Consider the following 115343-nt stretch of genomic DNA (forward strand, 5'->3'; position numbering starts at 1 on the left):
TCGAGTTCACCGTGGCCGCCGGCGTCGGGGGCGAAGCGGCGCACCGTGTAGGTGCGGATCGCCGGGCGGGCCTCCCCGGCGGGCCAGACCGGTCCGCCGGTCGAGGCGCGCGGGACGGCGGGCCGTTCCTGGCCCTCGACCGGGAAGAACATCTTGATCCGGCGGTCCGGGCCGTGCCCGGGGAACCCGGCCAGCTCCTCGCCGGTCAGGGTCACCCGGACCATGCCGGGGGTGACCCGCTCGGTGCGGGCCACCTGCAGCAGGCGTGGTGCGGTCGTGCTCATGGCCGGGAATTGTCCCGGACGCGCTCAGACCCGGTGGCCGAGGCCCGCCAGGCCGGTCCAGACCAGGTCCATCAGGTACTCGGTGGCCTGCTCGGCGGTGACCGACTCGTCCTGGCCACGCCAGACGGCGAGCCGCTCGCAGGCCCCGACGATCACCTGCGCCCAGCCGGTCAGCCGGGCCGGTTCGGTGCCGGGGACCTGCGCGGCCAGCAAGGCGGCGGTGAAGTCGGTCTGCTGGGCGCGGATCTCCTCCAGCGCGGTGTCGGTGACCCCGGCCTCGGAGCAGAACAGCTGCCAGGCGGGCGCCCGCCGGTCGAGGTAGCGGAAGAAGGCCAGCGTCCCGCCCCGCAGCATCGCCTCCGGCGACTCCGCGGCCCCCGCCGCCTGTGCGACGACGTCGAGCAGCTCGGACCGGGCCCGCGCGATCGCGGCCAGCAGCAGTCCCTCCTTGGACCCGAAGTGGGTGTAGAGCACCGGCTTGGTGACCCCGACCCGCTCCGCGACCTGTTCCATCGAGACCTCGGCGTAGCCCCGCTCGCCGAAGACGGCGACGGCCGCGTCGACGATCTGACGCTCCCGCTCCGCCCTGGGCACGCGGCGGCGGGGGCCGGGTACGGTCTGCGCGGTCACGTCGGAGACTTTACCCGCAGTAAGTTACTGGCGGTAGGAAGCGAGTGGGAATGGACGTCTACTCCCTGCCGATGACCACCCGGTTCCGCGGGATCACCGTGCGCGAGGGCCTCCTGCTGTCCGGCCCGGCCGGCTGGGGGGAGTTCTGCCCCTTCCCCGAGTACGACGACCGCGAGGCCGTCGCATGGCTGGCCGCGGCCCGCGAGGCGGCCCAGGTGGGCTGGCCGGAGCCGGTGCGCGACCGCGTGCCGGTCAACTGCACCGTGCCCGCCGTCGGCCCCGAGCACGCGCAGCGGATCGTGCGCGCCTCCGGCTGCACCACCGCGAAGGTCAAGGTCGCCGACGCCGGTGCCCCGTTGTCCGGGGACATCGAGCGCGTCGCCGCCGTCCGCGACGCGCTCGGCCCCGCCGGGCTGGTCCGGGTGGACGCCAACGCCGCCTGGGACGTCGACACGGCCGTCGCCGCGATCGGCGAGCTGGACCGGGCCGCCGGGGGACTGGAGTACGTCGAGCAGCCCTGCTGGGAGGTCGAGGACCTCGCCGCCGTCCGCCGGAAGGTGGACGTGCCGATCGCCGCCGACGAGTCGATCCGCCGCGCCGAGGACCCGATGCGGGTGGTGCGGGCCGGGGCGGCCGACGTCGTCGTGCTGAAGGCGTCGCCGCTGGGCGGGGTGCGCCGGGCCCTGCGGATCGCCGAGGAGGTCGGGCTGCCGGTCGTCGTGTCCTCGGCGGTGGAGTCGAGCGTCGGGCTCGCCGCCGGACTCGCGCTGGCCGGGGCGCTGCCGGAGCTGCACCACGCCTGCGGGCTCGGGACGGTCCCGCTGCTGGCCGCCGACGTCGTCGCGGAGCCGCTCGCCCCGCAGCGGGGCTTCCTGTCCGTGCCGCGGGTCGCGCCCGAGCCGGTGCACCGGGCCGCGGTCGCCGCCGCCCCGGACCGTGCCGCGTGGTGGCGCGACCGGCACGACCGCGTCGCCGCCCTGCTCGACGCGGCCACCGGCGCCGGCCGGGTCAGTACTGGTTGACCCGCCCGTCGCGGCGCAGCGCCGCGTCGATCGCCCGCGCCGGACCGGGCACCCGGTACTGGCCCTTCACCAGCTTCCCGGCGCTGGGCACCGCGCCCGTGCCCGGCCACGTCGCCGTGTCCCACAGCGACGAGCGCAGGAACGCCTTCGCGCAGTGCAGGAACAGCTCGTCGATCTCGACGACGATCGCCACCTCGGGCGTCGAGCTCTGCACGGTGAGCCGGTCGGCGAAGTCCGGCCGGTGCACGATCCGGGCCCGCCCGTTGATCCGCACGGTGTCGTTCGACCCCGGCACGACGACGATCATCCCGACCCGGGGGTCGTGCAGGATGTTGCGCATCGAGTCGAGCCTGCGGTTCCCCTTGCGGTCGGCGAAGGCGATCGTGTGCTCGTCGAGGACCAGCAGACAGCCCGCCGGGTCGCCCCGGGGCGAGACGTCGACGCCGTCCGGCCCGGTCGTCGCCAGCAGGAAGAACGGCGCCGCGGCCAGGAACTCCGCGGTCACCGGGTCGACCCGGTCGCGTGCCTTGTCCCGGATGAACCCGGGCACCTCGCCGATGATCTCCCGGAGCCTGGCCTCGTCGGTCACGTGTTCCATCGCATCCCCCTCGTTGTTAGGTCACCCTAACCGTGGGCGTGCTCCCGGGGCGACCCCCGCCTAGGGTCCCGGTGTGGGCGTGATCGTGATCGGGGCCGGCATCGCCGGGGTGACCTGCGCCGCGGAGCTGGTCGCCCGCGGCGTGGACGTGACGGTGTACGAGCGGGCCCGCGGAGCCGGGGGACGGCTCGCGGTGCACCGCCACGACGGCCGTCCCGCCGACATCGGCGCCGCCTACTTCACCGTCTCCGACGACCGGTTCGACGCCCGCGTCCGCCGCTGGCGCGACGACGGCCTGGTCCGCCGGTGGACCGACACCCTCGCGGTGTTCGACGGCGCGGTCCGGGGCGCGGACAACCCGGGTCCGCTGCGGTTCGCGGCACCGGCCGGGCTGCGGTCGCTGGTCACCGACACCGCCCGTGACCTCGTCGTCCGCACCGGCCGCACCGTCGAGCGGGTCCGCCCCGGACCGGACGGCCCGACCGTCGACGGCGAGCGCGCCGACGCCGTCGTGCTGGCGATGCCCGACCCGCAGGCCGCCTGGCTGCTCGACCCGGACACCCCCGCGGGCGCCGCGGTCGCCGGGCGGGAGTGGAACCCGGTGCTCGCCCTGACCGCCGGGTTCGCCGCGCGGGACTGGCCGCGGCTGCCCGCCGCGTTCGTCAACGACCACCCCGTCCTGTCCCTCGTCGCCGACGACGGCGACCGCCGCGGCGACGACGCCCCGGTACTCGTCGCGCACTCCACCGGCGACCTCGCCCGCGCCCACGACCCCGACCCCGCCGGCGCGGTGCCCGCGATGACCGCCGCCGTCCGGGAGCTGCTGGGCATCACCGCCGAGCCGGACTGGACGCACGTGCACCGCTGGCGCTTCGCCTCCCCCGCCGGCACGCGGGAGCAGACCTTCCACCTCGACGACGACGGCGTCGCCCTGGCCGGGGACGGCTGGGGCCGGTCCCGGGTGCAGACGGCCTGGCTGTCCGGGCTGGAGCTGGCCGGGGAGCTCGCGGGACGCCTGGGTCGCTGAGCCCTGGCCGCGTCGGTGTCGGCGACCTACCGTCGTGGGCATGCCCGACCGCGCCACCGCTGCCGCCCCCGTCGTCGTCGAACCGGAGGGACGGCCGTTCGGCGGGTCCACCGTGCCCGCGGAGCTCGACGCCTCCGGCCCGGACGCCGCCGGGCGCGCGGTGCTCGCCGAGCTGGCCGCCGCGCTCGACGCCGACCGGGTCCTCACCGACCCCGATGTCGTGCGCCCCTACGTCCACGACGAGGCCGAGTGGGCCGAGTACGGAACGCCGCTCTGCGTGGTGCGGGCACGGACCACCGCCGACGTCGCCGCGACCGTGCGGGCCTGTGCGGCCCACCGGGTCCCGGTCGTCGCGCGGGGCGCGGGCACCGGGCTGTCCGGCGGGGCGAACGCGGTCGACGGCTGTGTCCTGGTCAGCCTGGAACGGATGACCGCGATCCGGGAGATCTCGGCGGGGGAGAGGCTCGCCGTCGTCGAACCGGGGGTGGTCAACGACGACCTGCGGGCCGCCTGCGCGGAGCAGGGCCTCTGGTACCCGCCGGACCCGGCGTCGGCGCCCTGGTCGACGATCGGCGGCAACGTCGCGACCAACGCGGGCGGGCTGTGCTGCGTGAAGTACGGCGTCACCCGCGACTACGTGCTCGCCCTCGAGGTCGTCACCGCCACCGGTGAGGTCGTGCGGCTCGGGCGGCGCACCGCGAAGGGGGTCGTCGGCTACGACCTCGCCGGGCTGATGGTCGGCTCGGAGGGGACGCTCGGGATCATCAGCGAGATCACCGTGAAGCTGCGCCCGGCCCGCCCGGCCGCACCGCGCACCGTCGTCGGGTTCTTCGACTCCCTCGCCGACTGCGGGGCCGCGGTCGCCGCCGTCACCGAACAGGGGCTGCAGCCCGCGGTGTTCGAGCTGGTCGACCGGGAGTGCCTGGCCGCGGTCAACGCGTGGCGCAACGCGGGCCTGCCGACCGGTGCCGCGGCGCTGCTGATCGCCCAGACGGACCTGCCCGAGCCCGCCGCACAGGCCGAGGCCGACGCGATCCTGGCCGCGTTCACCGCGCACGGGGCGACCGAGGCGATGGCCTCGACCGACGAGACCGAGTCCGAGGCGCTGTTCGCCGCCCGCCGGATGGCCTACCCGGCGCTGGAGCAGCTCGGGATGGGGATGCTGACCGAGGACGTCTGCGTCCCCCGGCCGCGGATGGCCGAGATGCTCGCCCGGATCGAGGACATCGGCCGTCGCCGCGGGGTCCGGATCGCGACCGTCGCGCACGCCGGCGACGGGAACCTGCACCCGCTGATGCTCACCCCGCACGACGACCCGGACGCCCGGGACCGCACCCGCGCCGCGTTCGACGAGATCATCGGCGCGGCCGTCGAGCTGGGCGGGACGGTCACCGGCGAGCACGGCGTCGGCCTGCTCAAGCGCGACGGGATGGAGCGCGAGCTCGGCCCGGAGGTGCTCGCCCTGCAGCGGGCGGTGAAGGCGGCCCTCGACCCGGACGGCATCCTGAACCCGGGCAAGGCCGTCTGAACCGGCCGCATCGCCCGGATGGCCGCGCGTGATCGTCCCCGCACCGGGGAACTCCGGAGGATGAGTACGACCGACCCGGCCCTGGTCCCGTCCGCGCTCGCCCTGACCTACCGGGGTCCGGCGCACACCGGTGCGCCGCGGCTGTCCGGCGTGGACGGCGTGCACGAGGTGGTGCCGGTGGTGGCGGCCGAGGTGCGCGAGGTCGAACGTCTCGACACCGCCGACCTGCGGCTGTTCTCCGCGGGCATCGAGCTCGTCGTCGAGCACGTGGTGCCCGACCGGGCCTCGGTGGTGCCGCCCGGCTCGGTCTGGGTGCTGCGGCTGCCCGACGCCGGCCCCGACGACGACCTGCGCGTCCCGCTGTCCGGCAGCGAGGTCGAGGGCGTCGCCGACCGGTCGGTCCCCGACGGCATCGACGCGCTCGTCCGCCGGGTCCGCGGCGGCGCGCCGCTGGTGCCGGTGGGCCGGGTGCACGTCACCCGCACCGTCAGCAGGATGCGCGACGACGCCGGACGCGACCTGGCCACCCTGACCCGCGAGCAGGTCGACGTCGCGACGCTGGGCGGGTCGGCGACCGTCGAGAGCTGGACCGAGGCCGTCGTCGAACCGGGGACGGCCGGGACCGCCCTGCTGCAGCAGCTCGACGACGCCCTGCGCACCACCGGCCTCGTCCGTGCCCCGCGCGGCGGCTCCGCCCGGCTGACCGCGCTGCTGGCCGAGGCGGCGCCCGTCGACCCGCCGCGGCGGACCGGGCGCACGGGCAGCGCCGGTGCGCTGCTGCTGCGCTACCTCGGGGACCAGGTCGACGCGCTCGCCGCGCGCGAGCAGGACCTGCGCGCCGACCGCCCGGACGCGGTGCACCAGATGCGCATCGCCGCCCGCCGGATGCGCAGCGCGCTGCGCACCTACGCGGGGCTCCTGGAGGGCCCGCGGGTCGCGCACGTGGTCGCCGAGCTGCGCTGGCTGGGCCGGGCGCTGGCCGGTGAACGCGACGCCGAGGTCCAGGAGGAGCGCCTGAACGCCCGGCTGAGCGCGCTGGAGCCGGAGCTGCTGCTGGGACCGGTGCAGGCCGCCGTCACCCGGCACTTCGCCCGCACCCGCGCCGAGACCGGGGCGGCGGTGCTCGACGTCGTCGACGGGGAGCGCTACGCCGCGCTGCAGGGCGCGCTGCGCCGGCTGCTCGCCGACCCGCCGCTGTCGCGCCGGGCCCGCAAGCCCGCGACCACCGTCCTTCCCGCGATGGTGGGCCGTACGGCCCGCAAGCTGGAGCGGCGGATGGAACGCGCGCTGGCCGACCTCGACGCCGGTCAGGTCGCCCCCGACTCGCTGCACGACGCCCGCAAGACCGGCAAGCAGCTCCGCTACGCCACCGAGGTCGCCCGGCCCAGCGTGGGGAAGGACGCGCGGGCGTTCGCGAAGCGGCTCAAGAAGGTCTCCGACGTGCTCGGCGAGCACCAGGACGCCGTCGTCTCCCGGGAGACCCTGCGGACCCTCGGGGCCCGCGCCGGCGCCGAGCGGGACAACGGGTTCACCTTCGGTGTGCTGCACGGCCGGGACACCGCGACGATGCTCGACCTGGAGCGCAGGCTGCCCACGGTGTGGGAGACGGCGTGGACGCGGCGCGCCCGCCGGTGGATGCGCCGCTAGCCTGCGCAGGGTGAGAGACGCCGTCGCCGACCTCCGCCGGATCGCGTTCCTGCTCGAACGCGCCCAGGAGTCGACCTACCGGGTGCGCGCGTTCCGGACCGCGGCCGGCGCGCTGCGCGGTCGCGACGCCGAGGAGCTGGCCCGGCTGCACGCCTCGGGCGGCCTCGCGGAGCTGAAGGGCGTCGGCGAGGTGACCGCGCGCTGCGTGGGGGAGTCCCTCGCCGGGGAGGAACCGGTCTACCTGCGACGGCTGGAGGACGCCGTCGCCCGCGCCGACGCCACCGGGGTGCCCCTGGCCGAGGCGGCGCTGCGGCTGCGCGAGGGCCTGCGCGGGGACTGCCACAGCCACACCGACGCCTCCGACGGCGGCTCCCCGCTCGCCGAGATGGCCGAGACCGCGATCGGGCTGGGCCACGACTACCTCGTCGTCACCGACCACTCGCCGCGCCTGACCGTCGCGAACGGGCTGTCCGCGGACCGGCTGCGGCGCCAGGTCGAGCAGATCGCGCAGCTCAACGAGCGGATCACCGCGTCCGGGTCGGACTTCCGGGTGCTCACCGGCATCGAGGTGGACATCCTCGACGACGGCGCCCTCGACCAGTCCGAGGACCTGCTCGCCTCGCTCGACGTGGTGGTGGCCAGCGTGCACTCGAAGCTGCGGATGCCCCGCGACGAGATGACCGAGCGGATGCTCACCGCCGTCGCGAACCCGCACGTCGACGTGCTCGGGCACTGCACGGGCCGGATGGTCACCGGCCGCCGCACGCGCCCCGAGTCCGAGTTCGACGCCGACGCCGTCTTCGCCGCCTGCGCGGAACACGGCGTCGCCGTGGAGATCAACGCCCGGCCCGAGCGCCTCGACCCGCCCAAGCGGCTGCTGCGCCTGGCCGTCGAGGCCGGGTGCGAGTTCACGATCGACACCGACGCGCACGCCCCCGGGCAGCTCGACTGGCTCGACCACGGCTGCGCCCGCGCCGTCGCCTGCGGGGTGGCCCCGGAGCGGATTCGCAACACCCGCGACCTCGCGGGCCTGCTGCGCCGCTGACCCGCTGCGTCCCCGTGCTGCCCCCGTGCCGCGCTGCGCGCTGCCCTGCAGCCGCTGCGCCGGTGAGGGCCGCGCCGCCGACCTTACTGCGCCGGCGGGCTCCCGGGCGCCCGGGTCAGCGCAGCTCGAAGTCGGCGACGTCGAAGCCGGGTGAGACGACGCAGCTGACCAGGACCGCCCCCGGCCCCGCCGGCTCCGCCCGCTGCCACACCCCGGGCGGGACCTCCTGCTGCGGGCCGGCCGGCCCGAGCCGCAACCGGGCGCCGGGGACGGGGTCCGGTCCGTCACCACCGAGGACCAGGTCCGCCTCGGGACCCGAGTGCCGGCACCACAGCTCGGTGGACCGGACGCGGTGCCACCGGCCGGGGGCGTCGAAGAGGTAGAGGATCGCCGTCGCCGAGGGGCGTGGACCGTACGGGGTCGCGACGACGACCGGTGAGGTCCAGGTCCGCCGGTACCAGCCACCCTCCGGGTGCGGGGCGAGGTCCAGCGCGACGGCGAGGTCGGGGCGAGCCACGCCGCCACTGTGGCAGGCGGACGCGCGGTCCGTCCCCGGTCCCCACCCCGGGGCGCCCCGGGGCATCGGCCCCGGGGCGCGTCGCACCCCTGGTGCGGTCGCCGCACCCGTCGCGGCGGGTGCGGGAGCCCCCGCCGGGGTGCGGCACCTTCGTCCGTGGGGTGCGGCGACCCGCCACCGCGCCCGGCACCCCGCGCGCGGGGCGCCCCGCGCCGCGACGGGGTGCCGCACCCGCGGCCGCGCACCGGGACGGTCACCCGTCGTCACCGGTGTCCGCAGGAGAGTCACTTTCCGTTCACGGGCGAGCGCATTCCACTCGTCCGCGCGCTCCCCGGACGGGTGGTTCGACTGGTGCTCCTCACCCACCGCACGTGAGATGGGACCGCAGGTGACCGAGTGACGGGAGTGATCCACGGTGCGGACCAGGACCAGGACGACGGTGGCGGTGCTCGCCGCGACGCTCGCGCTGTCGGCGGTCACGACGGCCGGTGCGTCGGCGGCGTCGGCGGCACCCGCGGCTCCGGCGGCCGCCGTGACCCGGACCGTCGCCGACGACCCGGTGCCCCCGCGGGACGACAGCGGCGCGGCCGCGCCCGCCCCGGCCGGCGGAGACCCGACCGGCCCGGCCGCGGGCACCGCGACCCCGGGAGGCGACCCGGCCGGCGGGACGGTGAAGACCCCGGCCGACCCCGCCGCACCCCCGGCGTCGTCGCACTGCACCGAGACCGCGGCGCAGGAGCTCGGCTGGGGCGCGCCCGCCCGCGAGTCCGACTTCGACGGCACCACGGTCCCGCCGGACTGGCACCCCTACGGCCCCGAGCCCGGCCACAACAAGAAGGGCACCCGCACCCCGGAGGCGGTCACCGTCGCCGACGGGGCGATGACCATCTCCGCCGACGCCGACGGCAACACCGGCGCCGTCAGCTGGCACCCCGGCCAGCGCTACGGCCGCTGGGAGGCCTGCGTGAAGTCGGACGAGGGCCGGGGCGGGATCAACGCGCTGCTGCTGCTCTGGCCGGTGGCCGAGGACTTCCCGGTCGGCGGCGAGGTCGACTGGATGGAGATCATGGACGACTCCCGCCAGAAGACCAGCTTCTTCCTCCACTACGGACCGGGCAACGACCAGGACTACGGGTCGGTGAAGCACGACTCGACGCAGTGGTCGGCCTACGCGCTGGAATGGACCCCGGAGAAGATCACCGCGTACGTGAACGGGAAGGAGTGGTACTCCAACACCGACACCGACCAGTTCCCGCCGCGCCCGATGAACATGACCATGCAGCTGGACTACTTCGGCAACGCCGGCGGCCCCACCGCGATGCACATGGACTGGGCCCGGCAGTGGGCGCTGCCGCAGAGCACCGTGGCCACGCTGAGCCTGCCGCCCGGCTCGGCCGCGACCGGGCAGCCCCGCGACTTCCCCGACCGGAAGCCGCGCGAGCTGTCGGAGCCCGAGCAGCAGGCGCAGACCGCGATGCTCGCCCGCGAGCACCGCTGAGGCTCAGACCGCGGCGTCGAGCTCCGCGCGGGTGGGCGGGTTCGCGCCGTGCCGCGAGCAGGTGATCGCCGACGCCGCCACGGCCTCGGTCAGCACGGCCTCCAGCGTCGGCCGGTCGATGCGGTAGAGGTCGTCGCGGGCGGTCGCGCCGAGCAGCCCGCGCCGGTGCAGCCCGGCGAGCAGCGCCGCGGAGAAGCTGTCCCCGGCGCCGACGGTGTCCACGACCTCGACGGTGCGGCCGGGCAGCACCAGGTGCAGCCCCGACGACGTCCCGGCCAGCACCCCGTTCGCCCCGAGGGTGACCACGACGACCGCCGGACCGAGCTCGAGCCACTCGCCGACGACGTCGCCGGGCTCGCGGCCCGGGTGCAGCCAGCCCAGGTCCTCCTCACTGACCTTCACCACGTCGGCCACGCCGAGCAGCTCGTGCACGCCGGGCAGGATCTCCTCCGGCGTCCCCATCAGCAGCGGCCGGAAGTTCGGGTCGTAGCTCACCGTCGCGGTGTCCACAGCGGAGGCGAGCAGCTCGCGCAGCGCGTCGTGACCGGGCGCGGTGGTCAGCGCCAGCGATCCGGAGTGGACGGCGACGACCGGGCCGGCCGGACCGTCGTCGAGGGCACCGGCGAGCTCGTCGTCGGTCCACTGCCAGTCCGCGGTGCCCGCGATCCGGAAGTCGTAGGACGCCTGCCCGTCGGCGGCCAGCTCCACGATCGCCAGCGACGACGGCTCGTCCGCCTCGACCGAGTGCGACAGGTCGACGCCGTTGTCCGCGAGATGGTCGCGCAGCTTGCGCCCGAGCAGGTCGTCGGCGAGCCGGGCCAGCATCCGGGCCGGCACGTCGAGGCGGGACAGCCCGACCGCGACGTTCGCGGGGCTGCCGCCGGGCGCGAGCTCCCAGTACCCCTGCGCGGGGGCGGGGACGATGTCGACGAGGGCTTCTCCGGCGACGGCGATCACTCCGCGTGGCGGGCGTCCGGCAGCTGTGTCGGGCATGGCCGCACTGTAGTGGTCCGATCGGGGTCCCCGGACAGGTCCGTGACGGGTCACGACCACGTCACGGTGCGTCGACACGCACGTGGTAGGCATGACGGATGCCCCGGAAGATCCCGGTCGTGGTGCTGGCCGGATTCCTCGGAGCCGGCAAGACGACACTGCTGAACCACCTCCTCGCCGCGGGCGGGGACGCGCGGATCGGCGTGGTCGTCAACGACTTCGGGTCGGTCGGCATCGACGCGATGCGCGTGGCCGGTCAGGCCGGCGACGTCGTCGGGCTCGGCAACGGCTGCCTGTGCTGCGAGGTCGGTGAGGGCGGCGTCTCCTCGGTGCTGGAGAAGCTGACCCGCCGCCGCGACGAGATCGACGTCGTCGTCATCGAGGCCAGCGGCATCGCCGAGCCCGGCACGCTGGTCCAGCTCGTGCTCGACGCGCTGGGCCAGCACCTGAGCTTCGGCGGGCTCGTCGAGGTCGTCGACGCCGCGGAGTTCGAGGACTCGCGGCGCCGCCACCCCGAGCTCGACAAGCACGTCGGCATGGCCGACCTCGTGGTCCTGAACAAGATCGACCGGGTGGGGCCGGGGCCGCTGTGGCGGGTCCGGCGGCTGTGCCGCGAGGCGAACCCGCGGGCCCCGATCGTCCCGGTCCGCGACGGCGCGGTGGACCCGGCGCTGCTGTTCGACATCGAGATCGTGCCGGGCCGCCAGCTGATGCTGGGCGAGCGCGTCGACGAGCCGCACTCCCACCACCTGCACGCCGGCTACCAGAGCCTGACGTTCCTGTGCGACGAGCCGCTCGACGCCGCCCGCCTGCAGGACCTCCTCGACGCCCGGCCGTCCGGGCTGTACCGGATCAAGGGCTCGGTGCGCTTCGCCGCCGCCCCGGACCGGGAACGCTGGGACCTGCACACCGTCGGCCGGTACGTACGGTTCCGCCGGAGCCGGTGGGACCCCGACGAGCCCCGCCGCACCACCCTGGTCCTGATCGGGACCGGGCTGGACGAGGCCGCGTTGGAACGCGCGCTGCGCGCCTGCGTCGCGACCGACTCCGACCGTCGCGACGTCGACGCCCTCCTCCCCGTCGCCCGCTACGCCGTCTGACCCGTCTTCCCCTGCTGCTGTTGCTCCCAGTGTCACCTTCGGGGCGTAGAGCGCTACGAGGGTGACACTGGGGACATGACGCGGGGCTCGAGCGGCGGGTGGGGGCGGTTGGACCCGAGATCAGACCGAGGTGAGGTCCGGGCCCGTCGCCGGCTCGGCCAGCTGGGTCAGCGCGTCGGCGGCCCACGCCTCCCCACCGGCCACGGCGGTCCACAGCAGGACACCGAGGGTGCGGGTCGGGTCGATCCGTCCTGCCTGCCACGACGGCGTCGCCGCGAGCCGCTCGGCGCGTGCGCAGAGTTGCCAGGAGGCGGGGTCGGTCGCGGCGATGTCGCGGGCGAAACGGGTGTGCCCGGTGCGGGCGCGGTAGGCCCGGACCGGGTCGGTGACCGCGTGGATGATCGAGAGCACCCCGATCGCCAGCCCGAGCGCGACGGGCAGGCAGACGAGGAACGCCAGCGCCGACCAGGACCAGCTGTTCTCACCCACGGTGAGCGCCACCACGGCGGCGGCGACGACGGCGGTGCCGGTCATCGCACCGGCCGGGAGCTTCGTGTAGACGAGGTCGCCCGCGTCGTCGACGACGTAGTCGGTGCCGGTGATCAGAGCCGGGTCGTACACGCGGTATCCGGTACGGGTGCGGACGAGGGTGGGCAGGCGGTCGGCGGGGGCGCCGGTGACGAAGTCGTTCATGGTCGTGCTCGATCTGTGAGAATGCTGCTGCTCGCGGCCCACCTGATGGCCGTCTCGCCCGGTCAGTCGCCCACGATGCCGGTCGGTGTTACAGATTCACAACGTTCGTCGGCGCGTCCGGTCTGTGATGTTCGCCTCCCCCGCTTGCCAGCAACCCGGACGGCTCACCCGGGTGGCCAGGCGTCGCCCCACGCGGTGTCACGGGCGTGCCGGAACAGCTCCCTGCGACTGCGCGGGACGGGGGTGTCCCGTAGCGTCCCGTCGCCCTCGCAGACACGCAGCGTCACCAGTCCCTTGCGTGTGTGCGGGTGCCGGACCACCCGGCCCGGGGCCCGTCCGACGGTGCCGTCGTCGTCACGCACGGCGACGACGTAGGAGAACTTCTCGTCCTCGTGGCCCAGCGAGCCGGCCTTCAGCACCCGGTGGCGCGAGCTGCGCCCGACGCGCACGGCGAAGTGGCACCAGTCGTCACCGGTCACCGGGCAGGCGCCGTCGTGCGGGCAGGGCGCGGCGACGGTCAGGCCCGCGGCGAGCAGCCGGGCACGGGCGTCGAGGATGCGCGCGTGCCCGGCCGGCGTCCCCGGCTCGACGAGCACGACCACCCGCGCGGCCCGGGCGGCGGCGTCGACGACGGCGTCGCGCACCGGCACCGGCAGCTCCCCGAGCAGGTAGCAGGCGGTCAGCAGGTCGGTGTCCGGCAGCGCCGGGGCGGTGCCGAGCACCGCGGCCTCCCAGCGGGCGCCGCGCAGCAGCGCCGACGGAGCCCCGCCCGCGAGCCTGCGCCCCAGCGCCCGGGCCGGCGCCGCGGCCTCCAGCACCGTGGCCCGCCCCAGCGACGGCCACACCTGCGCCGCGGCCCACACCGCGGCACCGGTCCCCCCGCCGAGGTCGAGCAGCGACACCGGCTCCGGCACCCGCGCGGCGGCCCGCTCCAGCACGTCGACGACCGCCGCGTGCGTCGCGGGCATCCGGTAGGCGGCGTAGGCCGCCGCGTCGTCGTCGGTGCGCAGGATCGGTGCGGTGGGCACGGTGCCGCTGCGGTAGTCGCGGATCAGCCGGTCGACCACCGGCGCGAGCCGCGCGGCGGGGACCCGGTCGAGCGCGTCGTCGAGGGCGGCGCCGAGTGCGCCGGACAGGTCGGGGGACAGGTCGGGGACCACCCGCCCATTCCACCAGTCCCGGGCTCAGCCCCGGGCGCCGACCAGCAGCGGGTCAGCCAGCACGTCGAGCAGCGGGGCCTGCATCCGCGCCCACGGCGACAGCCCGGAGGCCGGGTCGTCGGCGGCGGCGCGGAAGCGCGACCAGCTCCACCAGGCCACGTCCTCGACCTCGTCGGGGCGCGGCTCGGGCTCGCCGCTGATCCGGGCGACGAACACCGGGCAGAGCTCGTTCTCCTCGATCCCGTCCTGCGACGCGCGGTAGCTGAAGTCCGGTAACACCATCCGCAGCTCGGTCGCGCGGATGCCCAGCTCGTCGGCCAGCCTGCGGTGCACCGCGTCGGCCATGTCCTCGCCGGGGGCGGGGTGCCCGCAGCAGGTGTTGGTCCAGACCAGCGGGAAGGCGGTCTTGGTGCGGGCGCGCCGGGTCACCAGCAGCCGGCCGGCGTCGTCGACGCCGTAGCAGGAGAACGCCAGGTGCCGTGGGGTGCTCGCACCGTGCACGGTGGCCTTGTCCGCGACGCCGACCGGGTTGCCGTCGTCGTCCAGCAGCACGACCTGTTCCATGCCGTCCTGTCTACCGGAGCCCGGCGGCCGCGGCCCGTCGGCCGGTACCGGCTCACACCCCGGAGCGGGCGGCTGCGCGGCGCCGGACCGCGCCGCCGAGCGCGGCACCCGGCAGGTGCGCGGCGACGACCGCGAGTGCGGCGGGGGAGACCGTGCCCCGCGCCAGCCCCAGCTCGACCGCGCAGTCGAACACCCGCCTGCTCCGGGCGGCGGCGCCGATCGCGGCGTCGAGGAACGCGGGACGCGCGGCCAGCCGGGCGAGCGTCCCGACGTGGCGGTGGTGGCGGGCGAAGGTCCGCTCCATGGCGGCGCGGTGGGCGGCGCCCGCGTCGTCGCCGCGCAGCGCGCTGCGCCCGGCGAGGATCCCGGAGGCGACGGCGTCGAAGATCCCCTCGCCGGTCAGCGGGTTCACCTTCGCCGCGGCGTCGCCGGCCAGCAGCACCCGGCCGTCGGGCTGGAACCGGGGCGCGGTGGACAGCGGCAGGTGGTGCGCGCGCAGCGTCGACGGGTCCGGTTCCTGGCCGGGCAGCAGCGCGGCGAGCCGCTCCAGCAGCGACGCCCGGTTCCCGGCGCCGCGCTCGTCGAACACGCCGTAGCCGACGTTCGCGCCGCCGCCCGCGATCGGGAACGACCAGGCGTAGGCCGGGACGGCGCCGCCGGCGTACTCGATCGACAGCGTCCCCGGTTCGGCGGCGACCGGGGTGTACCCGCGGATCGCCACCGCCGTCGACGACGGCGGCACGCCCGGCGCGCCGAGCGCGCGGCGGACCACCGAGTGGGCCCCGTCGGCGCCGATCACGATCCTCGCGACGACGTCGTCGTCGAGCAGCACCCGGTCGCCGTGCGGGACGACGGTGCGGACCCGGTGGCGGCGCAGCTGCGCCCCGGCGGCGACGGCCGCGTCGACCAGCGCCGCGTCCAGCTCCAGCCGCGTGACCACCCGGTTCGGCCGGGGTGCGGTGCGGTGCACGACCCGGCCCTGGGGGGTGCGCAGGCGCAGCCGCGGTGCCGCGACGCCGAGGGCCCGGACCCCGGTGGCACCCAGCTCGTCGAGCAGGTCGAACACCTCGGCCGCGACGCCGTCACCGCAGGTCTTGTCGCGGGGGAAGGCCGCGGCGTCGAGCAGGAGCACCGACGCCGACGGTCGCAGCCGCAGCACGTTGAGTGCCGCGGCGCAGCCGGCGGGACCGGCCCCGACCACGACGACGTCGTAGGTGGACATGGCGCCATTGTCCCCCTCCGCGCCCGGGCGGAAACGGCTCGCCACCGCCCGCCCGGCCGTGGTGCACTCGCACACCGCCACCCCCTCGTCCGGCCGCGCCGTGTGCCGGCGCCGCGGGTGGGCGCGTCCGTCACGTACCGAGGAGCACGCTGTGACCACCGAGCCGGCCGCCGGCCGCGACGCCGAGCGGCTGCCCGCCGGAGCCCTGCTGATCATCTCGCTGCTCGTCGGCTCGGCGTTCGTGATGATCCTCAATGAGACGATCATGAGCGTGGCGCTGCCCGCGCTGATCGCCGACCTGCGGGTCACCCCGGCCACCGCGCAGTGGCTGACCAGTGGCTTCCTGCTGACGATGGCCGTGGTCATCCCGATCACCGGCTACCTGCTGGGGCGGTTCCCGCCGCGGTCGGTCTACCTCGCCTCGATGGGCCTGTTCAGCACCGGCACCCTGCTGTGCGCGGTCGCGCCGGCGTTCGGGTTCCTGCTGGCCGGGCGGGTCGTGCAGGCCACCGGCACCGCGGTGATGATCCCGCTGCTCATGACGACGATCCTGCGCCTGGTCCCGGCGAGCCGCCGCGGGCAGACGATGGGGACGATCTCGATCGTCATCGCGGTGGCGCCCGCGGTCGGCCCGACGCTGTCCGGGGTGATCCTCTCCGCGCTGGGCTGGCGCTGGATGTTCTGGATCGTGCTGCCGATCGCGCTGGTCGCCCTGGTCGCGGGGGCGCTGCGGCTGCGGGTGGCCGCGGAGACCACGCGGGCCCCGCTCGACGTCGCCTCGGTCCTGATCTCGGCGGTAGCGTTCTCCGGGATCGTCTACGGGCTGTCCGCGATCGGCGAGTCCGCCGCCGGGGGCGCGCACACCGCGGTGCCGCCGTGGGTGCCGCTGGTGCTCGGGGCGGCGGCGCTGGCGGTGTTCGTGCACCGCCAGGTCCGCCTGCAGCGCGGCACCGGCACGGCTCCGCTGCTGGACCTGCGCCCGTTCGCGGTCCGCCGGTACTCGCTGTCGCTGGTGCTCGTCGCGACCGGGTTCATGTCGCTGTTCGGCGCGATCATCCTGCTGCCGCTCTACATCCAGGAGGTGCTGGGCGACAGCGCGTTCGTCGCCGGCCTGGTGGTGCTGCCGGGCGGGCTCGTGATGGGGCTGCTGGGCCCGTTCGTCGGCCGGGCCTACGACCGGGTCGGCGCCCGTCCGCTGGTGCTGCCCGGCTCGGTGCTGCTCGCGATCGTGATGTGGGGTTTCACCACCCTGGCCGCGGCGACGCCGATCTGGCTGGTCGTGGTCCTGCACGTGGGCCTGTCCGCGGCGCTGGCGCTGATGTTCACGCCGCTGATGACCGACGCGCTCGGCTCGCTGCCCGGCGAGCTGTACTCGCACGGCAGCGCCATCCTCACCACGCTGCAGCAGGTCGCGGGCGCGGCGGGGACGGCGCTGTTCATCACCGTGATGACGCTGGCCTCGGCCGGCGCCGGCGTCGACGCGGCCGGGGTGCACGCGGCCTTCCTGGTCGCGGCGGGCGTGTCCCTGGTGACGGTGGTCGTCGCGGTGGCCGCGTCCCGCCTGCCGGCACCCACCGCGGCCCCGCAGGACGCCCGGACCTGAGGCCCGTCCGCCGGGTCAGCGGGTCGCGGTCCTCCCGGTGGTGCCGGCGGGGGCGGGGACGTCCGGGTCGTCCAGCCCGTCGCGGGAGGTCTCGCGCAGGGCGAGCACCGACCCGACCGAGACCAGCGCCAGCAGCCCGATCACCGCCGACAGCGTCCCGGTGCCGAACCCGGCGGCCTGCAGCGACGCGAACAGCACCGGCGAGAGGCCCGCGCCCATCCCGGAGATCTGGTAGCCCAGGGAGGCCCCGGTGTAGCGCGAGCCGGTGGAGAACATCTCCGAGTACAGCGCCGCGGACGGCCCGAACCAGGCCGCGTGCGTCACGCCCTGCCCGACCACCACGGCGAGGGTGAGCAGCACCGCCGAGCCGGTGTCGATCATCGGGAAGATCGCGACGCACCACAGCCCGGTGGCGACCGCCCCGCCCAGGACGACCGGCCGTCGTCCGACCCGGTCCGACAGCGCGGAGAAGCCGATGATCCCCACGATGGCGACCAGCGAGGACAGCGTCAGCGCGTTCAGCACGGTCTGGCGCTCGAACCCGGCACCGACGGCGTAGGAGATCAGGAACGTGGTGAGCGTCCCCTGCGCGACGAAGGCCCCGAACCCCACGCCGACGGCGAGCAGCAGGTTGCGCGGCCGGGACAGCACCTCCAGCAGCGGGGCGCGGGCCGGCGTCGTCGGCTGTGCGGCGGTCGCCGCGGCGAACACCGGGGTCTCGGTGACCGACAGCCGGACGAACAGGCCGATGCCCAGCAGCACCACGCTCAGCAGGAACGGGATCCGCCAGCCCCAGGTGAGGAACGCGTCCCCGGTCAGCGACGCCGACAGCGCCAGCACCAGCGTCGACAGCACCATGCCGCTCGGCGCGCCGGCGTTCGTGAAGCTCGCCCACAGGCCCCGCCGCGACGACGCGTGCTCGGCCGACATCAGGACCGCGCCGCCCCACTCCCCGCCGACCGCGACGCCCTGCACGACCCGCAGCACGATCAGCAGTACCGGGGCCAGCGCGCCGACCTGCGCGTAGGTCGGGAGCAGGCCGATCAGGGTGCTCGCCACCCCCATCAGCACCATGCTGATGACCAGCATCCTCTTGCGCCCGACCCGGTCCCCGAAGTGGCCGAACACGATCCCGCCGAGCGGGCGGGCCAGGTAGCCGGTGGCCAGCGTGCCGAAGGCGGCGACGGTGCCGACCAGCGGGTCGAGGTCGGAGAAGAAGACCGCGTTGAACACGACGGCCGAGGCCGTCGCGTACAGCAGGAAGTCGTAGTACTCGATCAGGCTGCCGAGGTAGCTCGACAGGACCGCGCGCCGGCGCTGGGTCGAGGAGAACCGGGGGTGCGTCATCGCAGCTCCCTGCCTTCCGTGAGATAGAAAGCAGCTTTATAGCAAGTTACTTGTGATCAGCGCCACGATCGTTAGGATCGCACACGTGACGGATGCGGCGTCGGTACCGACGGGCACGCGGGGGCAGCGGTTGACCTACCTGGTCAAGCGCCTGCAGATGGCCGAGCGGGCCCGGATGGAGGAGGCACTGCGCCCGCTGGGCGTGACGCTGGCCCAGTACACCGCGCTCAGCGTGCTGGAGCGCCGCGGCGGGCTGTCCTCGGCGCAGCTCGCGCGACGGCACTTCGTGACCCCGCAGGCGATGCAGCAGCTCGTCGCCGCGATGGAGCGCGACGGGATCGTCGAGCGCCGGCCGGACCCGGACAACCGCCGGATCCTGCAGGTCTGGCTCACCCCGCACGGCGACACGACGCTGGCCCGCTGCCACGCCGCGGCCGGGGTCGTCGAGCGCCGGATGCTCGACGCGCTGGAGCCCGACCAGGCCGAGGTGTTCGCCGACGCCCTCGAACGGTGCCTCGCCGCACTGGCCGGTCGCGACGGGATCCCGCCGGACGGCGACGCTTGACCCCATGGCAAGCACCTTGCTATCAACTTGCTTGATATCAAGGAGCGAGGGAGCCCCATGAGCCCGATCACCGGTCCCGGCCTCGGGCTGGGCACCTGGCCCGCCCGCCGCGCGCGGATCAGCCCGCACGCCCCGGCCCTGTCCGACGGGGAGCGGGCGGTCGACCACGCCGAGCTGGCCGGGCGCGCCGCCCGGATCGCCGGCGGTCTGGCGGAGCGGGGCGTCGGGCCGGGGGACCGGGTCGCCTGGCTGGGGGTGAACGCCGTCGCCACCCTGGAGACCTGCTTCGCGGCGTGGCGGCTCGGCGCGGTCGCGGTCCCGCTGAACTACCGCCTGGCCCCCGCCGAGGTCGGCTACATGCTCGACGACTGCGGCGCGACGCTGCTCGTGCACGGCGCCGACGCCGACGACCTCGTCGCCGCGACCGCGCCGCGGATCCCGGTCGTGCGCGGCGTCGAGGACCTCGCCCGCGGGCCCGCCCGCGACGACGCCGGTGCCGGTCTCGACGACCCGGCCGTGCTGCTCTACACCTCCGGCACCACCGGTCGTCCGAAGGCGGCGGTGCTGACCCACGGCAACCTGACCTGGAACACGGTCAACCAGCTCGCCCACGTCGACGTCTGCTCGGACGAGCGCACGCTGTGCATCTCGCCGCTGTTCCACTGCGTCGGGCTCTCCCAGGTCACGCTGCCCACGCTGTTCAAGGGCGGCAGCGTCGAGCTCGTCGCCCGGTTCGACCCGGCGGCGGTCCTGGGCCGGATCGCCGAGGCCGGGATCACCAGCTTCGCCGCCGTCCCGACGATGCTGCAGATGCTGTGCGAGTCCCCGTCGTTCGCGGGCACGGACCTGTCGTCGCTGCGCACCGTGGTCTACGGCGGGTCCCCGGTGCAGGAGCGGGTCGCCAGGGCCTGGCTGGAGCGCGGCGTCGCGCTGCAGCAGGGCTACGGGATGACCGAGGCCTCGCCCGGGGTGCACATGGCGACCCGCGACGGCACGGCCGCGCACCCGCCGACCTCGGTCGGGGTGCCGCACTTCTTCACCGACGTCGCCGTCGAGCGCGACGGCGAGCTCGCCCCCCTCGACGGCGAGCCCGGCGAACTGCTGGTCCGCGGGCCGCACGTCAGCCCCGGCTACTGGAACCGCCCGGACGAGACCGCGGCGTCGCGGCGCGGGGAGTGGTTCCGCACCGGCGACGTGCTCCGGGCCGGCGAGGACGGCTGGGCGTTCGCCGGCGACCGGGTCAAGGACATGATCATCTCGGGCGGCGAGAACGTGTACCCGGCCGAGGTCGAGGCGGTCGCGGTCACCCATCCCGACATCGCCGACTGCGCCGTCGTCGGGGTCCCCGACGAACGCTGGGGCGAGGTCGGCGCGGCCTACGTGCAGCTGCGCCCCGGCACCGACCTCGACGCCGACGCGGTGCGCGCGCTGCTCGCCGGGCGGCTGGCGCGCTACAAGGTCCCGAAGTACGTGCGGTTCGTCGACGAGCTGCCCCGCAACGCGTCCGGCAAGGTCCGGCGCGTCGACCTGCGTGCGGCCGCGGCCGTCGCCGAGGAGCTGTCGTGAGTTCTCTGCCGGAGTCGCTGACCGTGGAACGCCACGACGAGGTGGCCGTGCTGCGCCTGTCCCGGCCCCGCAAGCGCAACGCCCTCGACGACGCGACCGTGCTCGGCATCGAGGACTTCTTCGCCCGCCCGCCCGAGGGGGTGCGCGCCGTCGTCCTCGACGCCGAGGGCGACCACTTCTGCGCCGGGCTGGACCTGTCCGAGCTCGGGGACCGCGACGTCGTCGCGGCGATGGAGCACTCCCGGATGTGGCACCGCGCGTTCGCCCGGCTCGCCGAGGGACGGCTGCCGGTCGTCTCGGTGCTCAAGGGCGCCGTCGTCGGCGGCGGGCTGGAGCTGGCCTCGGCCACCCACCTGCGCGTCGCCGAGGACTCCACCTTCTACGCGCTGCCCGAGGGCCAGCACGGCCTGTTCGTCGGAGGCGGCGGGTCGGTGCGCGTGCCGCGGCTGATCGGCGTGCACCGGATGACCGACATGATGCTGACCGGCCGCGTCCTCGACGCCGACGAGGGCCACACGCTGGGCCTGTCGCACTACCGCACCGGCCCGGGGGAGGGCCTGGCCCGCGCCTGCGAGCTGGCCCGCACCGTCGCCGGGAACTCGGCGATCACCAACGTCGCCGTGCTCCAGGCGCTGCCGCGGATCGCCGAGGCCTCCCCGGACCACGGCTTCATGATGGAGTCGCTGGTCGCCGCCGTCGCCTCGTCCAGTGCCGAGGCCCAGGAGAGGATGCGGGCCTTCCTCGACGGCCGCGGCGGGAAGGTGCGCCGGTGAGCGAGCTGCTGCGCCCCGTCGCCGACGACGTCCGGGAGACCACGGAGATCGGCCGGTTCGTCACCGCCGTCGAGCGCGGGCACGGCCCGAGCCTGCCCGACTACGCCGCGCTGCACCGCTGGTCGGTGACCGAGCCCGAGGCGTTCTGGTCCGCGGTCGCGACCCACCTCGGCGTCCGGTTCGACACCCCGCCCCGGGCGGTGCTCGGGCGCCGGGGGATGCCCGGCGCCGAATGGTTCCCGGGCGCGACGCTGAACTACGCCGCGCACGCCCTGGACGGCCCCGAGGGCGACGTCGCCGTCGTGGGTTGCTCCCAGACCCGCGACCGGGTGGAGCTCACCTGGGGCGGGCTGCGCGAGCAGGTCGCCCGCGCCCGGGCCGGGCTGCGCAGGCTCGGCGTCGGCCGCGGCGACCGCGTCGCGGCGTACCTGCCGAACCTGCCCGAGACCGTCGTCGCGTTCCTCGCGACGGCCTCGCTCGGCGCGGTCTGGACGAGCTGCGCCCCCGAGTTCGGCGCCCGCAGCGTGCTCGACCGGTTCGGCCAGATCGACCCGGTGGTGCTGCTCACCGTCGGCGGCTACGGCTGGGCCGGACGCGACGTCGACCGCCGTGACGAGGTCGCCGCCCTGCGCGCCGGGCTGCCCGGGGTGCGCCACGTCGTCGCCGTGCCGTACGGGCCGCACACCGTGCCCGACGCGATGACCTGGGACGAGCTGCTGGCCGCCGACCCGGAGCCGGGTGCCGACCCGGTCCCGTTCGACCACCCGCTGTGCGTGCTGTTCTCCTCCGGCACCACCGGGCTGCCCAAGGCGATCGTGCACGGCCACGGCGGCATCCTGGTCGAGCACCTCAAGAACCACGCCCTGAGCTGGGACCTCGGCCCCGGCGACCGGATCCTCTGGTACTCCACGACCGCCTGGATGATGTGGAACGCGCTGGTGTCCGGGCTGCTGCGGCAGGCCTCGATCGTGCTGATCGACGGCAACCCGGCCCACCCCGACCTCGGGTGGCAGTGGCGTCTCGCCGCCGAGACCGGCGCGACGCTGCTGGGTGCCAGCCCCGGGTTCCTCATGGCCTCGCGCGCCGCGGACCTGCGCCCGGCCGCCGAGCACGACCTGTCCGCGGTCCGCCAGATCGGCGCCGCCGGAAGCCCTCTCCCGCCGGAGGGCTACCGCTGGGTGGCCGAGCAGTTCGGCCCCGAGGTACTGCTCAACGTGGGCAGCGGCGGCACCGACGTCTGCTCCGGCATCGTGCAGGGGAGCCCCTTCCAGCCGGTGTGGTCCGGCGAGATCTCCGGGCCCTGCCTCGGGGTCGACGCCGCCGCCTTCGACGACGCGGGCCGCCCGGTCGTCGGCGAGCTCGGCGAGCTGGTCATCCGGGCCCCCATGCCGTCGATGCCCGTCGGCTTCTGGGGCGACGACGACGGCAGCCGCTACCGCGACACCTACTTCGCCACCTGGCCCGGGGTGTGGCGGCACGGCGACTGGGTCCGCTTCTCGGCCGACGGCTCCGCGGTCGTCGCCGGCCGCTCCGACGCCACCCTCAACCGGGGCGGCGTCCGGCTGGGGACCGCCGAGTTCTACCGCGTCGTCGAGGAGCTGCCCGAGGTCGAGGACTCGCTCGTGGTGCACCTGGAGGACCCCGCGGGCGGCAACGGCGAACTGCTGCTGTTCGTGCAGCCCGCCGGCGGCACCCCCCTCGACGACGCCCTGGTCACCCGGATCCGCACCGCGCTGCGTGGCGAGCTCACCCCGCGCCACGTCCCGGACCGGATCGAGGCGGTGCCGGTCGTGCCGCGCAACCGCACCGGCAAGAAGCTGGAGGTCCCCGTGAAGCGCATCCTGCTCGGCGCGGCCGTCGACGACGTCGCCTCCCGCGATGTGCTCGCCGACCCGACCGCGCTCGACGCGTTCGTCCACTTCGCCTCCGGGACGCCGGCGTGAGCGCGCCCGGGACCCCCGGCGGCGCCGGTGCCGCGGCCGGGGTCGGGACCGTCGCCGTCGTCGGGACGGGGGTGATCGGCGTCGGCTGGACGGCACTGTTCCTGGCCCGCGGCCTGCACGTGCGCGCCTTCGACCCCGCACCGGGCGCCGAGGACCGGCTGCGCGCCGACCTCGCCGCGCTCGGCCCGTTCCCCGGCCACGACGGCCCGCTGCCGGTGGCGAACCTGGTGTTCGCCGGCAGCGCCGGTGACGCCGCCGGGCCCGCCGGGTTCGTGCAGGAGAACGGCCCCGAGCGCGAGGACCTCAAGCACACCCTGTTCGCCGAGCTGGACTCCGCCGCCGCCCCCGGCGTCGTGCTCGCCTCCAGCTCCTCGGGCCTGCTGCCGACGACGATCGCCCGCGGCGCGGCACGCCACCCCGAGCGGGTGCTCGTCGGGCACCCGTTCAACCCGCCGCAGGTCATCCCGCTGGTCGAGGTCGTACCGGGGGAGCGGACGGCGGAGTCCGCCGTCGAGGCCGCGCTCGCCTTCTACACCGCGTTGGGCAAGCGGCCGGTCCGGCTGCGGGCCGAAGTGCCGGGCCACCTGGCCAACCGGCTGCAGGCCGCGCTGTGGCAGGAGGCGTACTCGCTGGTCGAGCGGGGTGTCGCGACGGTCGCCGACGTCGACGCCGCCATCTCCCACGGCCCCGGCCTGCGCTGGGCGGTGCTCGGCCCGTTCGCCAACCAGCACCTGTCCGGCGGTCCCGGCGGCCTCGCGCACATCCTGGAGCATCTCGGTCCGCCCACCGAGCGGTGGTGGCGCGACCTCGGCCAGGTCACGCTCACCCCCGAGCTGGCCGCGACGCTGGTCGACGGCGTCCGCGACGAGCTGGGCGACCTCGACGGCCCCGCGCTCGCCGCCCGCCGCGACAGCGTCCTCGCCGCGCTGCTCGAGGCCAAGTCCCGTACCGAGCTCCCCTGACCCTCCGTGGAGAGGACCGCCATGCCGCTCGACCCCGCCACCGTCGATGCCATCGACGTGCACGTCCACGTCGAACAGGACGGCCACGGCTGCCTGGCCCTCGACCAGGAGCTGCTCGACGCCTCGGCGAAGTACTTCAAGGCCGACCAGGACCGCACGCCGACCATCGACGCGATCGCCGAGCACTACCGGGCACGCCGGATCGCCGCGGTGGTGTTCACCGTCGACGCGCCGTCGGGCACCGGGCACCCGCCGCTGTCCAGCGAGGAGATCGCCGACGCCGCCGCGGCGCACGCCGACATCCTCATCCCGTTCGGCTCGGTGGACCCGCACGCCGGCAAGGCCGCCGTCGCGCGCGCCCGGCGCCTGGTCACCGAGCACGGCGTGCGCGGGTTCAAGTTCCACCCGAGCCTGCAGGCCTTCGAGCCGAACGACCGGGCCTTCTACCCGCTCTACGAGGCCATCTCCGAGCTCGGGGTGCCCGCGCTGTTCCATACCGGACAGACCGGGATCGGTGCCGGCCTGCCCGGCGGACGCGGCATCAAGCTGCGCTACTCCGACCCGATGCTGCTCGACGACGTCGCTGCCGACCACCCCGACCTCACCGTGGTGCTCGCCCACCCGTCGGTGCCCTGGCAGGACGAGGCGATCTCGATCGCCACCCACAAGTCCAACGTGTACATCGACCTGTCGGGCTGGTCGCCGAAGTACTTCCCGCCGCAGCTGGTGCGGGCCGCGAACACGATGCTGCGCCGCAAGGTGCTGTTCGGCTCGGACTACCCGGTCATCACCCCCGACCGGTGGCTCGCGGACTTCGAGACCCTCGAGATGAAGCCCGACGTCCGGCCGATGATCCTCAAGGACAACGCGGTGCGGATGCTCGGACTGGGGTGATCGTCGACGGCGAGGGGTCCGCTGCCGGATGCGGCACCGGACCCCCCGCTCGTGCCGGTCACGGGATCGACGGCCGCCCGGGTTGTCCGGACGGGTTCCCGTACGGCCCGTCGCGTCGTGCGTCGTCGCAGGTCAGCGCCTCGAAGCGAACCGGTTCCCGACGTCGTTGACACGATCAGGTGATTCGTTTCGCCGTGTTCCGGCACCGCGGGGCGGGTCGTCCCGGTCCGTACGGAGTAGCCCAGGTCACTCCCCACGCCCGATCTCGGGGCTCTGCGACCCCGTTCCCATGATGTGGACCTGTCCGGTGTCGAGTTGCTCCGAACGGGTCTGTTTACTGATTCCCATGCACCTCGTCTCCCGGTTCGCGGTTCGGCGCCACGTCGACCTGCGCCGCCAGGCGAGCGCGCTCTGTTCCGGCGCCTGACCGCGCCCGGCTCCCGGGGCGCGCCCGCGCTCCGCCGCACGCCGTCCCCGGCACGGGGTCCGCAGCCGCGGTAGCCACGGGACCGCCCCCGCGCTCCCCGACACACCACCGCGCCCCCGCGCGGACCTCCCGCCCCGCCCTCCCGGCGGCCCGGGAGGGCGGGGTCCGACGCCCCTCGGAGGGCACGCCCGCACCTGCCCGCGCCCCGCGGCGCCGTCCACGACGGACGACGCCGCGGCCCGCTCGGCGGATGTCCACATCGGACTCCACCTCGCTCCCCGTCACGAAAGAAGGAGACACGTCGTGCCTCAGCACCGCGCACAGTCCGCGTCCCGGGCCCGGCTGATCGCCGGCGGCGCCGCTCTCGCCGGCACCGCCCTGATCGGCCTGTCCGGCGCGGCCCAGGCGGCCACCCCGGACCTGGTCCCCGACCTCGGCCCGATCCTCAGCTCCGACTCCTCTGGGCCCGCGAACGACGACCAGCCCGACCCGGCGCCCACCGCGCCGCCCGTCGAGTCGTCCTACGAGGCGTTCGACTCCGACCAGCCGATCCAGCAGCTGCGCGACTTCGCCCCCGCGGGCGTCCCCGCCGCCGGGCTGGTCGACGTCGTGTCGACGGCGCCCAAGCAGATCACCCCGACCTTCCTGTCCGGTGGAGCCGGCGAATGAGCCTGCTCCCGCAGTCCCGCTGGGCGCGGCGGGGGCTCATCGCCCTCGCGAGCGCCGCCGTCGTCGCCGGGGTCGTCGCGATCCCCGCGTCGGCCCAGGGAACGATCGACAAGGTCAAGTCCGAGGTCACCGGCGCCGACGGCAAGAACTACTGGGTCGAGAACAACCTCACGCCGGAGGCCCGTCAGCAGTCCGCCGACGGGCCCAAGAAGGAGTACGCGCTGGTCTGGGCCGGTGACGAGAACGTCGCCGACACCGCGGTCGCCGACGTGCGCAACCTGCCGGGGTCGCTGCTCGACCCGGTCGACAAGGTCCGCGACGCACTCCCCGGTCCGGACTTCCTGGCCGTCGTCGACGTCACCAAGGGCACCTCGGACTACGGCAAGGTCGTCAACACCGCGACCGTCGGCCCGCTCGTGGAGAACGAGCCGCACCACATGCAGTACTCGTGGCGCAAGGGCGACAAGATCTACGCGGGCGGCCTGTTCTCCGCGGCCACCTACGTCTTCGACGTCGCGGCGCTGCCGGAGATCACGCTGTCGGGCATCTCGCTGCCGTCGCAGACGCTCTGCGGCTCGGTCCCGGACGCGTACTGGGTCCTGAAGGACGGCACCGCATACGGCACCTACATGGGCGGCCCCGTCGCCCCGGGCCCGTGCCGCTACACCAACGGAGAGGTCCGCACCGGCAACGGCTTCGCGGGCTCTCCCGGTTCGGTGATCCGGTTCGACCAGGAGGGCAGGAACCTCGTCGAGGCCCCGGCCGCGACCGAGACGCCCGAGGACCCCACCCAGTGCCTCAACATGCCGGCCCTGGGCAACCCCACCTGCGCCAACCCGCACGGCATCCAGGTCCGCGAGGACCTGAACACCATGGTCACCAGTGACTACGCGGAGCCGCGGACGATCATCCTCGACCCGGTGAAGAACCCGTCGCCGTACCTGCGCCGGCCCACCGTGCGGACCTGGGACATCTCCGACCTGAACAAGCCGAAGGTCACGTCGGTCCAGTACCTGCCGACCGGCCCGCGCTCCAACGGGGTCGACCCGCTGCGCAACGAGAACCGCGCCGTCATGGAGACCACGGTCACCAACCGGCCGGAGAACAAGGGCGCGTTCGCCCAGACCATGCAGGGCGGCGCGATCTTCTACACGCCGGACATCACCGCCGAGAACCCGGAGTGGAAGGAGGTCTTCGACCTGGGGACCTCCGCGCCCGAGCTGGGCGTCGGTGGCGAGAACGGCGGTCCGAGCGCCAACGGTGGCTGGATCCAGACCAGCGCCGACGACACGACGCTCTACCACGCCACGATCGGTCGCAAGGCCGGCACGCTGGGCCCGGACGACAAGGGCACCGCGGGCGGGGTCATCGCGCTCGACATCGAGAAGCTCCTGGCCTCCGGCAACGCGCCGCAGTGCTCGATCGACACGATCGAGGAGACCACCGCCGGTGGCGCCGAGAGCGACTGCCCGACGATCAAGGGCACGGTCGGCATCAACCCGGACCAGACCGGCGCGGGCCCGCACTGGGGCGCGCTGGACAACCTGGAGCGCGGTGACGACGGCTACTACCGCCACACCGACCGGCCCACGCGCCTCGCGACCGCGAACTACTTCGTGGCCCGCACCGGGCTCGACGGCGACCACCGCCTGTGCATGACCGACATCGCCCCGGACGGCTCGCTGAGCCTGGACGAGTCGTTCACGGACGAGGACACCGGCGACACGTGCGTGAGCTTCAACCGCCAGCACTGGCCGCACGGCGACTTCGGCAACGCCAAGCCGCACTCGATGCTGTTCGTCGCGGCCGACGAGGACATCAAGGACTGATGATGTCCCCCTCGTCGATCGTGACGTTCGTGCCGGCCGGCGGGCTGCCCGCCGGCCCGGCCGGGGACGCCCCCGCCCTGCTCCGTGCAGTGGCGGGGGCCGCCCCGGCGGTCCTCGCCCGAGGACCCTTCGACGGCGTGCCGTTCGCGGACACGGCCCTGCGGCTGGTCCTGCTCACCGCGCTCGCCGTGGTGGCCGGAACCGGTCTGGTCCGGGTCCTGGCCGGTGCGCCCGGACGCGCCGAGCGGGTCGTCGCGGGAGTCGCGGCGCTCGTCGCCGTCTCCGCCGCGGTTGCCGCGGTGACCCGGTCCGGCGCCGGGCTCACCGGCTGGACCCTGTTCCTCCTCCTGGTCACGGTCGCGGTACCGGCGCTGCTCGTCGGTCCCCGCCCGGTACTCGCCGTGCTGCCCGCAGTCGCCGTGACCGCGCTGCTGGCCCTCCAGCTCGCCGGCACCCCCGGCGCGCCGTGGTTCGCGCCGGACGCCGGGTACGCCGTCGCCGGGTCCCTGGCCGCCGGTGCGGCGGTGCACCTGGTCACCACCCGCACCGACGACGACACGCGGCCCGCCCGGGTGCGCGTGCTCGGCATCGCGGCGGGCACGGTGGGGGCCGTGCTCGCCGCGGTGCGGCTCGCCGTCGCCGGGCCGTTCTCGCTCACCGACGTGCACGGCACCGGCTTCGGCCGCGCCGCGCTGGTGACGGTCGCGGCCCCGGCCGCGGTCGCGGCCCTGCTGCTCGCCGAGACGCTGCTGATCCGCCGTGCGGCCAACCGGGTCCGCGCCGACGAGGTGCGCGACCGCGTCCGCACCCCCGCCGCGCTGGCCGCGGTCGTCGCCGTCGGTGCGGCGTCGCTGCTCGCCGCCCTCCCGGCGCCGGCGCCCGCGGCCGTCCCGGGACAGGCCCTGCTGCGCTCGGTCGACCTCGGTGCCGGACCGCTCACCCTGGCGGTCTCCCCGATGCGCCCCGGCCCCAACCTCGTCCAGCTCACCGGCGCCGGGGTCACCGTGACCGGGCCCGACGCCACGATGCCCGCCGGGCACGGGGACACCGGTGCCCCCGCCGGCTACGCCGTCCGCACCGGTGACCGGGACGTGCCGTTCACGGCCCGCTCCGGCGCCCCGGGCGGCTGGGCGCTGGTCGACCTGCCCGAGGGCACCACCTCGATCACCCTCACCGCCGGGGGACCGGCCCGCGCGGTGCCGGTCGACGTCGGCACCGACCGGACCGCGCCCGCCGGCGCGAGCGGTGCCGACGGGCCGGAGTGCCTGTCCGCCGCCGTCGGGCGGATCCTGGCCGGGGGCGACCCCGCAGCCGGCCCGTGCCCGTCGGAGGGGCTCGACCCGGCCGACGCCCCGGCGCTGCGCGGCACCGTCCGCGCGCTCGCCTCCCAGGGGGCGCCGGGACTGGCGATCGCCGGTGACGTGTCGCCCCGCTCCCGCGCGGCCGCCGACGTCGTCCGTACCGAAGCCGGTGCCGCCGGGCTGCCGGTGCGCCCGGCCCCCGGCCCGGACGACGCCCTGGTCGTCGTGTCCGGCTGGCAGCACGCCGCGACGACGGTCCGCGACACCGCCCGCGCGGCGCAGACCACGCCGACCGCGCTCGGCGGGACCTACCTCGCGCCGTGGCTGCTGACCGGGGGAGTGCTCGGGCAGAGCCCGGGCACCCTGCTCCCGCTGGACTTCGGCCCGCAGGAACAGGTCCCGCAGCGCTACGTCCGGACGCTCGCCGCCGTCGCACCGGGATCCGCCCCGTCGCTGTCGGGGCTGCGCGCCTGGGCGGCGACGACCGGAGAGGCCTACACCGACCCGGCACCGGCTCTGTACGGTGCCGCCCCGGTGAGCGTGCCGATGACCGCCGCCGACGACGACGGCGGGCACCACGGTGGCCCCAACGAGGCCGCCTGGTTCCCGGGCGGCGCGATCGTCCGGATCGGCTCCGCGCTGACCGGGCCCGGACGGGCGGACACCGACCCCGGGACCGGCGCCCCCGCCGGACCCACCCCCTGACCACCACCACCCACGAGGAGGCTCCCGTGTCGATCACGAAGGACCCGCCCGGCCGGTCGCCGGGAACACTGGCCCGCGCGTTGCGCGAGCTGCCCGGCAGCGGGCGCACCGCGTTCGGGCCGCAGGACCGCGCCGCCGCCCCGCCGCAGTGGCGGGTCGTCGCCGTCGGCCTGGTCCTGGCCGTGCTGTTCCTGGTCGGGGTGGGCACGGTGGCCCCGGTGACGATGGTCGGCACCGCCGCGCTCGGCCTGGCCCTGGGCTTCACCCTGTTCCACTCCCGGTTCGGCTTCACCTCCGGCTGGCGCCAGCTCGTCGCCGTCGGGCAGGGCGCCGCGATCCGCGCGCACATGGTCATGCTGGCGACGGCGTCGGTGCTGTTCGCGGTGATCCTCTCGTCCGGGTTCGCCCTCGCCGGCGAGCCGAAGGGGTTCACCAACCCGATCGGCATCGGGCTCGTCGTCGGCGCGTTCCTGTTCGGCGTCGGCATGCAGGTCGGCGGGTCGTGCGCCTCGGGCACGCTGTTCGCCGTCGGCAGCGGGCAGTCCGCGATCGTGCTGACCCTGCTCGGGTTCGTCGTCGGCTCGATGTTCGCGGTGTTCACCCACACCTTCTGGACGCAGACCGTGCCGCAGGGCCCGAGCGTCAACCTGGCCCAGCTGCTCGGCTACCCCGGCGCCGTCGCCGTCACCCTGCTGGTGACGGCCGCGATCACCGCGGTCACCTGGGTGGTCGCCCGCCGGCGGACCCCGCCGCCGGTCGAGCGCCCGCCGTCGGCGCGCGGCGTCGCGCGGGTCCTGCGCGGATCGTGGCCGATGTGGGTCGGCGCGGTCGTGCTCGCCGTGCTCAACGCGGCGGTCCTGTTCGTCTCCGCCGCCCCGTGGGGCGTGACCTCGGCGTTCGCGCTGTGGGGCTCGAAGCTCCTGCAGGCCGTCGGGTTCGACATGGCGGGGCTGGCGTACTGGCAGGTCCCGGCGAACGCGCGGTCGCTGGCCGCCCCGGTGCTGGCCGACCGCATCTCCAACCTCGACGTCGGCATCATGATCGGCGCGCTGGTGGCCTCCGCGGTGGGCGGCGCGTTCGTGCTGCACAAGCGGATCCCGTGGAAGCTCGCCCTCGGCGCGGTCCTCGGCGGCATCGCCATGGGCTACGGCGCGCGTCTCGCGGGCGGCTGCAACATCGGTGCCTACTTCTCCGGCATCGCCTCGTTCAGCCTGCACGGCTGGATCTGGGCCGTCGTCGCGCTCGGCGGCACCTGGGTCGGGCTGCGGCTGCGGCCGCTGTTCGGCCTGACCAACCCCAAGCCTGCCGACTCGCTCTGCTGAGCCGGCCGGACGCTCCCCCCACCAGAGAGGTTCACACGATGACCGCACGTACCACCGTCCGCGCGCTGGCCGCCGTCGCCGGCGCCGGGGCGCTGGCCACCCTGGCCGGCGGCCTCGCGCACGCCGACGAGGGCCACCACGGCAGCCGCCACGGCCACGGCGACGCGCACTACGACGGCTCCGTCTGGCACTACGACGGCGAGGCGACGCCGAGCGACTCGGCCGACCTGAACGAGTCCGCAGGCGACCGCGCGGACGGCAACACCCCGGTGTACCTGCTGAAGGACGTCCCGGCGGTGGCGGCGCCCGAGGACCTGCTGAAGCCGGTGGACCTGACCGCGCCCGCGTTCGGCGTGCTGGACGGCCTGAGCTGAGACCCGTCCCGGGCGGCTGTGCACAGGGCCGCCCGGGCCGAGCCGACCGCCCCGCCCGGACCGCGCGTCCGGGCGGGGCGGCCGTGCGCCGGGGGTGGGTCAGTCCTCCTGCAGGACGGCCTGCACGTCGAGGTCGATCCGCAGCGTCCGGCCGACGGCCAGCACCCCGGCCAGCACCGACTGGTTCCAGTCGATCGCGAACTCGTCGCGGGAGATCTCGGTGGTGGCGGTGAACGCCGCCCGGGTGCCGCCCCACAGGTCGGGGCCGGTGCCGCCGTAGGTCATGTGCAGGTCGACGGGGGCCTTGACTCCCTTGAGCGCCAGCATCCCGTGCACCGTCCAGCGGGTGGCGTCGACGCGGGTCAGGCCGTCGCCCTCGTAGCCGATGGCCGGGTGGGTCTCGACGTCGAGGAAGTCCGCGGTCCGCAGGTGGGTGTCGCGGTCGGGGTCGTCGGAGTCCACCGAGCCCGCGTCGATCGACACGCTCACGGAGCTGGCCTCGAACGGGTCGGCCACCCGCAGGTCGCCGGAGAACCGGCGCAGCCTGCCGTGGATGCGGCTCATCCCCAGGTGCAGCGCGGTGGCCCGGATGCTGGAGTGCTGCGGGTCGATCCGCCACAGGCCCGGGGTGGGCAGCACCGCGCCGCCCGCCCGGGCGAGCTCGACGCGGCCCAGGTCGGTGCCGTCCCCGGCGAGGGAGACCGCCCGCGCCGACGGCTCGTACCCCGCCGCGGCGACGACGACGGTGTGCGGCCCCGCCGCCAGCTCCGCCACCGCGAACCCGCCGTCGGCCCGGCTGGCCGCCCGGCCCCGCTGCACGCCGGTGGCGTCCATGACGGTGACCGTCGCGCCGGTCACCGGCCAGCCGTCGGGGGTGCTCAGCCGTCCGTAGAGCTCAGCCACGTCCCTGCTCCGTCCTCGTCGGGTCGCCGATCCGGTCGTCGGTCGGGTCCGGGGCGCCGAAGCGCACCTCGACCGGTGTGGTCGCGCCGCGCGCCACCTGCACCGCGACGACGACCGGCGCCCAGCCGCTCGCCGTCAGCTCGTGCCGTCCGGGCGGGAGCCCGTGCAGCTCGTAGCTGCCGTCCCGGCCGGTGGTGGTCTCGGCGACGGTGCGCCCGTCGCTGTCGCCGATCACGATCCGCGCCCCGGGGACCGGGCGGCCGTCGCCGCTGCGCGCGACGCCGGCGATCCCGGCCAGGGCCGGGAACCGCAGCTCCACCGGCGGCCCGGCCGGGTCGGCGTCGACCGTGCGGGCCAGCGGCCCGTGCCCGGGTGCGGTCGCGGTGAGGGTGTGCGGGCCGGTACCGGGGGTCTCGGCCAGGAACCGGCCCGCCGGGTCGGTCGGCGTGTGCGCGACGACCTCGCCCGCGGTGTCGATCAGCGTGACGGCGGCGCCCCCGATCGGGCGGCCCGCGGCGTCGGTCAGCGTGCCCCGCACCGTGCCGCCGCCGGCGACGGTCACGTCGTGCCGCGCGGGGGCGGCGACGACGGCGACGAGCCCGGCGTCGGGCCCGGCACCGTCGGTGCGGGTCACCACCAGATAGGTCCCGCCGGTGGTCAGGGCCACGGCGTAGGTGCCGTCGCCGCCGCTGACGGCCCGCCCGTGCTGGCGCCCGTCCAGGTCGGTGACGGTGACGGTCGCGCCCGGCACGGGGGTGCCGGACCGCCCCCGCACGGTGCCGACGACCGCAGGTCCGTCCCGTTCCGGTGTCACGTCGCGACCTCCCAGGTTAGTTGCGCATCGCAACGATAGCCCTCCCGGGTGGACGGTGCGTCACCCGCACCGGTGTCGCCGGCCGGTGATCGTGTCGTGCCGCATCCCAGGACTTGCGTCACGTGTAACCGGTGGTAACGTTACCGGCGGTTACAGCACTGACGTCGTTGTCTGCGAGGAGTCGACATGACCGCCACCGTTCCGGAGCACGGGCTCGAGACCGGGGACGTCCGGCATGCAGCGGACCGGCACACCGCCGAGCGTCACGACACAGCCGAGCGTCTCCTGCGCTCGTCCGCGGAGCTGTCGTTCGACCCGTCCACCCAGGTCGACTGGGAGACCCCGCTGAACCCCGACGACCACGGCATGAGCCCGGAGTGGAGCAGCCTCTACGGCACCGACTACTGGGCGGAGCTGTCCGAGGCGAAGCGCAAGGAGCTGACCCGCCACGAGGCCGCCTCGGTCGCCTCCACCGGCATCTGGTTCGAGATGATCCTGCAGCAGCTGGTCCTGCGGGACTTCTACGCCAAGGACCCGACCGACCCGTCGTTCCAGTGGGCCCTGACCGAGATCGCCGACGAGTGCCGGCACTCGATCATGTTCGCCCGCGGCTCGGCGAAGCTCGGGGCCCCCGCGTACGTCCCGAAGCGCTCCACGGTCGCGCTCGGCCGCTTCTGCGCCGCCACCTGGCGGGGCGAGGCCGCCTACGCCTCCATCCTGGTCGCCGAGGAGGTCCTCGACGTCATGCAGCGCGACTGGATGCGCGACGAGCGGGTCGCCCCGTTCGTGCGGACCATCTCCAACATCCACGTGGTGGAGGAGTCGCGGCACATGAAGTTCGCCCGCGAGGAGACCAAGGAGAACCTGCGCGGCGCCGGCCCCGTCCGTCGTCACTGGCAGGCGCTGGCCGTCGCGATGGCCGCGTACTTCATCGTGACCAGCATGTGGAACGAGGAGGTCTACGCCAACGTCGGCCTCGACACCCGGCGCGCCCTGCGCGAGGCGGCCGCCAACGAGCACCACAAGGCGCTGCTGCGCTCCTCCTGCGCCGGGCTCATGGAGTTCCTGGGATCCTGCGGCCTGCTGACCAGGCCCGCGCTGTACTTCTACCGTCGCGCGAACCTGATCTGACCCGGAGCCGGCCGTGCCCTTCGCGATCACCCAGACCTGCTGCACCGACGCGTCCTGCGTGGCGGCCTGCCCGGTCAACTGCATCCACCCGACGCCCGACGAGGCGGACTTCGCCACGACCGACATGCTCTACATCGACCCGCGGGCGTGCATCGACTGCGGGGCGTGTGCCGACGCCTGCCCGGTCGACGCGATCTTCCCGGTGGAGAGGCTGAGCGCGTCGCTCGCCGGGTACGCCGAGGTCAACGCGGACTACTACGAGGGCAAGCCGGTCGCCGGGAAGCTGGAGGGCGACTCACCGCTGTTCCACGAGTGGTACCCGCTGAAGTTCACACGGTCGCTTCCCGCGGACATGGCCCCGCTCGACGTCGCCGTCGTCGGGACCGGGCCCGCCGGGATGTACGCCGCCCAGGACCTGCTCCTGCACACGTCGTCGACGGTCACGCTCTACGACCGGCTCGACGTCGCGGGCGGTCTGGTGCGGTTCGGGGTCGCGCCCGACCACCCGTCGACGAAGGGGATCGGGGAGTCCTTCGCCCGCTTCCACACCCACCCGCGGGTGCGGATGCGCCTGGGCACCGAGGTCGGCCGCGACGTCACCGCCGACGAGCTCGCGCAGCGCCACGACGCCGTCATCTGGGCCGTCGGGGCGCCCGTGCCGCGCGACCTGGGCCTGCCGGGGGAGGGGCGAGTCGGCAGCATCGCCGCCGACACCGTCGTGGGCTGGTACAACGGCCACCCCGATGTGCCGCGTGACGCCGTGGACACCGCGGCGGGACGGGTCGTCGTGGTCGGCACCGGCAACGTCGCGATCGACGTCGCCCGGGTCCTCACCGCGCCCGCCGCGGACCTGGAGGGCACCCCGATCGACCCCGCCGCGCTGGCCGCCCTGCGCGCGGGTGCGATCACCGAGGTCGTGCTGCTCGCCCGCCGTGGCCCGGAGGCGGTCGCCGCGACCGCGCCGGAGCTGCGCGAGCTGCTGGGCCGCAGCACGGTCGAGGTCGTGGTCGACGAGCACGATCCCCGCATCGCCGAGTCCCTCGACGGCCCCGCCGCGTCCCCGTCGCACGCGCTGCTGCGCGGCGCCCGCCGGGAGAAGATCGACTGGTCGGTGCCCGCGGAGCGCCCGCGGGTGGTGTTCCGGTTCCACTCGGCGCCCGAACGGGTCGACGGCACCACCCGGGCCCGCGGGGTGCACACCGCCGACGGGACCGACATCCCGGCCGGCCTGGTCGTGCGCGCCGTCGGGCACCGCGGCCGCCCGGTCGCCGGCGTGCCCTTCGACGACGACCGCGGCGTCGTCCCGCACGACGCGGGCCGTGTCGAGGGCCGTCCCGGCCATTACGTCGTCGGCTGGATCAAGCGGGGCCCGTCCGGGGGGATCGGCACCAACCGCACCTGCGCGGCCGAGACCGTCGGGTCCCTGCTCGACGACGCCGTCGCCGGCCGGCTCCCGTCGCGCCGCCCGGCCTCGCGCCTGGGCGCCATCACCCGGCGGCTCCGCCGGAGCTGACCGCCCCTGGTCAGCGGCTCAGGTCCAGCAATGACAGCGCGCCGCGCAGCACGTCGTCGATCCGCGCGAGCGGGACGGTGCGGCGCCACCCGTCGAGCCCGCCGCGCACCAGGATCCGCCCGGGGGTCAGGTCGATCCCGTGCAGCCGCAGCGCACCGGGCAGCCCGGGCAGCTCGACCCGGCCCGAGCGGATCGCCGCCAGCGGGCTGCGGTCGACCATCGCCCGCACCGAGCGACGGGTGTCCGCCGACCGGGGTGGCCCCATCCACCGCCCGGCGACGGTCAGACCGACGACCTTCCAGGACAGGGTGTGCCCGTCCACCGACACGGCGAGGTCGGCGGCCCCGAGCCCGGGACGGCGACGCAGCCGGGCCCGGGCGACGCCGTCGGCGTCGACACCCACCTCGACCTGCGACAGGTGCTCCCGCAGGCGCCCGGCGACCCAGTCCGGGTCGAGCTCGGCCTCGATCCCCACCGGACCGGCCACCAGTTCCGGCGCGAGGCCGGGGCGCAGCCGCACGTCCGCGGCGGTCACGGTGAGTCCGCGCAGCGCGAGGCCGGGCCGGACGACGTCGCGCGCGGCCAGGGTGACCGTGGCGAACCGCCCGGTCGTCAGCGCCCGGGCACCGAGCCCCGACGACGCGACGGCCGTCGGCACCAGCCGTACCTCCGACCCGCGGGAACGCAGCGTCGTCGGGCGTCCGACGTAGCGCAGCCGCGCGGCCTCCAGCAGCGCGCGCAACAGCAGCGCCGACCCGGGCGCCATGCCCGCGTCCAGCAGGGCCGACGCCGCGGAGACCCCGGCCGGCGTCTCGACTGCCATGGCGCTGGAGGCTCCCTCGGACGGTGGACGGGGTCGGTCCGAGCCTCGCAGGCCCGGCGGCGACCCGCCCGGGCCGCGACCGGGGTGTGCGACGACCCGCACGGCGTGGTCGGCCGGTGGCGCGACGGCGGTCGCGCGGCGCCGGTGCACCGGCACCGCCGGCCGTGCCCGGTCGTCCGGTCGCGGACGGCGGGCCGCACCGGCGGAGCGCGGGGGGATCGTCGTCCTGCCACTGTCCCGCAAGGCCTTCCGAGTCCCGGGAATGGCCTCATCGGGTTGTTTACGGGTGCTCGTGAGAGTGATCGACGGGCTCCGGTCTGGACAGGTGCACAGGTGGTGTCGGCACCGTCTGTCATGGCAGTGATGCGCTCTCCCGTCCCGGAGACCGACGTGATCACCGGCCGCTACATCCTGGCGACCCATGTCGGTATCGGGTCGACGGCGACGGTGTACCGGGCGTGGGACCCGCACGAGGACCGGGTGGTCGCGGTCAAGCTGTTCCTCGACCGCCACGACGCCGACGGCGTGGACCGGCAGTGCCGTGAGCTGCGGGCCATGGCCCACCTGGACCATCCGGGCCTGGTGCGGCTGCTGGGCGGGGGAGTCGACCGCGGCCGCCCCTTCCTGGTGGCCGAGCTCGTCGAGGGGGAGACGCTCGCGGCCCGGCTGGCCCGTGGCCCGCTGCCGGTCGAGCGGGCCGTCGCGATCGGCGCCGACATCGCGTCGGGGTTCGCGCACCTGCACAGCCGTGGGGTGGTGCACCGCGACGTGAAGCCCGCCAACATCCTGCTCTGTTCCGACACCGGCCGGGCGCGGCTCACCGACTTCGGCATCGCCCGCGTGCTGGGCCACTCCGTGCTGACCCGGACCGACGCCGTCCTGGGGACCGCGGCCTACCTCGCGCCCGAGCAGGTCGCCGGTGAGACCGTCGGGCCCTCCGCGGACGTGCACGCCCTCGGCCTGGTCCTGCTCGAGGCGCTCACCGGGGAGCGGGAGTACCCGGGGACCACGGTGGAGTCCGCCGTCGCCCGGCTGCACCGGCCACCGCGTGTCCCGGACGAGCTGCCGGCCCGGCTGCACCGGGCGTTGTCCGACTCGACCCGCCGGCGCCCGGGGGACCGGCCGGCCGCCGCCGACCTCGCCGTCGGCCTCCGGTACCCCCGACGACCGCTGGACTCCGGGGAGACGGTGGGTCCGGACCGTCGTAGCCTGCGCGGGTGCCGGACATCACCACCTTGATCCTCGACGACCACGCCTGGTTCCGCCGACAGTTCGCCGCGCTGGACGAGCTCCAGGCCCGCGACTCCGACCCCCGTGAGCTCGCCCGCCTCTGGGAGCCGCTCGCCGCGCGCCTCGACGTGCACGCCCTCGCCGAGGAGAAGATCTTCTACCCGCAGCTCCTCGCGCACGGGGAGGACCCGGAGGACGAGACGCTCGACGCCATCGGGGACCACAACGAGATCCGCGACGGCGTCGCGCAGGCCGAGCGCAGCCCGGTCGGCAGCGGCCAGTGGTGGGAGGGCGTCTGGGCCGCCCGCCGCGCCAACGACGAGCACATGGGCGAGGAGGAGAACGAGGGCCTCGCCAACTTCCGCCTGAACGCCACCACCGGCCTGCGCGAGTCGCTCGGCCGGCAGTTCGCCGAGTTCCTCGACGCCCACCCCACCACCGCGGGCCTCGACAACTCCGACAAGGACCCCGAGGCCTACGTCGACGAGGTCCGGGCCGAGATCGACCCGTCCGACCCGACCCGTGACGGGCTCGGCATCGGCAGTCTGAAGGGGAAGTAGACGTGGCCGTGCACGACCACCTCCTGCGGGAGAAGGCACCCATCCCCACGACCGCCTGGAAGGCCGTCGACGACGAGGCGCGCGAGCGCCTGACCCCGCTCCTGGCCGGGCGCCGCCTCGCCGACTGGACCGGGACCGCGGGCTGGCAGACGTCGTCGGTCGACCTCGGTCGCTCACAGCGGCTCGACGGGCCGCCGCCGGGCGTCGCCGTCGACGGCATCACGGCCCGCCTGCGCCGGGTGCAGCCGCTCGCCGAGTTCCGGGTCCCGTTCACGGTGTCCCGCGACGAGATCGACGACCTGCAGCGCGGCGCGCAGGACCCGGAGTTCGACGACCTCGCCCGCGCCGCGCGCGCGGCCGCCGCGATCGAGAACCGCGCGATCTTCCACGGCTGGCCGGAGGCCGGCTTCGCCGGCATCGCGGACGTCTCGCCCTACGACACCGTGGCCCTGGGCGACAACCCCGACACCTACCCCGGCGCCGTCGCCCGTGCGGTGGACCAGCTGCGCCGCAACGGCATCGAGGGCCCCTACGCGATGGCGATCGCGCCCGAGGGCTACACCCGCATCGTGGAGACCGCCGAGCACGGCGGCTACCCGCTGTTCGAACACCTGAGCCGCATCCTCGGCGGGCAGATCCTGCGCGCCCACGGCCTCGACGGGGCCGTGGTCGTCAGCCAGCGCGGCGGGGACTTCCTGCTCGACGTCGGCCAGGACCTGGCGATCGGCTACTCCGACCACGACGCCCGCGAGGTGCACCTCTACCTGGAGGAGAGCTTCACCTTCCGCGCCGTCGAGCCGGACGCGAGCGTGCGCCTGCGCTGACCCGCGACCCGCCACCGGCCGTGCCCCGTCGTGATCCGGCGGGGCACAGTCGTGTGCGGATAGTGTGCCCCCGGCAGGACTCGAACCTGCGACCTAGAGATTAGAAGGCTCTTGCTCTATCCAGCTGAGCTACGAGGGCCGGCCGCCCCGGACCTCGTCCGGTGCGCTCCCACCGTAGCGAGGAGGGCAAGCGATCACGGCTGCGGCACCGCCGTCACGAACCACCCGATCCGGCCCGTGTGCTGGGCGGAGTGCCATCCGACCGGTTGAAGCACACGCCGAACGGGCCTCGCCTGCGACGCTGACGGACCGTGACGTCCATACTGTCCCCATGGTGCTGGGACTGCGATCCGCGCTCGGGTCGGATGTGGGCCGTCGCCGGACGTCGAACCAGGACTCCGGAGCGACGACCGGCCGACTGCTGATCGTGGCCGACGGGATGGGCGGTCACGCCCATGGCGAGATCGCGAGTGCGACGACGGTGTCGGTGTTCACCGAGCTGGAGGCCCGCCTCCCGCAGGACCTCAGCGACATCGATCTTGCCGCCGAGCTGACCGAGGCACTCAACGACGCCACGGACCGGCTGGCCCGCCGCGCCGCGGACGAGCCGGAGATGCGGGGGATGGGCACGACCGTCGTCTCGCTGCTCCTCACCGGTGACCAGCTCGCGCTCGCCCACATCGGCGACTCGCGCATCTACCTGCTGCGGGGTGGCGAGCTGAGCCGTCTCACCCACGACCACACGATGGTCCAGCAGCTCGTCGACCAGGGTCAGATCACCCTCGAGGAGGCGGCGCACCACCCGCGCCGGTCCGTCCTGATGCGTGCGCTGAGCACCGACCACGCGCCGGACCCGGACCTCGACCGCGTCGACATCCTCGCCGGGGACCGCTATCTGCTCTGCTCGGACGGCGTCACCGCGGTGCTCGACGACGACGCCCTGCACCGCGAGCTCGCCTCCGACGCCGAGCCGGACCAGGTCGTCACCCGGCTCATCGCACTCGCCAACGAGGGCGGCGGGCCCGACAACATCACCGCGATCGTCGCCGACGTCGTGGAGATCGACGACCTCGACGGCCCGGGTCAGGACCTGCGGATCGCCGGGGCCGTCGCCGAGATCGCCACCGCGGACTGACGCTCAGCGCCGGGCCACCACCCGGCGCAGCCGCACCGTGCGGACCGCCGAACGGTGCGCCGCGAGGTCCGCCCGGGCCCGCTCCGGCAGATCGGGCGGGTAGACGCCGGCCGCGCACAGCTCGTCCGCACCCTTCGACGCCTCGACCCCGTCGAGGGTGAAGTCGAGACGGTCGTCGGCGAGTACGGCGAAGTCCGCGGCGGCCGCGAGCCATTCCGGGTGTTCGACGGCCGACCGGTGCCGCCACGCGTCACGCACCGCCTTCCGCAGCGCGCCCCCACCCCAGCCGAACGACCGGGGCGCCGGCACCAGGACCGAGATGAGCCCGTGAGGGGCGAGTACCCGCCGCAGCTCCGCGAAGAGACCGTCGATGTCCCGGAGGTGGGGGAGCAGCATCGGCACGGCGACCCGGTCCACCGACCGCGTCCGCAGCGGGAGCGCCACGGCCGAGGATGTGATCCACAGGGGCTCGCTGTCCCCCGCCTCCACCACCAGCCGCCCGGCGACGACGGTCGCCCGTACCCGGCTCGTCGCACCCGGGGTACGGCACCAGGCCGCCGCGGTGAGCTCCGCGCCGGCACGCAGCCGGTGCAGGACGGGTGGGAGGACGTCTCCGTCGGGGTGCACGCGCCGAGTCTCGCGTGCCGACGGACGGCTCCCACCAGTCACCACGACGAACGGCCGACCGCGGACGACGATCGTGATCACCTGCCCCGGCCGGTCCCCGTCGGGGACGAGCCCCCGCCTGCCGACCGCTCGTCGCGGCCGGACGCCGCGACGGACGGTCGGAAAAAATCTTGAAATTTGTTGGCGGGCAGGCGGACGCGGGACGAACGACGGGTGGAGCACCGGTTCCGGCCCCTGTCGTGAGCCTGCACTTGCGCGATCGGCGCTGGTCAACCAGTATCCGGAGTGAGCTCGTCAGGGCGACCGTTCGTCGCTCGACAGGGTCGGGCTCGACCGTGGTGCTGTGCGGCCCGGAGACGGGTTTGCCCAGGTCAGCGCGGGTTTCCGACCCCGGTTTGACGTGCCCGAATGCCATGCCGTAACTTTCTTCCTGTCAGCGAGTGAGCCGGACAGAACGGGCCCTGAGAGGTCCGGTCAACAGGCCCCGCGGACAGCGACCCCCCGGTGGTTCATCGAGTTTCTCGGTGTGATTGTCTTGGTGGGTCAAGGTGATCCGTCTTCAGGATCCTGCTTCCTTGTTGGGGGGTGGGTGAGTGCGGTGCGGGTGTCTTTTGAGAACTCAACAGTGTGTCGAGCTATTTTGATTCGGTTGGCGTTTTGTGCCAAATTGTTTGTTTGGTTGCAGCATTCGATCCCGTCGGGTGTTGTGGCTAGTTGTTTGTTGCAAGTCAGGGTTTTGTTGGAGAGTTTGATCCTGGCTCAGGACGAACGCTGGCGGCGTGCTTAACACATGCAAGTCGAGCGGTAAGGCCCTTTCGGGGGTACACGAGCGGCGAACGGGTGAGTAACACGTGGGTGACCTGCCCTCCACTCTGGGATAAGCCCGGGAAACTGGGTCTAATACCGGATAGGACCACTGATCGCATGGTTGGTGGTGGAAAGTTTTTTCGGTGGGGGATGGGCCCGCGGCCTATCAGCTTGTTGGTGGGGTGATGGCCTACCAAGGCGGTGACGGGTAGCCGGCCTGAGAGGGCGACCGGCCACACTGGGACTGAGACACGGCCCAGACTCCTACGGGAGGCAGCAGTGGGGAATATTGCGCAATGGGCGGAAGCCTGACGCAGCGACGCCGCGTGGGGGATGACGGCCTTCGGGTTGTAAACCTCTTTCGCCAGGGACGAAGAGCGATTGACGGTACCTGGAGAAGAAGCACCGGCCAACTACGTGCCAGCAGCCGCGGTAACACGTAGGGTGCGAGCGTTGTCCGGAATTATTGGGCGTAAAGAGCTCGTAGGCGGTGTGTCGCGTCGGCCGTGAAAACTTGGGGCTTAACTCTGAGCGTGCGGTCGATACGGGCATCACTTGAGTTCGGCAGGGGAGACTGGAATTCCTGGTGTAGCGGTGAAATGCGCAGATATCAGGAGGAACACCGGTGGCGAAGGCGGGTCTCTGGGCCGATACTGACGCTGAGGAGCGAAAGCGTGGGGAGCGAACAGGATTAGATACCCTGGTAGTCCACGCCGTAAACGTTGGGCGCTAGGTGTGGGGACCATTCCACGGTTTCTGTGCCGCAGCTAACGCATTAAGCGCCCCGCCTGGGGAGTACGGCCGCAAGGCTAAAACTCAAAGGAATTGACGGGGGCCCGCACAAGCGGCGGAGCATGTGGATTAATTCGATGCAACGCGAAGAACCTTACCTGGGTTTGACATGCACCAGACATCCCTAGAGATAGGGCTTCCCTTGTGGTTGGTGTGCAGGTGGTGCATGGCTGTCGTCAGCTCGTGTCGTGAGATGTTGGGTTAAGTCCCGCAACGAGCGCAACCCTTGTTCCATGTTGCCAGCACGTAATGGTGGGGACTCATGGGAGACTGCCGGGGTCAACTCGGAGGAAGGTGGGGATGACGTCAAGTCATCATGCCCCTTATGTCCAGGGCTTCACACATGCTACAATGGCTCATACAGAGGGCTGCGAGACCGTGAGGTGGAGCGAATCCCTTAAAGTGAGTCTCAGTTCGGATCGGGGTCTGCAACTCGACCCCGTGAAGTTGGAGTCGCTAGTAATCGCAGATCAGCAACGCTGCGGTGAATACGTTCCCGGGCCTTGTACACACCGCCCGTCACGTCACGAAAGTTGGTAACACCCGAAGCCGGCGGCCCAACCCTTGTGGAGGGAGCTGTCGAAGGTGGGACTGGCGATTGGGACGAAGTCGTAACAAGGTAGCCGTACCGGAAGGTGCGGCTGGATCACCTCCTTTCTAAGGAGTCCCATCATGTGATGGGGCGCCACGATGCTCTGTGAGTTCTGCTCATGGTGAGTCTGTGGTTCCTTCATTGAATCGCATTTGCGGCCTCGTTCGTGGGTCGGGTGCGTTGGGTGGAACGCAGTACGTCGGACCGTTTGGCTTGGCACACTGTTGGGTCCTGAGAGGACATCTTGTGGTTCTTCGGAGCTGGGGTTGTTTTCTTTGGCCGCTCTGGTTGAGGGCTTCCTAACGCCTGCGTGTGTGGGTGGTGGTTGTTTCTTGGTTGGGTGTGGTTGTGGGTTGAGTGTTGCATAGTGGATGCGAGCATCTTGTTGTGGTCAAGTTGTTAAGAGCACATGGTGGATGCCTGGGCATCAGGAGCCGATGAAGGACGTGGGAGGCCGCGATAGGCCTCGGGGAGCTGTCAACCGAGCTGTGATCCGAGGGTGTCCGAATGGGGAAACCCAGCGCCCGTCATGGGGCGTTACCCGTACCTGAATTCATAGGGTGCGTGGAGGGAACGTGGGGAAGTGAAACATCTCAGTACCCACAGGAAGAGAAAACAATAGTGATTCCGTGAGTAGTGGCGAGCGAAAGCGGAAGAGGCTAAACCGTGTCCGTGTCAAGCCGGCAGGCGTTGCGGGTGCGGGGTTGTGAGACGTGTCGTTCATCTTCTGCCGAGGGTGGGACAGCAAGTGCCTGTGTTAGCGGAACGACTCTGGGATGGTCGGCCGTAGTGGGTGATAGCCCCGTACGCGAAAACACTGGGTTCTGTTGTGGGCGTGTTCTCGAGTAGCAGCGAGCCCGTGAAATTCGCTGTGAATCTGGCGGGACCACCCGTCAAGCCTAAATACTACCTGATGACCGATAGCGGACAAGTACCGTGAGGGAAAGGTGAAAAGTACCCCGGGAGGGGAGTGAAATAGTACCTGAAACCGTGTGCTTACAAGCCGTCAGAGCCTTTCGGGGTGATGGCGTGCCTTTTGAAGAATGAGCCTGCGAGTTATGCTTCGTGGCGAGGTTAACCTGTGTGGGGTAGCCGTAGCGAAAGCGAGTCCGAATAGGGCGTCTGAGTCGCGGGGTGTAGACCCGAAGCGGAGTGATCTACCCATGGCCAGGGTGAAGCGTCGGTAAGACGTCGTGGAGGCCCGAACCCACCAGGGTTGAAAACCTGGGGGATGAGCTGTGGGTAGGGGTGAAAGGCCAATCAAACTTCGTGATAGCTGGTTCTCCCCGAAATGCATTTAGGTGCAGCGTCGTGTGTTTCTCACCGGAGGTAGAGCACTGGATGGCCTAGGGGGCCGACAAGCTTACCGAAGTCAGCCAAACTCCGAATGCCGGTGAGTGAGAGCGCGGCAGTGAGACTGCGGGGGATAAGCTTCGTGGTCGAGAGGGAAACAGCCCAGATCACCGGCTAAGGCCCCTAAGCGTGCGCTAAGTGGGAAAGGATGTGGGATCGCCCGGACAACCAGGAGGTTGGCTTAGAAGCAGCCACCCTTGAAAGAGTGCGTAATAGCTCACTGGTCAAGTGGTCCTGCGCCGACAATGTAGCGGGGCTCAAGCGCACCGCCGAAGCCGTGGCAATGACACTTAGGTGTTGTTGGGTAGGGGAGCGTCCTGCATCTGGTGAAGCCCGGGAGTGATTTACGGGTGGAGGGTGTGGGAGTGAGAATGCAGGCATGAGTAGCGAATGCAGAGTGAGAATCTCTGCCGCCGGATGACCAAGGGTTCCTGGGCCAGGTTGTTCCGCCCAGGGTGAGCCGGGACCTAAGGCGAGGCCGTCAGGCGTAGTCGATGGACAACGGGTTGATATTCCCGTGCTCGTGATAGTGCGTCCATGCCGAGGCTGGTGATGCTAACCATCCGAACCCACCTTCGTTCCTTCGGGAGTGTTGTTTGTGGGGGAGCGTGGGATCCGATCTGGTAGTAGGCAAGTGATGGGGTGACGCAGGAGGGTAGCTCCGCCACGCGGTGGTTGTCGTGGTGTAAGCCTGTAGCCCGAGTCCTAGGTAAATCCGGGGCTCATCAAAGGGTGAGAGGTGATGCGTAGCCGATTGAGGCGAAGAGGGTGATCCCATGCTGTCGAGAAAAGCCTCTAGCGAGTGCTGTTGCGGCCCGTACCCCAAACCGACACAGGTGGTCAGGTAGAGAATACCGAGGCGATCGAGCGAACTGTGGTTAAGGAATTCGGCAAAATACCTCCGTAACTTCGGGAGAAGGAGGGCCGGTTGTCTTGAGGCTCCTTGCGGGCTAGGGACGGCCGGTCGCAGAGACCAGGCCCAAGCGACTGTTTACTAAAAACACAGGTCCGTGCGAAGTCGCAAGACGATGTATACGGACTGACGCCTGCCCGGTGCTGGAACGTTAAGAGGACCTGTTAGCTCTTCGGGGCGAAGCGGAGAATTTAAGCGCCAGTAAACGGCGGTGGTAACTATAACCATCCTAAGGTAGCGAAATTCCTTGTCGGGTAAGTTCCGACCTGCACGAATGGCGTAACGACTTGGGCGCTGTCTCGACCACAGACTCGGCGAAATTGCACTACGAGTAAAGATGCTCGTTACGCGCGGCAGGACGGAAAGACCCCGGGACCTTTACTATAGCTTGGTATTGGTGCTCGGTTCGGCTTGTGTAGGATAGGTGGGAGACTGTGAAGCTATCACGCCAGTGGTGGTGGAGTCGTTGTTGAAATACCACTCTGGTCGAATTGGGTGTCTTAACCTCGGGCCATGATCTGGTTCAGGGACAGTGCCTGGTGGGTAGTTTAACTGGGGCGGTTGCCTCCCAAAGAGTAACGGAGGCGCCCAAAGGTTCCCTCAGCCTGGTTGGCAATCAGGTGTTGAGTGTAAGTGCACAAGGGAGCTTGACTGTGAGACTGACGGGTCGAGCAGGGACGAAAGTCGGGACTAGTGATCCGGCACCACCTTGTGGAAGGGGTGTCGCTCAACGGATAAAAGGTACCCCGGGGATAACAGGCTGATCTTGCCCAAGAGTCCATATCGACGGCATGGTTTGGCACCTCGATGTCGGCTCGTCGCATCCTGGGGCTGGAGTAGGTCCCAAGGGTTGGGCTGTTCGCCCATTAAAGCGGTACGCGAGCTGGGTTTAGAACGTCGTGAGACAGTTCGGTCCCTATCCGCCGCGCGCGTTGGAGACTTGAGGAAGGCTGTCCCTAGTACGAGAGGACCGGGACGGACGAACCTCTGGTGTGCCAGTTGTCCCGCCAGGGGCACGGCTGGTTGGCTATGTTCGGGAGGGATAACCGCTGAAGGCATCTAAGCGGGAAGCCTGTTCCAAGATGAGGTCTCCCACCACCTTCGAGTGGGTAAGGCTCCCAGTAGATGACTGGGTTGATAGGCCGGAGATGGAAGCCCTGTGAGGGGTGGAGTTGACCGGTACTAATAGGCCGAGGGCTTGCCACAACGAGTTGTTCGCATCCACTGTGTGACCCTGAGTCCACAACCATCCACACCTTCCCCCCGGGTATGCCCGGGCCGGTGTGGAGTCGGTGTGTGTGCTCGACCCCCTGTCCCCGGGTTCGGGGTGGGGTGATAGTTGGATAGTGTTGTCGGTGGTCATTGCGGTAGGGAAACGCCCGGTCCCATTCCGAACCCGGTAGCTAAGCCTTCCAGCGCCGATGGTACTGCACTCGCCAGGGTGTGGGAGAGTAGGTCGTCGCCGACATTCAACTTTCATGGGAGATGCCCCGGACTGTCGAGTCCGGGGCATTTCTCATTTCCGGACCGTTTCTGGGTCCGATGCGTGCTACCCGGCCCGGCCCGGGTCGGGTATCGGGGTGTCCGTCCCCGAGCGCTGGCACGGGTCCCTGAGGGGGTGCTGGTCGGGGCCGTGCCGCTCCCCCGGCGGAGTCGGGAGTCGCATCTCGGGCCCGTCCTGCCGGTCGGCCGCACCTCGCACCCCTTCCTGTGACCTCGCACCCTCTGCAGGGCCTGCGAGGTCACAGAAACATGAGCGACGTGGGGTCCCCGGTGCGGCGTGCCGAACGGCTCGGTCGTCACGGTGCCCGGACAGTGTTGTGTGCGTCGCGGGGCCCGTCGGGCGCTGCCGGGCACGTTCATCGGGTGCGGCGCCCGGCTCGTGGCGGCCGCACGGGACCCCCACCGGCGTCCGTGACATCCACGGCATGCGGCCTACGGCGGACCGTGTCGGGGCGTCCCGCCGATCGCCGGGCGTTCGATGCCGTGCGATCGAGAGCCCGCGTCCGGTGCGTGAGGGAGCAGGAGGCGTCGGGCGGGCGATGGGGACCGCTCCGATCAAGCAGCGGGGTCCGTCTCCGGTCGGCAGGGGACAGGTGAGGTGACGATGCGATCCGTGCGGCCGCGGTGTCACCGCCCCGGGACGCCGCCCACGGGGACGGACACATCGGGGTGGGAGAAGCACACCCGACCGACAGTCGTCGTCGCCGTACCGGGTCGGAACGACCGGTCATCCCCAACGGGCACGGTTGTCCACAGGCTCCGAAGTGACCTCGTCGACGGGGCGTCGGCGGGTGAAGCTCATGGGGACAACGCACCCCAGAGCCTCGGAGGATCCGATGAGCGACAACATCGCCACCATCGTCGGCAACCTGACCCGCACCCCCGTCCTGCGCTACACCGCGAACAGCATCCCGGTCACCGACCTCACGGTCGCGGTCAACCACCGTCGTAAGGACCCGATGACCGAGCAGTGGCACGACGTCGCGTGCACCTACTACACGGTGACGTGCTGGCGGACCCTGGCCGAGCACGCGGTGCGGACGTTCGAGAAGGGGCACCGCGTCATCGTCATCGGCCGGATGTACGTCGAGGAGTGGACGGGCCGGGAGGGCGACGTGCGGCAGAGCATCCGGATCGAGCCGTCCAGCGTCGGACTCGACATCCGCTTCTCCCCGGCGGCCGTCGCGCCCCGTCCGTCGGTGTCACAGGGCCCGTCGGTGCCGCAGGCCCGGGACACCGACGACGCCGCGACGCGGTGGGGCGCCCCGCCCGTCGAGGAGCCGGACCACGACGGGTACGACGACGCCCCGGACGAGGCCGAGGGCGCGGAGCTCGACGAGCTCGCGAGGCTGGCGACCGCACCGGCCTCGAGCGGCTGAGCGGGCCCGATCTACCATCGCATCGTGGCGGATCTGATTTACACGATGCGGAACGTGCGTAAGGCGCACGGCGACAAGGTCATCCTGGAGAACGCGTCGATCAGCTTCCTGCCGGGGGCGAAGATCGGCGTCGTGGGCCCCAACGGCGCCGGGAAGTCGACCGTCCTCAAGATCATGGCAGGGCTGGAGAACGCGAACAACGGCGACGCCTTCCTCAAGCCCGGGGCGACGGTCGGCATCCTCCAGCAGGAGCCCCCGCTCAACGAGGAGAAGACCGTCCTCGGGAACGTCGAGGAGGGCCTCGGCGACGTGAAGGTCAAGCTCGACCGGTACAACGCGATCGCCGAGGAGATGGCGACCAACTACACCGACGAGCTGATGGAGGAGATGGGCCAGCTCCAGGAGGAGCTCGACCACGCCGACGCGTGGGAGATCGACTCCCAGCTCGAGCAGGCGATGGACGCACTGCGTTGCCCGCCCGGGGATGCCGAGGTCACCCACCTCTCCGGTGGTGAGCGCCGGCGCGTCGCGCTGTGCAAGCTGCTGCTGTCCCAGCCCGACCTCCTCCTGCTCGACGAGCCCACCAACCACCTCGACGCCGAGAGCGTCCTGTGGCTCGAGCAGTTCCTCGCGAACTACCCGGGCGCCGTCCTCGCGGTCACCCACGACCGGTACTTCCTGGACAACGTCGCGGGCTGGATCCTCGAGCTCGACCGCGGACGCACCTTCCCCTACGAGGGCAACTACTCCACCTACCTGGAGAAGAAGGCCGAGCGCCTCGCCGTCCAGGGCAAGAAGGACGCGAAGCTCCAGAAGCGCCTGAAGGAGGAGCTGGCCTGGGTCCGTTCCAACCCCAAGGCCCGCCAGGCGAAGAGCCGCTCGCGGCTCGACCGCTACGAGGAGATGGCGACCGAGGCCGAGCGGCACAAGAAGCTCGACTTCGAGGAGATCCAGATCCCGCCGGGCCCGCGCCTGGGCAGCCAGGTCGTCGAGGTCTCCCACCTCGACAAGGGCTTCGACGGCCGCCAGCTGATCAAGGACCTCTCCTTCACGCTGCCGCGCAACGGCATCGTCGGCGTGATCGGTCCGAACGGTGTCGGTAAGACGACGCTGTTCAAGACGATCGTCGGTCTGGAGCACCCGGACTCCGGCGAGGTCAAGATCGGCGACACGGTCAAGCTGTCCTACGTCGACCAGAACCGCGGCGGGATCGACCCGAAGAAGACCGTCTTCGAAGTGGTCTCCGACGGGCTCGACTACATCCAGGTCGGCAACACCGAGATGCCGTCGCGCGCCTACGTCGCGGCGTTCGGCTTCAAGGGGCCGGACCAGCAGAAGCCGGCCGGGGTCCTGTCCGGTGGTGAGCGCAACCGCCTCAACCTGGCGCTCACGCTCAAGCAGGGCGGCAACCTGATCCTGCTCGACGAGCCGACGAACGACCTGGACGTCGAGACCCTCGGTTCGCTGGAGAACGCGCTCGAGCAGTTCCCCGGCTGCGCCGTGGTCATCTCCCACGACCGCTGGTTCCTCGACCGGACCTGCACGCACATCCTGGCGTGGGAGGGCACGGACGAGAACCCGGCCGAGTGGTTCTGGTTCGAGGGCAACTTCGAGGCCTACGAGAAGAACAAGGTGGAGCGGCTCGGCGCGGAGGCGGCGCGACCGCACCGGGTCACCCACCGTAAGCTCACCCGCGACTGATCACCGCCCGGTCCGGACCTCCCCATCCGGTCGGGCCGGTCCCCGGCGACGGGGTGACCGGCTCCCTCGGGAGGTCCGGACGGTGGTGTCACTCACGGGAGGCGATGTGACGTTCGACCTGCACGGTCGGGCCGCCGGCGCGACGACGGCCGAACTGCGCACGGCGGCGGCCCTGCGCTGGCAGCGGCCCCTGCTCACCGCGGAACTGGCCGAGCAGGCGTGCGCGCGAGCTGTCGCAGACGGTGACGATCTGCGCTGGCTGCAGGCCGCGGGCTGGCTGCTCGACGGCCACGCGGCCGGTGGGGACGCCCGCGACGTCGCCACTGCCGTCGTCGCCGGGGTGACCGGTCATGCCACCCCGGGTGACAGCACGGTCCCCGTGCCCCTCCGCACGCCCGGTACCGAGATCCTCACCCGCCCCGAGAGCGCCCGTCTGCGGGTGGAGCTGGCCGGGGTCGCCCAGGCCGACGGAGAGCTCGAGGCGGCTCGGGCACTCGTCGTCGGCCTGCCGGACGACGCCCCGGGCGAGGACCCGGGGCTGTTGCGCCTCGACCGACTCGCGGTCGAGGTGCGCTGCGCACTCGCCGGCGCCTCCGCCTCCGAGCTCGAGCGGCTGCGCAGCGACGTCGACGCCTGCGGCTCCGGCTTCGGTGGCGAACCGGCGGCGTACGCGGACCTCGTCGTCGGGTCGGTGCACCGGGCCCGGCGCGAACACGATGCCGCCGTGGACCGCGCGTTGCGCGGCCTGGCCCAGCTCGGATGGACACCGGAACGACCCGGGTCCCGCCCGCTGTCGACCCACCTCGCCGCGGCACTGCTCAGCCAGTGGATCACTGCGCTGCTCGACTCCGGGCACGTCCCGCCCGACGCGGTCGCCGCGGCCGCCGTGCAGCGCGAGGCCGAGGACGCCGGTCGGCAGGGTGTGCTGCTGCGGCTCACACTGGCCCGGGTGCAGGCGGGACGTGCGGACCACGCAGCCCGCGCGCTGGTCGAGGCCGCCGACGGCGCCGAACAGGCGGGTGTCCCCGCGCTGGTCGCGGCCTGCCGAACCGCCCAGTCCGAGCTGCACGAGGGCTCGGGCCGGTACCGCGAGGCCCTGGAGACCATGCGCGCCGCGATGGAGGCCGACCAGGTCGACCGCGACCGCGGGACGCGCTTCCGCGACGCGGTGGCGGCGTTGCTGCCGCTCGCCGCCGTCCGCACCAGCACCACCGAGCGACCCACCCCGTTCCCGCGCACGGGCGGGTCGCCTGCCGTACCCGCCGAACGTCCGGCCGCGACCGGAGGCACCGTTGCCGGTGCTCCGACGGGCGGACCCGGTGCCGGTAACCGGGACAGCGCCGGTCGCAGTACGCCGGAACCAGGGTTCGCCGCGTCCCGCCCCGCCAGCGGGGACCCGTCCTCCGGCGCGGACCAGCGGGACAGAGCCGCCCCGCCCGCCGGGACGCCCGTCGAGGAAGGCGAGGTCGGTGCCGGGACCGACCGACCCGCCGGAACCGGCCACACCGAGCCCGACCACGATCGCCCGACCGACGATCGGCCCGGGGACGACCGGTTCACCGGCACGGAGAGCAGGAACGGTCGCTCGGACGGAGCCGGGGACGACCATCCGACCGGGCCCGGGAACGACGGCGCCACGGGAGCCGGGGCCACGAACGGCCTCCCGGCGAACGGTCTCCCGGCGGCCGGACGCTTCCCGGTGCGCTGGGCGCCGTCCGAGAGCCTGCTCCAGGACCCCGGGACCAGGAACGGCGCCGGAACCGCCGACCCGTCGCCGGACGACCGGACCGTGGGCGGATCCGCCGGGGCGAACCGGAACGGTCGCCGTCCCGGCGAGGCCGCTCTCGCGGCGGATGCGTCGTCGGCGACCGGTACGCCGGGCACGACGGACACCGCCGGTACGCCGGACAGTGCGGACGCCGCAGGGGCGGCCGACCGGGCGTCGGACGACACGACGGATGCCGGCGATCGACGACCCGCGGGCATCGACCCCGCCGACCCGTTGGGCGTCTCCGGGCTCCTCGCGGACGGCCCGGCACCGATGGCACCCCGGGACTCCTCGTGGACCGGCCCGTCGTGGACCCCCGACGCGGCAGGCGGTTCGCCGCTCGCCGACGCCCTCCTTGCCGAGTGGCGGGCCCCCGAGCAGCCCGCGGCCATGCACCGCAACGGGGCCCACGGTCCGGCCGACGCCGTCCCGCGGAACGGAGCTCGGCACGAGGCGGCCCACCGGCCCGGCGACGGCCACGGGGCCGGCCCGGCAGCCGGGCCAGGTCCCGTCGACGGTGACCGGAACGGGGCTCCCACGCCGGAGCCGGCCGTCGCCGCCGAGCGGGCTGCGACTGAGCCGCCCGCCGTCGCCGGGCGTGCTGCGGGCGAGCCGACCGTGGTCGCCGGGCGTGCTGCGGGCGAGCCGAACTCCGCCGAGGCCGACCCGAGGTCCGATCGGGCGAGCGCGCGCGCCGCGGCCCGTGCCGGGGACAGCGGCCCGGCCGCGGCACCGACGGCCCCTGCGGCCCCGACGGGGCCACCCGGTACGGCGGAGCGGTCGATCGTCCTCGACCTCGTCGACGGCGACCTCGAGACCGTCACCGGTACGGCGGCGGTCGGGGCCCTGCACGACGTGGTCACCCGGGCCCGCCGGCTGGTTCCGCCGTCCGGAACCACACGTCGCGACGACGACACGGTGCGGGTCACCCTGCCCGACGTCGACCACGTCACCGTCCTGCTCTGGGCACGGTCGCTCGCGACGCACCTCGGCGGCCGCGTGCGCCGGGGCGGGCTGCCGGCGGGGACGTCCCTGCGGATGCAGGCCGTCGGACCGCACGGTGTCGAGGGCGACGAGATCATCACCGAGCTGACCGGGCCGGACACGCCGGCGCCCCTCCCCGAGGCCCCCTCGGCCCGGGCCGGCGGGCACCCCGGCGCCGCGCAGACCGGGGACGCGGGATCGGGTGCCGGCGGGCCGGCGGCCGCCCCGGAGCCGGTCGCGGGGCCGGCGCTGGCGACGCCGCTGGACCTGTCCGGCGAACGAGCGGCCCGAGGTGGGCGGCGACGGGCCGCCGGCGACGGGACGGCGTCGTTGAGCGCCGTCGGTCTCACCGTCCGGCCCGGGAGCGGTGGGCGGCGGCGCTCCGACGGAGCCCTCCGGGACCCGGCGGCCCGCGACCGGACCGTCCGGCACCGGGCCGCCCACGACTCCGGTGCCCGCGATCGTGACCCCGGACACCCCGCCGCGCCACACCCCGCCGCGCCATACCCCTCCGCGCCACCCCCTCCGCCCGCGACGAGGCCCGCGACGAGGTGGGCAGCGACCCTGCCGGGCCGGCGAGGGACGAGCGGTCGCGGGTGTGGGGCGGTTCCGCCCCGGCGGACCCCCCGCCGGTGCCGGACCCGCTGGACACCCGGTTCGCGCTGCCCCCGGAACCGGACCGGCGCCTCGCCGAGGCGGTCCGGGCCCACCTCGACCTCCCCGGGCCGGATGGCGCCGCCTCCCGCTTCGACGGCCCGGCCCGGGAACGTTCCGGGCTGCCGGTGCGGTGGTCCGGGGTCGACGACGGAGCGGGGGAGTCAGCGCTGCCGCGTCGTCGTGGGCGGGACGCCACCCCACCGGCCGATGACGGAGACGGCGGGGCCGCCGGTCTGTTCGACGGGGGCGGGACCACGTCCGCAGGCGGCCACCGTGCGTCCGGCGATCCCGACGGCAGCGGCGTGGGCGTGGGGACCTGGACGGTGCGTACCGCGACCGGACCGACCGTGGTGCGGGGTGCGGCGGCCGTCGTCGCCCCGGCGACCGGTGACGCTGCCGCGGGCGGTGACGCTGCCGTGAGCGGTGACGCCGCTGCGGGCGGTGACGCTGCCGTGACCGGTGACGCTGCCGTGACCGGTGACGCTGCCGTGGTCGGTGACGCCGCCGTGATCGGTGACGCCGCCGCGGGCGGCGACGACGAACCGTCGACCGGCGCCGTCCCCACACCGACGACGGGCCTACGACCCGGCGGGAACCGACCGGACGCAGGCGGGCGGGCGCCGGACGCCGGCACCGCGACCCGACGGGCTCGCTCCCGCCGAGCGGTCCCCGCGGACGGACCGGTGCCGTCGGACACCGCGACACGGGAGGACGGCCCGGCCACGAGGGACGAGCCGCCGACCTCCCCGCGTGACGACGCCCCGGCCGCGACGCGGGACGGCGCGTCACCGGTGACGCCCGGACGGCAGGACAGCGCCGCCGACGCCCCGGGGACGACGTCGTCACCGGGCGACGGCACACCGGGCGCCCCGGCCACGCCGGCCCCGTCCGACCCCGCAGGCATCCCCGAGGACATGGGCCTCGCCGATCTCCTCGCCGGGGCCCTCGCGGCCTACCGCGAGATCTGACCGGCCGCCGGGAACCGCTCGCCCGGTCAGCGCCGACGCGGCCGTCCCGGTCCGCCGATGGTGTCGGTACCGCGGGATAGGGTGACGGCCGTCAACACACGCACGGGGCCGGAGTGGATCGTGAGCAGCGGGACGACGGGGCAGACCGGGAACACCACGAGCACCGACGGGCCGGGCGGTGATCCCCGCCCCGGGAGCGGTGCCGCCGCGGAGCTCGTCCGTCTCTACGCCCGGCACACCCCGGAGACCGACGCGACCGGCGGCGCGGAGCTGCCCGGGCCGGCGACCGTCGTCGACACCCATCTCGCGCTCGGCGCGCACCGCGAACCCGGCCGGGCCGCCGTCCGGGTGGCCGCCGCCGGGGGAGACGCGGTGACGGTCGACATCGTCACCGACGACATGCCCTACATCGTCGAGTCGGCGCTCGCCGGGATCGGCCGGGCCGGCGGTACCGCGCGGCGCGTCGTCCACCCGATCCTGGTCGTGCGCCGCGCCGCCGACGGCACGCTGACCGGCGTCGACACCGCCGCCGACCCGACCGACCCCACCGAGGGGGCCTCGGTCGAGTCGTGGATGCACGTCGACGTCGTGTCGTCCGGGGACCTCGACCCCGACGCGCTGCACGCCGAGCTGGAACACACGCTCTCCGCGGTCCGGCAGGTCGTCGACGACACCGCTGCGATGACCCTGCGCGCCCGCGCCCTCGCCGACGACCTCTCCGGGACCGGTGCCGCCACGGCCGCCGACACCGACGAGGACGACGTGCACCCGGCCGAGGTCGCGGACCTGCTGCGCTGGCTCGTCGACGACCACTTCGTGTTCGTCGGCTACCGCCACTACTCCCGGCGCACCGACGACGGGGGTGACCCGGACGGGCGCCTGCGGCCCGACACCGACACCGGTCTCGGCGTGCTGCGCCCCGGCGACGCCGGCGCGAACGTCTTCCTCCCCGAGGAGACCGGTGCCGCCGACCCCGCGGGCCTGCTCCTGTTCACCCGGGCCAGCGAGCGCAGCCGGGTGCTGCGTGCGGTGCACCCGTACTACGTGGGGGTCCGCACCCGCGACGCCGACGGGACCGTCACCGGCGAGCACCGCTTCCTCGGGATGCTGACCGTCCCGGCCCGGCACGAGTCGGTCCTGGACATCCCGGTCGTCGCCCGCCGCATCCGCGGCGCCATCCGGCGCGCGGGCTTCCCGGCCGACTCCTACTCCGGGCAGCAGATGCTCGAGGTGTTCTCCCAGCTGCCGCGCGCGGAGCTGTTCACCTCGTCGCAGGATCGGCTGCACGACACCGCCGTCGGTGTGCTGGAGGCGGGCGCCCGCCGCGCGGTGCGGCTGTTCGTCCACCCCGACCCGTACCGCCGCTTCCTGTCCTGCCTGGTCTACCTGCCGCGCGACCGCTACACGACCGCGACCCGACTGAAGATCACCGACATCCTGCGCACCCGGCTCGGCGGCACCGACGTCAGCTACACCGCGCAGGTCGGGGACGTCGAGCTGGCGCTGCTGCACCTGACGATCACCACCGATCCCGGCGCCGAGCCGGTCACGGTGGACCTGGCCGAGCTGCAGGACCACGTCGCCCAGGCGACCCGCACGTGGGACGACCTGCTCGTCGCCGCGCTCGGCGACGCCGGGCCCGCCGCCCGCCCGATGCTGGCCGGGGTCCCCGAGTCCTACAAGGCGACGGTGACCCCGCTGCGCGCCGTCGAGGACCTGCGGCGGCTGATGACGCTGGGGGAGAAGGGCGAGGACGCGTTCGACCTGCGGCTCTACCGCAGCATCGAGGGCGACATCCGGTTCGCGCTCTACGTCGGCGACGACCCGGTCACCCTCACCGGCGTACTGCCGCTGCTGCAGCAGCTCGACGTCGAGGTCGTCGACGAGCGGCCCTACGAGTTCCGCCGCCCCGACGGCCGTCGCTGCTGGCTCTACGACTTCGGGCTCCGGCCCCCGCAGCCCGCCGGAGCCCCCGCGGTCCCGACGGTCACCGTCGAGGACGCCGGGCGACGGTTCGAGGAGGCGTTCGCCGCGGCCTGGCGGGGCGACGCCGAGTCCGACCGGTTCTCCGCGCTCGTCCTGCGCGCCGGTCTGCACTGGCGCGAGGCCGCCGTCCTGCGGGCCTACAGCCGCTACACCCGCCAGCTCGGCGGGCTGTTCACCCTGCAGTACACGGCCGGCGTCCTGGTCGCCCACCCGCAGGTCGCGCAGGGTCTGATCGCCCTGTTCCGCGCCCGGTTCGACCCGGCCACGGCCGACGCCGACGAGCGCGATGCCGCCCACCAGCGGGCACTGGGGAACGTCACCACCCTGATCGACCAGGTCTCCGGCCTCGACGCCGACCGCATCCTGCGTGGCCTGCTGGCCGTCATCGAGGCGACGCTGCGGACCAACTGGTTCCGGGGCCGCCCGTTCTTCTCCTTCAAGCTGGACCCGGCCGCCGTACCGGACATGCCGCTGCCCCGCCCGCGGTTCGAGATCTTCGTGTACTCGCCCGCGGTGGAGGGCGTGCACCTGCGGTTCGGCCCGGTCGCCCGCGGCGGTCTGCGCTTCTCCGACCGCCAGCAGGACTACCGCACCGAGGTGCTCGGCCTGGTGAAGGCCCAGGCGGTGAAGAACGCCGTCATCGTCCCGGTCGGGGCGAAGGGCGGGTTCGTCGTGCGCAGGCCCGGGCCGGCGCCCGAGCACGTCCGCGACTGCTACCGGACCTTCATCTCCGGGCTGCTCGACATCACCGACAACCTGCTGACCCACGCCGACGGCGCCACCGAGACGCTGCCGCCCACCGACGTGGTGCGTCACGACGGCGACGACTCCTACCTCGTCGTCGCCGCGGACAAGGGCACCGCCACGTTCTCCGACCTGGCCAACTCCGTCGCCGAGTCCTACGGCTTCTGGCTGGGCGACGCGTTCGCCTCCGGCGGCTCGGTCGGCTACGACCACAAGGCCATGGGCATCACCGCCCGCGGCGCGTGGGAGTCGGTCAAGCGGCACTTCCGCGAGCTGGGCGTCGACACCCAGCGCGAGGAGTTCACCGTCGTCGGCGTCGGCGACATGTCCGGCGACGTGTTCGGCAACGGGATGCTGCTGTCGGAGCACATCCGGCTGGTCGCCGCGTTCGACCACCGGCACGTGTTCGTCGACCCGACCCCGGACGCCGCGACCTCCTATGCCGAGCGTCGCAGGCTCTTCGAGCTGCCGCGCAGCTCGTGGGCCGACTACGACACCTCCCTGATCAGCGCGGGTGGCGGGGTGTGGCCGCGGACGGCGAAGAAGGTGCCGGTCGGGCCGGAGATCCGGGCCGCGCTCGGGCTGGCCGACACGGTCACCGCGATGTCCCCGCCCGAGCTGATCCACGCGATCCTGCTCGCCCCCGCAGACCTGCTGTGGAACGGCGGCATCGGCACCTACGTCAAGGCGTCCGGTGAGACCGACGGCGAGGTGGGGGACAAGGCCAACGACGCCATCCGGGTCGACGGTCGCGCCCTGCGGGTGCGCGTCGTCGGCGAGGGCGGCAACCTCGGGCTCACCCAGCGCGGGCGGATCGAGTTCGCCCGCCACGGCGGCCCGGACGGTGCCGGCGGCCGGGTCAACACCGACGCCATCGACAACTCCGCGGGCGTCGACTGCTCCGACCACGAGGTCAACATCAAGATCCTGCTGGACCGCCCGGTCGCGGACGGCTCCCTGGACCGCAACGCCCGCAACGAGCTGCTCGCGTCGATGACCGACGAGGTGTCCGCCCTCGTGCTCGCCGACAACGTCGCGCAGAACCAGGTGCTCGGCGTCGCGCGCGCCCACGCCCCGGGCATGGTCGGTGTGCACGCCCGGATGGTCACCGACCTCGCCGGGCGCACCGGGCTCGACCGCACGCTGGAGGTCCTGCCCGACGAGGCGGGGTTCGCGCGCCTGGCCGCCGACGGTCTCGGTCTCACCGGCCCCGAGCTGGCGACGCTGCTCGCCCACACCAAGCTCGACCTCACCCACCGGCTGCTGCAGACCGACCTGCCCGACCTGCCGGCGTTCGCGCCGACTCTGCCCGGCTACTTCCCGCACCCGCTGCGGGAGCGCTTCGACCACGCCGTGCGCAACCACCCGCTGCGTCGCGAGATCATCGGTACGTCGCTGGTCAACGACATGGTCGACGGTGCCGGGATCAGCTACGCGTTCCGGCTGGGCGAGGAGATCTCCGCGGGCCCCGACGACGTGCTGCGCGCCTACACCGTCACCACCCGCGTGTTCGGGCTGCCCGCGCTGTGGGAGGCCGTCCGCCGGGCCGAGGTCGGAGTCCCGATCGCCGACGCGGTGGTGCTGGAGTCGCGGCGGCTGCTCGACCGGGTGTCGCGCTGGTTCCTGACCAACCGGCCGCAGCCGCTCGCCGTCGGCGCGGAGGTCAACCGGTTCGCCGGCCCCATCGCGGAGCTGCGGGCGCGGCTGCCCGAGCTGCTGCAGGGCCGCGAGCTCGACGCGGTTCAGGAACGTGCCGCGGAGCTGCGCGCCTGCGGGGTGCCCGAGGAGATGGTGGAGTCGGCCGCGCTGTCGCTCTACGCCTACGGGCTGCTCGACGTCGTCGAGCTGGTGGAGCTGTCCGACCGCGAGGCCGAACCACGGCCCGGCGCCGAGGTGGCCCGCCTGTACTACGCGCTGTCCGAGCACCTCGGCGTCGACCAGGCGCTGACCGCGGTGTCCCGGCTCGACCGCGGGGACCGCTGGCACGCGCTGGCGCGACTCGCGCTGCGTGACGACCTCTACGGGTCGCTGCGCTCGATCACCCTCGACGCGCTGCGCGAGACCCCGCCCGGCACGGGTGTCGACGACGCGATCGCCGCCTGGGAGCAGGCGAACTCCTCGAAGCTCGCGCGCGCCCGCAGCGCGCTGGAGGAGATCGGGGCGTCGGCGTCGCTGGACCTCGCGACCCTGTCGGTGATCTCGCGTCAGCTGCGCGGACTGGCCCGGTAGGAGCTCCCCGTGACCGCCTTCGTCGCCGAGGTCCCGCTGCGCTGGACCGACCAGGACGCCTACCGCCACGTCAACCACGCCCGGATCGTCACGCTCGTCGAGGAGGCCCGCGTCGCGCTGGCCTTCACCGCCGCCGGGCGGGAGGGGCTCGCCGGGTTCTCCTCCGGGCTGCTCGTCGCCGGGCTGCACGTGGAGTACAAGCGGCAGCTGCCGTGGCGGCCCGAGCCGCTGCGGTGCGCGATCACCGTGCGGGAGCTGCGGGCCGCGTCGTTCGTCCTCGACTACGCCCTGCACGACGGACCCGGCGCGGGCGACCCGGTCGCGGTCACCGCCTGGACCCGGATGGCCCTCTACGACCTCGAGGCGGACCGGGTCCGCCGGCTCACCGTCGACGAGCGGAACTTCCTCGAGCGCCACCTGGGAGACGTGTCGTGACCCTGCGACTGGCGGACGCGACCGAGCGCGACGACCTCGGCGCGTTCACCGCGCGCGTCGCCCGGCTCGACCAGAGCGCCGCGATCCGGCTCACAGCCGGTTCCGGCCGGGTCACCGCGTGGGCCCGCACCCCGTTCGACGTGCTCGTGACCCGGTCGGTGGCGGGGGAGCTCGACCCGGCGCTGCCGGTCACGGCGCAGGCGTCGACGCTGCTGACGGCGCTGGCCGTCGACCGTTCCGCCGCGGTCGACCCCGGCCCGCCCGCGCCGTGGCTCGACGAGCTCCCGCCCGACGACGGCTGGTCCCGGGTCGACGACGTCCCCGCCGCGGAGCTCGACGAGCTCGCCGACCGGGGGCTGGCACTGGCCCGGGAGCACGCGGGCCCGATGGGGCCGCCCGCGTCGCTGCTGGACCAGACGGTGCTGACGGTGTCCCCGCCGGACGCGGGCCGCCCGGTCACCGTGCCGATGCGGGTGCTGTTCGCGATGTCGGGGATGGGTTTCCTCGGCTCGGCGCCGCAGGAGACCGACGGGCCGCGGGTACGGGTGTCCGCGTCGGGGTCGTGGATGCGGCTCGACGCCCGGTACGGGGCGGTGGTGAAGCGGCGCGTGGTGTCGCTTCCGCTGTCGGTCGCGCGCTGACGGGCCGGGCCCGCAGCCGGGGGCCGGCCCGGGCTCAGGTCAGGTTCAGCACGCTGACCGCGCCGTCGCCGGTGACCCAGCCGGTGCGGCCGTCGGGGGCGACCGCGACGGCGGTCGGGTTCGGGGCGACGTCGGTGGTCCCGGTGACCTGCCAGGACCCGGTGTCGACCGTGACGAGAGCCTGCCGGGTCGCGACGTAGAGGTGGCGGCCGTCGGGGGCGAAGGCCATGCCGGTGGCGCCGCCGTCGACCTGCACGGTCGCGATCTCGCGGCCGTCGGCGGGGTCCAGGACGGTCACGGTGCCGGACTCCGGGCCGCCGACCGCGACCACGGTCCGCGGGACCGACGTGGGGCTGACGGCCAGGGACTCCGCACCGCCACGCACCGGGAAGCTGCCGAGCACGGTGAGGCTGTCCGGGTCGAGGACGGTGAGCTGGTCGGCGCCGCGGGTGGCGAGGTAGACGCGGTCTCCCGCGTCGTTCGTGGCGCTCGCGTACGGGTCGCGGGACACCGGCACGGTCCGGGTGACGGTGCCCGCGTTCGGGTCGAGCTCCTGCACGGTGGCGTCCGCGCGGGACGGCACGTAGAGGAACCGGCCGTCGGGGGACACCGCGGCCGCGGCCGGGTCCCCGCCGACGGCAGCGGTCGAGACGACGGTCCGCCCCGGCACGTCGACGACGGCGATCTGCCCGCCGCCCTGACCGGCGGTGCTGACGTAGGCGCGGGTGCCGTCCGGGGAGGTCACCACCCCCTGCGGGGCGGCCGGGAGCTCGATCTCCCCGGTAACGGCGTCGGACGCGGTGTCGACGACCGCGAGCCGGTCCGCGTCACGGACCGCGACGAGGGCCGTCGAGCCGTCCGGGGCGGCCGCGACGGCGACCGGGGCGCCGCCGAGGGGCACGGTCGCCCGCACCGTCGGCTGTGCCAGGCTCGCCCCGGACGCGACCGCTTCCGGACGCGGCCCCGTGCCCGGACCGGCCGAGACGGCGGGCCGGGTCGCGTTCGCGCCCGGGTCGGACTGGCTGGGCGACAGCATCGCCCACAGCGTCAGCGCGCCGAGCAGCACGATCGCCAGCGCGATCGCGAGCCCGGCCGCGGACGGGCTGCGACGGCCGTTGCGCGGCTTCGCCGACATGATCGCCTCGCGGCGCGGGGTGACCGGCGGCTTCTCGCCGGTCACCGCGGCGTGGGCGGCGGCCTCCGCGGCCGCGGGCTGGACCGCGGTGCCCGGACCGGTGTCGCTGACCGTGCCGTCCCGGCCGGACGCGGCGCGGGCGGCGGCCACCGAGACGGCCCCGACCGAGGCCGCGGCGGCCGCGTTGCGGCTGGTCGTCGAGGCGTCCGACCGGTCCGGGTCCGAGAGGCCGGTCGTGTCGTCCGCCGCCGGGGCGTCCGGGTGTCCGGTGACCGGGGTGAGGCCCTGCAGCGTGGGCTGCTCGCCGTCGGTCCCGACGGGCCGCAGGACGACGGTGGTCTCGTTCTCGGACGGGGCGTCCGGTCGCGGTGCGGGCCGCCCGCCCGGTCCTCCGGGGCCCGGGCGGTCCGGGGCGGGGGCCCAGGAACGGGCACCGGGGGCGCCGTTCGACGGGTGGGCGCCGGTACCGGGCCCGTCCGGGCGGCCACCGGTCCCCGGGGCGCCGGGCCGGTCGGTCGGAGACGAACCGAAGCCCTGCCCGCCGGGGCGGTCGACGGGGTACGCCCCCGTGCCCGGACCACCGGAGCGGTCGGTCGGGAACGCGCCGGTGCCCGGTCCCGTGGGCCGGTCGGTGGGGAGTGAGCCGGTGCCCGGTCCGCCGGGCCGGTCGGTGGGGTACGCCCCGGTGCCCGGTCCGCCGCGCCGCTCGTCCGGGCCCGCGCCGGGGGCGGGGAACGCCCCGGTCCGCGCCGGTCCGGAGAACGCAGCGGCTGCGTGGCCCGGGGCCGACCCGGAGCGCGACGGCGTGTCGCCGTACGACCCCGGCGTCGGGAACGCGCCGTTGCGGGACGGTGCGGCGTCGTCCGTGGGCGGGCGGCCGGTGTCCCACGCCGGGGCGTCCCGGTCCCACGCGGACGGCCCGCCGACGGAGGAACCCGGACCGCCGTCCGGGCCCCAGGCGGTGCCCCGGGGGGCATCGCCGTCCCGCGAGGAGTCGTCCCGGGCGGAGCCCTCACCGGTGGTGTCGTCACGGTGGACGTCGTCGGAGGAGGGCCCGTCGGTGTCGGGCGCGGAGGCCGCGGTGTCGGCGCGGGAGCGCCACGGGTCGTCGGCGCGGCCCGGGAGCCGGCCGAAGCCGCTGCCCGAGTCGCCGCCGGCGGTGGCGAACAGGTCGTTGCCCGACAGCCCGGCCATCGCCGGACCGGACGGTGCCCCACCCATGGCCGGACGGGGCACCGGACGCTGCTCCGGGCCCGCGGGCGCGGGAGGTCTGCGACCGGGCATCGTCGGACGGTTCCCGGACGGCGGGGTCGAGGGCCGCGCGGGCGGCTGCTCGGTCCGGTCGTCGGAGGAGTCCGCGCTCGGGTAGTGCCCGATCAGTGCGCCGGGCGGCAGGATGTCGGTCTCCGGGCCGTCGGCGCCGCTGCGCGCCGGGCGGGGCGGCCACCGCTTGGTGGTGTGCTGTCCCGCGGCGTCGCGGTCCCCGTCGCCGGAGCCGCCGGACTCCGTGGTGTCCCCGGCCGAGGGCGACGGGGCGGTGTCCTGGTCCGGGGTGGAGCCGGCGGTGGGGCGGGTGCCGTCGCCGAGCGGCCGCGGGGTGGGCGCGATCGGCGGGACGACGGTCGGTGCGGGTGCGGTCACCGGGACACCGTCCGGCCCGGGACCGGCATCGGTGCGACGACCGCCCTCCGCGGGGGTGGCGGCGGGGTCGGGCCGGTTCGCACCGGGCCCGGGGCCGGGACGTCCCGTCTGCGTGGGGTCCGGCCCGGGCGCCGACGGGACGGTGCCCGCCGCGTCCGACCCGGGAGCCGACGGGGAGACGTCCGACGAGCCGGACCGGGGAGTCGCCGGAACGGCGTCCGCCGGGCCGGGACGGGGTGCCGCCGGGCCGCCGTCCGTCGGGTCCGGCCGCGGTGACGCCGGCGTGGCGTCGGCCGGGCCGGGCGTCGGCGCGGCCGGGATGCCGCCGGTCGCGGGCGGTGTCCCGCCCGGTGTGCCCGGCGCGAACGACGGCGGCGGCGCGAAGCGGTCCGCCGGGGTGTGCAGGGGGTCGAGACCGTCGTCGCCGGGTTCGTCGGGCAGCGGCCCGACGCCCAGCGGGTCGTCGCCGAGGTCGCCGAGATCGGCGTAGTCACCCGCATCCGACGGCGGTTCGGGGGCAGCGGACCGCGGTCCCGGGGTGGGACGTGGGGCGGGCGCGGGATCCCGTTCGCGGGACACCAGTTCGGTGAACCCGGTCGGGGTCGGCTCGCGCCGGGCGCCGTCGTCCTCGGACGTGGCCTCCGGCTCCGGGGGCTCGCCCGAGCCGGACCGCATGACCAGGTCGACCAGGGAGCCGGGGACCACCGGCACGCGGCCGGTCCGGATCGCCTCGCCGAGCCCGTCGGGGTTCGGTTCGGGGTCCGGCGGGCCGTCGGCACGCCGGGGGGAGCGGTCGTCGGGGCCCGGGTGACCGGGCGCCGACGTCATGCGTTCTGCGGCGGTCGGGTGCACATAACGATTCGATTATCGCGAGCGTCGCCCCGGGCCCGGACCCCGGGTGGCCCCCCGGCCCGTCCTGGTCGTCCCACCTGCGACGTCCGTCCTGGTCCGGGGCTGGTCACGCCCCGTTCCGAGATCACCGAACGGGAGGACCCCGATCGAGGTGAGCGAGATCGGCGGGATGCGGCCGACGGTGGTGCTGTCGGGGTCCTCCTCGGCCGGGCGGTGCCCGGGACCGAGGAGCAGGGAACCGGTGGCGGGCGCGTCCTCGTCCTCGTCGTCGGCGGGATCACCGGCCTCCGAGCCGGCGGCGTCGGCCGATGGCCTGCTGCCGAGCTCCGACACCGAGGCGATCGAACCCTCGTCGGACAACGGCGCCGAGGTCGAGGACGGCAGGGAGACGGGCGGCAGGGAGACGGGCGGCGGGGAGACGGGCGCGGGGCCGAACAGGGCGTCGTCGAGGGCGGCCGAGACCGGCTCACGGTCCAGCTCCTCGGCGAGGGTGCGCTGCACCCTTGTCAGCTCGTCCCGGACGTCGTCGCGCAGCGCGGCGAGCCGCTCGACGTCGCGCACGACCGCCGACCGTCGCTCCCCGGCGCCCTGCTCGGCGTCGCGCAGCAGCGCGGCGGCCTCGGCGCGCGCGGTGGACAGCGTCTGCTCGGCGTCGGAGCGGGCGTCGGCGAGGATCCGCTCGGCCTCGGTGCGGACGCCGGACAGCCGGTCGGACACGGTGCGCTCCCGCTCGGCGAGGTCGCGCTCGCGGCGGTCGGCGTCGTGCTCACGGTCGTCGAGGGTGCTGCTGCGGGAGGCGAACTCGCGGTCCAGGGTGGCGGCGCGGCCGAGCAGCGCCTCCTCGGTGCGGGAGCGACGGTCCTCGGCCTCGCGGCGAGCGCGTTCCACGATCTCCGCGGCCTCGTCGGCCGCACGATCGCGCAGCTCGGCCGCCTCCTGCTCGGCGGCCTGGAGGACGCGTTCGACGCGGCGGCCGAAGCCGGCCTCCTCGGCGCGGCGCTCCTCACCGGCCCGGGCGGCGGAGTCGTTCTCCAGCTGCTCCTGCAGTCGCCGGACCTGCGCGCGGGCCGCGGACAGCGACTGCTCGGCCGCGTCCGCGCGGCGGATCTCGTCGTGGATGCGGTGGTCGAGCTCGGCCAGCCGGGTGTCGACCTCGCCGCGGTCGTAGCCGCGCAGCACGACGGTGAACCAGGAGCCGTCCTCGCCGTCGTGGCGGTCGGGGTGGGCCCCGGAGTCACCGCCGCGGTGCGTGTGCCGCGACGACCCGTCGACCGGCTCGTGCCGATGCGGACCGGACAGCGAGGGAGAGACGCTCACGATGAACCCCCAAGACGGGTGACTACGAGCCGCCCGACGTGCCGGGGCGGCGTCCCGTCCAACGAGACCGGACGCATTCGGTCACGTTCAGCGCTGGATCAACCCGGAAAGCGCCCGAATGCCACTCGAATGGCCGCCGGACGGGCGGGCCAACGATCACAGTGTGTGGTAATGCCCCTACTCGGGTCAGAACTCCGAGTTCTGCATGCTCGCCGCGGCGTACTGCAGGTAGTTCCACAGCTGCTCGCGGTGCTCCGGAGAGAGGTTCTCCTCGTCGACGGCGATCCGCATGCAGCGCAGCCAGGCGTCGCGCTCGATCGGGCCGATCGTGAACGGCACGTGCCGCATCCTCAGCCGGGGGTGGCCGCGCTGGTCGGAGTAGGTGCGCGGACCTCCCCAGTACTGCTCCAGGAACATCCGCAGGCGGTCCTCGGCCGGGCCGAGATCCTCCTCCGGGTACAGCGGCCGCAACACCTCGTCCCGGGCCACCTCCTCGTAGAACCGGTGGACGATCCGGTGGAAGACCGGGGCGCCACCCACCTCGGCGTAGAAGTTCTGCGGTGCACTCACGCCGACCAGTCTCCCAGGAGTCGTCAGTTCTGCTTCTGCGCCTGGCCGTCGAAGGCCGCGCCGGGGTAGACCATCGGCCGCGGGATGCCGTGGTCGTCGAACGCGTCGGTGATCGCGCCGTTGAGCGCGCGCTGCACCGCCCACTGCCGGCCGGGGCTGACCCGCACGGTGATCCGCAGCGTGACGCCCTCCGGGCCGATCTTGTCGACGCCGAGCACCTCGGGGGCCTCCAGCACGTCACCGGCGATGTCGTCCTGGGAGGCGCGCTCGGTGGCGGTGCTCCCGGCCAGCTCGGTGGCCTCCTCGACGTCGGCGTGGTGGGCGATCGGCAGGTCGACCACCGCGACCGCGTAGCCCTGGCTCATGTTGCCCACGCGCAGGATCTCGCCGTTGCGGACGTACCAGACGGTGCCCTTGATGTCGCGGATCGTGGTGATCCGCAGGCCGACCGCCTCGACGGTGCCGACGGCCTCCCCGACGTCGACGACGTCGCCGACGCCGTACTGGTCCTCCAGCAGCATGAACATGCCGGACAGGAAGTCGCGCACCAGGTTCTGCGCACCGAAACCGATGGCGAGCCCGATCACCCCGGCACCGGCCAGCAACGGGCCCAGCGGGTAGCCGAGCTCGTTCATCACCATCATCACCGCGACGAGCAGCACGACCGCCGAGACGATCGAGCGCAGCACCGAGCCGATCGTGCGTGCCCGCTGCGCCCGTCGCTGCGTACCCGGGTCCGCCGCCGGCGCGACGGCGGCGCCGCCACCCGGACGCAGCCGGCGGGCCCGGCCCACCAGCGCGGTGAACCGGCCGTTGGTCGCGCCGTCGACCATCCGCGCGATCGCCCGGTGCGCCAGCCACCGGAACAGCACCGCGACCACGACGATCACGGTGATCGCCACGGTCCTGCTGACCAGGGTGTCCGCGTGCTGGGCCAGGAAGTCGTTACTGGTCCAGCGGTAGAGCGTGGCGCACCACGAACCGGCGTCCTGCACGCAGTCCGGCATCAGCGTCACGTCCTGCAGGGGTACGTCGGGCAGCACGACGGGGGTCACGAGTCCTCCTCGGGGGGCGGTGAGGGCTGCGTCGGAACCCCCGAGGCTACGTCACCCGCCGGTGTGACGACGGTCGCGCACGTGGTCCGGAACCGACCGGTGTCGTTGCAGGTCAAGGGCGGTCTCTGGAGGCCCGGCGACGGTCCGCAACGGCACCACGCCGGCCCAGGCGAGACCGGCGGCGACGTCGGCCTCGTCGTCGGACGGCGGCCCGGAGCGGCTCTTCACGCTGGCCTCGGTCAGGTCGAGCGCGAACACCGCGGTGGCGGCCAGCTCCCGGCGGTCCGGGCGGCGGGCGTGGTCCCATGCGCCCGGGGTGAGGTGCTCGACGATCACCCGCAGCGCGTGCAGACGCTCGTCGTCGCCGGTGACGCGGCGGGCGTCGCCGTGCACGACCGCGCTGCGGTAGTTCATCGAGAAGTGCATGAGCGCGCGGGCGTGCACGATGCCGTCGAGGTGGGTCACGGTCACGCAGCAGGGCAGCGTGTCGCCGGTCAGGTAGCGGGCCCCGGACGAGCCGTGCAGGTAGAGCGTGTCGCCGTCACGGCCGTAGGCGGTCGGGAGGACGACGGGTGCGTCGTCGCGGACGAAGCCCAGGTGGGCGACGAGGCCGTCGTCGAGGACCGCGTGCAGGTCGGACCGGTCGACGGCGGCCCGGTCGCGCTTGCGGCCCAGCGTGCTGCGGGTGGTGGGGGAGAGCGTCACCAGCCGAGGATGGCTCTCGACAGTGGCATCCTGGAACGGCCACTTCCGGTCCCGGACGAAAGGCCACTGTGCAGGATCTCCCGATCGTCCTCGACCGCGCCGCGGCGACCCCGCTGGCGGTCCAGCTCGCCGACGGTCTCCGCGCCGCGGCCGTGGGCGGGGCACTGCGCCCCGGCGACCGGCTGCCGTCGACCCGGGGGCTCGCGACGACGCTGCGGGTGAGCCGGACGGTCACCGCCGCCGCCTACGACCAACTGCTCGCCGAGGGCTGGGTCGCCGGCCGGGTCGGCGCGGGGACGTTCGTGACCGCGGTCCCCGGGCCCGCCCCGGCGGGCCCGGCCGCGCCCGCCGGGCCCCGTCCGCATGCCGAGCCGTCGGTGCTGGACCCGGGGCGGCCGTGTGTCGCCGCGCTGGACCCCGCGATGTGGCGCCGCGCCTGGCGGGCCGCCGCCGATCCGCCCCCGGACGACCGGCCCCGCGCCGACGGGCTGCCCGCGTTCCACGACGCCGTCACCGGCCACCTGCTGCGTCACCGCGGGCTCACCCCGCCCGCGGGCACCGTGCTGGCCACCGCCGGGACCTCCGCCGCCGTCGCCGAGCTGGCCCGGCTGCTGCCTGCGGGGGCCACCGTCGCCGTCGAGGAGCCGGGGTACCCGCGGGCGGTCAGCGCGCTGCGGGCCGCCGGGCTGCGGGTCCTCGGCGTGCCCGTGGACGACGACGGCCTGGTCGTCGACGCCGTCCCCGCCGGCTGCGCGGCCGTCTACACCACGCCCGCGCACCAGTTCCCCACCGCGGTGCGTCTGTCCGCCGCCCGCCGGGTCGCCCTGGTCGGGCGTGCCCGCGCCGAGGACTTCCTGGTCATCGAGGACGACTACGACGGGGAGCTCCGCTACGACGTCGCCCCGCTGCCCCTGCTCGCCGCGCTCGCGCCCGCCCACGTCGTGCACCTGGGCACCGCGAGCAAGATCCTCAGCCCGACGCTGGGGGTCGGCTGGGCGGTCGCGCCGCCCGCCGTCGTCGCCGCGTGGCGGGACCTGCGCGCCCGGACCGGCACCCGGCCGTCGCCCGCGGGGCAGCTGGTCCTCACCGCGCTCGCCACACACGGCGACCTGTCCCGGCACCTGCGACGGCTGCGCCGCGAGCTGCGTGAGCGGCGGGCCCTGGTCCTGGACACCGCCCGCACGGCGGGCTGGGCCGCGCAGGGGGACCCGGCCGGGGCGCACCTCGTGCTGCGCCCTCCCGAGGGGGAGCGGGCCGCGATCGCCGCGGCCGCCCGGCGTGGCGTCGCCGTGCGCGGGCTGGCCGACTACCACCGGGACGGGCCCGGCACGTCCGGCCTGGTCGTCGGGTACGCCGCCGGGACCCGGGCCGAGCTGACCGCCGCGCTGGCGGCGCTGGTGGGGTGAGCGGCCCGCCCGGCCGTGCCGAGGGCCGGGCCGACGCCCGGCTGTGCCGAGGGCCGGGCCGACGCCCGGCTGTGCGACCCGGCGGAGCCGCCGCCTACCCTCGGGCCCCATGAGTGCCGACCGGGTCAAGGTCGCCGTCGTCTTCGGCGGCCGCAGTTCCGAGCACGCGATCTCGTGCGTGTCCGCGGGCAGCGTGCTGACCCACCTCGACCCGGAGCGGTTCGAGGCGGTCCCGGTCGGGATCACCCCGCACGGGGCGTGGGTGGTCGGCCCGTCCGACCCGGTCCGGCTGGCGATCTCGGGTCGCGAGCTGCCCGAGGTCGACGGGACCGCCGAGGCCCTGGTGCTGCCCGGCGAACCGGGTCGCGGCCTGGTCCGCCTCGACGCGCGCGAGGCGCTGACCTCGGTCGACGTGGTCTTCCCGATCCTGCACGGGGCCTTCGGCGAGGACGGCACCATCCAGGGTCTGCTGGAGATGGCCGGGCTGCCCTACGTCGGCGCCGGCGTGCTGGCCTCCGCGGTCGGCATGGACAAGGAGTTCGCGAAGAAGCTGCTGCGCGCCGAGGGCCTGAACGTCGCCGACGGCGTCGTGCTCCGCCCCGGCACCGACATCGGGTTCGCCGACCGCGACCGGCTCGGTCTGCCGCTGTTCGTGAAGCCGGCCCGCGCCGGGTCCTCGATGGGCGTCACCCGGGTCACCGACCCGGCCGCGCTCGACGCCGCCGTCGCCGAGGCCCGCCGGCACGACCCGAAGGTGCTCGTCGAGGCGGCCGTGCCCGGCCGCGAGATCGAGTGCGCGGTGCTGGAGTTCCCCGACGGCAGCGTCCGCGCCAGCCTGCCCGCCGAGCTGCGCTACAACGGCGAGTTCTACGACTTCGAGTCCAAGTACCTCGACACCTCCGAGCTGCAGATCCCCGCCAAGCTCGACGACGAGATCACCGAGTCGCTGCGCTGGAAGGCGATCACCGCGTTCCGTGCGCTCGACGTGCAGGGCCTGGCCCGGGTCGACTTCTTCGTCACCGACGACGGCGACATCACCGTCAACGAGGTCAACACGATGCCCGGGTTCACCCCGAGCTCCGCGTTCCCGAAGATGTGGGCGGTCACCGGGCTCGACTACTCCGAGCTGCTCAGCACCATGGTCGACACCGCGCTGGCCCGCGGGACGGGGCTGCGGTAGCTACCGGACCCGCACCGGCTGCGGCGGGAGGGCGTCGACGACCGCGTCCGACACCGCCTGCAGCGGCCCCGGACCGGTCTCCGCGGGCGCGGACAGCTCCAGGTACACCCCGCGGTCGACGACGGCGTAGGTCGTCGCGAGCGCGCCCTGCGGGGTCGCCAGCGGCAGCCAGCTCACCCCGTTGACGACGATCAGCGGCGAGGTCGGCCCCAGCTCGGCCGGCCGTTCGGTGCCGCAGCGCAGCACCACCGGCTCCGGTTCGGCGACCCACGCCCGCGCGCCGGGGACCGGCGGGTCGATCTCGCGCGGCGCGAGGTCCCCGGTGTCGCCGGGGATGCCGGCCGGCAGCGCGCGCAGCACCGCGTCGCACGACGTCGACGACGCCTGCGGTGCGGCCTGTGCGGGAAGCTCCAGGGGGCCGGTGTCCGGCCCCGTCGTCAGGCGGGCCCAGACCGCGAGCCCCGCCACGACGAGGGCGAGCAGCAGGGGCAGCGCGATCGCCACCACGACCGGTGGTGACATGCGTGCCCCTGCCACGTCCGCGCCCGTCTCAGCTCAGCTTGACCACGGGGCAGGTGAGCGTCCGGGTGATCCCGTTGACGTTCTGCACCCGGGCCACGACCAGCCGGCCGAGCTCGTCGACGTCGTCCGCCTCGGCGCGCACGATCACGTCGTACGGGCCGGTGACGTCCTCGGCCGAGACCACGCCCGGCAGACCCCCGATCTCGGAGGCGACGGAGGCGGCCTTGCCGACCTCGGTCTGGACGAGGATGTATGCCTGCACCACGGCGTGCCCCTTTCCGGTAACTGCCGACCTGCCGGATGGTTGGCGGCAGGAATGTCGGACGCAGAACCTACCGGAGGCCGCCCCCGTGTCCCCATCCGCGATCACGCCCGAGGGCGGTTCCGAGACCGGTGTCTCACTCCGGGAGGTCGGTGAGTTCGCACTGATCGACCGGGTCACCACGGACCGTGTCCAACCGGCTACGACGGAGCTCGGTCCCGGGGACGACTCGGCCGTCGTCACCGCCGCCGACGGGCGGGTCGTCGCCTGCACCGACGTGCTCGTCGAGGGCGTGCACTTCCGGCTCGACTGGTCGAGCCCCGAGCAGGTCGGGCGCAAGGCCGCGGCCGCGAACCTGGCCGACATCGCCGCGATGGGGGCGGTGCCCACGTCGCTGCTGGTGGGGCTGGCGTGCCCCTCGTCGACGCCCGCGGCGCAGCTCGAGCAACTGGCCGACGGGCTGTGGGCCGAGGCCCGCTCGACCGGGGCCGGGCTCGTCGGGGGCGACCTGACCTCGGCGCCGGTGATCGTCGTCTCGGTGACGGCGCTGGGGGACCTGCAGGGCCGGGCCCCGGTGCTGCGCTCCGGGGCCCGGGCGGGGGACCGGATCGCGGTCTGCGGGCGGCTGGGCTGGTCCGCGGCCGGGCTGGCGGTGCTCGGGCGCGGGTTCCGCTCCCCGGCGGCGCTGGTCGACGCGCACCGGGTCCCGGAACCGCCCTACTCCGCCGGCCCGCAGGCCGCCGACGCCGGCGCCACATCCATGATCGACGTCTCGGACGGCCTGCTGGCCGACCTGGCACACGTCGCGCGGGCCTCGGGGGTGGCGCTGCGGCTGCGGTCGCGGCCGTTCACGGTGGCCCCGCGGATGGCGGAGATCGCGTCCGCGCTGGGCCTGGACCCGCTGCGCTGGGTCCTGACCGGTGGTGAGGACCACGCGCTGGCGGCGACCTTCCCCGGGGACGCGCCGCTGCCCGAGGGCTGGACCGAGGTGGGGGCGGTGGAGGCACCGGACGAGGCGGGCGCGGGGGTCACCGTCGACGGCCGTCCCTACGACGGCGACGGCGGCTGGGTCCACTTCGCGAAATACTGATTCCACATCGTGCTTGCGCGGCGCCGGGACGGGTGACATCGTGCCCTCACGATCGGGCGATTCGGGCACGTGTCGCGATTCGCCCCGCACCGGAGGGGTGTCACCGTGGACAACCTGGGCGTACTCAGCCTGCTCGCTCTCACCCCCATCCTCGTCGTCGCGGTTTTGCTGGTCGGGCTGCGCTGGCCCGCGAAGTACGCGATGCCGCTCGGCTTCGTCGCGGCGGCCCTGATCGGGTCGCTGGTCTGGGGGATGGGCACCACCGCGATCGTCGCGTCGACGATCGAGGGCCTGATCATCGCGGTCGGCCTGCTCTACATCATCTTCGGTGCGCTGCTGCTGCTGCAGACGCTCACCCAGAGCGGCGCGCTCGCGACGATCCGTGCCGGGTTCACCGGCATCAGCCCGGACCGGCGGGTCCAGGCGATCATCATCGGCTGGCTGTTCGGGTCGTTCATCGAGGGTGCGTCGGGGTTCGGGACCCCGGCAGCCGTCGTCGCGCCGTTGTTGCTGGCGCTCGGCTTCCCGGCGCTGGCCGCGGTGCTGGTCGGCATGGTGATCCAGTCGACGCCGGTCAGCTTCGGCGCCGCCGGGACGCCCGTACTCACCGGCATCGGGCAGGGGCTGTCCGGGTCGGCGGAGGTCGACGCGCGCACCGCTGCGCTCGGCCTGGACGCGACCGGCTACCTGTCCGCGATCGGGTTCGAGGTCGCGGCGCTGCACGCCGTCGCCGGGACGCTCATCCCACTGTTCCTGGTGTGCCTGCTGACCCGCTTCTTCGGGGAGAACCGCAGCTTCGCCGAGGGCCTCGCGGTCGCCCCGTTCGCGCTCTACGCCGCGTTCGCGATGACCGTGCCCTACGTGCTGGTCGCCGCGCTGCTCGGCCCGGAGTTCCCGTCACTGCTCGGCGGGCTCGTCGGGCTGGCGCTGGTAATGTTCACCTCCAGCCGCGGCTTCCTCATGCCGCGCACGGTGTGGGACTTCCCGCCGCGCGAGCGGTGGCTCGACCGCTGGACCGGCACCATCTCCGCGGGTGCCGACGACGGCGTCACCGGCACCCGGATGAGCACCTGGCTGGCCTGGTCGCCCTACGTGCTCGTCGCGGCGGTGCTGGTGCTGACCCGCACCGTCGCACCGGTGAAGGACGCGCTGTCGGGAATCACCGTCGGACCCGCGGACATCCTCGGGACCGGCATCGACGAGACGCTGCAGCCGCTCTACTCGCCGGGCGCGGTGTTCCTGCTGGTCTGTCTGGTCACCTACGGCCTGCACCGGATGAACGGCCGCCAGGTCGCGACGTCATGGGCCGTGTCGGGACGCCAGCTCGCCGGTGCCGCGGTCGCGCTGCTGTTCGCGCTGCCGCTGGTCCGCATCCTGATCAACTCCGGTGCCGAGCTGAACACGACCGGGCTGGCCTCGATGCCGCTGACGCTGGCCGAGGGGGCCGCCGCCGTCGCCGGGCCGGCCTGGCCGGTCCTGGCACCGTGGATCGGCGCCCTGGGGGCCTTCGTCGCCGGGTCGAACACGGTGTCCAACCTGACGTTCGCCCTGTTCCAGTTCGCGACCGCGGAGAACATCGGCGCCACCCCGGAGACGGTGGTCGCGGCCCAGGCGGTCGGCGGCGCCGCCGGGAACATGATCACCGTGCACAACGTCGTCGCCGCGTCGGCGACGGTGGGGCTGCTCGGCCGGGAGGGCGACGTGATCCGGATGACGATCATCCCGATGACGTACTACTGCCTGCTCTCGGGCGGGCTGGCGTTCGTGCTGATCCACGGCGTCGGGCTCAACACCGGCACGGTGCTGCTCACCCTGGTGCTGCTGACACTGGCCGCGATCGTGGTGGGCCTGCGGCGGGCGGCGACCCGGCTGCCGGCCTGACCCGGAGACGACGACGGCCCGGTCCCCATCGCTGCGGGGACCGGGCCGTCGTCGTGTGGATCAGGAGCCGCGACGCCAGAACAGCAGCACCCGGCGCAGCCGGCTCCGCAGGCTCGGGTGACCGGGCACCGACCGCTGCGGGGCCGGGAACTGCCGGAACTCCGCGGGCGGCGGGGTCAGGTGGGCCGCCGGGAGGGTGGGCGGGTCCATCGCGACCAGGGGTCTGGGGGAAGTGGCGCGCATCGGGCGACGGGGTCTTCTCGGGGTGCACGGTCGTCTCCTCCACGGCCGGTCCATCGCTCGCGGTGGTCGGGTCGTTACCGACGGCCTGCTGCATCTCCGGCCTCCTCACGGTCTCGGGCGGGGCGCATCGCCGGGACCCGTACCCGCCGGGGCCGGGGTCCACCCGCACGGGCCGCATCCGGGACGGGCCACCGCCGGGCCCGGGAGGCGAGCGCGGGGCGGCGGTGCCTGCACACCCAGGGTACCGACGTGACGTGCTCCGGAGACGTGTGCGGTGGCTCACCCGGCACGCCGTCGGAGACCCGGGTGCTCGCTACGGTGAGTGCCGAGCAGGTGGGACGGGTGGACGGAGCGGGCGTGTCGGGGCTGGTGGCGGTGGTGGCGTGGGCCGCCCTGGCGGGGTGGATCGCCGCCGGTGTGCTGCTCGTGCTGGCCCACCGGCGGCTGGAGCGGCTCGAGCGGGAGCACACCGCCCGCAAGTGGGACATCGTCGCGCTGCGTGCCCAGCTGCGGGCGTTGCACCGGCGGCCGGACGAGCTGTCCGACCCCGCCACGTCCACCGGTGCCGGCCCGTCCGTCCCGCGGCACCCCGGAGGTGACCCCGGGTCCCCGGTCCCGGCCGGCGGGACGCCCGGGCGTACCCGGACGGCCGGCGCCACGGCATGGCGCCGGTCGCACCGGCGCCCGGTGGGCCGTACCCGGCGGCGTCCCTCCTGACAGGGGGCGGGGTCAGCGCCGTGGCACCGCCGCCCCCCGGATGCTCGCGTCCAGCAGCTGCACCGGGTGCAGCAGCGGAACGTCGGCGAAGTCCTCGTTCGGCAGGTACTTGCCGATCTGCAGCAGACAGCCCGGGTTCGCGGTGACCACGACGTCCGGCTTCGCGTCGCGGATCTTCTCCGCCTTCCGCACGCCCAGATCCGCGGCCGCGTCCGGCTTCACCATGTTGTAGATGCCGGCCGAGCCGCAGCACAGCGACGCCTCGGCGATGTCGACGAGCTCCAGCTCGGGGATGGTCCGGAGCACCTCGCGCGGCTGGTTGCGGACGCCCTGGGCGTGCCCGAGGTGACAGGCGTCGTGGTAGGCGACGCGGCCGGTGACCGGGGTCCGCGGGGCGCGGGGGCCGCCGTCGTCCTCCCGGGAGTACAGGTCGGCCAGGACCTCGTGCACGTCGCGGCAGCGGGCGGAGAAGCGCGCCGCGCGGTCGGCCCAGGCGGGGTCGTCGGCGAGCAGGTGGCCGTAGTCCTTCATCGACGAGCCGCAGCCCGCGACGTTCGTGACCACCGCGTCGACGTCGAGGGTCTCGAAGCGGGCGATGGTGCGCCGGGCCCGGTCCAGCGCGGACTCCTCGCGCCCGGCGTGCACCTCCAGCGCGCCGCAGCACTGCTGGTCGCGGGGGACGAGCACGTCGCAGCCCTCGGCGGCGAGCACCCGCACGGTGGCCTCGTTGACCCGGTGGAAGAACACGTCCTGCACGCAGCCGGTGAGCAGTGCGACCCGGGCCCGGCGCGTGCCGACCGCGGGGGTGTGCACCGGGAGCGTCGCGAACGCCTCGCGCACCGAGACCGGCGGCAGCAGCGACTCCATCGCCGCGAGCTGACCGGGCAGCTTCTCGGCGAGCTTCCGGATCGCGGGGACCTTCCGCAGCTGCTGGTACAGCGCGCCGGGCAGGGCGGCCGCCCGCAGCCGTCGCTTGTAGGGGAACAGCGCGAAGATCGCGTCGCGGAACAGCTTGTCCGACGCACTGCGGGGCACGTTGCGCTCGATCTGCGGGCGCACCGACTCCAGCAGCTTGTCGTACTGCACCCCGGACGGGCAGGCGGTCACGCACGCCATGCAGCCCAGGCAGTTGTCCATGTGCTCGGTGAACGGCCCGTCGAGGCCGATGTCACCCTTCTCGGCCAGGTCCATCAGCAGGATCCGGCCGCGCGGGGAGTCCATCTCCTCGCCCCACAGCACGTAGGTGGGGCAGGTCGGCAGGCAGAAGCCGCAGTGGACGCAGTCGTCGAGCAGCTCGCGCTGCGGCGGGTGGACGTCGTCGAACGCGCTCGGGCCCTGCTGGGGGATCTTGGTCTCGGCCGCCCCGGTCGGGGTGCCTGCGGGCTCGTGGGTGCTCGTCATGCGTGCCTCACATCCAGGGAGCGAAGCGACCGGCGGCGAACCGGGCCTCGGGGTCGAGCTGGGTCTTGACGGCCCTGAGCAGGGCGAGTGCGGACGGTGCGGGGCCCCACGCGGGGGCGTCGAGGGTCTCGGGCCGGTCACGCAGCACGCTGGTGCCGCCGACCGCGGCGACGGCGTCGTGCACCTCCGCGACGGCGGCCCCCGGCACGGTGACGGTCGCGACGCCGGTCGCGAGGCCGGCCGTGACGGCGGTGGCGGGCAGCTGCTCCACCAGCGGCGCCAGCCGGGTCGGTGCGCACCCGATCCGGACGACGGCGCCGTCGAGGGCGGGTCCGTCGCCGTCGCCGCCGGCGTGCGGACCGTCGGTCAGCGACGTGTGGGCGTCCCACGCCTCCGCGTCCACCTCCCGGGCGTCGGCGCCGAGCAGCTCACGCAGCCGCTCCACCCGTGCGGGCAGGGTCCGGGCGCCGCCCTCCAACCGGACCAGCAGTCGCCCGGGGTCACCGGAGACCCACTCGACGGCGATCGGCTCCAGCGGGCTGGCCATCAGCTCCAGCACCCGCGACGCGGCCTCGGCCACCGGGCCGTCGACGCTCACGCAGGCGACGGCCTTCGGGACCGGGTGCAGCCGCAGGACGACCTCGACCAGCGGGCCGAAGGTGCCGTAGGAGCCGTGCATCAGCTTGGCCATGTCGTAGCCGGCGACGTTCTTGATGACGTGCCCGCCGGAGCGGACCATCGTGCCGTCGGCGAGTACCGAGGTCGTGCCGATGACCAGGTCCCGCATACCGCCCCAGACCAGGGCGGACGGGCCGGCGTCGGCGGTGGCGAGGAGCCCGCCGACCGTGGCGCCGCGGGCGACCCGGGCGGCGTCGAACGCGAGGCGCTGACCGTGCTCGGCCAGCTGCTCCTGAAGCGCGCGGACCGGGGTCCCGGCGTGCACCGAGACGGTCATGTCGCCGGGGTTGTGGTGGATCACCCCGGACAGCGCGGAGAGGTCGAGCGTCGCGGCGACGTCGTCGGCCGCGCGCCCGGCCCAGCCGGTGGCGGTGCCGGCGCCGGTGATCGCGAGGCGGCCGGGGGTGTCCAGGACGGCGTCCCGGACCTCCTTCGCCGAGGTGGGGCGCAGCGTGGTGGGAGCAGCGCGTGTCATGTCGTCGGGCCCTTCCGGGTCTCGTACGGGTCGGTCGGACAGGTCGGCCGGACGGGTCACAGCCGTTCGATCAGGCCTGCCTCCTCCAGCGGGTGCGGCCGGTAGAGCCCCGGCTTCTCGCCGCACAGCCGCGGGGTGGGCAGGAGCTTGCCGGGGTTGCAGATGTGGTCGGGGTCGAAGCCGTCGCGGATGCGACGCATGACGGCCAGGTCGTCCTCGCCGAACATCCGCGGCATGGAGCAGGCCTTGTCGGTGCCGATGCCGTGCTCGCCCGACAGCGAGCCGCCCATCTCGACGCACAGCTCCGCGATCTGCGCCGACAGGTGCTCGGCCTGCTCGGTCTGGCCCTCGGCGGCGGAGAACAGGACCAGCGGATGCAGGTTGCCGTCGCCGGCGTGGAAGACGTTCGCGACGCGCAGCCCCGCGTCGGTGCCCATCTCGTCGATCCGTTCGAGGATCTCGGCGAGCCGGGTCCGGGGGACCACGCCGTCCTGGACGATGTAGTCCGGCGAGATCCGGCCGACCGCGGCGAACGCGGCCTTGCGGCCCCGCCAGATGTTCGCCCGCTCCTCGGGGGAGCCCGCGATGTGCAGCCGGGTGCAGCCGTGCCGGTCGCAGATCTCCTTGACCAGCGCGAACTGCTCCTCGCACTCCTCGACGGTCCCGTCCAGCTCGACGACGAGCGCGGCCGGGGTGTCGAGGGAGTAGCCGGCGCCGGTGGCGCCCTCGGCGGCCTCGATGGCCAGCGCGTCCATCATCTCGACCGCGGCGGGCACGATCCCGGCCGCGACGATGTCGGAGACGACCTGCCCGCCAGCCGACACCGACGGGAAGTCCGCCAGCAGCGTGCGCATGACCTCGGGGGTGCGCAGCAGCCGGACGGTGACCTTCGTGACGATGCCGAGCGTGCCCTCGGAGCCGAGGAACACCCCGCGCAGGTCGGGGCCGGGCTGCTCCATCGTGTCCGAGCCGAGGGTGACCACCTCGCCGTCGGGGAGCACGACCTCCATCGACAGCACGTGGTTGGTGGTGAAGCCGTACTTGAGGCAGTGCGCGCCGCCGGAGTTCTCCGCGACGTTGCCGCCGATCGTGCACACCTGCTGGCTCGACGGGTCCGGGGCGTAGTAGAGCCCGTACGGCGACGCGGCCGCGGTGATCTCGAGGTTCGTGACGCCCGGCTCCAGTACCGCGCGCCGGTTCTCCGGGTCGACCTCGAGCACCCGGTTGAGCCGGTTCAGCCCGATGACGACGCCCTCGGCGACCGGCAGCGCGCCGCCGGACAGGCCGGTCCCGGCGCCGCGGGCGACGAACGGGATCCGGTGGCGCGCGCAGATCCGCACGCAGCCGGCGACGTCCTCGGCGGTGCGGGGTAGCAGGACCAGCTCGGGGACGACCCGGCTGCCGGTCAGGCCGTCGCACTCGTAGGTGCGGGTGCGGACCGGGTCGTCGAGCACGTCCGCCGCGCCCAGGAGGGCGACGAACTCGTCGTGGACGGTGCGGGCCAGAGGCATCGCTGCACTCCCTTGCTGCGCGTGGCGGGGCTCACGGAAGGGTAAGCCGACACCGGATCGCGACGCCTGTTCGGAGATCACGATCGGAGCCGCGTCACTTCCGTGATGCGGAAAAGATAATCCACTGGTAGAAATGCAGCCAGTCCTACAACCACACGGAGAGGGTGGTCACAGATGGCCGACACCGCCGGCCTGCAGGTCGATCCGCACCTGAAGTCCTTCGTCGAGGACGAGCTGCTGTCCGACGTCGAGGTGTCGGCGGGCGACTTCTGGTCGACCCTCGCGCGGCTCCAGGAGCGCTTCGGCCCGAAGATCGCGGGCGCGCTCGCGCGCCGCGACGAGATCCAGGCGCGCATCGACGAGTGGCACCGCGAGCACGGCACCGGCTCGGTCGAGGACTACGAGAAGTTCCTCACCGACCTGGGCTACCTGCTGCCCGAGCGGTCCCCGAGCATCTCGGTCGACCGGGTCGACCCGGAGATCGCCGAGGTCCCCGGCCCGCAGCTGGTCGTCCCCTCGACCGTCCCGCGGTACGCGCTGAACGCCGCCAACGCGCGGTGGGGCTCGCTGTTCGACGCCTTCTACGGCACCGACGCGCTCCCGCAGGACGGGGAGCTCGCCCGGGGCTACGACGAGCGCCGCGGCGCGCAGGTGATCACCGCCGCCGACGAGCTGCTCGACGAGCTGTTCCCGCTCGCGAAGGGCAGCCACGCCGACGCCACCGCCTACCGGGCCTCGACCGACGGGCTCGTCGTCGACACCGGCGCGACCGGCACGGTCGGGCTGGCCGACCCCGCGCAGTTCGCCGGGTTCCGCCCGGTCGACGGCGACGGCCGCGGCGCGGTCCTGCTGACCCGCAACGGGCTGCACCTGGAGATCACGATCGACCCGACCACCCAGGTCGGCACCCAGCACCACGCCGACGTCGCCGACGTCGTGCTCGAGTCCGCGGTCACCACGATCGTCGACCTCGAGGACTCCGTCGCGACCGTGGACGGCGAGGACAAGGCGCTGGCCTACCGCACCTGGCTCGGGCTGCTGCGCGGCGACCTGACCGCCGAGTTCCGCAAGGGCGGGAAGACCGTCACCCGCCGGGTCAACCCGGACCGCGAGTACACCGCGGCCGACGGCTCCGATCTCACCCTGCCCGGGCGCTCGCTGATGCTGGTCCGCAACTGCGGCCACCACATGACGACGAACGCGGTGAAGGCGGCCGACGGCAACGGTGCCTATCAGGAGGTCGCCGAGGGCGTGCTCGACGCGCTCGTCTCGGCCGTCGCCGGGCTCTACGACCTGCAGGGGAAGGGCCCGCACACCAACTCCCGCGCGGGCAGCGTCTACATCGTCAAGCCCAAGCAGCACGGGCCCGAGGAGGTCGCGCTCACCGTCGAGCTGTTCGGCGCCGTCGAGGAGGCCCTCGGGCTGCAGGCGAACACGCTCAAGATCGGCATCATGGACGAGGAGAAGCGGACCACGGTCAACCTCTCCGCCTGCATCGCCGAGGCCGCGAACCGGGTCATCTTCGTCAACACCGGCTTCCTGGACCGCACCGGCGACGAGATCCACACCTGCTTCGCCGCGGGCCCGGTGCTGCGCAAGGGCGACATGAAGTCCACCACCTGGCTGAAGACCTACGAGGACCGCAACGTCGACGTCGCGCTCGCGGCCGGGTTCGCGCACACCGCGCAGGTCGGCAAGGGCATGTGGGCCAAGCCCGCCGCCATGGCCGAGATGATCGAGCAGAAGATCGGCCACCCGAAGGCCGGGGCGAACTGCGCGTGGGTGCCCTCGCCCACCGCCGCCACCCTGCACGCGTTGCACTACCTGCGCGTCGACGTGCACGCGGTGCAGGACCAGATCGCCTCCCGCGCCACCGCGGACCGTCGCACGCTGCTCGAGGTCCCGGTGACCGACGCGTCGTCGCTGTCGGAGCAGGACGTGACCCACGAGCTGGAGACCAACGCCCAGTCGATCCTCGGTTACGTGGTGCGCTGGGTCGGCATGGGCATCGGCTGCTCCACCGTCCCGGACCTGGAGGGCGTCGGGCTGATGGAGGACCGCGCCACCCTGCGGATCTCCGCCCAGCTGGTCGCGAACTGGCTCGCCCACGGTGTGGTCGACGAGCAGACCGTGCGGGACACCTTCGCCCGGATGGCCGCCGTCGTCGACGAGCAGAACGCCGGCGAGGACGGCTACCCCGCGATGGCCAAGGACCTGGACTCCAGCGAGTCGTTCCAGGCCGCACTGGAGCTGGTGTTCAGCGGGGCGACCGAGCCCAACGGCTACACCGAGCGGACGCTGACCCGCTGGCGTCAGCGGGCCAAGGCCGCGGCCTAGGCCGCACCACCACCGTCGACGACGACGCCCCCGGGACCGGTTCCCGGGGGCGTCGTCGCGTTCCGAGGAGGGGACCGATCGTGAAGCCGTGGACGCGGCCGGCCGCCGTGCTGTTCGGCGTCGGCTACGGCGCCAACCAGTTCAGCCCGCTGATGGTCATGTACCGCGAGCAGGGGCACTACCCGCCGACCGTGGTCGCCGCCTTCTTCGGCGTCTACGTGCTCGGTCTCGCCCCGGGCCTGCTCGTCGGCGGGCCGGCGTCGGACCGCTGGGGCCGCCGCCGGGTGCTGCTGCCCGCGACGGCCGCGTCGATCCCGGCCAGCGCCGTCCTCGCCCTCGGCGCGTTCTCCGAGGCACTGCTCTTCGCCGGACGGCTGCTGTTCGGCGTGTGCGTCGGCGTCGCGATGGCGGTGGCGACGACGTGGGTCAAGGAGCTGTCCGGGGAGGGGGAGGACGCCCGACGCGCGGCGCTCGCGCTCACCGCCGGCTTCGGCCTGGGACCGCTGGTCGGCGGGCTGCTCGCGCAGTTCGCGCCGCTGCCGATGGAGCTGCCCTACCTGGTGCACATCGTCCTGACGGTGCCGGTCACCTGGTGGCTGCTCGCCGCGCCGGAGACGGTCGAGCCGGGCCGTTCCCGGTCCTGGCGCCACGATCTGCGCGTCCCGGCCGTCGCGCACCCGCGGTTCGTGTGGCTGGTGCTGCCCGCCGCGCCGTGGGTGTTCGGGGCGGCCGCGATCGCCTACGCCGTGCTGCCGACCACGCTCGACGGGGTCACCGGGGGGTGGGGGCTGCTCGCCGCGACACTGCTGACCGCCGTCGCGCTCGGCTGCGGGGTCCTGGCCCAGTCCGCCGCGCGGCTCGTGGACGCCCGCTCGCCACTGGCCGCGACCCGGGTCGGGCTCGCGCTCGTCGTCGCGGGGACGCTCGTCGCCGCCCTCGCGGCGGGCCTGCGCAGTGTCCCGGCCGCCGTCGCCGCGGCCGCGCTGCTGGGGGCGGGCTACGGCTTCGTGCTGCTGTCCGGGCTGCAGGAGGTCCAGCGGATCGCTGCGCCGGAGCACCTGGCCGGGCTGACCGCGGTGTTCTACTCGCTGACCTACGTGGGGTTCCTGCTGCCGATGCTGCTCTCGGCGCTCACCGGTGTCGCGGGGTACCCGGTGCTGCTGGTCGTCGTCGCGGGGGTGCAGGTGATCTGTCTGGGCCTGGTGTGGGTGGGGGCGCGCCGCGTGGCGCCGGTCGCGGCGGAGCAGCCGGCGGTGACCTGACCCGGCCGTGGCCGGTGATCCTTCTCCGCGGAGTGCGCGACGCCCTCCCGGGCGCGCGGGGCTCCGCGCGGACGGATCAACCCGATGTCCACCCCGGGACGGAGGCGGCCACCGGCCGGCGCTCGTACCGTCGGGCGGGTGACCACCACCACCGGTCCGGACGCCACGGACCTGCCGCGCCTCCCGTTCCCGCGCCACGACGTCCTCGAGCTGCCGCCGCTGTTCGACCGGCTGCGGGAGCGGTCCCCGATCACCCCGGTCCGGACCCCGGCCGGCGATGTCGCGTGGCTGGTCACCGGCTACGAGGAGGCCCGCGCCCTGTTCGCCGACGACCGGCTCGGCCGCAGCCACCCCGAGCCGGAGCGGGCCGCGCGCATCTCCGACTCGATGATCTTCGGTGGGCCGAGCGGCGACTCGCCGGAGACCGAGCGCACGAACCACACCCTGATGCGCAAACTGCTCGCGCCCGCGTTCTCCGCGCGCCGGATGCGCAGGCTCTCCGGGCACGTCGCGGAGCTGGTGGCCCGGCAGCTCGACGTCGTCGAGGCCGCCGGTCCCGGCGCCGACCTGCACGAGCTGTTCTCCTTCCCGCTGCCGGTGCTGGTCATCTGCGAGCTGCTCGGCGTCCCCTACGACGACCGCGAGGATTTCCGGCGCTGGTCCGGTGAGCTGGGGCTGCTCCACGACCGGCCCCGCGCCGAGGCCGCCGCGCAGGCGCTGTTCGCCTACGTCCGCGGCCTCGTCGACCGCAAGGACGACGAGCCGGGGGAGGACGTGCTGTCGGACTTCGCCGCGCTCGGCTCGGCGCCGGAGCAGCGCGACCGCCTCGCCGCGCTCGGTGCCGGACTGCTGTTCGCCGGGCACGAGACGACGGTCGGCCGGATCGACACCGGCACCGTCCTGCTGCTGGACCGCCCGGGGGAGTGGGCGGCGCTCGCCGCGGACCCGGAGCGCGCCCCGGGGGCGGTCGAGGAGGTCCTGCGGCTGGCGGTGCCCAGCGGGGGCAACGGCGGCATCCCGCGCTACGCGCACGCCGACGTCGACATCGCCGGGGTGCACATACCGGCGGGCGACGCGATCCTGCTCGCCCCGGGCGCGGCGAACCGGGACCCGCGGCACTTCGACGGGGCGACCGAGTTCGACGCGGAGAGGAAGTCCGCGCACCTCGCGTTCGGGCACGGGCCGTACTTCTGCGTGGGCGCGAGCCTGGCCCGGGTCGAGCTGACCGAGGTGTTCCGGGCGCTGCCCGCCCGGTTCCCGTCGCTGCGCCTCGCCGTGCCGCGCACCGAGCTGGAGCTGCGCTCGGACGTGCTCACCGGAGGGCTGCGTGCGCTGCCGGTCACCTGGGGCCGATCATGAGGACGTGGGGGAACTCGAACTGCGGGTGGCGGGGCTCGACCATCCGGACGTGACGCCGCTGATGCGGCGGCTGCAGGCGTTCTACGGCGAGGTCTACGGCGACGGCGACGCCACCCCCGTCGACCCGGCCGACTTCCGGACCCCGTCCGGGTTGTTCCTGGTCGGCTACGACGACGGCGTCCCCGTCGCGACCGGGGCGTGGCGCGCCGTCGACGCCGACCCGGCCGACCCGGCGCGCCGTGACGGCGACGCGGAGCTGAAGCGGATGTACGTCGAGCCCGCCGCCCGCGGCCGGGGACACGCCCGGGCGGTGCTCGTCGCGCTGGAGCGTGCGGCCGCCGCCGCCGGGCGGCGCCGCATGATCCTGGAGACGGGTGACGGCCAGCCCGCTGCGATCGCGCTGTACGAGACCAGCGGATACCGTCGGACCAGCAACTTCGGTGCGTACCGGAACGACCCCCGCTCCCGGTGCTTCGCCAAACCGCTCGCGGCGTGAGACTCGGTACGGTCACGGGCGAAACGTCCGGTTGCGCCGATAGGATGACCTCGGCGTCGTCGCCGCGTCCCTTCCGGTGATCGTGCGGCGACCTCTTCCGGCGCTCCCCGGGTCCGGCCGTGACGTGAGCGGAACCGCTGGTCCGAACGACCCCGTGACTCCAGGAGGTGTCGGTGCTCGCCGTCGTGGCCGCCCATCTCGTCCTGGCGCTGTGCCTGCCCGCGCTCGCCCGGTACCACCGGCGGCTGGCGTTCGGCGCCGGCGCCGCCCTGCTCGCCGCCACCCTCGTGTGGGCGATGACGCAGGCCTCGACCGCACTCTCCGGCGGGGTGACCGACCGTGTCGAGTGGGCGCCCGAGCTGGGACTGACGCTGAGCCTGCGGATGGACGCGCTCGCGATCGCGATGATCGTGCTCGTCTCCGGCGTCGGAGCGCTGATCATGATCTACGCGGCCTGGTACTTCGGACCGCGCTCCACCGACGCGGCCCGCTCCGCGGCGCTGCTCGTCGCCTTCGCCGGGATGATGCTCGGCCTGGTCCTGGCCGACGACCTGCTGACCCTCTACGTGTTCTGGGAGCTGACGTCGCTGACGTCGTTCCTGCTCGTCGGGCAGGGCGGCCAGTACCGGGAGAACCGCCGCGCCGCGGTCCAGGCGCTCGTCGTGACCGTGTTCGGCGGGCTGGCGATGCTGCTCGGGATCGTCCTGCTGGGCCAGCTGGCCGGCACGTACTCGATCCCGGAGATCACCGCGGCCGCGACCTCCGGCACGCTCGCCCCCGACAGCCCGGTCGCGCTGTCGGTGTCGCTCGTCCTGATCCTGCTGGGCGCGCTGACCAAGTCCGCGCAGCTGCCGTTCCACCCCTGGCTCCCGTACGCGATGGCCGCCCCGACGCCGATCTCGGCGTACCTGCACGCGGCGTCGATGGTGAAGGCCGGGGTCGTGCTCGTCGCGCGGCTCGGGCCCGCGTTCGCGGTGCACCCCGTGTGGTGGGCGCCGGTCATGGTCCTCGGCCTCGCGACGATGGTGCTGGGCGGCTGGCGCGCGATGCGCCAGACCGACCTCAAGCGGCTGCTGGCCTTCGGCACCGTCTCCCAGCTCGGGTTCCTCATGGTGCTGTTCGGGTCCGGCTCGCGGGTGGCCGGGCTCGCCGGCATCGCGATGTTGCTGGCGCACGGCCTGTTCAAGGCGCCGCTGTTCATGGTTGTCGGGGCGATCGACAAGGCCTGCGGCACTCGTGACCTGCGGGAGCTGTGCGGGCTCGGGCGCCGCCGGCGTGGGCTCGCCGTGATCGCCGCGCTCGCCGGCCTGTCGATGGCGGGGCTCCCGCCGATGCTCGGCTTCGTCGGCAAGGAGGCCGCGTTCGAGGCGTTCGTGCTCGAGGGCGGCGTCCGCGGCTGGATCGCGGCGATCGGCCTGGTCGCGGGCTCGCTGCTGACCGTCGCCTACACCGCGCGGTTCCTGTGGGGCGCGTTCTCCACCAAGGGGCTGCACCCCACCGGCGGCGACCCGGTCCCGCTCGGCCTGTCCGGCCCGGCATGGCTGTGCGCGCTGACCGGGATCGCGGCCGGGTTCGCCGCACCGCTGGTCCAGCAGCTCGCCGCCTCCTACGCCGCGTCGCTGCCGCCGCTGGGCGACGCCTACGCCGCCCGCTACGAGCTGGCGCTGTGGCACACCCCCGGGCTGCCGCTGCTGTTCACCGGTGTCGCGCTGGCCGGCGGGCTCCTCCTGCACCGCTACGGACAGACCCTGACCGGGCACCTCTCGGTGCCGCACGTGTCCGCCCAGCGGGGGTACGAGGCCGTCGTGACCGGGCTGGAGCGCTCGGCGATCACGGTCACCGGCCGGCTGCAGATCGGCTCGCTGCCGGTCTACCTCGGCTGCATCCTCGCGACACTGATCGCGCTGCCCGGCCCGGTCCTCGCCGTGACCGGCACGTTCCCGACCGACCAGGCGCCCTACCACTCGATCATGCAGGTCCCGGTCGGGCTGATGGTGATCGTGGCGGCGATCGCGCTGTGCCTGGCGCACCGCCGGTTCACCGCGGTGCTGCTGGTCGGCGCGGTCGGCTACGGCATCGGCGGCCTGTTCGTCATCGACGGCGCCCCGGACCTGGCGCTCGCCCAGTTCCTGGTCGAGACGCTCACCCTGGTGGCGTTCGTCTTCGTGCTGCGACGCCTGCCCGCCCATTTCGACGAGCCGGACAGCGAGCGTCGCGTCCGCGCCCCCAAGGCCGCGGTCGCCGCGGTCGGCGGCGTGCTCGTCGCGGGGATGGCCGTCGTGCTCTCCGGGGCCCGCACGCTGCCGCCCGCCACCACCGGGCCGTTCATCGACGGCGCGCCGGAGGCCGGCGCGACCAACCTGATCAGCGCGATCCTGGTGGACTTCCGCGCGCTCGACACGGTCGGTGAGATCACGGTGCTGCTGATCTGTGCCGCCGGCACCGCGAGCCTGGTGCTCGCGACCCGTTACGACAAGAGGAAGGGCGGCACGGTCGTGCGCAGCGGCTCGGGATCGCCGAAGCACGAGCAGGAGGTGCTCGGATGACGGCCTCGCAGGAGAAGCCCGCACCCCCGCCGGGGGACGCCGAGAGCTGGGCCCGGATGGACCAGCCCAGCGGACGGTGGATGCTCCCCGGCGCCTGCCCGGACGTCCGCGAGCGGACCCTCGTGCTGGAGGCCGCGGCCCGGCTGCTGTTCCCCGTGGTGCTGGTGTTCTCGGTGTTCCTGCTGCTGGAGGGCCACTACGGCCCCGGCGGCGGGTTCTCCGGCGGCCTCGTCGCCGGGCTCGCGTTCGTGCTGCGCCACATCGCGGGCGGCGACGACAACCTGGGCTCCCGGTTCCGGATCCGCCCGCCCGTGCTGGTCGGCAGCGGGCTGATCGTCGCGGTGCTCACCGCACTGGCCCCGGTCGCCTGGGGCGACCCGGTGCTCGCCTCGGTCAAGTGGACCATCACCTTCGGCCCGTTCGGCTACCTCGACATCGTGACCAGCCTGCTGCTCGACGTCGGCGTCTACCTGCTGATCATCGGCGTGGTGCTCGACCTGCTGCGCTCGCTCGGCTCCGGCATCGCCCGCGACGCCCGCGAGGCCGGCGAGGACGTCCCGGGCGGAGGTGGCCGCGGATGAACACCACGATCAACCTGAGCATGGCGATCGTGCTCGCGGTGCTGTACTCGGTCGGGTTCTACCTGCTGATGCAGCGATCGCTCATGCGCATCCTGATCGGCATCGTGGTGCTCGGGCACGGCGCGAACCTGCTGCTGCAGGTCTCCGGCGGCCCGCCCGGCCGCGCCCCGATCCTCGACGCGGTACTGCCCGAGCAGATCACAGACCCGCTCCCGCAGGCGCTGGCGCTGACCGCCATCGTCATCACCTTCGCCCTCACCACGCTGCTGCTGGCCCTGGGCTACCGCTCCTGGGTGCTCGTCGGGCACGACGAGGTGCAGGACGACGTGGAGGACCGCCGCATCGCCGACCGGCAGAAGCCCAAGGGCGCGATGGAGGAGGGCACCGCGGACGAGACCGACGCCGAGCCCGAGGACACCGCCGACTCCCACGAGCTCGAGGAGGGCCGCAGGTGACCCCGCTGCAGGCCCTGGTCACGCTGCCGGTGCTGCTGCCCATGCTGGGCGCCGCGAGCAGCGTCGTCGTCAGCCGTCGCGCCTCGGCCCAGCGGGTCATCGGCGTGGTGACCCTGACGCTGGTGTGCGTCGTCGCCGCCGTGCTGCTGGTCGCGGCGGACGCGAACGGCCCGGTCGTCGCCGAGCTCGGCGGGTGGTCGGCCCCGATGGGCATCGTGCTGGTCGCCGACCGGATGTCGGCGCTGCTGCTGCTCATCTCGACGGTGGTGACGCTCGCGGTGCTCGTCTACGCGATCGACCAGCGGATCTCCGACTACGGCCGGGAGACCGCCAGCACCACCTTCCACCCGATCTTCCTGCTGCTGTCGACGGGGGTGTCGCTGGCCTACCTGACCGGTGACCTGTTCACCCTGTTCGTCGCGTTCGAGATCATGCTGGCGTCGAGCTACGTGCTCATCACCCGGCGGACGTCGGCGTCGCGGATCCGGTCCGGCATGACCTACGTGATCGTGTCGCTGACCTCGTCGCTGCTGTTCCTCACCGCGGTGGGGCTCGTCTACGCCGCCACCGGCACGGTCAACCTGGCCGACCTCGCCGGGCGGATGGGTGCGCTGCCGGAGGGCCTGCGCGCGGTCCTGGCCCTGGTGCTGATCGTGGTGTTCGGCATCAAGGCGGCGATCGTGCCGCTGCACTTCTGGCTGCCCGACAGCTACCCGAACGCGCCCGCCCCGGTCACCGCGCTGTTCGCGGGCCTGCTCACCAAGGTCGGCATCTACGCGCTGCTGCGCACCCAGACCCTGGTGTTCCCGCAGGACAGCCCGTCGACGCTGCTGCTGGTGATCGCCGCGATCACGATGGTCGTCGGGGCGCTCGGCGCCGTCGCCCAGGACGACCTCAACCGGCTGCTGTCGTTCCTGCTGGTCAGCCACATCGGGTTCATGGTGTTCGGGCTCGCCCTGCACACCCCCGACGGCATCGCCGGGACCGGGCTCTACGTCGTCCACCACATCACGGTCCAGGCGACGTTGTTCCTGGTCAGCGGACTCATCACCCGGCGGACCGGGACGGTGTCGATCTCCCAGATGGGTGGGCTGGCCCAGCGGGCGCCGCACCTGGCCGTGCTGTTCGCGATCCCCGCGATCACCCTCGCCGGGCTGCCACCCACCTCGGGGTTCGTCGCGAAGCTCGCGCTGCTGCAGGCCGGTGCGGGCGCGGGCCCCGCCGGGGAGCTGGTCGCCGCCGTCGTCGTCCTGGCGAGCCTGCTGACCCTCTACGCCGTCGCCCGGGTCTGGGTACGGGTGTTCTGGGGCGCCCCGAAGGAGCCCCTCGCCGACGACGACCCGAACGACGAGCTGGTCGTGGGGACCGCGCGCAGCGCCCGCGGCATGTACGTCGGCGCGTCCGCGCTGGTCGTGGTCAGCGTCGCGATCGCCCTGTTCGCCGGCCCGCTGTCCGGGGTGACCGCCCGGGCCGGGGTGGACCTGCACGACCGGACCGGCTACACCGACGCCGTCCTCGGGCCGGGCGCCGACCCCGGCAGCGGTGGGACCATCAGTGCCGACGGCCGGTCCGGCGACGTCGACGGGAACACGACCGTGCGGACCGCAGCCCGCGACACCCCGGAGGTGACCCCGTGAGCGAGCAGACCCCGAGCCGCGGTGGCGCGGGCACGGCCGACGGACCGGACCCGCGCGAACTCGACGACGCCGAGACCTGCCCCGAGGCCGTCCGCGACCGTGAGATGGGCGCGGCCGAGGCGGGCGAGACACCCGAGGCCGACCGCACCCCCGCCCGGGTGCCCCCGCCGGTCCCGGACACCGTCGCCGAGCCGATGGGCGGCTCCGCCCGCGGCGGGAGCGTGCGCCGGCGGATCCCGCAGGTGCTGGCGCTGGCGCTGGTCTGGGTGCTGCTGTGGGGGAGCGTGTCCCCGGCCGCGATCGTCGGCGGGCTGCTCGTCGGCGCCGCGGTGACGGCGATCTTCCCGCTGCCGCTGCTGCCCGAGCGGCTCCCGTTCCGCCCGTGGAAGCTGCTGCGGCTACTGGCGTTCCTCGCATCGGACCTGGTGGTCTCCGGGATCCGGGTCAGCATGGTGACGCTGCGGCACGGGCCGCGCGCCCGGTCCGGGATCGTCGGGCTGCCGCTGTGCACCGGCTCGGACCGCACCGCGACGACGATCGTCGCGGCCTGCGCACTGTCCCCGGGCAGCTTCACGCTGCAGATCGACCGGGCCCGGCACCGCTGGTACGTCTACGCGCTCGGCCTGCACCGGCCCGGCGCCGTCGAACGGGTCCGCCGGGACATGATGCGGCTGCAGATGCGGGTGATCGACGCGGTCGGCAGCCAGGAGGACCGGGACCGGTGCGCCGCCGCCGTCGCCGCGGTCACCGCCGAGGACGCGGGGAGGAAGGACCGGTGACCGTCGTCCACACGCTGGTACTGATCATGCTGACCGCCGCGGCGGCACTGACGATGTGGCGGCTCCTGAAGGGCCCCACCACGCTGGACCGCATCGCGGCCCTGGACGTGTTCGTCGTGCTCATCGTGGCCGCGGCCGCGGTGTACGCGGCGATCTACTCCGACGGGTCGAACATCCCGCTGCTGGCCGCGGTCGCGCTGATCGCGCTGGTCGGCTCGGCGACGGCGGCCCGCCTGGTCGAACGATGGGAGCGGCACCGCTGATGGGCGTGCACGACGTGGTCTCCGCCGCGCTGATGCTCGCCGGCGGGCTGTCCTGCCTGCTCGGCGCGCTCGGGCTGGTCCGGCTGCCGGACCTGCCCGCCCGGCTGCAGGCCACCACCAAGCCGCAGACCCTGGGGCTGCTGCTGATCCTGCTGGGCGTCGCGGTGAACCTGGAGTTCGAGAACTCCTCGACGCTGATCCTGGTCGTGCTGTTCCAGGTGCTGACGGCGCCGGTCATCTCCCAGGTGGTCGGTCGCTCGGCCTACCGCAGCGGCGCGATCGACCGGGACTCACTCGTCGTCGACGACCTGGGGCAGGACATCGACGCCGACGCGCGCGCCCGGGAGGTGCGGACGGTTCAGCCGTCGTCGCCGCGGGAGCCGGGGTCGTCCTCGCGCAGCGTCGACGGGGTCGACGGGGCACCGGAGCGGTAGGCGGCGTGCCCGATCGCGAAGCTCGCGATCGGGATCGTGAACAGCTGCAGCGCCACGGCGACGCCGAGGGTGAGCAGCACCCCGGGCTCGGGCACCAGGATCGCGACCCCGACGAGGATCGCGACGATCCCGAGCCCCGCGGCCTTGGTGACGGCGTTCGTGCGGTTGTAGACGTCGGGCAGGCGCACCATGCCGACCGCGCCCGCGGCGACCAGGAGCACCCCGGCGCCGAGCACGATCCCGCCGATCGCGTTCTGCACCGGTCCGCCGGCGAGCACGCTCACCGCTTCGCCCCCTTCTCCGCCCAGATCAGCCGGGCCACGGCGACCGTGGTCAGGAACCCGACCAGCGTCGCGACGACGACGAGGTCCAGCATCGCGGTGGACCCCAGCCGCAGCGCCAGCAACGCGATCAGCCCGACGACGACCACGAAGCCGTAGTCGACGGCCAGCCCGCGGTCGGCGTCGGTGGGCCCGGCCAGGACCCGCCCGACCGCGACGAGCAGGCCGAGCGCCAGGACGACGATCCCGGCGTCCAGCAACAGGGTGCTCACGGGGTCTCCTCCGGATCGCGGTCGACCACGCCCGGGGCGGGGCGGCGCAGGAACGCCAGCAACCGGTCCTCCATCTCGTGCACGCTCACCCGCAGCTGCTCGGGGTCCGAGGCGTGCATGCCGTGCACGAGCAGCTCCGGGCTGCGCGAGCCGGTGGTCAGGTTCAGGGCGAGGGTGCCGGGGGTGAGGCTGAGCAGGCTCATGATCGACGCGATCTCGACCATGCTCCGCGACCGCAGCCGGACCCGGACCACCGCCGGGTCGATGCCGTGCCCGGGGGTGAGGACCTCGCGGAGCACGACGGCGTTCGCGCGGAAGAACTCGCCGGTGAACCAGAGCAGGAACCCCACCGCGGCGCGCGGGCGCCCGCCCCGGCCGGGTGCGCGTCGGCGGGTCGTCACGGCGCCCCCACCGCCCCGACGTAGGCGGCGGTGTCGGCGAGACCCTGCCCGGCGACCGACGAGAGCGCCAGCAGCGGCTCCGCCCACAGCCCGAGCAGCAGCGACAGCGCCCCCAGCGCCAGCGCCGGGGCCACCGCGCGGACCGGGACACGCAGTGCGACCACGGTGCCCGCACCGCCCCCGGGGTCCGGCTCGGGGGCGTCGCCGCCCCAGAACGCGCCGTTCCAGATCTTGAGCATCGACAGCAGGGTGAACACGCTGACCCCGACCGCGACGAGCGCGGCGGTGACCATGCCCGCGTCGACCGCGCCGAGCACCAGGGCGAGCTTCGCGACGAACCCGGACAGCGGCGGGATCCCGGCCAGGCTCAGCGCCGACACCGCGAACGCGACCGCGGTCGCCGGGTTGCGGGCGGCGAGCCCGCCGAGCCGGGACAGCGTGTCGGTGCCGACGTACTGCTCGACGGCACCGGCGACCATCAGCAGGGCCGCCTTGACCAGCACGTACTGCACCAGGAAGTAGATCGCCGCGGCCAGCCCGGCCGGGGTCCAGATCGCCAGGCCGAGCACGATGTAGCCGATCTGGCTGACCATGTGGAAGGTCAGGATCTGGCGCATCCCGCCGGCGCCGACCGCGCCGAGCACCCCGACGACCATCGTCAGCAGCGCGGCCACCAGCACGATCGGCAGGAAGCGCGGGTCGCCGTCGTAGACGGTCGCGTAGATCCGGAACAGCGCGTACACGCCGACCTTGGTCAGCAGCCCGGAGAACAGCACGGTGACCGCGGCCGGCGCGGCGGTGTAGGCCCGCGGCAGCCAGTTGTGCAGCGGTACCAGCGCGGCCTTCACCGACAGCGCCAGCAGGATCACCGCGGTCGCCGCGGCCAGCGCCGGGTCGGTCACGGCGCGCCCGGCGAGGTCGCCGAGCTGCACGGTCCCGGCGACGCCGTAGACCAGGCCGAGCCCGGCGAGGAACACCGTCGAGGCCAGCAGGTTGACCGTCAGGTACAGCCGCGACGCCGCGATCCGCTCCGGGCCCCGGCCGGTCGCGATGAGCACGTAGCTGGGGACGAGCATCACCTCGATGAACACGAACAGGCTGAACAGGTCCGCGGTGAGGTAGGCGCCGTGCACCCCGGCGAGCAGCAGCAGCGACTGCGGCAGGAACGCACGGTCGGTGTCGGACCCGGTGACCGCGGCGAAGGCCAGGCAGGCGATCCCCAGCACCCCGGTGACGGTCAGCATGATCGAGCCGAACGCGTCGGCGGCCAGCGGGATCGCGATGCCGGCCGGCCAGTTCCCGAGCCGCTGCACGATCACCGCGCCGTCCGCGGTGGCGGCCAGCAGGACCGCGGACACCGCCGTCGACGCGGCGAGCGCGGTGAACGCGACGATCCGCCGCGCCGTCATCGGCAGCAGGAACGGCCCGCCCCCGCCCGGCGGGCGCGCGGTGAGCAGGACCAGCAGGCCCGCCGCGGCGAGCGGGACCAGGATCGGCGCGACGACGAGCGCCTCGAGGCCGGTCACCGGGGGTCCCCGCCCTCGTCCTCGTCGCCGGCCTTGAGCAGGGCCAGCAGATACACCGTGATCGCGAAGGCGATCACGATCGCGGTGAGCACGAACGCCTGCGGCAGCGGGTCGGCCATCTGCGCCCGGTCCTGCTGCCCCAGCAGCGCGGGCTCGCGGGTCGCCATCCCGCCCGCGGAGATGATCAGGACGTTCACGCCGTGCCCCAGCAGCACGAACCCGAGCACCGTGCGCAGCAGCTCGCGCTGCAGGACCAGGTACACCCCGCCCGCGACGAGCACGGCGACGACGACCGCGGCCGTCACCGGGAGCTCCCCAGCAGGGAGCCGGTGCGGGCGCGCCCGCCGATCCGGTCGGTCGCGGCCACGATCAGCCCCACCACCATCAGGTAGATCCCCAGGTCGAACACGAACGACGACAACAGCACCCCGCCGGGCAGGTACACCGGCGTCAGGAACGGCAGCCCCAGCGGGTAGACCGCGAGCCCGGTGAGCAGGCTCAGCAGGAGCCCGGACCCGACCAGCGGCTCGGGCCGCAGGCGCAGCGCCCACGCGTCGCCGCGGTGGGCGAGGCGCAGGAACACGATCGCGACGCCCCCGACCAACGACGAGATGAACCCGCCGCCGGGCTCGTCGTGGCCGCGCCAGAGCAGGAACAACGACATCACGAGCATCAGCGGGGCCAGTACACGGCTGGCGACCCGCATGACGATCGTGTCGGCCGGGCCGTCGGTGGCGACCCGCTGCCGGGTCCCGCCCTCCGCTCCGGCCTCACCGCGCCGGATCAGCACCAGGAGCCCCAGCGCCGCCGCCCCGACCACGACGGCCTCGCCGAAGGTGTCCATGCCGCGGAAGTCGACGAGGATCGTGTTGACCACGTTCGTGCCGCCGGTGGCGGCCTCCGCGGTGTCCAGCAGGTACCCGCCGACCGGCGACGGCTCGCGCCGCCCGGTCAGCAGGTAGGTGGCCGCCCCCAGCGACAGGCCCGCGGCCAGCGCGGCCACCGCGGCCGGGGTGCGCCGCCACCGCGCCGGGCGGTGCAGCCGGATCCCGCGCCCGCGCAGCACGAGCACCGCGACGACGGTGGTCAGCACCTCGACCAGCAGCAGCGTCATCGCGACGTCCGGGGCCCCGGCGAGCAGCAGCCACAGCGCAGTCGCCAGCCCGCCGAAGCCGGTCAGGGCCAGCGCCGCGGTGACCGAGCGGGTCGTCACGGCCCCGGCGACCGTGGCCAGTACGAGCACGACGACCACCCAGTCCAGTGGCCGGCTGACCGGCGCGGGGAACGGTGGCAGCGCGGGCAGGGCCACCCCGGCGGCGACGGCGAGCACCGGCAGCGCCAGCACCGGGCGGGCCAGGACGGCGGCGGGGGAGGGGTCGGTGTCGGGGCGCCCCACCCGGGCGCCGAGGGCGAGCACCCCGGCCCGGATCCGGTCGAAGACCGCGGCGCCGTCGGGGACCGGGAGGCGCTCCAGTGCCCGGTCGACCCGGTCGCGCCAGTGGAACAACGCGTAGCCGCCGGCGATGGTGAGCACCGACAGCACCAGCGCGGTGCCGAAGCCGGGCCAGAGCACGAACGTGACCGGCTCCGAGCCCGGGTCCAGGTCGCGGGCGGCCCGGTCGGTCAGCGGGTTGAGCACCCGCACGGCGGGCCCGAGGACCAGTCCGAGCAGGGCGGCGACGGCGGCCGGGGCGAGGAACGCCCACGACGGCTCGTACAGGCCGGGCTGGCTGAGCCTGCCGCCGAACGCGCCGTACACGATCCGGGCGGAGTAGGCGAAGGTCAGCGCCGACGCCACGACCGCGACGGCGGCGGCAACAGGCCCGGCGCCGGGCGCGAAGTCGGCCTCCAGGAACCCCTCGTAGAGGTTCTCCTTGGACACGAACCCGAGCAGCGGTGGTACCCCCGCCATCGACAGCGCGGCGATCCCGGTCAGCGCCGCGGTGACCGGCATGACCTTCCGCAGGCCGGCGAGCTCGCGCACGTCGCGGCTGCCCGCCTCCTTGTCGATGATCCCGACCAGCATGAACAGGGTCGCCTTGAACAGGGCGTGGGCGAAGGTGTGCAGCACCGCCGCGGACAGCGCGTAGGACGTGCCGACGCCGATCGCGGCGGTGAGCAGGCCCAGCTGGCTCACCGTGGAGTGCGCGAGCACCGCTTTCAGGTCGTGCTCGCGCAGCGCCAGCACCGCGCCGACGACGGCCGTCGCCAGCCCGAGCGGGACGAGCACCGCCGACCAGGCCACCGACGGCACGTAGACCGGGGTGAACCGCATCAGCAGGTAGATGCCGGCCTTCACCATCGTCGCGGCGTGCAGGTAGGCGCTGATCGGGGTCATCGCGACCATCGCGCCCGGCAGCCAGAACGTGAACGGCAGCTGCGCGGACTTCGTCGCCGCGGCCAGGATCAGCAGCGCCCCCGCGGGCAGGGCCAGGGGGCTGGCGAGCACCGCGCCCGGGTCGGCGAGGACCACGTCGAGGCTGGTGCTCCCGGCCGCGACGCCGATCATCACCACCGCGCCGAGCAGGGCGAACCCCCCCATCGCCGTCACGACGAGTGCGCGGCCCGCGGGCAGCGCCGCCGCCGGCCCGGCGGTGTTGACGAGCAGGAACGACAGGACGGTGGTGAGCTCCCAGAACACGTAGAGCACGACCAGGTCGTTCGCGGTGACCAGACCGATCATGGCGGCGGCGAACCCGGTGAGCAGTCCGTAGACGGTGCCGATCGGGTAGTACGACTCCAGGTAGCGCGGGCAGTAGGCCATCACCAGCGCGCCGACGCCCAGCACGATCGTCACGAACAGCAGCGACAGGCCGTCCATCCGCAGACCGAAGGAGATGCCCAGCGACGGCATCCAGGACACGCCCGCGGTGAGGACCTCCCCGCGGACGACGTCACCGGCGGCGGCGTTCGCGTACACGGCCAGTGCGGCGAGACCCGCGGCCAGCGGATAGCCCGCGTTGCGGCCGAGCAGCCGGGCGAGCACCGGGGCGAGCAGCGCCAGCGCGACCGCCCCACCGAGGGTGACCAGGGGGATCACCGGGCAGCGCCTCCGTCCGGGGGCCGGGGGTGCCGGGCACCCTGATCATGACTCGGCAGCTTCTACCCGTTCGACGGGGTTTCCACACCGACGTCTCCGGTCACCCCGATCGGTTGCGCCGCGCACGTCTCCGCGGGTGGGGTGGGCCCCCGGCGTGGCGGCCCGCGGGCGCTTCGTACCCTCGCGGTGTGCCTCTGTACGCGCTCGGTGACGCCGAACCGGACATCCACCCGACCGCCTACGTCCATCCGGACGCCGTCGTGATCGGCAACGTGACGCTGGGCCCGGAGTCCACCGTCTGGCCCACCGCGGTGCTGCGCGGCGACGACGGCCGGATCGAGGTCGGTGCCCGCAGCAGCATCCAGGACGGGTCGATCATCCACACCACCCTGGAGCAGCCGACGATCATCGGGGACGAGGTGACCGTCGGGCACAACGTGCACATCGAGGCGGCCACCATCGGCGACCGGGCGCTGATCTCGTCCGGCTCGGTGGTGCTGAACGGCTCGACGATCGGCGAGGGCGCGATCGTCGCCGCCGGCGCGGTGGTGTCGCCGAAGGCCGACGTGCCCGCGTACCGGATGGCGCTGGGGGTCCCCGCCCGCGTCCGCGACGGCTACGAGGTGCCCGCCGACCGCTGGCGGTACGCCGTGGAGTCCTACGTCGACCGGGGCCGCCGCTTCGCCTCCCAGCTGCGCCGGCTGGAGGGCTGATGGCCAAGCCGCTGAACGAGGTCGTCGAGGCCGGGTGGGCCCAGGCCCTGGAACCGGTCGCCGAGACGATCACCGCGATGGGCGAGTTCCTGCGCGCGGAGATCGCCGCGGGCCGCCGTTACCTGCCCGCGGGGGCGAACGTGCTGCGCGCGTTCCAGCAGCCCTTCGACGAGGTCAGGGTGCTGCTCGTCGGACAGGACCCGTATCCGACCCCGGGCCACGCGGTCGGGCTGTCGTTCTCCGTCGCCCCCGAGACCCGCCCGCTGCCGCGCTCGCTGCAGAACATCTTCCGCGAGTACGCCGAGGACCTCGGGCACCCGGCGCCCACCTCGGGCGACCTGACCCCGTGGACCGAGCAGGGCGTGCTGCTGCTCAACCGGTGCCTGACCGTCGCCCCCGGGGAGCCGGCGTCGCACCGCAACAAGGGCTGGGAGGAGGTCACCGAGCAGGCGATCCGCGCCCTGGTGGCCCGCGACGCCGAGCCGATGGTCGCGATCCTCTGGGGCCGCGACGCCCGCAACCTCGCGCCGCTGCTGGAGGACGTGCCGACGATCGAGTCGGCCCACCCGTCGCCGATGTCGGCCGACCGCGGCTTCTTCGGGTCGCGGCCCTTCAGCCGGGCCAACGACCTGCTGGAGGAGATCGGCGGGGAACCCGTCGACTGGAAGCTGCCCTAGGCTGGACCGGGTGGACGACCCGGGGGACATGCGCATATCGGACGCCGACCGCGAGGCGGCGGCCCGCCGGCTGCACGACGCGGTCGGCGAGGGCCGCATCACGTTGAGCGAGCTGGAGGAACGGCTCGACGCGGTCTACGCCGCGCGCGTCGCCCGGGACCTGCAGCCGCCGCTGGCGGACCTGCCGGGCGGGCTGCCGCCGTCGGTCACCGCGCTCGCGCCCGTCCCCCCGCGTCCGCCCGCGCCGTCGGAGCGGGTGCGGCTGACGACCGCGGCGGGGACGATCAAGCGCACCGGGGACTGGCAGGTTCCCGCGGCGCTGCACCTGTCGTCGTCGATGGGGACCATCCACCTCGACCTGTCCGAGGTGCGGTCGCTGCCGCCGCGGATCGACGTCGAGGTCGCACTCGGGATGGGCGAGGTCGTGCTGGTCCTGCCCGAGGGCGGCACCGCCGACGTCGACGGCACGAAGGCGTCCTGGGGCGAGGTGAAGACCCGGGTGCCATCGACGCCCGGGGCGGCCGGGCCGCACCTCGTGGTGCACGGCAAGGTCGGCATGGGGTCGGTCACCGTGCGCGGGGCACGCCGCAGCTGGTGGCGCTCCGTGGTCGGCTGAGCCGAGCCCGGGAACGACGAAGGCCCGGTCCCCAGGGGACCGGGCCTCGATCGTGGTTCGGGTCTCGCGCACTCAGACGCGGGTCACCTTGCCCGCCTTCAGGCAGGAGGTGCAGGCGTTGATCCGACGGCGGTTGCCGCCGTTGATCGCGGCGCGCACCGTCTGGATGTTGGGGTTCCAGCGGCGGTGGGTGCGGCGGTGCGAGTGCGAGACGGACATGCCGAAGCCCGGACCCTTGCCACAGACGTCGCAGACGGCAGCCACGTCGGACACTCCTCGGGTTGACGAACAGATTCACGAACAGATTCTCGGCACGGACGTGCCGAGGCTCGGCCTTCAATTCTAGCCACGCCCGTGTCGTGACCGGCGCGCGGGGCCGTCCCGCGGCACCGGAGGCCTCCGCGCACCTAGTGTGGGGCCCGTGGCCTCGCCGTTCGACCCCGCGCTGCTGCGCCGCTGGATCGACGCCGCCGCCGAGCGGCTCACCGCCGGCCGGGCCGAGATCGACCGCATCAACGTCTTCCCGGTCGCCGACCACGACACCGGGTCGAACCTGCTGCTGACCGCCCGTGCGGCGGCCTCGGCCCCGCTGGACGGGGACTCCCCGGCCGCCGATGCCCCCGCCGCGGACCCCGCCGCCGAGGACGTCCGGCCGGTGCGTGCCGCGGCGGCCCTGGCCGCGGCCGCGGTGCGCGGGGCCCGCGGGAACTCCGGCCTGATCCTGTCCCAGCTGTTCCGGGGCCTGGCCGAGGAGCTGGAGGCCGCGGCCGCACGACGGCCGAACACCCCGGCCGGTGAGTTGCTCGCCGGGGCGCTGCGGCGGGCCGCGGCGCTGGCGGCCGTCGCGGTGTCCGCGCCGCGCCCGGGGACCGCGCTCACCGTGCTCGACGCCGCCGCCGCGGCCGTGGCGGCGCGGGTGGCGGCCGGGGCGGCCACCGGGCCGTCCTCCGCCGGTGCGGAGCTCACCCGGGTCGCCGACCTGCCCGACCCGTCCGGCCGCGCCGACCCGTCCGGCCGCGCCGACCCCGACGGCGGGGGCCTCGACACGACCGGTGCGCTCGCCGAGGCCGCCCGGGTGGCCGCGGACGCGGCTCGGGTCGCGCTGGCCCGGGCCACCGGGCGCCCACCCGAGCTGGTGCGGGCCGGGGTCGTCGACGCGGGCGGGCTGGGCCTGGTCGTCGTGCTGGACGCGCTGGTCGCCGCGGCGGGCGGCGATCCCGGGCCGCCGCCGTCGTCGCAGGTGGGGACGTCCGGCCCGGCCTCGGCGGTCACCGCCGACGGCGAGCTCGTGCCGTGGGTGCCCCAGCCGGTCTACGAGGTCACCTACTGGCTGCCCGGTCCCGACCCGGCCGCGCTGGAGACGCTGCGTGCCCGGCTCGCCGGGCTCGGGGACTCGGTCGGCCTCGCCGGGGACGGCGGTGGCGGGGTGATGGTGCACGTGCACACCACCGAGGCCGGGCCCGCGGTCGAGGCGGGGCTGGCGGTCGGGCGCCCGTCGGGGATCCGGATCGAGGCGCTGCCGCCGGCGCCGCCGACCCGGGACCGCGCGGTCCTGCTGATGATCGAGAGCAGCGGGGCCGGGGCGCTGGCCCGGGCCGCGGGCGGGAACGTGCTGGTCGCCGACCCGGACCCGACCGTCGACGAGGTCCTGGCCGCGATCCGCGCGACCGGCGCCGAGCACGTCGTGGTGCTGCCGTGCGCGACGCACCGGCGCACGGTCACCGAGACCGCGGCCGAGCGGGTGCGGTTCGAGGGCATCGACGTGGTGGTGATCCCGGCGAGCTCGGTGCTGCAGGGCCTGGCCGCGCTCGCGGTGCACGACCCGGCCCGCCGCGCCCCGGACGACGTCGTCGCGATGGCCGAGGCCGCGGCCGCCACCCGGACCGGTGGGCTGGCCGTCGCCGAGGCCGAGGCGCTCACCTGGGCCGGTCCCTGCCGCCCGGGGGAGATCCTCGGGATCTCCGACGGCGAGGTCGTGCTGATCGCCCCGGATCTCGCTGTCGGTGCCCTGTGGTTGGCTCACCGCATGCTCACTCCGGGTGGGGAGCTGGTGACCGTGCTGCTCGGCTCGGCCGCCCCCGACGGGCTCGGGGAGCGGTTCGCCGAGGACCTGCGCCGCACCCACCCGGAGGTCGACGTCGTGGTGCACCGGGGGGAGCAGGGCGACTACCCGCTGGTGCTGGGAGTGGAGTAGATGGACGACGGGTTCGACCTCGACAGCAGGCTCGACGGGCCGCTCGGGCGCAAGGCCGCCGACGCGCTGGCCCCGCTCGGGCTGGAGACCGTCGGGGACCTGCTGCGGCACTACCCGCGGCGCTACGTCGACCGCGGCCGGCTCACCGAGATCGCCGGGCTGGTCGCGGGCGAGCACGTCACCGTCGTCGCGGCGGTGGCGCGTGCCGAGCTGCGGGAGATGCGCAACCGGCGCGGGAAGATGCTCAAGGCCGTCATCCGGGACGAGAAGGGCGGCGAGCTCGACGCCACGTTCTTCAACGGCTGGAAGCTGCAGGGCTTCATCAAGCAGGGCGTCGTCGGCGTGTTCTCCGGCAAGGTCGGGGTGTTCAACAACCGGCTGCAGCTGACCCACCCGCAGTTCGAGGAGATCGAGGAGAGCGACTCGCTGCGCCCGTTCCTGTCGGTCTATCCGGCGAACGCGAAGGTGACCTCGCAGGCCATCGCACGATCGGTGCGCCAGGTCCTGGAGCAGATCGACGACCCGACGGACCCGCTGCCCGAGTCGCTGCGCGAGCGGGAGAAGCTGCCCGAGCTGGGGCGGGCGCTGCGGCGCATCCACGTGCCGGAGACCGAGTCCGACCTGTTCGCCGCCCGGCACCGCCTGGTGTGGGACGAGGCGCTCGGTGTGCAGCTGGCGCTCGCACTCCGGCGGGAGGCCGCCGTCGCGCGGCCGGCCCCGGTGTGCCCGCGCCGCGACGACGGCCTGCTCGCCGCGTTCGACGCGGACCTGCCGTTCCCGCTGACCGAGGGCCAGCAGGAGGTCGGCGAGCAGGTCGCCGCGGACCTCGCCCGTGAGTACCCGATGAACCGCCTCGTGCAGGGCGACGTCGGCGCGGGCAAGACGATCGTCGCGCTGCGGGCGATGCTGCAGGCCGTCGACGCGGGCACCCAGGCCGCGATGCTGGCCCCCACCGAGGTCCTCGCCGCCCAGCACGCCCGCTCGCTGCGCGCGATGCTCGGCGCGCTCGGCCGCGGCGGCGAGCTCGGCGCCGGGGAGGACGCGACCGCGGTGACGCTGCTGACCGGGTCGATGGGGGCGAAGGCCAAGCGGCAGGCGCTGCTCGACGCGCAGTCCGGGGCGGCGGGGATCGTCGTCGGGACCCACGCGCTGATCCAGGACACCGTCGGGTTCGCCGAGCTGGGGCTGGTCGTGGTCGACGAGCAGCACCGGTTCGGGGTGGAGCAGCGCGACGCGCTGCGCGCCCGCGGCGAGAAGGCCCCGCACATGCTGGTCATGACGGCGACGCCGATCCCCCGCACCGTGGCGATGACCGTCTACGGGGACCTGGCGGTGTCCGAGCTGAAGGGGTTGCCGAAGGGCCGCTCCCCGGTCGCGACGACGGTCGTGCCGCTGGCCGAGCACCCGTCGTGGATCGAGCGGGTGTGGCAGCGGATCCGCGAGGAGGTCGAGGCGGGCCACCAGTGCTACGTCGTGTGCCCCCGGGTCGGTGGTGCCGAGAAGGAGGGTGCCGAGAAGGAGGACGCCGAGGAGCCCCCGCCGGACGACGACGGCGGCGAGGAGCGGCGCGCCCCGCTCGCGGTGCTCGACATCGCCCCGCTGATCTCCGAGAAGCTGGCCGGGCTGCGGGTCGGGATCCTGCACGGCAAGCTCCCGCCGGAGGAGAAGGACACCGTGATGCGGGCCTTCGAACGCGCCGAGCTCGACGTGCTCGTCGCGACCACGGTGATCGAGGTCGGCGTCGACGTACCGAACGCGACCGGGATCGTGCTGCTCGACGCGGACCGCTTCGGCCTGTCCCAGCTGCACCAGCTGCGCGGCCGGGTCGGCCGTGGCAGCGCACCCGGCCTGTGCCTGCTGGTCACCGACATGCCCGCCGCGACCGCCGCCCGCGAACGGCTCGACGCGATCGCCGGGACCACCGACGGCTTCGAGCTGGCCCGCCTCGACCTGGAGCTGCGCCGCGAGGGCGACGTCCTCGGGTCGAGCCAGTCCGGCTCCCGCTCGGGGCTCAAGCTGCTGTCGCTGCTGCGCCACGGCGAGGTGATCGAGAAGGCCCAGGTGTACGCCCGGCACCTGGTCGCCGAGGACCCGGGCCTGGCCGGCCACCCGCGGCTGCGGGACCTGGTGGGGGAGACCCTCGGCGACGAGGAGCGGGCCGCCTACCTGGACAAGTCCTGACCGGTCACGGCCCGGGGAGCTCGCCCCGGGCCGCGGCGTCCAGCCGGGCGCGGGCCGGGCGGGGCAGGTGTACCCGTCCGGACCGTTCCAGCCGGTCCAGCTCGACGCGGGCGCGGCCGTAGGCGGCGAGCCGCTCGGGTTCGGAGTCGGAGTCCCGAGCGGTGGTCAGCAGCTTCACCACCCGCTCCACGGTGCGCCGTTCCTCGGGGTCCAGCCCGGCGAGCCGGATCCGGTCGGCGGCGTCGACCGCGGCGGTCCAGGCGCGGCGGGCGGCGTCGACGGCACGCACGTGGGTCCCGGCGTGCGGCTCGCCCGGGTAGCCGTCGGTGTCCAGTGCCTGGGCCTCGGCGAACGCGTCGACGAACCGGGCGGTGGCCGCCACCGTGGTGTCCGACAGCGCGGGGCGGCGCAGCACGGCCAGCGGGTCGGCCTCGTGCGCGGCGAACTCCGCGCGCAGCCGCTGGAACTCCGCTCGCGCGCGTCGCCACGCCTGCTCCGCGGCAACGGCCTCGGACGACAGCACGGGACGTGCGGCCGGTTCCGGGGCGGGGCCGGGACCGGGGCCGTGGTCGGCGCGCAGCCGCCGGTAGGCGCCGATCACGGCCATCACCAGCAGCGCGAACGACAGCAACTGGAACACCACGGCCACCACGCCACCACCTCCCCGCCGCGCCGGCCGACGGGGCCGGTACCCGTCCCACGGTGCCCGAGGTGTCCGGATCGCGCCACGCACCGGCCCCGCGACGGCACGTCGTGCCACGCCACGGGGCACCACCGGCACGCCGGGACCGGGCGACGTCCCGCTGTGTGGGCACCCTGTCCCGAGCAGTGGTCGGGACCCGGCCGGTCGTGTCAGGATCACGCGTCCGTCGCGCGGGAACCCCCCCGCCGCCACGGGCGTCGTCGCCGATCGTGATGAGGAGAACGATGTTCCGCAAGGTGCTGGTGGCCAACCGGGGCGAGATCGCCATCCGGGCGTTCCGGGCCGCGTTCGAGCTGGGTGTCTCGACGGTGGCGGTGTTCCCGTACGAGGACCGCAACTCGCTGCACCGCGCGAAGGCCGACGAGTCCTACCAGATCGGGGAGCCGGGGCACCCGGTCCGCGCCTACCTGTCGGTGGAGGAGGTCATCCGTGCGGCGAAGAAGGCCGGCGCGGACGCGGTCTACCCCGGCTACGGCTTCATGTCGGAGAACCCCGATCTGGCCCGTGCCTGCGCCGAGGAGGGCATCACCTTCGTCGGGCCGCCGACGGAGGTCCTGCACCTGACGGGCAACAAGTTCCGCGCCGTCGCCGCCGCCCGGGAGGCGGGCGTGCCGGTACTGGAGTCCTCCGAGCCGTCCTCGGACGTCGAGGAGCTGCTCGCGGCGGCCGAGAACATCGACTTCCCGATCTTCGTCAAGGCGGTCGCCGGGGGTGGCGGACGCGGGATGCGCCGGGTCACCGAGCCCGGCGACCTGCGTGACGCGATCGAGGCCGCGAGCCGGGAGGCGGAGTCCGCGTTCGGCGACGGCACCGTGTTCCTGGAGCAGGCCGTGGTCAACCCGCGGCACATCGAGGTCCAGATCCTGGCCGACGCCGACGGCAACGTCGTGCACCTGTTCGAGCGCGACTGCTCGGTGCAGCGCCGCCACCAGAAGGTCGTCGAGATCGCCCCGGCCCCGAACCTGGACCCGGAGCTGCGGGACCGGATCTGCGCCGACGCGGTGAACTTCGCGCGGAAGATCGGCTATGTCAACGCGGGGACCGTGGAGTTCCTGCTCGACGAGCGCGGCAAGCACCACTTCATCGAGATGAACCCGCGCATCCAGGTCGAGCACACCGTCACCGAGCAGGTCACCGACCGCGACCTGGTCATCGCCCAGCTGCGGATCGCCTCGGGCATGACGCTGCCGGAGCTGCGGCTGACCCAGGACGACATCACCCTCACCGGTGCGGCGATGCAGACCCGCATCACCACCGAGGACCCGGCCAACGAATTCCGGCCCGACGTCGGCACGCTGTCGGTCTACCGCTCCCCGGGCGGCCCGGGCGTGCGCCTGGACGGCGGCACCGTGCACGTCGGCGCCGAGGTCTCCGCGCACTTCGACTCGATGCTGGTCAAGCTGACCTGCCACGGCCACGACTTCGCCAACGCCGCCCGGCGCGCCCGTCGCGCGCTGGCCGAGTTCCGGATCCGTGGCGTGGCGACGAACCTGCCGTTCCTCGCCGCCGTGCTGGAGGACGAGGACTTCAAGCAGGGCCGGGTCACCACCAGCTTCATCGAGGAGCGCCCGCACCTGCTCTCCGCGCGCCCGTCGGCCGACCGCGGCTCGCGCATCCTGCAGTACCTGGGTGAGGTCACGGTCAACAAGCCGAACGGCGACCGCCCGCTGGTCGTGGAGCCGGTCGACAAGCTGCCCGCCGACATCGACCTGGAGGCGCCCGCGCCGGACGGCTCGGCGCAGCTGCTGCGCGAGCTCGGGCCCGAGGGCTTCGCGCGCCGGCTGCGCGAGCAGACCGCGGTCGCGGTCACCGACACGACGTTCCGCGACGCCCACCAGTCGCTGCTGGCGACCCGGATCCGGACCCGGGACCTGGTCGCGGTCGCGCCCTACGTCGCGCGGACCATGCCCGAGCTGCTGTCTCTGGAGTGCTGGGGCGGCGCGACCTACGACGTCGCGCTGCGCTTCCTGGCCGAGGACCCGTGGGACCGGCTCGCCGCGCTCAAGGCCGCGGCGCCGAACATCTGCACCCAGATGCTGCTGCGCGGGCGCAACACCGTCGGCTACACGCCCTACCCGACGGAGGTGACCGACGCCTTCGTGCAGGAGGCGGCGGACACCGGCATGGACATCTTCCGGATCTTCGACGCCCTCAACGACGTCTCCCAGATGCGCCCGGCCATCGACGCCGTCCGGAACACCGGCACGGCGCTGGCCGAGGTCGCGCTCTGCTACACCGCGGACCTGTCCGACCCGGGCGAGAAGCTCTACACCCTGGACTACTACCTGCGCCTCGCCGAGGAGATCGTCGACGCGGGCGCGCACGTCCTGGCGATCAAGGACATGGCCGGCCTGCTGCGCCCGCCCGCGGCGAAGAAGCTGGTCACGGCGCTGCGGGAGCGGTTCGACCTCCCCGTGCACCTGCACACCCACGACACCGCGGGCGGGCAGCTCGCGACGCTGGTCGCGGCGATCGACGCCGGGGTCGACGCCGTCGACGGCGCGGTCGCCTCGATGGCAGGCACCACCAGCCAGCCGTCGCTGTCGGCGCTGGTCGCGGCCACCGACCACACCGACCGCGCGACCGGGCTGAGCCTGACGGCGGTCGGGGACATGGAGCCGTACTGGGAGGCGGTACGGAAGGTCTACGCGCCGTTCGAGTCCGGCCTCGCGTCGCCGACCGGGCGGGTCTACCACCACGAGATCCCCGGCGGTCAGCTGTCGAACCTGCGCCAGCAGGCGATCGCGCTCGGGCTGGGCGACCGGTTCGAGCTGATCGAGGACTGCTACGCCGCGGCGGACCGGATGCTGGGCAGGCTGGTGAAGGTGACGCCGTCGTCGAAGGTCGTCGGCGACCTGGCCCTGCACCTGGTCGGGGCCGGGGTGGACGCCGCGGACTTCGAGAAGGACCCGGCGAGCTTCGACATCCCGGACTCGGTGATCGGGTTCCTGCGCGGTGAGCTGGGCTCGCCGCCCGCGGGCTGGCCGGAGCCGTTCCGGACCCGCGCGCTGGAGGGCCGCAGCCCCGAGGCGGAGAAGGCGGAGCTGTCCATCGAGGACCGTCGTGGGCTGCGCGACGAGCGTCGCCGCACGCTGAACCGGCTGCTGTTCCCCGGCCCGACCACGGACTTCGACACCCACCGCGAGCAGTACGGCAACACCGCGGTGCTGTCGTCGAAGGACTTCTTCTACGGGCTGGAGGAGGACCTCGAGCACACCGTGGACCTGGAGCCCGGCGTCACCCTGATCATCGAGCTGGAGGCCGTCTCCGAGCCCGACGAGCGCGGCTACCGCACCCTGCTGACCACGCTCAACGGGCAGCTGCGCCCGGTGGCGGTGCGTGACGAGTCGGTCGCGACCGAGGTCAAGGCCGCGGAGAAGGCCGACAAGGGCAACGACGCGCACGTCGCGGCCCCGTTCGCCGGGGTCGTGACGCTGCAGGTCGACGAGGGCGACACCGTCGACGACGGCCAGACCGTCGCCACCATCGAGGCCATGAAGATGGAGGCGTCGATCACCGCGCACCGGGCCGGAACCGTGAAGCGGCTCGCGATCGGGCAGGTCACCCAGGTCGAGGGCGGGGACCTGCTGGTCGAGCTGGACTGAGCCGCACGGCACGATGGAGCGATGACCAGGCTGATCGCGGGCACGGCGGGCGGACGACGGCTCGCCGTGCCGCCGTCGGGGACCCGGCCGACCTCCGACCGGGTCCGTGAGGCGCTGTTCTCCGCGCTCGACCACGACCCGGGTCTCGGCGGTGCCGCCGTGCTGGACGTGTGCGCCGGGTCGGGCGCGCTCGGGCTGGAGGCGCTGTCGCGGGGCGCGACCGACGCGGTGTTCATCGAGTCGGACAAGCGGGCCGCGGGGGTGCTGCGGCGCAACCTGGCCGCGGTCGGGCTCGGCGGGTCGGTCGTCACCGGGCGGGCCGGGACGGTGCTGGCCGGGCCCGCGCCGCGGGCGTTCGACGTCGTGCTCGTCGACCCGCCCTACGCGGTGCCCGACGACGAGGTCGCGGGCTGGCTGACCGCCGCCGCCACCCACGGCTGGCTCGCGCCCGGTGCGGCGGTCGTCGTCGAGCGGGCGAAGTCGTCGGGTGAGTTCGGCTGGCCCGCCGGGTTCAGCGCGGGCCGGTCCCGCCGCTACGGCGACACCGTCCTGCACCACGGCTCGCTCGGGGGCTGAGCCCGGATCAGGCCGCCGGGCCCAGCAGCCGGTGGGGCGTCAGGTCCGGCACCGTGCGGTGCGCCCCGGCGGCGGTCAGCTCCGCGTCCCCGGCTGTCGTCCGGACCCCGACGATGGTGCCCATCCCGGCCGCGACCAGCGAGGAGACCCCGGCGACGGAGTCCTCGAACGCGACGCAGCCGGCCGGGTCGGCGTCGAGACGGCGGCACGCGGTGAGATAGCCTTCCGGGTCCGGCTTGCCGCGGACGACGTCCTCGGCGGTGACGACGAGCTCGAGCAGCGGTGCCGTACCGAGCACGTCGCCCAGCACCCGGTCGGCCCAGCCGCGACGGGCGCTCGTCACCACCGCGAGCCGGTGCCCGCGCCCGGCCAGCGACCGGAGCAGCGCGGGAGCGCCGGGGACGACGTCGACGTCGTCGGCGAGGGCGGTGCCGTGCCCGGCCAGCCGCGCGACGAGCTCGTCGGTGTCGGTGGCGCGCCACGGCCCGTCGACCTCGCGCAGCGCGTCGGCCGCGCGGCGGCCCATGAACCGGTGCCGGTAGGTCTCGTCGTCGACCTCGGCGCCCCACTCGGCGAAGAACCGGGCCCAGGTCCGGCGGTGCACGTGCTCGCTGCGCACGAGGGTGCCGTCGAGGTCGAACACGACCGGGGCGCCGTCGGGAACGGTGCCCGTCACAGGCGGAACAGCTCGTCGCCGGCGCGGACCGTGTGCCCGGTGGGGGCGCTCACCGAGCCGGCGGGCGAGTCCAGCACGACGACCGGGCAGGTCGGCGCGAGGCCGGCCGCCCGCACGGCGGCGAGGTCCACGGTCAGCACCGGCGCGCCCCGCTCGACCGCGTCGCCCTTCGCGACGTGCGCGGTGAACCCGGCCCCGCCGAGCGAGACCGTGTCGATGCCGACGTGGACCAGGATCCCGGGGCCACCGTCGGCGGTGATCACGAAGGCGTGCGGGTGCAGCGCCGCGACGGTGCCGGCGACCGGGGCCAGCACGACCGCCTCGGTGGCGTCCGCGGGCGGCTCGACGGCCGTCCCGCCGCCGAGCAGCTCGTCGCGGAAGACCGGGTCGGGCACCCCCGCGGGGCCGACCACCGCGCCGTCGACGGGCGCGACGACGGACGTCACAGCAGGTCCCGGACGTCGTCGCAGAGGTTCTCCGCCTCCGGCCCGATCACGACCTGCACGACGGTCCCGGACCGGACCACACCGTGCGCCCCGGCGGCCTTCAACGCCGCGTCGTCGACCAGGCCGGGGTCGCCGACCTCGGTCCGGAGCCGGGTGATGCACGCCTCGATGTCGGTGATGTTCGCGGACCCGCCCAGCCCCGCCACGATGTCGTCGGCCCTGCTCATAGGAGGTCTCCCTCTGGTCGCAACTGGTTATGACCAGTGTCTTGACAGGGTGTCGTCCAGCCCGCACCCTCACTGGTTATAACCAGACCGTACCGGCTGACGCGACGGCTCCACAACGCCCGCGCACCGGCCCCGGTCGCCGACACCCTCACGAGGAGTGCGAGCCCATGAGCACCTCCACAGCGGAACCGGTACGACGACGGGCCGGGCTGGCCGGCCTGCAGCGTCTCGGCCGGAGCCTGATGCTCCCGATCGCCGTCCTGCCCGCGGCCGGCCTGCTGCTGCGCCTCGGGCAGGACGACCTGCTCGGCGGCGTCGAGGCGCTGAAGCAGCCCGCGGCCGTGCTCGCCGCGGCAGGCGGCGCGCTGTTCGACCACCTACCGATGATCTTCGCGCTCGGCATCGCGATCGGCTGGGCGCGCCGCTCCGACGGCTCCACCGCGCTGGCCGCCCTCGTCGGCTACCTCGTGATGGACGGCGTGTTCACCGCGCTGTCCCCGGTGCTGCTGCCCGGGGTGCTCGACTCGAAGGGCGAGCAGGCCACGATCGACTTCGGGGTGCTGGGCGGCATCGTCGCGGGCCTGGTCGCGGCACTGCTGTGGCAGCGCTTCCACCGCACGACGCTGCCGACCTTCCTCGGCTTCTTCAACGGCCGCCGGCTGGTCCCGATCCTCACCGCCGTGTCGATGATGGTGATCGCGTCGGCCATGAGCCTGGTCTACCCGGTGTTCAACGCCGGGCTGACCGGGCTGGGCAACGCCGTCGGGGAGAACGCCGTCGTCGGCGGCGGGATCTTCGGCCTGGTCAACCGGCTGCTGCTGCCCGTCGGGCTGCACCACATCGTCAACTCGGTCGTCTGGTTCCTCATCGGGGACTTCGACGGCACCCGCGGCGACCTCAACCGCTTCTTCGCCGGCGACCCGACCGCCGGGGCCTTCATGACCGGCTTCTTCCCGATCATGATGTTCGCGCTGCCCGCCGCGGCACTCGCGATCTGGCACGAGGCCCGCCCGGAGAAGCGCAAGCTGGTGGGCGGGATCATGGTGTCGGTCGCGCTGACCTCCTTCGTCACCGGCATCACCGAGCCGCTCGAGTACGCCTTCGTCTACGTGGCGTGGCCGCTGTACCTGATCCACGCGGTGCTCACCGGTACCTCGCTCGCGCTGGTCAACGCGCTCGACATCCACAGCGGGTTCGCCTTCTCCGCCGGCGCGATCGACTACGTCCTCAACTTCGGCCAGGCCACCCGGCCGCTGTGGCTGATCCCGATCGGGCTCGCCTACGCCGTCGTCTACTACGTGCTGTTCCGCTTCGTGATCCGTCGCTGGAACCTGCGCACCCCCGGCCGGGAGGACGACGAGACCACCGGCACCGGGACCACACCGGCCACCGTCACCGCCGCGAGCACCGCGAGCACCGAGAGCTCCGCGAGCACCGAGAGCTCCGCGACCGCCGAGAGCGCCGGGACCACCGACACCGCAGGGCGGACCGACCGGTGACCGTCCACGAGGAGCAGGAGAGCACCGTGCACACCCGTACCGCCGTCGTCGCGTCCCGGGTGGGGCTGCACGCCCGCCCGGCCGCGCTGTTCGCCCGAGCCGCCGCCGCCACCGGGCTGCCCGTCACCGTCGCGACCGACGGGAAGGACCCGGTCGACGCGCGCAGTGTCCTCGGGCTCATGACCCTCGGCGTCGTCTTCGGCGACGAGGTCGTGCTGCGGGCCGACGGCGACGGCGCCCCGGCCGCGCTGGACGGCCTCGTGACACTGCTCGAGACGGACCACGACGCGTGATGCGTGACCGCGTGCTCCGCGGCACCGTCGTCACCGACGGCCGGCTGCTCCCGGACTCGGTCGTCGCGGTCGCGGGGGACCGGATCGTCGCGGTCCTCCCGGCCGCGGCGTACGACGGTCCGCTCCCGCCCGCGTCGTCGTCGCTGCTGCTGCCGGGGCTGGTCGACGTGCACGACCACGGCGGCGCCGGGCACGGCTTCCCGGACGCGACGGCGGCGGGGGCGGCGGCCGCCGTCGCCCACCACCGCGCCCACGGCACGACGACGATCCTCGCCTCGCTGGTCTCCGCCCCGCCGGCCGTGCTGGCGGAGCGGATCGCGACGCTGCGCCCGCTCGTCGTCGCCGGGGACCTCGCCGGGATCCACCTGGAGGGACCGTTCCTCGCGGCCGCGCGGTGCGGCGCGCACGACCCGGGTGCGCTCCTCCCGGGCGACCCGGCGCTGCTCGACGAGCTGCTCACCAAGGCCGACGGGGCCGTCGCGTCGGTGACCTACGCGCCGGAGACCGCGCACGCGGCGGACCTGCTCACGGTGCTCGCCACGCACGGGGTGCTGCCGAGCATCGGCCACACCGACGCCGACGCCCGCACCACCGCGACCGGGATCGCACGGGCGGGCGGCGCGCCGATGAGCGCCACCCACCTGTTCAACGCGATGCCCCCGATGCACCACCGGGCGCCCGGGCCGGTCGCGGCGTGCCTGGCCGCGGCCGGCCGGGGCGAGCTCGTCGTGGAGCTCGTCGCCGACGGGGTGCACCTGTCGCCCGACACCGTCGCCGCGGTGTTCGACCTGGTCGGGCCGGACCGGGTCGCGCTGGTCACCGACGCGATGGCCGCCGCCGGGATGCCCGACGGCCGCTACCACCTGGGCACGATGCAGGTCCGGGTCGACGACGGTGTCGCCCGGATCCCGGACGGGCCCATCGCGGGCGGCACCGCGTGCCTGGTCGACGTCGTGCGCGCCACGGTGCGCGACGCGGGTGTCCGGCTGCAGGACGCGGTGCTCGCCGCGACCCGCACCCCGGCCCGGCTCCTCGGGCTCGACGGCGAGGTCGGGTCGCTGGCCCCGGGCCACCGCGCCGACGTGCTCGTCACCGACGCGGACCTGCGGCCGCAGCAGGTGCTGCGCGCCGGCCTGCCCGTCACCGACGGGGGTGCGTGATGGAGATCGTGGTCCTCGACGACCCGCCGGCCTGCGGGCGGGCGGTCGCCGACGCCGTCGCCGACGTCCTGGCCCGCGACACCGGCCGGCCGCCGACCCTCGGGCTCGCCACCGGCAGCTCCCCGCTGCCCGCCTACGCCGAGCTGGTCCGCCGCCACCGCGACGAGGGGCTGTCCTTCGCCGGGGCCCGCGCCTTCCTGCTCGACGAGTACCTGGGCCTGCCCGCGGGGCACCCGCAGTCCTATCGCGAGGTCATCCGCCGCGAGCTCACCGACCACCTCGACATCGACCCGGCCGCGGTGCACGCCCCGGACGGCACCCGCGCGGACCCGGCCGGGGCCGCGGCGGACTACGAACGGCTGCTCGCCGCGTGCGGCCCGGTGGACCTGCAGATCCTCGGCATCGGCAGCAATGGGCACATCGGGTTCAACGAGCCCGGCTCGGCGTTCGGCTCGCGCACCCGGGTCGCGACGCTGACCGAGCGGACCCGCGCCGACAACGCCCGCTTCTTCGACCGTCCCGCGGACGTGCCGCACCGGGTGCTCACCCAGGGGCCGGCCACGATCATGGAGGCCCGGCGGATCGTGCTCGTCGCGACCGGGGAGGGCAAGCGCGCAGCCGTGGCGGCGACGGTGTCCGGACCGGTCACGACCGACGTGCCCGCGACCGTGCTGCGCGACCACCCGCGCTGCACGCTGGTGCTCGACCGGGCGGCCGCCGGGGAGCGGGCCGGGCCCGTCGCGGCCGGGCAGGTCGGCGGACCGGGACGGGGGCGGTAGTGGCTACGGTGGACGGCACCATGAACGGCGAGGTCCGGATCGGCGACGGGGTCGTGCCCAAGCACGAGCAGCTCCGCGTCCTGCTCGCGGAGACGATCGCGCGGGACTTCGCGCCCGGCGACGCCTTCCCCAGCGAGCGCAGGCTGTGTCTGGACCACGGCGTGAGCCGGGTGACGGTGCGGGCCGCCGTCGGCGAGCTGGAGCGCGACGGGTTGCTGACCCGGGTCCGCGGCAAGGGCACCTACGTCGCCGCCCGCACCGCGCGCTCCCGGCTGCACCTCGCGTCCTTCCACGACGACATGCGCCGGCTCGGGCTGACCCCGACCACGGTCGTCCTCGAGGTCGCGCTCACCGCCGGACCGCCGGAGGCCGTCCGCGCGCTCGGCCAGGGGCCCGACGGCCGGTGCTGGCACCTGCGGCGGCTGCGGGTCGCCGACGGGGTGCCGATGTCGATCGACGACGCCTGGTACGACGCCGAACAGGTCCCCGACCTCGACGTCCACGACCTCAGCGGCTCGGTCTACGGGATCCTCCAGGAGCACTACCGGCTCCCCATCGACCGCGCCGAGCAGACCGTCGCCGCCCAGCAGGCCGACGAGGCCTCGGCGGTCCTGCTCGGGATCCCCGCCGGGCACCCGATCCTGGTGTTCGACCGGACCTCCAGCTCCGGCGACCGGCCGGTCGAGTACACCGTGTCGCGCTACCGCGGTGACCGCTACGAGCTGCACATGTCGCTGGACCGCAGCTGGGCCTGACCGGTGATCACCGGCTGATAGGTTCCGGCCATGCCCGAGGTCCGTCGCGCCGTCTGCCCCGGTTCCTACGACCCGCCGACGGTCGGTCACCTCGACGTCATCGCCCGCACCGCGGCGCTGTTCGACGAGGTGTTCGTCGCGATCCTGGTGAACCCCCGCAAGGAGGGGCTGTTCTCCGTCGACGAGCGCGTCGCGATGCTCACCGAGATCACCGCGGACCTGCCGGGCGTGCGGGTCGAGTCGTTCCAGGGGCTCGTCGTCGACTACTGCCGCGAGCGCGGCGCCCAGGCGATGGTCAAGGGCCTGCGCGGGGCGACGGACTACGACTACGAGCTCCCGATGGCGCACATGAACCGGCACCTGACCGGGGTCGAGACGCTGTTCCTCCCCGGTGCGCCCGGTCAGGTCTACGTGTCGAGCTCGCTGGTCAAGGAGGTCGCCCGCGGCGGCGGCGACGTCACCGCGTTCCTCCCGCCGAGCGTGCACTCCCGGCTGCTGGACCGGCTCGCCTGACACGCGCGAGCGGCGCCCAATAACGGGTCCGCGCCCGTGACGGTGAGAGGATCCGGCGCGTGTACCGGGTCTTCGAGTCGCTGGACGCGCTGGTGACGATCGTCGAGGAGGCGCGCAGCGTCCCGATGACGTCGAACTGCGTGGTCCCGCGCGGCGACGTGCTGGAGCTCCTCGACGACGTCCGCGAGGCGATCCCGGGCGAGATGGACGACGCCCAGGACGTGCTCGACCGGCGCGACGACGTCGTGTCCGAGGCGGAGCGCGAGGCGGAGGAGACCCGGACCGCGGCGAACTCCGAGGCCGAGGAGACGCTGCAGAACGCGCGCACCGAGGCCGAGCGGCTCGTCGCCGAGGCGCAGGAGGAGGCCGGGCGCACCCTGGCCGAGGCCCGCCACGAGGCGGAGCGCGTGGTCGCCGAGGGCCGCCGTCAGTACGCCGAGGTCACCGACCGGGCCCGGGACGAGGCCGAGCGGATGAGCCACGCCGGCCGGGCCGCGCACGACCGGCTCATCGCCGACGGGCAGAACGAGCAGACCCGGCTGGTGTCCCAGACCGAGGTCGTCCGCTCCGCACACGCCGAGGCCGGCCGGATCGTCGACG

General features: G+C 74.2%; 98 protein-coding genes, 1 tRNA gene and 3 rRNA genes (2 of these 102 running past the window's edge). 65 read left to right on the top strand and 37 right to left on the bottom strand.

The features are described from left to right. Window positions 1–284: the beginning of a siderophore-interacting protein gene (locus ZF1_RS07350; protein WP_073577208.1), read on the bottom strand. 478 nt of this gene lie to the left of the window's left edge; the window shows 284 of its 762 coding nt (coding positions 1–284); the start codon lies at window positions 282–284; its stop codon lies beyond the left edge, outside the window. Between the two features lie 24 nt (window positions 285–308). Next, entirely contained in the window at window positions 309–914 is a 606-nt protein-coding gene (locus ZF1_RS07355) for a TetR/AcrR family transcriptional regulator (RefSeq protein WP_482636835.1), read from the bottom strand. 50 nt (window positions 915–964) lie between these two features. On the opposite strand from ZF1_RS07355, the gene ZF1_RS07360 reads away from it, so the two are divergent. Next, complete coding sequence (locus ZF1_RS07360; protein WP_073577206.1) at window positions 965–1936, top strand: o-succinylbenzoate synthase; 972 nt, start codon at window positions 965–967, stop codon at window positions 1934–1936. On the opposite strand, the gene ZF1_RS07365 is transcribed toward ZF1_RS07360, so the two are convergent. After that, window positions 1923–2534: an MSMEG_1061 family FMN-dependent PPOX-type flavoprotein gene (locus ZF1_RS07365; RefSeq protein WP_161151934.1), complete on the bottom strand. Its 612-nt coding sequence runs from the start codon at window positions 2532–2534 to the stop codon at window positions 1923–1925. The genes ZF1_RS07360 and ZF1_RS07365 overlap by 14 nt on opposite strands. Window positions 2535–2607: 73 nt before the next feature. On the opposite strand from ZF1_RS07365, the gene ZF1_RS07370 reads away from it, so the two are divergent. The 4 genes from ZF1_RS07370 to ZF1_RS07385 are packed head-to-tail and all read left to right on the top strand — an operon-like array spanning window position 2608 to window position 7781. Further along, on the top strand, window positions 2608–3561 hold the full coding sequence (locus tag ZF1_RS07370; protein ID WP_217266927.1) for an NAD(P)/FAD-dependent oxidoreductase: 954 nt from the start codon (window positions 2608–2610) through the stop codon (window positions 3559–3561). A 40-nt stretch (window positions 3562–3601) separates the two neighbouring features. Beyond that, on the top strand, window positions 3602–5089 hold the full coding sequence (locus tag ZF1_RS07375) for an FAD-binding oxidoreductase (protein WP_083658923.1): 1488 nt from the start codon (window positions 3602–3604) through the stop codon (window positions 5087–5089). 60 nt (window positions 5090–5149) lie between these two features. Next, complete coding sequence (locus ZF1_RS07380; protein ID WP_073577204.1) at window positions 5150–6736, top strand: CYTH and CHAD domain-containing protein; 1587 nt, start codon at window positions 5150–5152, stop codon at window positions 6734–6736. A 10-nt stretch (window positions 6737–6746) separates the two neighbouring features. Beyond that, window positions 6747–7781: a PHP domain-containing protein gene (locus ZF1_RS07385; RefSeq protein WP_482636836.1), complete on the top strand. Its 1035-nt coding sequence runs from the start codon at window positions 6747–6749 to the stop codon at window positions 7779–7781. 115 nt (window positions 7782–7896) lie between these two features. Here the strand turns inward: ZF1_RS07385 and ZF1_RS07390 are convergent, their stop codons facing one another. After that, window positions 7897–8298 (bottom strand): cupin domain-containing protein, encoded by a 402-nt coding sequence (locus ZF1_RS07390; RefSeq protein ID WP_253069184.1) that lies wholly within the window; start codon window positions 8296–8298, stop codon window positions 7897–7899. Between the two features lie 415 nt (window positions 8299–8713). Here ZF1_RS07390 and ZF1_RS07395 point away from each other — a divergent pair, with 415 nt between their 5' ends. Next, window positions 8714–9796 (top strand): glycoside hydrolase family 16 protein, encoded by a 1083-nt coding sequence (locus ZF1_RS07395; protein ID WP_476654084.1) that lies wholly within the window; start codon window positions 8714–8716, stop codon window positions 9794–9796. A 3-nt stretch (window positions 9797–9799) separates the two neighbouring features. Here ZF1_RS07395 and ZF1_RS07400 read toward each other — a convergent pair whose 3' ends face one another. Continuing rightward, a complete protein-coding gene (locus ZF1_RS07400) occupies window positions 9800–10789 on the bottom strand; it encodes a carbohydrate kinase family protein (RefSeq protein ID WP_253069424.1) in 990 nt (329 codons plus the stop codon). Between the two features lie 98 nt (window positions 10790–10887). Between ZF1_RS07400 and ZF1_RS07405 the strand changes: the two genes are divergently transcribed. After that, a complete protein-coding gene (locus tag ZF1_RS07405) occupies window positions 10888–11889 on the top strand; it encodes a CobW family GTP-binding protein (RefSeq protein ID WP_482636837.1) in 1002 nt (333 codons plus the stop codon). Between the two features lie 120 nt (window positions 11890–12009). Here the strand turns inward: ZF1_RS07405 and ZF1_RS07410 are convergent, their stop codons facing one another. From ZF1_RS07410 to ZF1_RS07425, 4 genes are all read right to left on the bottom strand, one after another. Next, window positions 12010–12582 (bottom strand): hypothetical protein, encoded by a 573-nt coding sequence (locus ZF1_RS07410; protein ID WP_405418771.1) that lies wholly within the window; start codon window positions 12580–12582, stop codon window positions 12010–12012. A 164-nt stretch (window positions 12583–12746) separates the two neighbouring features. Beyond that, window positions 12747–13742, bottom strand: a complete 996-nt coding sequence (locus ZF1_RS07415; protein WP_405418769.1) for a small ribosomal subunit Rsm22 family protein — start codon at window positions 13740–13742, stop codon at window positions 12747–12749. Window positions 13743–13766: 24 nt separating this feature from the next. Further along, entirely contained in the window at window positions 13767–14306 is a 540-nt protein-coding gene (gene idi, locus ZF1_RS07420) for an isopentenyl-diphosphate Delta-isomerase (protein WP_062400875.1), read from the bottom strand. Between the two features lie 52 nt (window positions 14307–14358). Continuing rightward, entirely contained in the window at window positions 14359–15528 is a 1170-nt protein-coding gene (locus tag ZF1_RS07425; RefSeq protein WP_482636838.1) for a geranylgeranyl reductase family protein, read from the bottom strand. Between the two features lie 151 nt (window positions 15529–15679). Here ZF1_RS07425 and ZF1_RS07430 point away from each other — a divergent pair, with 151 nt between their 5' ends. After that, window positions 15680–17131 (top strand): DHA2 family efflux MFS transporter permease subunit, encoded by a 1452-nt coding sequence (locus ZF1_RS07430; protein ID WP_405418765.1) that lies wholly within the window; start codon window positions 15680–15682, stop codon window positions 17129–17131. 15 nt (window positions 17132–17146) lie between these two features. Here ZF1_RS07430 and ZF1_RS07435 read toward each other — a convergent pair whose 3' ends face one another. Beyond that, window positions 17147–18478, bottom strand: a complete 1332-nt coding sequence (locus tag ZF1_RS07435; protein WP_482636839.1) for an MFS transporter — start codon at window positions 18476–18478, stop codon at window positions 17147–17149. Between the two features lie 85 nt (window positions 18479–18563). On the opposite strand from ZF1_RS07435, the gene ZF1_RS07440 reads away from it, so the two are divergent. The 11 genes from ZF1_RS07440 to ZF1_RS07490 all read left to right on the top strand — a co-directional run bounded on the left by ZF1_RS07440 (window position 18564) and on the right by ZF1_RS07490 (window position 31808). After that, window positions 18564–19043 (top strand): MarR family winged helix-turn-helix transcriptional regulator, encoded by a 480-nt coding sequence (locus ZF1_RS07440; RefSeq protein WP_482636840.1) that lies wholly within the window; start codon window positions 18564–18566, stop codon window positions 19041–19043. Between the two features lie 57 nt (window positions 19044–19100). Beyond that, complete coding sequence (locus tag ZF1_RS07445; protein WP_482636841.1) at window positions 19101–20609, top strand: acyl-CoA synthetase; 1509 nt, start codon at window positions 19101–19103, stop codon at window positions 20607–20609. Further along, window positions 20606–21382, top strand: coding sequence for a crotonase/enoyl-CoA hydratase family protein (locus ZF1_RS07450; protein WP_208822643.1), 777 nt, complete (start codon window positions 20606–20608; stop codon window positions 21380–21382). Before ZF1_RS07445 ends, ZF1_RS07450 begins: the two co-directional genes overlap by 4 nt. After that, window positions 21379–23325 carry an acetoacetate--CoA ligase gene (locus tag ZF1_RS07455; protein ID WP_482636842.1) on the top strand — a complete coding sequence of 649 codons (1947 nt, stop codon included), beginning with the start codon at window positions 21379–21381 and terminating at the stop codon, window positions 23323–23325. The genes ZF1_RS07450 and ZF1_RS07455 overlap by 4 nt, the downstream gene beginning before the upstream one ends. Beyond that, window positions 23322–24287 (top strand): 3-hydroxyacyl-CoA dehydrogenase NAD-binding domain-containing protein, encoded by a 966-nt coding sequence (locus tag ZF1_RS07460; protein WP_405418758.1) that lies wholly within the window; start codon window positions 23322–23324, stop codon window positions 24285–24287. Before ZF1_RS07455 ends, ZF1_RS07460 begins: the two co-directional genes overlap by 4 nt. 21 nt (window positions 24288–24308) lie before the next feature. After that, window positions 24309–25181 carry a 4-hydroxyphenyl-beta-ketoacyl-CoA hydrolase gene (gene couO / locus ZF1_RS07465; protein ID WP_482638682.1) on the top strand — a complete coding sequence of 291 codons (873 nt, stop codon included), beginning with the start codon at window positions 24309–24311 and terminating at the stop codon, window positions 25179–25181. A 730-nt stretch (window positions 25182–25911) separates the two neighbouring features. Then, a complete protein-coding gene (locus ZF1_RS07470) occupies window positions 25912–26277 on the top strand; it encodes a hypothetical protein (protein WP_482636843.1) in 366 nt (121 codons plus the stop codon). Beyond that, a complete protein-coding gene (locus ZF1_RS07475; RefSeq protein WP_482636844.1) occupies window positions 26274–28106 on the top strand; it encodes a hypothetical protein in 1833 nt (610 codons plus the stop codon). Before ZF1_RS07470 ends, ZF1_RS07475 begins: the two co-directional genes overlap by 4 nt. Before the next feature lie 2 nt (window positions 28107–28108). Next, entirely contained in the window at window positions 28109–30112 is a 2004-nt protein-coding gene (locus tag ZF1_RS07480) for a hypothetical protein (protein WP_482636845.1), read from the top strand. Between the two features lie 26 nt (window positions 30113–30138). Continuing rightward, a complete protein-coding gene (locus tag ZF1_RS07485; RefSeq protein ID WP_476654097.1) occupies window positions 30139–31434 on the top strand; it encodes a YeeE/YedE family protein in 1296 nt (431 codons plus the stop codon). Window positions 31435–31472: 38 nt separating this feature from the next. Next, window positions 31473–31808, top strand: a complete 336-nt coding sequence (locus ZF1_RS07490; protein ID WP_482636846.1) for a hypothetical protein — start codon at window positions 31473–31475, stop codon at window positions 31806–31808. 99 nt (window positions 31809–31907) lie between these two features. Here ZF1_RS07490 and ZF1_RS07495 read toward each other — a convergent pair whose 3' ends face one another. Together ZF1_RS07495 and ZF1_RS07500 are read right to left on the bottom strand one after the other, a co-directional pair. Beyond that, window positions 31908–32711 carry a YceI family protein gene (locus ZF1_RS07495; protein ID WP_251786897.1) on the bottom strand — a complete coding sequence of 268 codons (804 nt, stop codon included), beginning with the start codon at window positions 32709–32711 and terminating at the stop codon, window positions 31908–31910. Then, window positions 32704–33525, bottom strand: a complete 822-nt coding sequence (locus ZF1_RS07500) for an MSCRAMM family protein (RefSeq protein ID WP_482636847.1) — start codon at window positions 33523–33525, stop codon at window positions 32704–32706. Before ZF1_RS07500 ends, ZF1_RS07495 begins: the two co-directional genes overlap by 8 nt. A 186-nt stretch (window positions 33526–33711) precedes the next feature. Here ZF1_RS07500 and ZF1_RS07505 point away from each other — a divergent pair, with 186 nt between their 5' ends. Together ZF1_RS07505 and ZF1_RS07510 are read left to right on the top strand one after the other, a co-directional pair. Continuing rightward, the gene (locus tag ZF1_RS07505) at window positions 33712–34656 is read left to right on the top strand and encodes an AurF N-oxygenase family protein (protein WP_482636848.1); all 945 of its coding nucleotides are present in this window, start codon (window positions 33712–33714) and stop codon (window positions 34654–34656) included. Window positions 34657–34669: 13 nt separating this feature from the next. Beyond that, complete coding sequence (locus ZF1_RS07510) at window positions 34670–36169, top strand: FAD-dependent oxidoreductase (protein WP_482636849.1); 1500 nt, start codon at window positions 34670–34672, stop codon at window positions 36167–36169. A gap of 10 nt (window positions 36170–36179) precedes the next feature. Here ZF1_RS07510 and ZF1_RS07515 read toward each other — a convergent pair whose 3' ends face one another. Further along, window positions 36180–36992, bottom strand: a complete 813-nt coding sequence (locus ZF1_RS07515; protein ID WP_482636850.1) for an LmeA family phospholipid-binding protein — start codon at window positions 36990–36992, stop codon at window positions 36180–36182. 363 nt (window positions 36993–37355) lie between these two features. Here ZF1_RS07515 and ZF1_RS07520 point away from each other — a divergent pair, with 363 nt between their 5' ends. Genes ZF1_RS07520 through ZF1_RS07530 form a run of 3 tightly spaced genes read left to right on the top strand, consistent with a single transcriptional unit; the run spans window position 37356 to window position 39606 of the window. After that, window positions 37356–38231 carry a serine/threonine-protein kinase gene (locus ZF1_RS07520; protein ID WP_482636851.1) on the top strand — a complete coding sequence of 292 codons (876 nt, stop codon included), beginning with the start codon at window positions 37356–37358 and terminating at the stop codon, window positions 38229–38231. Then, a complete protein-coding gene (locus ZF1_RS07525) occupies window positions 38210–38782 on the top strand; it encodes a hemerythrin domain-containing protein (RefSeq protein ID WP_208822666.1) in 573 nt (190 codons plus the stop codon). The genes ZF1_RS07520 and ZF1_RS07525 overlap by 22 nt, the downstream gene beginning before the upstream one ends. 2 nt (window positions 38783–38784) lie before the next feature. Beyond that, window positions 38785–39606, top strand: a complete 822-nt coding sequence (locus ZF1_RS07530; protein ID WP_139282934.1) for a family 1 encapsulin nanocompartment shell protein — start codon at window positions 38785–38787, stop codon at window positions 39604–39606. Window positions 39607–39671: 65 nt separating this feature from the next. On the opposite strand, the gene ZF1_RS07535 is transcribed toward ZF1_RS07530, so the two are convergent. Next, window positions 39672–39745 (bottom strand) — tRNA-Arg (locus ZF1_RS07535). Between the two features lie 192 nt (window positions 39746–39937). On the opposite strand from ZF1_RS07535, the gene ZF1_RS07540 reads away from it, so the two are divergent. Further along, complete coding sequence (locus ZF1_RS07540; protein ID WP_482636852.1) at window positions 39938–40741, top strand: PP2C family protein-serine/threonine phosphatase; 804 nt, start codon at window positions 39938–39940, stop codon at window positions 40739–40741. 3 nt (window positions 40742–40744) lie between these two features. Here ZF1_RS07540 and ZF1_RS07545 read toward each other — a convergent pair whose 3' ends face one another. Then, a complete protein-coding gene (locus ZF1_RS07545; protein ID WP_482636853.1) occupies window positions 40745–41368 on the bottom strand; it encodes a class I SAM-dependent methyltransferase in 624 nt (207 codons plus the stop codon). A gap of 736 nt (window positions 41369–42104) precedes the next feature. Between ZF1_RS07545 and ZF1_RS07550 the strand changes: the two genes are divergently transcribed. The 10 genes from ZF1_RS07550 (at window position 42105) to ZF1_RS07595 (ending at window position 60820) form a co-directional block, all read left to right on the top strand. Beyond that, window positions 42105–43624 (top strand): 16S ribosomal RNA (locus ZF1_RS07550). A 324-nt stretch (window positions 43625–43948) separates the two neighbouring features. Further along, a 23S ribosomal RNA gene (locus ZF1_RS07555) occupies window positions 43949–47031 on the top strand. Between the two features lie 145 nt (window positions 47032–47176). Next, window positions 47177–47293, top strand: a 5S ribosomal RNA gene (gene rrf / locus ZF1_RS07560). The 16S, 23S and 5S rRNA genes sit together here, the layout of an rRNA operon. An 871-nt stretch (window positions 47294–48164) precedes the next feature. Further along, a complete protein-coding gene (locus ZF1_RS07565; protein WP_482636854.1) occupies window positions 48165–48707 on the top strand; it encodes a single-stranded DNA-binding protein in 543 nt (180 codons plus the stop codon). Window positions 48708–48731: 24 nt separating this feature from the next. After that, window positions 48732–50408 (top strand): energy-dependent translational throttle protein EttA, encoded by a 1677-nt coding sequence (gene ettA, locus ZF1_RS07570; protein WP_405418722.1) that lies wholly within the window; start codon window positions 48732–48734, stop codon window positions 50406–50408. A gap of 106 nt (window positions 50409–50514) precedes the next feature. Then, window positions 50515–54237, top strand: a complete 3723-nt coding sequence (locus ZF1_RS07575) for a hypothetical protein (RefSeq protein ID WP_482636855.1) — start codon at window positions 50515–50517, stop codon at window positions 54235–54237. A gap of 263 nt (window positions 54238–54500) precedes the next feature. Beyond that, window positions 54501–54785, top strand: coding sequence for a hypothetical protein (locus ZF1_RS07580; protein ID WP_482636856.1), 285 nt, complete (start codon window positions 54501–54503; stop codon window positions 54783–54785). Between the two features lie 57 nt (window positions 54786–54842). Beyond that, window positions 54843–59744: an NAD-glutamate dehydrogenase gene (locus ZF1_RS07585; RefSeq protein ID WP_482636857.1), complete on the top strand. Its 4902-nt coding sequence runs from the start codon at window positions 54843–54845 to the stop codon at window positions 59742–59744. A 9-nt stretch (window positions 59745–59753) separates the two neighbouring features. Beyond that, complete coding sequence (locus ZF1_RS07590) at window positions 59754–60179, top strand: acyl-CoA thioesterase (RefSeq protein WP_253068872.1); 426 nt, start codon at window positions 59754–59756, stop codon at window positions 60177–60179. Continuing rightward, a complete protein-coding gene (locus ZF1_RS07595) occupies window positions 60176–60820 on the top strand; it encodes a DUF8185 domain-containing protein (RefSeq protein ID WP_253068871.1) in 645 nt (214 codons plus the stop codon). Before ZF1_RS07590 ends, ZF1_RS07595 begins: the two co-directional genes overlap by 4 nt. 34 nt (window positions 60821–60854) lie before the next feature. Here ZF1_RS07595 and ZF1_RS07600 read toward each other — a convergent pair whose 3' ends face one another. The 5 genes from ZF1_RS07600 to ZF1_RS07620 form a co-directional block, all read right to left on the bottom strand. Further along, window positions 60855–64424 (bottom strand): hypothetical protein, encoded by a 3570-nt coding sequence (locus tag ZF1_RS07600; RefSeq protein WP_482636858.1) that lies wholly within the window; start codon window positions 64422–64424, stop codon window positions 60855–60857. Between the two features lie 36 nt (window positions 64425–64460). Further along, on the bottom strand, window positions 64461–65765 hold the full coding sequence (locus ZF1_RS07605; protein WP_482636859.1) for a hypothetical protein: 1305 nt from the start codon (window positions 65763–65765) through the stop codon (window positions 64461–64463). A gap of 186 nt (window positions 65766–65951) precedes the next feature. After that, window positions 65952–66335 carry a globin gene (locus ZF1_RS07610; protein WP_073578226.1) on the bottom strand — a complete coding sequence of 128 codons (384 nt, stop codon included), beginning with the start codon at window positions 66333–66335 and terminating at the stop codon, window positions 65952–65954. 23 nt (window positions 66336–66358) lie between these two features. Beyond that, window positions 66359–67390 (bottom strand): mechanosensitive ion channel family protein, encoded by a 1032-nt coding sequence (locus ZF1_RS07615; RefSeq protein ID WP_482636860.1) that lies wholly within the window; start codon window positions 67388–67390, stop codon window positions 66359–66361. A gap of 51 nt (window positions 67391–67441) precedes the next feature. Next, window positions 67442–68095 (bottom strand): pyridoxamine 5'-phosphate oxidase family protein, encoded by a 654-nt coding sequence (locus ZF1_RS07620; RefSeq protein WP_482636861.1) that lies wholly within the window; start codon window positions 68093–68095, stop codon window positions 67442–67444. 68 nt (window positions 68096–68163) lie between these two features. On the opposite strand from ZF1_RS07620, the gene pdxR reads away from it, so the two are divergent. Together pdxR and ZF1_RS07630 are read left to right on the top strand one after the other, a co-directional pair. Next, window positions 68164–69501: a MocR-like pyridoxine biosynthesis transcription factor PdxR gene (gene pdxR / locus ZF1_RS07625; RefSeq protein ID WP_073578225.1), complete on the top strand. Its 1338-nt coding sequence runs from the start codon at window positions 68164–68166 to the stop codon at window positions 69499–69501. Window positions 69502–69610: 109 nt separating this feature from the next. Then, a complete protein-coding gene (locus tag ZF1_RS07630; RefSeq protein WP_073578224.1) occupies window positions 69611–70681 on the top strand; it encodes a D-alanine--D-alanine ligase family protein in 1071 nt (356 codons plus the stop codon). On the opposite strand, the gene ZF1_RS07635 is transcribed toward ZF1_RS07630, so the two are convergent. Next, entirely contained in the window at window positions 70682–71203 is a 522-nt protein-coding gene (locus ZF1_RS07635; protein ID WP_073578223.1) for a DUF3515 domain-containing protein, read from the bottom strand. A 28-nt stretch (window positions 71204–71231) separates the two neighbouring features. Beyond that, the gene (locus tag ZF1_RS07640) at window positions 71232–71468 is read right to left on the bottom strand and encodes an Lrp/AsnC family transcriptional regulator (protein WP_020627802.1); all 237 of its coding nucleotides are present in this window, start codon (window positions 71466–71468) and stop codon (window positions 71232–71234) included. Between the two features lie 100 nt (window positions 71469–71568). Here ZF1_RS07640 and ZF1_RS07645 point away from each other — a divergent pair, with 100 nt between their 5' ends. Continuing rightward, window positions 71569–72555, top strand: coding sequence for a thiamine-phosphate kinase (locus ZF1_RS07645; protein WP_253067698.1), 987 nt, complete (start codon window positions 71569–71571; stop codon window positions 72553–72555). Window positions 72556–72660: 105 nt separating this feature from the next. Beyond that, complete coding sequence (locus tag ZF1_RS07650) at window positions 72661–74436, top strand: L-lactate permease (RefSeq protein WP_073578222.1); 1776 nt, start codon at window positions 72661–72663, stop codon at window positions 74434–74436. Between the two features lie 60 nt (window positions 74437–74496). Here the strand turns inward: ZF1_RS07650 and ZF1_RS07655 are convergent, their stop codons facing one another. After that, window positions 74497–74679, bottom strand: a complete 183-nt coding sequence (locus tag ZF1_RS07655; RefSeq protein WP_482636862.1) for a hypothetical protein — start codon at window positions 74677–74679, stop codon at window positions 74497–74499. Between the two features lie 318 nt (window positions 74680–74997). Between ZF1_RS07655 and ZF1_RS07660 the strand changes: the two genes are divergently transcribed. Further along, window positions 74998–75396 carry a hypothetical protein gene (locus tag ZF1_RS07660; RefSeq protein WP_337826429.1) on the top strand — a complete coding sequence of 133 codons (399 nt, stop codon included), beginning with the start codon at window positions 74998–75000 and terminating at the stop codon, window positions 75394–75396. 12 nt (window positions 75397–75408) lie between these two features. Here ZF1_RS07660 and ZF1_RS07665 read toward each other — a convergent pair whose 3' ends face one another. From ZF1_RS07665 to ZF1_RS07675, 3 genes are read right to left on the bottom strand one after another with little or no spacing between them, the layout of a single operon-like run. Beyond that, window positions 75409–76797: a (Fe-S)-binding protein gene (locus ZF1_RS07665; protein ID WP_083659110.1), complete on the bottom strand. Its 1389-nt coding sequence runs from the start codon at window positions 76795–76797 to the stop codon at window positions 75409–75411. Between the two features lie 7 nt (window positions 76798–76804). Continuing rightward, entirely contained in the window at window positions 76805–77950 is a 1146-nt protein-coding gene (locus tag ZF1_RS07670) for an FAD-binding oxidoreductase (RefSeq protein ID WP_482636863.1), read from the bottom strand. A 56-nt stretch (window positions 77951–78006) separates the two neighbouring features. After that, complete coding sequence (locus ZF1_RS07675; protein WP_062400921.1) at window positions 78007–79461, bottom strand: FAD-binding oxidoreductase; 1455 nt, start codon at window positions 79459–79461, stop codon at window positions 78007–78009. 174 nt (window positions 79462–79635) lie between these two features. Between ZF1_RS07675 and ZF1_RS07680 the strand changes: the two genes are divergently transcribed. From ZF1_RS07680 to mnhG (ZF1_RS07730), 11 genes are all read left to right on the top strand, one after another. Then, complete coding sequence (locus ZF1_RS07680) at window positions 79636–81798, top strand: malate synthase G (protein WP_482636864.1); 2163 nt, start codon at window positions 79636–79638, stop codon at window positions 81796–81798. A gap of 80 nt (window positions 81799–81878) precedes the next feature. Further along, window positions 81879–83060, top strand: coding sequence for an MFS transporter (locus ZF1_RS07685; protein WP_482636865.1), 1182 nt, complete (start codon window positions 81879–81881; stop codon window positions 83058–83060). A gap of 138 nt (window positions 83061–83198) precedes the next feature. Continuing rightward, a complete protein-coding gene (locus ZF1_RS07690; RefSeq protein WP_482636866.1) occupies window positions 83199–84419 on the top strand; it encodes a cytochrome P450 in 1221 nt (406 codons plus the stop codon). A gap of 61 nt (window positions 84420–84480) precedes the next feature. Continuing rightward, window positions 84481–84915 carry a GNAT family N-acetyltransferase gene (locus ZF1_RS07695; protein WP_062404342.1) on the top strand — a complete coding sequence of 145 codons (435 nt, stop codon included), beginning with the start codon at window positions 84481–84483 and terminating at the stop codon, window positions 84913–84915. A 173-nt stretch (window positions 84916–85088) separates the two neighbouring features. Continuing rightward, a complete protein-coding gene (gene mbhE / locus ZF1_RS07700; RefSeq protein WP_482636867.1) occupies window positions 85089–87461 on the top strand; it encodes a hydrogen gas-evolving membrane-bound hydrogenase subunit E in 2373 nt (790 codons plus the stop codon). Continuing rightward, window positions 87458–88042 (top strand): MnhB domain-containing protein, encoded by a 585-nt coding sequence (locus tag ZF1_RS07705; RefSeq protein ID WP_062400923.1) that lies wholly within the window; start codon window positions 87458–87460, stop codon window positions 88040–88042. Before mbhE (ZF1_RS07700) ends, ZF1_RS07705 begins: the two co-directional genes overlap by 4 nt. After that, window positions 88039–88497: a Na(+)/H(+) antiporter subunit C gene (locus ZF1_RS07710; protein WP_062400925.1), complete on the top strand. Its 459-nt coding sequence runs from the start codon at window positions 88039–88041 to the stop codon at window positions 88495–88497. The genes ZF1_RS07705 and ZF1_RS07710 overlap by 4 nt, the downstream gene beginning before the upstream one ends. 5 nt (window positions 88498–88502) lie before the next feature. Then, entirely contained in the window at window positions 88503–90134 is a 1632-nt protein-coding gene (locus ZF1_RS07715; RefSeq protein WP_482638683.1) for a Na+/H+ antiporter subunit D, read from the top strand. Beyond that, window positions 90131–90913, top strand: coding sequence for a Na+/H+ antiporter subunit E (locus tag ZF1_RS07720; RefSeq protein ID WP_482636868.1), 783 nt, complete (start codon window positions 90131–90133; stop codon window positions 90911–90913). Before ZF1_RS07715 ends, ZF1_RS07720 begins: the two co-directional genes overlap by 4 nt. After that, window positions 90910–91176, top strand: a complete 267-nt coding sequence (locus tag ZF1_RS07725) for an MrpF/PhaF family protein (protein ID WP_062400930.1) — start codon at window positions 90910–90912, stop codon at window positions 91174–91176. The genes ZF1_RS07720 and ZF1_RS07725 overlap by 4 nt, the downstream gene beginning before the upstream one ends. Beyond that, window positions 91158–91610 carry a monovalent cation/H(+) antiporter subunit G gene (gene mnhG / locus ZF1_RS07730; protein WP_482636869.1) on the top strand — a complete coding sequence of 151 codons (453 nt, stop codon included), beginning with the start codon at window positions 91158–91160 and terminating at the stop codon, window positions 91608–91610. The genes ZF1_RS07725 and mnhG (ZF1_RS07730) overlap by 19 nt, the downstream gene beginning before the upstream one ends. Here mnhG (ZF1_RS07730) and mnhG (ZF1_RS07735) read toward each other — a convergent pair. Genes mnhG (ZF1_RS07735) through mbhE (ZF1_RS07760) form a run of 6 tightly spaced genes read right to left on the bottom strand, consistent with a single transcriptional unit; the run spans window position 91535 to window position 97130 of the window. Then, window positions 91535–91894 carry a monovalent cation/H(+) antiporter subunit G gene (mnhG, locus tag ZF1_RS07735; protein WP_482636870.1) on the bottom strand — a complete coding sequence of 120 codons (360 nt, stop codon included), beginning with the start codon at window positions 91892–91894 and terminating at the stop codon, window positions 91535–91537. The two genes, mnhG (ZF1_RS07730) and mnhG (ZF1_RS07735), sit on opposite strands and share 76 nt — an antisense overlap. Further along, the gene (locus tag ZF1_RS07740; protein ID WP_226355704.1) at window positions 91891–92163 is read right to left on the bottom strand and encodes an MrpF/PhaF family protein; all 273 of its coding nucleotides are present in this window, start codon (window positions 92161–92163) and stop codon (window positions 91891–91893) included. Before ZF1_RS07740 ends, mnhG (ZF1_RS07735) begins: the two co-directional genes overlap by 4 nt. Then, window positions 92160–92651 (bottom strand): Na+/H+ antiporter subunit E, encoded by a 492-nt coding sequence (locus tag ZF1_RS07745; protein WP_482636871.1) that lies wholly within the window; start codon window positions 92649–92651, stop codon window positions 92160–92162. The genes ZF1_RS07740 and ZF1_RS07745 overlap by 4 nt, the downstream gene beginning before the upstream one ends. Beyond that, on the bottom strand, window positions 92561–94090 hold the full coding sequence (locus ZF1_RS07750) for a monovalent cation/H+ antiporter subunit D family protein (protein WP_482636872.1): 1530 nt from the start codon (window positions 94088–94090) through the stop codon (window positions 92561–92563). The genes ZF1_RS07745 and ZF1_RS07750 overlap by 91 nt, the downstream gene beginning before the upstream one ends. Then, a complete protein-coding gene (locus ZF1_RS07755) occupies window positions 94087–94395 on the bottom strand; it encodes a sodium:proton antiporter (RefSeq protein WP_062400935.1) in 309 nt (102 codons plus the stop codon). The genes ZF1_RS07750 and ZF1_RS07755 overlap by 4 nt, the downstream gene beginning before the upstream one ends. Continuing rightward, window positions 94392–97130: a hydrogen gas-evolving membrane-bound hydrogenase subunit E gene (mbhE, locus tag ZF1_RS07760; RefSeq protein WP_482636873.1), complete on the bottom strand. Its 2739-nt coding sequence runs from the start codon at window positions 97128–97130 to the stop codon at window positions 94392–94394. Before mbhE (ZF1_RS07760) ends, ZF1_RS07755 begins: the two co-directional genes overlap by 4 nt. 188 nt (window positions 97131–97318) lie before the next feature. Between mbhE (ZF1_RS07760) and ZF1_RS07765 the strand changes: the two genes are divergently transcribed. Genes ZF1_RS07765 through ZF1_RS07775 form a run of 3 tightly spaced genes read left to right on the top strand, consistent with a single transcriptional unit; the run spans window position 97319 to window position 99136 of the window. Next, complete coding sequence (locus tag ZF1_RS07765) at window positions 97319–97843, top strand: gamma carbonic anhydrase family protein (RefSeq protein WP_405418679.1); 525 nt, start codon at window positions 97319–97321, stop codon at window positions 97841–97843. Then, window positions 97840–98520: a uracil-DNA glycosylase gene (locus tag ZF1_RS07770; protein ID WP_062400939.1), complete on the top strand. Its 681-nt coding sequence runs from the start codon at window positions 97840–97842 to the stop codon at window positions 98518–98520. Before ZF1_RS07765 ends, ZF1_RS07770 begins: the two co-directional genes overlap by 4 nt. A 10-nt stretch (window positions 98521–98530) precedes the next feature. Beyond that, complete coding sequence (locus tag ZF1_RS07775) at window positions 98531–99136, top strand: DUF1707 SHOCT-like domain-containing protein (protein ID WP_482636874.1); 606 nt, start codon at window positions 98531–98533, stop codon at window positions 99134–99136. Window positions 99137–99208: 72 nt separating this feature from the next. Here ZF1_RS07775 and rpmB read toward each other — a convergent pair whose 3' ends face one another. Then, window positions 99209–99400 (bottom strand): 50S ribosomal protein L28, encoded by a 192-nt coding sequence (rpmB, locus tag ZF1_RS07780; RefSeq protein ID WP_020627372.1) that lies wholly within the window; start codon window positions 99398–99400, stop codon window positions 99209–99211. 157 nt (window positions 99401–99557) lie between these two features. Here rpmB and ZF1_RS07785 point away from each other — a divergent pair, with 157 nt between their 5' ends. After that, the gene (locus ZF1_RS07785; protein WP_482636875.1) at window positions 99558–101330 is read left to right on the top strand and encodes a DAK2 domain-containing protein; all 1773 of its coding nucleotides are present in this window, start codon (window positions 99558–99560) and stop codon (window positions 101328–101330) included. Next, window positions 101331–103511 carry an ATP-dependent DNA helicase RecG gene (locus ZF1_RS07790; protein WP_482636876.1) on the top strand — a complete coding sequence of 727 codons (2181 nt, stop codon included), beginning with the start codon at window positions 101331–101333 and terminating at the stop codon, window positions 103509–103511. Between the two features lie 4 nt (window positions 103512–103515). Here the strand turns inward: ZF1_RS07790 and ZF1_RS07795 are convergent, their stop codons facing one another. After that, a complete protein-coding gene (locus tag ZF1_RS07795) occupies window positions 103516–104163 on the bottom strand; it encodes a hypothetical protein (protein ID WP_482636877.1) in 648 nt (215 codons plus the stop codon). Between the two features lie 275 nt (window positions 104164–104438). Here ZF1_RS07795 and ZF1_RS07800 point away from each other — a divergent pair, with 275 nt between their 5' ends. Continuing rightward, window positions 104439–107819, top strand: coding sequence for a pyruvate carboxylase (locus ZF1_RS07800; protein ID WP_482636878.1), 3381 nt, complete (start codon window positions 104439–104441; stop codon window positions 107817–107819). 21 nt (window positions 107820–107840) lie between these two features. Next, entirely contained in the window at window positions 107841–108395 is a 555-nt protein-coding gene (gene rsmD, locus ZF1_RS07805; RefSeq protein WP_482636879.1) for a 16S rRNA (guanine(966)-N(2))-methyltransferase RsmD, read from the top strand. Between the two features lie 7 nt (window positions 108396–108402). On the opposite strand, the gene ZF1_RS07810 is transcribed toward rsmD, so the two are convergent. Genes ZF1_RS07810 through ZF1_RS07820 form a run of 3 tightly spaced genes read right to left on the bottom strand, consistent with a single transcriptional unit; the run spans window position 108403 to window position 109744 of the window. Further along, on the bottom strand, window positions 108403–109071 hold the full coding sequence (locus ZF1_RS07810) for an HAD family hydrolase (RefSeq protein WP_482636880.1): 669 nt from the start codon (window positions 109069–109071) through the stop codon (window positions 108403–108405). After that, window positions 109068–109517: a PTS sugar transporter subunit IIA gene (locus ZF1_RS07815; protein ID WP_357547082.1), complete on the bottom strand. Its 450-nt coding sequence runs from the start codon at window positions 109515–109517 to the stop codon at window positions 109068–109070. The genes ZF1_RS07810 and ZF1_RS07815 overlap by 4 nt, the downstream gene beginning before the upstream one ends. Beyond that, the gene (locus tag ZF1_RS07820; protein WP_073578205.1) at window positions 109514–109744 is read right to left on the bottom strand and encodes a PTS sugar transporter subunit IIB; all 231 of its coding nucleotides are present in this window, start codon (window positions 109742–109744) and stop codon (window positions 109514–109516) included. The genes ZF1_RS07815 and ZF1_RS07820 overlap by 4 nt, the downstream gene beginning before the upstream one ends. 167 nt (window positions 109745–109911) lie before the next feature. Between ZF1_RS07820 and ZF1_RS07825 the strand changes: the two genes are divergently transcribed. The 7 genes in view from ZF1_RS07825 to ZF1_RS07855 are tightly spaced (at most 59 nt apart) and all read left to right on the top strand, a layout consistent with a single transcriptional unit that may run on beyond the window. Further along, window positions 109912–111243 carry a PTS transporter subunit EIIC gene (locus ZF1_RS07825; RefSeq protein ID WP_482636881.1) on the top strand — a complete coding sequence of 444 codons (1332 nt, stop codon included), beginning with the start codon at window positions 109912–109914 and terminating at the stop codon, window positions 111241–111243. Window positions 111244–111269: 26 nt separating this feature from the next. Continuing rightward, window positions 111270–111536, top strand: a complete 267-nt coding sequence (locus tag ZF1_RS07830; RefSeq protein ID WP_062404348.1) for an HPr family phosphocarrier protein — start codon at window positions 111270–111272, stop codon at window positions 111534–111536. Further along, complete coding sequence (locus ZF1_RS07835; RefSeq protein ID WP_482638684.1) at window positions 111536–112696, top strand: N-acetylglucosamine-6-phosphate deacetylase; 1161 nt, start codon at window positions 111536–111538, stop codon at window positions 112694–112696. The genes ZF1_RS07830 and ZF1_RS07835 overlap by 1 nt, the downstream gene beginning before the upstream one ends. Further along, window positions 112696–113475, top strand: a complete 780-nt coding sequence (locus ZF1_RS07840) for a glucosamine-6-phosphate deaminase (protein WP_482636882.1) — start codon at window positions 112696–112698, stop codon at window positions 113473–113475. Before ZF1_RS07835 ends, ZF1_RS07840 begins: the two co-directional genes overlap by 1 nt. Window positions 113476–113495: 20 nt before the next feature. Then, the gene (locus ZF1_RS07845; protein ID WP_482636883.1) at window positions 113496–114230 is read left to right on the top strand and encodes a GntR family transcriptional regulator; all 735 of its coding nucleotides are present in this window, start codon (window positions 113496–113498) and stop codon (window positions 114228–114230) included. Between the two features lie 30 nt (window positions 114231–114260). After that, window positions 114261–114743, top strand: a complete 483-nt coding sequence (gene coaD / locus ZF1_RS07850; protein ID WP_062400963.1) for a pantetheine-phosphate adenylyltransferase — start codon at window positions 114261–114263, stop codon at window positions 114741–114743. A gap of 59 nt (window positions 114744–114802) precedes the next feature. Continuing rightward, a protein-coding gene (locus ZF1_RS07855) for a DivIVA domain-containing protein (protein ID WP_062400965.1) crosses the window boundary here: on the top strand, window positions 114803–115343 show its 5' portion. It continues 212 nt past the right edge of the window; 541 of the gene's 753 nt are visible here — the first part of the coding sequence; it begins with the start codon at window positions 114803–114805; its stop codon lies beyond the right edge, outside the window.

It is taken from the genome of Pseudonocardia sp. ZF1 (genome assembly GCF_056835605.1).

What these genes read in the sequence shown, in the direction of transcription:
- ZF1_RS07360 (WP_073577206.1), top strand. Translation starts at nt 965, where the DNA reads ATGGACGTCTACTCCCTGCCGATGACCACCCGGTTCCGCGGGATCACC.
- ZF1_RS07365 (WP_161151934.1), bottom strand. Translation starts at nt 2,534, where the DNA reads ATGGAACACGTGACCGACGAGGCCAGGCTCCGGGAGATCATCGGCGAG.
- ZF1_RS07375 (WP_083658923.1), top strand. Translation starts at nt 3,602, where the DNA reads ATGCCCGACCGCGCCACCGCTGCCGCCCCCGTCGTCGTCGAACCGGAG.
- ZF1_RS07380 (WP_073577204.1), top strand. Translation starts at nt 5,150, where the DNA reads ATGAGTACGACCGACCCGGCCCTGGTCCCGTCCGCGCTCGCCCTGACC.
- ZF1_RS07400 (WP_253069424.1), bottom strand. Translation starts at nt 10,789, where the DNA reads ATGCCCGACACAGCTGCCGGACGCCCGCCACGCGGAGTGATCGCCGTC.
- ZF1_RS07405 (WP_482636837.1), top strand. Translation starts at nt 10,888, where the DNA reads ATGCCCCGGAAGATCCCGGTCGTGGTGCTGGCCGGATTCCTCGGAGCC.
- ZF1_RS07410 (WP_405418771.1), bottom strand. Translation starts at nt 12,582, where the DNA reads ATGAACGACTTCGTCACCGGCGCCCCCGCCGACCGCCTGCCCACCCTC.
- idi (WP_062400875.1), bottom strand. Translation starts at nt 14,306, where the DNA reads ATGGAACAGGTCGTGCTGCTGGACGACGACGGCAACCCGGTCGGCGTC.
- ZF1_RS07425 (WP_482636838.1), bottom strand. Translation starts at nt 15,528, where the DNA reads ATGTCCACCTACGACGTCGTCGTGGTCGGGGCCGGTCCCGCCGGCTGC.
- ZF1_RS07435 (WP_482636839.1), bottom strand. Translation starts at nt 18,478, where the DNA reads ATGACGCACCCCCGGTTCTCCTCGACCCAGCGCCGGCGCGCGGTCCTG.
- ZF1_RS07445 (WP_482636841.1), top strand. Translation starts at nt 19,101, where the DNA reads ATGAGCCCGATCACCGGTCCCGGCCTCGGGCTGGGCACCTGGCCCGCC.
- couO (WP_482638682.1), top strand. Translation starts at nt 24,309, where the DNA reads ATGCCGCTCGACCCCGCCACCGTCGATGCCATCGACGTGCACGTCCAC.
- ZF1_RS07475 (WP_482636844.1), top strand. Translation starts at nt 26,274, where the DNA reads ATGAGCCTGCTCCCGCAGTCCCGCTGGGCGCGGCGGGGGCTCATCGCC.
- ZF1_RS07480 (WP_482636845.1), top strand. Translation starts at nt 28,109, where the DNA reads ATGTCCCCCTCGTCGATCGTGACGTTCGTGCCGGCCGGCGGGCTGCCC.
- ZF1_RS07490 (WP_482636846.1), top strand. Translation starts at nt 31,473, where the DNA reads ATGACCGCACGTACCACCGTCCGCGCGCTGGCCGCCGTCGCCGGCGCC.
- ZF1_RS07505 (WP_482636848.1), top strand. Translation starts at nt 33,712, where the DNA reads ATGACCGCCACCGTTCCGGAGCACGGGCTCGAGACCGGGGACGTCCGG.
- ZF1_RS07515 (WP_482636850.1), bottom strand. Translation starts at nt 36,992, where the DNA reads ATGGCAGTCGAGACGCCGGCCGGGGTCTCCGCGGCGTCGGCCCTGCTG.
- ZF1_RS07520 (WP_482636851.1), top strand. Translation starts at nt 37,356, where the DNA reads ATGCGCTCTCCCGTCCCGGAGACCGACGTGATCACCGGCCGCTACATC.
- ZF1_RS07540 (WP_482636852.1), top strand. Translation starts at nt 39,938, where the DNA reads ATGGTGCTGGGACTGCGATCCGCGCTCGGGTCGGATGTGGGCCGTCGC.
- ZF1_RS07565 (WP_482636854.1), top strand. Translation starts at nt 48,165, where the DNA reads ATGAGCGACAACATCGCCACCATCGTCGGCAACCTGACCCGCACCCCC.
- ZF1_RS07585 (WP_482636857.1), top strand. Translation starts at nt 54,843, where the DNA reads ATGGTGTCGGTACCGCGGGATAGGGTGACGGCCGTCAACACACGCACG.
- ZF1_RS07600 (WP_482636858.1), bottom strand. Translation starts at nt 64,424, where the DNA reads ATGACGTCGGCGCCCGGTCACCCGGGCCCCGACGACCGCTCCCCCCGG.
- ZF1_RS07630 (WP_073578224.1), top strand. Translation starts at nt 69,611, where the DNA reads ATGAGTGCCGACCGGGTCAAGGTCGCCGTCGTCTTCGGCGGCCGCAGT.
- ZF1_RS07635 (WP_073578223.1), bottom strand. Translation starts at nt 71,203, where the DNA reads ATGTCACCACCGGTCGTGGTGGCGATCGCGCTGCCCCTGCTGCTCGCC.
- ZF1_RS07655 (WP_482636862.1), bottom strand. Translation starts at nt 74,679, where the DNA reads ATGCGCGCCACTTCCCCCAGACCCCTGGTCGCGATGGACCCGCCCACC.
- ZF1_RS07665 (WP_083659110.1), bottom strand. Translation starts at nt 76,797, where the DNA reads ATGACGAGCACCCACGAGCCCGCAGGCACCCCGACCGGGGCGGCCGAG.
- ZF1_RS07670 (WP_482636863.1), bottom strand. Translation starts at nt 77,950, where the DNA reads ATGACACGCGCTGCTCCCACCACGCTGCGCCCCACCTCGGCGAAGGAG.
- ZF1_RS07675 (WP_062400921.1), bottom strand. Translation starts at nt 79,461, where the DNA reads ATGCCTCTGGCCCGCACCGTCCACGACGAGTTCGTCGCCCTCCTGGGC.
- ZF1_RS07680 (WP_482636864.1), top strand. Translation starts at nt 79,636, where the DNA reads ATGGCCGACACCGCCGGCCTGCAGGTCGATCCGCACCTGAAGTCCTTC.
- ZF1_RS07695 (WP_062404342.1), top strand. Translation starts at nt 84,481, where the DNA reads ATGCGGCGGCTGCAGGCGTTCTACGGCGAGGTCTACGGCGACGGCGAC.
- ZF1_RS07705 (WP_062400923.1), top strand. Translation starts at nt 87,458, where the DNA reads ATGACGGCCTCGCAGGAGAAGCCCGCACCCCCGCCGGGGGACGCCGAG.
- ZF1_RS07710 (WP_062400925.1), top strand. Translation starts at nt 88,039, where the DNA reads ATGAACACCACGATCAACCTGAGCATGGCGATCGTGCTCGCGGTGCTG.
- mnhG (WP_482636869.1), top strand. Translation starts at nt 91,158, where the DNA reads ATGGGAGCGGCACCGCTGATGGGCGTGCACGACGTGGTCTCCGCCGCG.
- ZF1_RS07790 (WP_482636876.1), top strand. Translation starts at nt 101,331, where the DNA reads ATGGACGACGGGTTCGACCTCGACAGCAGGCTCGACGGGCCGCTCGGG.
- ZF1_RS07800 (WP_482636878.1), top strand. Translation starts at nt 104,439, where the DNA reads ATGTTCCGCAAGGTGCTGGTGGCCAACCGGGGCGAGATCGCCATCCGG.
- rsmD (WP_482636879.1), top strand. Translation starts at nt 107,841, where the DNA reads ATGACCAGGCTGATCGCGGGCACGGCGGGCGGACGACGGCTCGCCGTG.
- ZF1_RS07820 (WP_073578205.1), bottom strand. Translation starts at nt 109,744, where the DNA reads ATGAGCAGGGCCGACGACATCGTGGCGGGGCTGGGCGGGTCCGCGAAC.
- ZF1_RS07825 (WP_482636881.1), top strand. Translation starts at nt 109,912, where the DNA reads ATGAGCACCTCCACAGCGGAACCGGTACGACGACGGGCCGGGCTGGCC.
- ZF1_RS07835 (WP_482638684.1), top strand. Translation starts at nt 111,536, where the DNA reads ATGCGTGACCGCGTGCTCCGCGGCACCGTCGTCACCGACGGCCGGCTG.
- ZF1_RS07840 (WP_482636882.1), top strand. Translation starts at nt 112,696, where the DNA reads ATGGAGATCGTGGTCCTCGACGACCCGCCGGCCTGCGGGCGGGCGGTC.
- ZF1_RS07845 (WP_482636883.1), top strand. Translation starts at nt 113,496, where the DNA reads ATGAACGGCGAGGTCCGGATCGGCGACGGGGTCGTGCCCAAGCACGAG.
- coaD (WP_062400963.1), top strand. Translation starts at nt 114,261, where the DNA reads ATGCCCGAGGTCCGTCGCGCCGTCTGCCCCGGTTCCTACGACCCGCCG.